The organism is Streptomyces sp. NBC_00510 (genome assembly GCA_036013505.1).
In the GTDB taxonomy this organism is placed as follows: domain Bacteria; phylum Actinomycetota; class Actinomycetes; order Streptomycetales; family Streptomycetaceae; genus Actinacidiphila.
This window is the reverse complement of the sequence record CP107851.1, coordinates 461373-576715: the sequence shown is the minus strand read 5'-3', so window position 1 is coordinate 576715 and position 115343 is coordinate 461373. Positions and strand designations below refer to the sequence as shown.

Below are 115343 nucleotides of genomic sequence, written 5' to 3'. Positions count from 1 at the left end.
CCGGCCCGCACATCAGGCCCGAACGCGCCGCCCTGCGGCTGGTGGCCGAACCCGACGTGATCGACGACCCGACGCACCGCGGAGGCCGAACCCGATGACCCGTCGACCCGAGCGCAGGGCCTTCGTCGTGGGTGTGCGGCCCGACAAGCGCGAGGAGTACCTGACGCTGCACCGTGCCGTGTGGCCGGGCGTCGAGCGAAAGCTCACCGAATGCAACGTACGCAACTACAGCATCTTCATCTTCGGCGACATCCTCTTCGCCTACTACGAGTACGTCGGCGAGGACCACGAGGCGGACATGCGACGGATCGCCGACGACCCGGTTTCGCAGGAATGGTGGACGCACACCGACCCGTGCCAGGTGAGGATCGCCGAGGAGCGTGATCCCGGGGCGCTGTGGCAGCCTGTCGAGGAAGTGTGGCACCTCGCATGAACGCCGGCATCGACGCCCATGTGCACCTGTGGGACCGGGCCGTGGACCCGCAGGAATGGATCGACGTGGAGACCATGGCGCCGATCGCCCGCGACTTCGGCGCCTGCGATCTGAGTGGGATGCTGGCCTCGACCGGACTCGACGGTGCCGTGGTCGTGCAGTCGAGCAACAGCCTCGAGGAGAGCATCCGGCTCGCCAAGCTGGACTCTCCCGCCATCGCCGGCCTCGTCGCGTGGGTCGACCTCACGGCGGAGGTCGGACCTCAGCTCGACCGGATCCGCAAGGACGCCGCTGTCCCCGTCGTCGGGGTGCGGCATCTGGCCCACATCGACCCGGACCCGGAGTGGATGATGCGCGAGGAGATCAGCGCGGGCCTCGCCGTACTCGAGCGTGAGGACCTCTGCTTCGACCTCGTCGTGCGTGAGTGGCAGCTTCCTCAGGCGACCCGCTTGGCCGCGCGCCACGGCGGACTCCGCTTCGTGCTCGATCACCTCGGCGGTCCGCCCGTGCCCGGGCAGGACAGGAGCACGTGGGCGTCGCGGCTGCGGGATCTCGCGCGGCAACCGAACGTCGTCGCGAAGGTCTCGGGACTCGCGTCGGGCCTCGCCCCCGGATCGTGGCGGGCAGCCGATCTCGCCGCCCCGGTGACGATCGCCCTGGGATCCTTCGGTCCTGAGCGTCTGCTCTATGGCTCCGACTGGCCGTTGGCGGAGCTCGGCGGGGGAGCGGCGCCCTGGAAGTCAGCTGTGGAAGCCCTGCTCGAGGGGCTTTCCGCCGCGGAACGCGGACGTGTGTTCGGCGGCAACGCTGCCGACGTCTACTCGCTCTCCTGATCGAGCGCCCGGCCGCGCGCCCGTGGCGCGTGGTCGGGCAGCCGACGACGCTCCCACGAGGTGTGGATGTGATCGTGCATCGCCTTCTGGGCCGCGTCGACGTCCTTCCGTGAGATGGCATCGACGATCGCCGCGTGTTCCTTGAGGGTCAGTGTGACCGCGTCAGGGGGGTCGATGCCCTGGTAGCGGCTGGACTCGGTGGCGCGCTTGTACAGATGCTTGGCGATGTTCTCCGCCAGCCGGTTGCCGGAGATCTCCATGAGCGCGTAGTGGAACACCACGTCCGCCTGCCGGAAGGAGTCCGTCTCGGACTCGCTCTCACGCATCGTGGTCAACGCGTTCTCCAGCCGCCTCAACCCATCCGCGCTGCGGGTGGCGGCAACGGCTCCCGCCATCGCCGACTCGAGGCTCGCCCGTACGATCGTCAGCTCGTCGAGGACACCGAGCGTCGCATCGTTGTCGATCAACGCGGACAGCACCACCGGATCGAGCATGTTCCAGTAGCCCGGCGCCCGCACCTGGGTGCCGCGGCCCTGGGAAACGATCACCAGGCCCTTCTCCTCGAGCCGCTTCACCGATTCACGCAGCACCGTGCGACTCACGCCGAAGTGTTCGCTCAGCGGGCCCTCCGGAGGCAGCAACGCGCCTTCCTTCAACTGGCCCGTCACGATGAGGTCGACGAGCTCGGCAACGACTGCAACACCCAGGCGGCTGGCGGGCAGGCGCGGCGGGAACAGACGGTTCGAGGGCTGCGACTCGGATGGCATACGTATGACCTTATCGCTCAAGCAATCTGCGGGCGAAGAGGTTCGTGGTTCACGACATGTCTTCGACGTGACGTCCGGGTCGCAGAGGCGTTGCCGACGGGCAAACTCGAAGTCGCCGGCAGCGGCTGCCGGGTGGGGCCAGGACCCCGGTGGCCGCCGGAGCAGGCCGGACTGCTGCCGGCCGCACAGACCGCGAGCTGAACATGGCCACGCACCCCGGAAGCGTCTCGTCCGCCAGTTGGCTCCGGAGATCTTCGCTCTGCTCGGAGTCCGACCGATCGCGGCCGCCCGAGTACTGGTCAGTTGGTCGCACCCCGGCAGATTCCGCTCCGAGGCCTCCTCCGCCGGTTTCTCGTCCATCCCTGCATCGTCAGGGTCGACCGGCCGGCACCACATCGTCGACCGACGGCTCAACTGAGAGCGGCCTGCCTTCGTGTCTGCTTGGGCGGTTCACTGTCGTCGGCAACGTGGTGTTCCCCGGGGTCGGCGGCGGTCAGCTCATGGGCCTCTTGGCGTGTGAGGTGGCGTCGCCGACGACAGCGTCCTGACACCGGCCCGCCCTTCCGTCAGCCCGACGCGACGACCAGGTCGACACCCTGGACCAGGGTGCGCGCCGCGGACCGGGAGTCGCCGAGGTAGCCCGCGACCATCGCTCCGTCACGTAGGGCGACCACCAGGTCGGCGGACTGCCGGGGGTCCGTGACGCCCATGGTCGTGAGGGCGTCCTCCAGTACCTGGCGGAACCACTCGCGGTGCCTCAGCACGGCTTGGTGGATCGGGCACTCCCGATCCGGGTACTCCGCGGCCGCGTTGATGAAGGGGCAGCCGCGAAACCCGGGACCGCAGATCTCCTCGCCGATGCTGTGCGCGACGACATCGAGCAACGCCGCACCTCCCCCCGTCTTCTCGGCCGCCACGGCCACCCGGGCCCGGATGTCGTGATCGGTGGCGTCCAGGTAGCAGCGCACCAGGTCGTCCTTGCCCTCGAAGTGCCGGTAGAAGGTGCCGCGTGCGACGTCGGCCTCCGCCATCACCCGGTCGACGCCGACAGCGCGAATCCCCTCGGTGTAGAAGAGCCTGCTCGCCGTGGTCAGCAGCCGCTCCCGTGCCGCCGACCTGCGGCTGGTCGTGGCAGGCCCGCTCTTCGTCTCGGTCATGGAGACATTATATAGAACGTTCCTTCCATAATCTTGGGAAGCGCGGGCGGGCGCCCAGGTCGCAGCGCCACTGGGACAACCGCGACGGGGCCGCCGAAGGGCCGCTCGCATGCTCGCTGGGCGCCGTCGATGTTCCCGTCGGGACGGTGCAGGTGGAGCGGACCGGTGTGCAAAAGGAAGCGAGGCCTGTGCCATGGGCCGACGGTGCCGACTATTCCCCGACAGGAGGGCGGGAAATGGCCGTGGGGGCGAATGGCCGTTGACTGCCGGAATGAGTACGCGAAATCAACGGGTCGAGGGGCGCCTTTCCTGCTCCCCGCGTCGTGCGCGTTCCGTTATTTCTCGCATGGTCGCCGCTGGATGGGCACCTGACGGCCGCCCACCTGGGCCGGGACCCATGCGGCGAGGGGGGTTCCGTCGAAGGAGCCCGTGTCCGGAAGGCACACTACCGCCCGCAGGCACTCACCGGGATACGACTTTCACTCAGTGAAAGAATCTCCTCCCGAGTTTTCCGGACTGCCGACGGACTCAGTGGAAATACGGCTCGGTGAGGTGATTCCGGGAGTTCGCGGGCTAACATGAACCTCCCCTTGCCAATGAATTCAAGGAATATCCGCCCGAGTGGAACCCGGGCGGACGTGGACGGCTGACGGGAGTGTGGACGGGTGGGCTACGGCGACCCCTTTGATGACGGAGCCGCTGGCGCTCCGGTGGGGCGTGCCAAGGAACTGGATCGCATACGCGCGTTCCTTGGCGCCACCGACCGTGGCGGGGCGCTCCTGCTGTCGGGGCAGGCGGGGGTGGGCAAGACGGTTCTGCTCAACGCCGTGGCGGAGGCGGCGTCCGCGACCGGGACGCGGGTCCTGCGTGCGGCCGGCGTCGAGTTCGAAGCCGACGTGAGCTACTCCAGCCTGAACCAACTCCTCTTCCCTCTCTCCGAGACGTTCGGCGATCTGGACAGCACCCATCAGGAGGCCCTGCGTGTCGCGCTGGGCCTCGGCAGCGGAGCGTCGCCGAACCGACTCGTCGTGTCCAGTGCGACCCTCATGCTCCTTCGCCAGGTGGCCGCACCTGACTCCCTGCTGCTCGTCATCGACGACCTGCAGTGGGTGGACCGCGCAAGCGCCGCCGTGTTCGGCTTCGTCGCCCGCAGGCTCGGCGGCAGCCGGATCGGCTTCCTCGGCGCCGTGCGCCAAGGAAGCGAGACCTTCTTCAACCGCGGTGGACTGCCCGAGTACGAGGTGCCGCCGCTGGACGAAACGTCGTCCCGGGCGCTGCTCGACGCGCGATTCCCGAACCTTGCCGAACGAGTGCGGCGTCGGCTGCTGTCCGCGGCCGAAGGGAACCCGCTGGCCCTGCTCGAACTGCCCACGGTGCTGAGCGGGCAGCAGCGCATGGCGCTGGAGAACCTTCCCGCGGTCCTGCCGCTGAGCCAGCGGCTCCAAGCGCTGTTCCTCTCCCGTGTCTCAGGCCTGCCGGCTGCCACCCGCCGCCTGCTGCTGCTCGCCACGATGGACGGAACCGGCGATCTCGGGGTCCTGCACGCGGCGGCGCGGCAGGACGGTTGCGACGCCGACCTCGAAGATCTCGCCCCGGCCGAGCAGGACCAGCTGGTCACCGTCGATGAGGGCACCCGGCGGCTCGTCTTCCGGCACCCCCTGATCCGCTCGGCCGTCGTCGACGCCTGCTCCAGCGCCGAGCGCCGTGCGGCGCACCGGGCCCTGGCCCAGGCTCTGGCGCATCAGCCCGAGCGCCGGGCCTGGCATCTCGGAGAAGCGTCCGTCGAGCCGGACGAGCAGGTCGCCACCCTGCTGGAGCGGGCCGCCCACCGCATCACGGTGCGCGGTGACGCCCTGGGGGCGGTTGCGGCGCTGATTCGGGCGGCCGACTTGAGTCCCCACGGGTCGGACCGGGCGCGCCGCCTGGCCGAGGCCGCTTACATCGGCGCCGACGCGACGGGGGAGCTGCGCGGCGTCTCGGAGCTGCTCGAGGACGCCCGACGCGCCGACCCGGACCTGGCCGGGTCCCTTCGCTCCGCCGCTGCCGCCGTCTATCTGGTCATCAACGGTGACGGGGACATCGACACGGCTCACCGCCTGCTGGTGGGCGCCATCGAGTCCGGCACCCACCAGTACGACGCCGAGGACAACGCCGTCGTCGACGCCGTGCACCTGCTGCTGCTCCTGTGTTTCTTCAGCGGCCGAGCGGAGTTGTGGGACCCCTTCTACACCGCGCTCTCCCGGTTGCGCCCGGAGCCGCCCGCACTGCTGTCCGTGGCCGGCAAGACCTTCTCCGACCCGGCGCGTTCGGGAGCGGCCGCGCTGGACCAGCTGGAGGGCATCCTCGGCGGACTTCCCGAAGAGACCGACCCCGGCCGCATCGTCAGGGTCGGCACCGCGGCGCTCTACCTCGACCGGTTGTCCGACCTCCGTGAGCCCTCGTGGAAGGTCGTCCGCCAGGGACGGGACGGCGGCCCGGTGCGCCGGCATCTCGGCGCCTTGATGCACCTGTGCCTGGACGACTACCTGACCGGCAGGTGGGACGAGTGCGTCGAACTGGCCGAGGAAGGAGCCCAGCTCTGCGAGGACTCCGGATACCGGTTCTTCACCTGGTACTTCTGGTATTGCAGGGCTGTCGTCGCCGCGCCCCGCGGGGAGGACGCGACGGTCGTCCTCCTCACGGGTCGCATCTCCCAATGGGCCGCACCGCGGGGCGTCGGGACGGCACTGCACTACGCCCGGCACATACGTACCGTGGCCGATCTCGGACGTGGCGACTTCACCGGCGCCTATCGTCACGCGACGGCTATCAGCCCCGCGGGCACCTTCGCCTCCCATGTGCCGCACGCCCTCTGGGTGATGATGGATCTCGTCGAAGCCGCGGTCCGCACCGACCGCCCAGCGGAAGCGGCCGCTCATGTGCGCGCCATCCGGGACAACGACATCGCCGCGCTCTCCCCGCGGCTCGCGCTCCTGGCCGGCGCTTCGGCCGCTCTGTGCGCCACGGACGACGAGGAGTCGGTGCGTCTGTTCGGTGAGGCATTGGCCCTGCCGGACGTCGAGCAATGGCCATTCGATCTGGCCCGGGTGCGGCTGGCCCACGGCGAACGGCTCCGACGAGCCAGGGCGAACGCGGAGGCCAGAGGGCAGTTGACGCTGGCCCACGACGCCTTCGCCGAGCTTCGCGCCGGTCCCTGGATGGATCGTGCGGCCAAGCAGCTGCGGGCCGCCGGATGGGTTGCGCCGAGGACCGAAGCGGGCGGGAAGGTGCTCACGTCGCAGGAGCGGGAGATCGCGGACCTGGCGGCATCGGGGCTGAGCAACAAGCAGATCGCCGAACGGCTCTATCTCTCGCACCGGACGGTCGGAGCGCACCTTTACCAGATCTTTCCCAAGCTCGGCATCACCTCCCGGGCAGCGCTCCGCGACGCGCTCGGTGCCTTGGAGGAGTGAGACCCGCGCCCACGCCGGATACCTTTCCGCTTCCACGCCCTGACCGCACCCTTCCGTATCTGCCTAACCGACGTCGCCGGTACCCGGCAGCCGGTCACCGGGCGCACCGGCGGTGACCCGCGGCGGGCGAGCGCCCTTCGGGCTGTCCACCACGGCTGCGACGGCCTGTGCCGTGCGGGCGAGACGCGCCGCGGTGGCGGCCTGATCGGCCAGGTGCGCGTCGACTCGATCGACCAGACCGGGATACCGGCCCTCGTACGCCTGCGCCGTACCGAGGTCGTCCGGAAGGACCAGCCGCAGCCGCCGGCCGGTTTCGGGCACGGTCAGCCCGGCCACGACGACTGTGACCTCCACCCCGAAGCCGGCCAGCTCTTTCGCGTAGCTTGCCGCGAGATGATCGATCACCGCGACGCTTTCGGAGTGCAGGGCGAGGTAGGGGGCCTCGTTCGCGGGGTCGCCGCGGGACACCACCCAGACCAGCAGGCCGTCCTGGCGTTCGCGCATCTGCGGCAGCACAGCACGGTTCACCCGCTGGGTGGACAGCACGTTCGCGTCGTAGATCTGCGCCAACTGGTAGGGAGTGAAGGACTCGACGGGGCCCCGGGGCACAGGCCCCATGGTGTGGACCACGCAGTCGATCCGCCCGGCTTCCGCCGTGATGTCGGTGACCGTGGCGCAGACCGAGCGCTGATCGGCGACGTCGAGGGCGATCGGACTCGGCCGAGCGCCCTGATGGCCTGCATCCCCGTCCAGTTTGGCGGCGATCGGTGGATGGCCTGAGGCAGCGCCCATTCCGGCGTAGGCGATGTGACCGGCTCCGGCCAGGGCCTGGGCAGTCGCTGCCCCGAGGCCGCTGGACGCCCCGGTGACAAGGATGATCTTCGACATCATGCTCCTCGGCGCATGGTGGGAGCGGTGAGGCGGCGGTAGTCCTGGCCAACGATGGGCCACGACAGATCCGGCACCGGCGCGTGACCGCACGGGCACTTGCTCAGTATCGGTCCCGGTGGGACCGGCCCGCATAAGTCATCTGACAGTGCCGACGACTGGGGTTCATGGCTGGTCCGGGGCCGAGCGGCGGCGGAATCCACTCGCCCGGGCTCAGGGCCGCGACTTCTGGACCTTTCGCCTGAGGAATCCGGGCCTTGCGCGGTCCCTGGCGCTCGCGCTGCCGCCCGGCGACCGGCCGGACACCTGGTGCGCTGTCGAAACGACTGCCCGGCACGGCTCGGTGACCGGTTTTCCCGCAGGCGTTCGACGGATGTGGGACCGGGGCTTCCGGCGACAGTCTGGGGGCGCTGCGGGAGGCCGGCGCGCGCTGCCGGCTTGGCGCGGTCCGGATTCGTGCTCGATGCAGGTCGACGCCGGCTCGGCATGCGCCCGATGCGTGCTCGTACGCGCTGGACATGTCCTGACGGTGCGCCCCGTGCCTTTCGCGGCACCGCTTGCCTGCGGGCATCGGCGGGATTAGCTTTAATGAACAGAACGTTCTATTCGTTTCGGAGGTCCGCATGAGTGAGCCCCACGCCAATGAGGCAGGCACGATCGTGCTCATCCACGGCCTGTGGGTGAACCCGCGCAGCTGGGAGGGGTGGAAGCAGTACTACGAGGCGCGGGGGTACGCAGTCATAGCTCCCGCCTGGCCGGGTCTGGACCGCGAGGTGGAGGAGTTGCGGCGCGACCCCTCGGGCATCGCGGGGGTCGGCTTGCGTGAGGTGGTCGACCACTACGAGCGGATCATCCGCGCCCTGCCTCATCCGCCCATCCTCATGGGCCACTCGTTCGGCGGCACCATCGTGCAGATCCTGCTCGATCGGGGCCTGGGCAGTGCCGGGGTCGCCATCGACTCCGCAGCCGTCAAGGGCGTTCTTCCGCTGCCGCTGTCGACCCTCAAGTCGGCGTGGCCGGTGCTGGGAAACCCGGCCAACAAGAACAAGGCGGTCTCCCTGACGGCGCGGCAGTTCCATTACGCCATCACCAACACGCTCGACGAGAGCCAGTCCGACGCCCACTACGAGCGCTACGCCGTCCCCGGCTCGGCCCGGGTCCTCTTCCAGGGGGCGTTCGCCAACTTCAACCCCCGGGCCGCCACCCGGGTCGACTTCCGCAACGGCCGCAGGGCCCCGCTGCTGTTCATCGCGGGAGAGGCCGACCACATCGTCCCGCCCAAGGTCAACAAGGCCAACTGGCGCCTGTACCGCAAGTCGCCCGCCGTCACCGAGTACCAGGAGTTCCCCGGGCGCTCGCACTTCATCATCGGCCAGGACGGCTGGCGGGAAGTCGCGGACTACGCCCTGAACTGGGCCGAGGAACACATCCCCGCCCACGTGTGACCGCACATGCGGACCGCGGGACCCCGCCGGCCCTGATCTGCCGACCTTTGACCTCATGAATGCGCCGTCCGTCACGGACGGTCCGGCGCGACACCCCCCGCCGCTCGCGGGGGCTCTCCCGGGGACGCGACCGTCGCGTGCCCCACCCGCGGGCCTGTGCGCCCGCCGCAGCAACACCATCACATCAGGAGAAATCCATGCTTCGCCGTCGTACGTTCCGCATAGCCGTCCTCGGCGCGACCGGTGTCGCCCTCGCCGGCGGCGTGACCGCGTTCGCGTCGGCCGCGCCCGCGCACAACACCCCGGCCGGTCCCAAGCCGACCATCGTCCTGGCCAACGGCGCCTGGTCCGACGCCGCCAGCTGGGAGGGCGTCATCAACCGCCTGCGGCGTGACGGCTACCCGGTCGTCGCGCCGCCCACCGGTCTGCACGGCGTGGCCGCCGACTCCTCGTACCTGGCCTCCTACCTCAACACCATCAAGGGCCCCGTCGTCCTGGTCGGCCAGTCCTACGGCGGCATGGTCATCACCAACGCCGCCACCGGGAACAAGAACGTCAAGGCGCTCGTCTACATCTCCGCCTTCGCGCCGGACAACGGCGAGGACGTCAAGACCCTGACCGCGAAGTTCCCCGGTTCCCAGATCAGCAACGACCCCAACGCCCAGGTCCCCACCGCCCTCTTCCCTGTCGGCTACCCCAAGGCTGACCACAGCATCGGGGTCGACCTCTACGCCAAGGCCGACCAGTACCGCGACCTCTTCTTCAGCAACCGCGTCAGCAGCAAGACCGCCGCCGAACTCGCCGCCACCCAGAGCCCCATCGCCGCCGAGGCCCTCGGCGAAGCCTCCCCCGGCGACCCCGCCTGGAAGACCGTCCAGTCCTGGTACCTCGTCTCCAAGGACGACCACGTGATCCCGCCCGCCACCGAGCGCTTCATGGCCAACCGCGCCCACGCGCACACCGTCGAGGCCGACACCCCGCACGCCGCGCAGGTCACCAACCCCGGCACCGTCGCCAACCTGATCAAGAAGGCCGCTGAGTCGGTCCACTGACAGCAAGCGGGTCGCGGGGCATCGCCCGCGGCCCGACGGGCCCCGCACGACGGCCCAGGCCGTCGTGCGGGGAGGGGCGGTGGCCGGGCGCCCGGCAAACGGCGCGGAGGCCGTCCCGCACACGAAGGAAGGGGCATGGACATGTCCGATGAGCACGGCATGTCGGTGACAGACAAGGTCCTTGCGTTGCTCGGGGCCTTCTCCCGCGAAAACCCCGCACTCACCCTCACCGAGCTGTCCAGGCGAACGGGTCTGCCGTTGCCGACGGTTCATCGTCGTGCTGCCGAACTCGTCGCCTGGGGAGCCCTGGAGCGTGGACCCGACCGGCGCTACCGGGTGGGCCTGCGGCTGTGGGAGGTGGCCACCCTCGCGCCTCGCGGATTCCCGCTGCGCGACGCGGCCCTGCCGATCCTGTACGACCTGTACGACGTGACGAAGGAACAGCACATCCATCTCTCCGTGCGAGACCACCTGGACGTCGTCTTCCTGGAGCGTCTGAGCGCGCCGGGCGCCCCTCAGGCCGACAGCCGGGTGGGAGGCCGCTTCGGCGCATTCGCCACGGGAGCGGGACTCGTCCTGCTCGCCCACGCGCCTGATGACGTTCGAGAGGAGTACCTGAGCACCCCACCGCGTCGCTACACCAGCAACACGGTCACCTCTCCCGCCCGGCTCCGCTCCCTGCTGGCCGAAGTCCGCAGGGAGGGGTACGCCAGCAGCGACAGAATGGTGGGGCCGGACGTCCACTGCGTCGGAGCGCCGATCCACGGTGCGGGCGGATCGGTCGTGGCAGCCATTTCGATCGCCTTCAGGGCAGGCAGTCAATCCCCTCAGACGCTCGCTCCCGTCGTCCGCGTGGCGGCCCGAAAGGTTTCCCGCGCGTTGCGCGAGTGAACACGTCTCGGGCCGGTCGACGGTCCGCTAAAGAGCCCTCTCGTCGGCCGTCAGCGGTCGACGAGGGGCTGCATGGTGAGGACGGTGTCCTGTAGTTGAACAGCGTGGGGCATCAACCCCGACTTTCTCACCGTCGACTGGCAATGCGCTGGCGCGCCCAGCGCTGTACCGCTCACGTCACTGTTCGCAATGCTGCGGACAGCGCTCAGATTGTCTGGGAACCCTTTGACTCAGTCCGCCACCGTCACGGCCGGCCCTGATCGCGACGAAGTGGCGGCCTACCCAGGTGGATCGGGTGGGCCGCCGTCGTGCGGTGGTGTGACCCGAGGCCGGTGCGGACGTCAGAGTCTGTGGAAGAACGGGTCGTATGGCTCACCGAGGACGGCCCGGCCGATGGTGGCCAGCACGTGGTCGTCGTTGTCGTGGAGCTTGTACAAGGTCAGATCGCGCAGGATCCGCTCCACCGGGCTTGGGCGGATCAGGCTGCGGGCGCCGCACGCGCGGATGACGTGGTGCACCGTTTCTTCCGCCAGATGCCCGATCACATGCCAGGCCCTGCTGCCGGCGATCCGGGCCTCGTCGAGGTTGCCTTCGTCCCACAGACCTGCGACCTGGCGCAACCAGAGGTGGGCGGTCTCGACATTGACCGCCATGCTGCCCACCCGCTGCTGCACATAGGGATCACCGCTCTTGCCCTGCCGTTTCACATACGCGAGCCCGTACTCGTATGCGGCCAGGGCGCCGCCGAGGAAGCTGGCCGCGTACTGCGGGACGAAGGCGGTCTGCCACTGCCCGTCGAAGTAGCCGCCGGGGCCGCCGATGAGATGCTCGCGCGGTATGAAGGTGTCGTGGAAGCGCACCACGTGGCTGGCCGTCGCGCGCATACCGACGGGATCCCACCACGACGTGTCCACGGTCACGGTCGGGTCCGACAGGTCGCAGGCGAGCAGCAGGAGCCTGCCGTGGACCTCCCAGGTTTGGCGTGCTCCGCCGGGGCCGGCCGGATCGACGAGGAGGATCGCCCACTGTGCGCCGGTGGCGCCGGTGGCGAACGCCTTGCTGCCGCGGAGGGTCCAGCCGCCCTGGACGGGGGTCAGCGTGGTGCCGAAGCGAGCGCTCTCGCCCGGCTTGGGGGTCTGGGGTTCGCCGCTCCAGGCGGCCCAGTTCTCCCCGTGTTCCACCACGCCGGTGAACCAGCGCCGCTTCTGCTCCGAGGTGGCGAGGGCGTCGATGAGGACAAGTGAGTTGGCGTGCCCTTCCCAGCAGCGGGCCAGCGACAGATCGGCCTTGGCCAGCGTGGTGGTCATCTCCCACAGGGGGAGGGTATTGCGTTGCGCGGGGCCGTAGCCCAGTCCGCCGTACCCCCGGGGCACAGCGGCGCCCAGGAGACCGTCGGAGAACAGATCGTCGAAGTCCTCGGTGGGAAAGGCGGTCGTGCGGTCGTACTCATCGGCACGGGGGGCGAATCTGTCTTCGGCGAGCTTCGCCAGGGCACCGAGAACTGCCTGGTCGTCGCCGACCGCCAGTTTGCGGGCCGGACGGGTGGCGTGGCCCAGGTCGTCGGTCATATGGGGGTGGCCTCTTCGAAGCGGAAGAAGTGGGCGCGGTACATCGTGTTGGGTATCTGGGTTCCGGTGGGATGGACGGTATGGACATCGATGGTCAGCAGGCCGCGGTTGAGGTAGCCGACGATGACCACCTGCCGGGAGTCGAGCGGGCCTTCGGCGAGAAAGGCCACGGCCTCGGTGGCGTCGATGTCGTCGGCCAGCGGGACGGCGGGCAAGATGGCTCTGGTGACGGGTGTCGTGGTCGATGCGAGCGCGCCTTGTGAGGGCTCCGGGCCGCCACGCTCGGTGATCCGCAGCGTGAGCCCGCTGTGGTCGACCGCGGCATCGACCACGTGGATACCGGCGGCGGTGGTGTCGCAGTTGACCCAGCTGCCTGCCAGCGTTGCCGGATCGACCACATGTGCCGTCATGGCCGTGCCTCTGCCCTGTGGAAGAACGAGCGGGCCCAGTGATCGGTACCCCCGCTGGCATCGCTGAAGACGGTGCATGTGGTGGTCACCAGGACGCCCGCCTTGTGGTAAGCGCCCACAACGGTGCGCCGCGAGCCGAAGTCGTAGACCGCCGAGAACGACGAGGCGACCGACGGTGTGTCCGGCGTGGTGTACAGGACCGCCGACTCCTCACCCCAGTCGCGTGGTTGCGGGCCACCGGTGCCGAAGGCCCTGACGAACATGCCCCCCTCGTGCCAGGTCACGCTCAGCTGGCGGGCGCCCTTCAAACTGCGCTGGTCGGTGTTGACCCAGTCGCCCAGCAGCGTCGAGACGTCCGGCGTGCCGGGCGGCCGCGGTGTGGCCGGTCCGGCGGAGGACGCGGATCGGGTCGTCATGGTGCCTCCCTGCTCGTAGGGTGCGTCGGGGCGAGTCCCGCTGATTCGGTGAGGTCGTGGGCATCGGGCGGCTCGGCTTGGCCGAAGCACACGGTGTGCAGAGGCAGTGCCTCGGGCAGCGGATGGCCCGTCAGCAGCTTGAACTGCTCCTGTACTTCGATGAACAGGACCTCCCAGCCGTCGATGCCGATCAGTCCTCGGGCGCGGGTGGCGCCCATGAGCGCGGTCGGCGGATCGCGGTAGGCCATCTCCAGCACCGCCGCGTCCCAGTCGACGGTGGAGACCGGGAACGGCTCCCGTTCCACCAGGGGCGTGGCATGAGCGAGCACGGTGTACCCCGCCGGGGAGAACCGGGACAGCGGCACATAGGGAAGCCCGAGACGCGAGGAGGCTGCCCGGCCTAGCGCAACCCCTCGGTTGACCAGGGTCACCCGGGCTCCGGCCTGGCACAGGGCCAACGCGACGGCCCGCCCGGCACCGCCGCAACCGATGACGGCGGCCCTGCGGCCGCTCGGATCGACTCCGGCCCGGGCGAGGGTGTGCAGGGCAGCGGAGGTGTCGGTGGTGGCCGCGCGCCAGCGCCCGGCGTCGAGGCACAGCAGGTTTGCCGCCCCGCACCCCCGTGCCTCCGGGTCGGCGATGTCGGCCGCTTCGAGCGCGCTTTCCTTGTGGGGGGCGGTCACGGTCAGCCCGCGCAGCGGCGGTCCGCCCAGCGCCCCGAAGTCCATGGCCTGGTGCAAGAATCGGGAGAACACATCCACCTGGAAAGGCAGGTAGAGCGCGGGCAGCCTCAACTCCCGCAACGCCGCGTTGTGCAGCCGGGGCGACAACGACCGCCCGGGGGCACGCCCGGCAATGCCGAACAGGCCGCTGAGCGGGGGCAGCGCGGGCAGGCCGTAGTCGGTGAGGAGTTGGCTCACGCTGGGCATTCCGTCCGCCCCGGCGATACCAGCCCGGCCGAAGACTACGGGTGCCCCCAGCCACGGCGCCAGCACCCGGGTCCAGGTGCCGGCCGGGCCGGACGCGAACGCCGTCACATCGGTACGTCCGAGCCCGGTGAGCAGCAGCGGCGCTGCCCATCCTCCCTGCGTGCCCGACTGCGGCACGAGGAGGTACTGGGCCGCTGGTACGGCGGCCATCGCGGCGAACCGCTCGAGCAGTGCCGCCGAGGAATGGAGCAGACCGGACCGGAGGCCAGGGTCGGACCGTTGCTCCGGGCTTGGGGGCGCGTGCCAGGAGATACGCCGCTGCTGGGCCGCGATGTCCGCCAGCAACTCCGGCGCCACGTCGTCCATGGCCTCCAGATCGACCAGGTCGTAGTGGTCCGCTGCGCGCAGCAGCCGGGTGCGCCGCTCGACCGGGCCGGCGGCGGAGCGGCCGCCGTGTCGCGGCGAGCGCAAACTGTAGGTCAGCGGTCCGGGAAAATGCCGGCGCAGCCGGTGCGGATCGGGATCGCCGATGAGGTCGGCGCGGACCTCCAGCACGTCGGCCACTCCTGCGAGCGCACGCAGGCGAGCCGCGGTGAGGTCTTCCGGTTCGGCGATCACCGCCACCAGACGGGCCCGACGCCCGACGTCGGCACCATATCGGCTCGTCAATCGCGCCACTGGACGTACTCCTCCAGACCGGCCCGCCGCGGAACGAACCGATTGACCGGGGCCGCCTCGTCCGCGTACCCGACTGCCAGAGTGCACACGACGAGCCGGTCGGTGTCGATTCCCAGCTTTAGGCGCAGCACATCCCCGTAGCCGGCGACACTGAACTGCGGGCAGCTGCTGAGGCCCCCCGCCACCAGTCCGAGCATGACGTTCTGCAGGAAGAAGCCCATCTCCAGGAAGGTGCCCGGCACCGCGTTCCCGGGCAGATGGCAGACCAGGGCGGTCGGTGCCCCGTAGAAGCGCAGGTTGTCACGGAGATGGGCCCGAGCGGCGGCGTGGTCCGGGGCGGCATGGCCCTTGGCGAGCAGTACTCCCGACGCGGCGTGCCCGGCGCGGCGCTCGACGGCGTCGTCAAGCGACGGCGGCCGGTTGGCGTAGTCCGGTCTGGGCGGATCACCGCGGTCGAAGCTCTCGCACAGGGCAGCCACCAGCGCCTCCAGGGCGCTGCCGGTCACCACCGTCACCTGCCACATCTGGGTGTTGCGGCTCGAGGGCGCGTGGCCGGCGGCCAGGAGTACCTCCGCCAGGACCTCCCATGGCACCACCCGATCCAGAAAGGCTCTCGTGCAGTGGCGGGAGGTGATCAGGGACAGACCGTCGCGGAGCCCGGGCGTCATCCGTGATCACCCTCGTCCGAGAGCGGAGCCGCAGCGCCCCCCGGGTCGCCGAGGAGCTCGCGAAGACGCACGTGCACGGACCGCTGGATGTGCCGGGCGCACCTGCGGTGCACGTCCAACGGCTGCCCCTCCGGATTGGGGATGTCACGGAGCGGGTCCAGACACAAGGCGCGGCCCTCGGCCTCGGGCGCCATGGCGATCACCCTGTCGCGGTGGGCTCGGGTCATGCAGTAGATGACGGAGCTGACCCGGCAGACTTCCGGGGTGACCGGGCGTGAGCGGTGGCGGCGCGGATTCCCCCGGCCCGGCACCCGCTGCAGACCGAGTTCAGCGAGCGCGGACCGGGCGTCCTCAGTCATCGGGCTCGCAGGCTGCGTCGTCGCGACACCCGCGCTGGAGAACCGGAAGAGGTGTGGGACTCCCGCCTCCGCGGCCTGGGCCCACGCGATGACCTCGGCCATGGGCGAACGCGAGGTGTTCCCGCCGCAGACGAACAGCACGCGGTATGCCGCGCCGGTGCAGCGTGTCCGCCACCAGACCAAGGCCGATGGATAGGACAGGGCCCCCGCCGCGCCGACACCGAACGCGAGCGCGATGAGCTGAGAGGTCCCCGGAGCTTGGAGTCCGGCCACCCACGCGAGCGAGAATGAGGCGACCAGGCCGGACATCAGGCTGGCGAACGCCCATGCCGGCACACCCCAGGTGTACTCCCGCCGGTCGAGATAGATCAGCGTAGCGAAGACGAACAGCACCTCATATGCCACTCCTATCCCCGCTGCCGCCAAGGCGGCAGGGGTGCCGAGGAATGTGGTGAAGCCCGCGCGCAGTTGCGGTTGCCCCACCAGCGCCCCTGCCCCCAGCAGCAGAGCCAGGCATACGGGTGCCGCGACATGCTCCTCCGCGAAGTAGCGGCGGTCTGTTGCGACAACCCCGTTCTTGGCCACCCGGATCATGATCTCGAACCGGCCGAGGTAGCCGACGAGGTAGATGAGGACGCTCAGCGCGGCAGCAAGCGGGAGGAGGTAGCTGTGCACATCGCCGAGAGCCACCGAAACCGCTATCAGGCTGAGGCACAGCGCTACCCAGGAGGGTGTCGTCACCCGCCGCTTGCGGGTCATGTCGACCAATGGGGAGAGGACCAGGACTCCTCCCCGCATCAGCAACAGCATGAAGAGGATCGAGACACCGGAAAAGGTGTAGTTCATCGTGGTGGAGCCGATGATGAGCGACGTAAAGAAGCCGGCCGCCAGCGTCTCCCGGCCCGGTACCGGGATCCGCGCGTTGCCGATCCCGCTCCGTCGCATATGCCGCCACCGACCAGTGAGGCCGAAGAAGACGGTCATCGCCGCGAGCTGTCCGAGGACGGCTGCGGGCAGCAGCACGAAACCGTTGACCGGCTCAGTCGACAGCGGAGTCACGCCGCTGGCCAGGGCCTTCACCAGCATGGCGTAGGGAATGTACGAGACGAAGTAACCGAAGGTAAGCCAGCCCATGTGCATAACCCGTCGCTGATCGAACGTCGAGGTCTCAACACGGTGAGTCCGGGATCGACACGCCTGACCGACACCTGACCGGAGCACATGCCGGGTAGCCCTCTGGACGGTTGACCGCCGCGCACAAGGCAGTCGGGAATACTGCCCCTTTGTCGAGGGGTATATTGTGGACAGACGCGAATCCCCGGGACCGCTTCAGAAAAACGAGCCGCTCCTCATCGGGAGTGCATGAATTTCCGCGGCCCGACAGGACCTACCAGCCCAGCCAGTCCCGTACGCCTTTCAAAAGGCTACCTCCGGCAGGCATGTACGGCCAGCGCACGCGGCGCACGCACCCGGCCTGGCCGCCTGGGACCGCCCTGCGGGAGAGGAGATGCCGGGATGTTCCTGCGTGTTCCGCTGCGCAGTCCTCATGCGCGCCCACCAGACAGCCGGCAGGAATCCTGGACTGGTCAGGCGGTCTTTTCACCTGATGCCGTGCGGCACCTCGTCCAACACGTTGTGTGCGGCACGGCGGAATCGTTGCTCCGCTGCCATGGCGAAAGGCGCTGCGGTTGTGGTGGTGTGTGCTGTCATGTCCGCACGGCGTACAGGTATCCGTCCTCGCTGCCGGCGTAGACCACGTTGGCGGCCACCGCCGGCGACGTCACCGTGTCACCGGTGCGGAACTTCCACAGTCGTGAGCCGGGGCCGCTGGGGTTCGGCCATGCGGCCTGGCCCGGCATCCAGCGATGCACGGGAAGGCCGGACCCCTGTGGGACACCACGAGGTGCGATCACCGGCCTGATGCCGCGTTCCCGAACCGGATATGTGTCGTGGCCGTAGCCGCAGTCGACGCAACGCGTGTCGCGTCGTTTGCGCAGCCCGCCGGCCAGGCCGGCCACCGACGGGACCTTTCCCGGCAGCGGTACCAGTTGCGTGGAGTCGTTGCGATTGCCGCCGCTCGGCGACACGGCGAGCGGGATGCCCCGCCCGCGAAGGAGCACATGGCGCTTACCGCCCGGCCGTGCACCATCGACCGCACTGGGGCCACTTCGGGGCCCCTGCGGGCGGCCCGGGCATGGCTGGAGCCGTTCACCGCCGTCGACCAGCCGAAATGCCTCGGCACCCGCAGCCGAGTCAGAACCAGGTGGAGCCTTTCCCATTACAATCTGCTCATACAAACCGGCCGCAACCTGTACCCAAGGGGTTCAGATGCTCTATCAGAGCCCTGCTGACTTCTGCGCCGAGTATGCCAGAGCGCACAACCGCGACAAAACTGATGAATTCGGCGCCGTGACCACACTGGAAGAGGTGACCGTCGTCAGCGAGACCCCGCAGACGGCGCGGATCGAGGCGCTCTGGTTCTCCTATGGCCACGACCCGTATTCCGGGTACCACGACGTTTTTGAGCGCACCGCCTTCGTCCTGGTCAAGCAGGACGGCGGGTGGCACCTGCACTCCGAAGAAGATCTCGGCTACGAGTGACAACCAATCAGCGTCCTTGACCCTGCACCGCGCCCGCCTGCGTCACCGCCGTCACCGGCCTGCTCGCCGACCGGGCCCGGGCTTGCTGAAGATCCAGCGCGAGCAGATCCCGACGTCGTCCTCCTCGAAGGTACCCTCGCCGAGTACGACCGTGTCGGCGACAGCCGGGCGGGCTATTCGGCCAAGCACCGCCTTTGCGGCTATTGGCGAGACCACACCCAGTTGCCGGCCGAGGCGGCACGATCTGCCTGTCCGTGACGCAGACGTTGGGTGGCTCGGGCGGGGAGAGCCGTCTCGGTCGCGGCGGCTTCCCCGGGCTATTGCGGGCCCCGGTATGACGACGCGCGGCTACGGCGCGGGCGATCTGAGGCGCTGGTCAGGGTGCCGGCAGCCCGTTGCTCAGCCGATGTGACGGCCTGCAGACGGTTCGCGGACGCACCTGGCATGTCGTGTCGCAACTGGAGCCGGCTTGACCTACGTCCTTGAGTTCGTCCCAGGATTCCGGGGTGCAAGTGGGAGAGCGGGCAGCGACACCTGCGTGACGACTTGAAGGAGCATCCTGTTGAAACGAAGAGCCGTACTTCTCGGTCCACTGACAGCACTCTTCGCACTGCTGCTTCCTACTCCCTTCAAGCCGACTGTCGAACCGGCCGGGCCTCACAGGTCAGGGTCCGCATCGAGATTTGGGGGGCGCTGGCGAACAACGACTGGGAATGGTGTGGTGGAACCAACTGGCAGTACGGCACGACGGGTACGAGCAGCTTTGGACCGTACGGTCCCGGCGTGAGCTATGACTACAGCAAGGAAGGCAGGTCCTTCTGCGGCGACCAGTTCGGGAACTTCGTCGTCCAGGTAAGGGCTTTCGCCGAGGTCTTTCACCCCGTCCTCATCGGCGGCGGGGGCTACTGGACCGGCGGTTCGGCCAGCGTGAGTGAGCAGGTGCCTCAACCCTGACCTGACCGGGTGCCGAGTAGCCGACGCACCGGCAGGGGCCGCTCCGCACGTGCGGAGCGGCCCCACGCCGCATGCCTCAGCGCCTGACGGTGAAGTACTCCCAGGCGCCCCATGTGTCGAGGTTGTGCACCGAACTTGGCCACGACGTAGTAGGCGAGTTCGCCGGCCGACGTCTGCGAGACGTGGTCGCCGTCAGCTCTACGTCGACGCGGTAAGCGCCGAGCTGGTCCAGCTGCAGTGGCTTCTTGGTGCGCCACACGCCGCTCTTGCGGTCGCCGGAGGAGAGAGTGAAGTCCTTGGGGTTTGACCCGGGCGACCTCGTGCCCGGTGGTGTGTACGAGACGATGTGCACTGAGACTGCAGTGATGTCGCTGCCGGACTCCGCAACGACCTGCAGGGTGCCAAGGTCGTCGTTGACACTGTCGACGTGATCATCACTCGCATGCCTATTCGATGACCCTAGCTTCGCCTCGTGCCTCAAGGGCTGGGGGAGACCACGGCGACCCGGTATGGCGTGCTCGCCCCGATGTGCGCTCGACTTGTCGGCATTCCTGGTGATTCACACCCAATGGGTGCCGGAGTGATCGCGGACTGGCCGTTGCTGTACAGTCCGCGCTTCCGCCGTGACACAAGGAAAAGGTCTATGAGTACTCGTCGCCTGACCGCCGCACTCGTTCTTCCCCTCGCGTTTCCGCTCGCCGCCTGCGGCGCGGAGAAGGGATCTGCGCCGGCCGTCGCCGGGAGTCCTGCGGCGACGTCGTCCGTCAAGCAGTCCCCCGAGACCCCCAAGTCGCCGGAGGAATTCCTTGATCTCGCCGCGGCGGCGATGGCCGGCGAAAGCGGATGGACCTTCTCGGTCACTGGCAGCGAGGGGTTGACTCTTCAGGGACAGCGGAGCGCCGCCACGTATCGGGCCACGGTCCACCGCGGAACGGACCCCGAGGCGTTGCACTCCGAGGGAGTCAGCACCAGTAGCAAGGGGACGAAGAAGATCGAGGAGATCTACGTCGTCGACGGCACGACATACGTGAAGGAGGATGGTGCGGCGTGGAAGCACGCACCCGCTTCCGACCCCGGGATGGAGAACAAGACCGAGGACCCGGTCGCGGCCATCGAGGGGTTCAGGACGTACGTGCAGGCCGCCGACGGCGGCGATGTGAAGCTGACGAAAGCCCGCGGTACGGTCGAACTCCGGGTGACCGGTGGCGAGCAGAAACTGGCCGCCGTCAAGGGCCGGGCGTGGGCGAAGAAGGCGCAGCGGGAGTTCGACCCCACGGCCGAGCAGTTGCGCAAGGCCGGTGTCCCGGTGAACGAGGCCCAGCTGACCTTGTCCCGGCTGCAGGAGGTCCTGGTCCTGGACGCGACGACGTACCGGGTCAAGAGCCACCGCTACCAGTTCGCAATCCTCGTCCCGTATGCAGGCGGCGGGGACATCGCGTACGAGCAGGACGTCCGTGAGGAGAACCAGGGCACGTACGCCAGGCGGATCGAACTGCCCGTAGGTGTTGGCGCGTGATCACCAGGGGGACCCAGCTTGCACCGTGAAAGCCGCATGCACGAGCGTGCCCGCCACCGAGTCAGGACGCCGGGCCGGTCCCGGTGCCGGATGAGGTGCGGGCGAACCAGCTCCGCGTCTCCTCGGCGGAGAGGACGCGGGTGAGTTCGGCCGTGCCCGGGAGCAGCGGGAAGAACCGGTCGGCGTTCCAACTGCGCTGGTACGTCGGCTCGTCCAGCACGAGCAGGCGGCGTCCCTCGACCACGGGGATGTCGTCGGGCAGCCCCTCGTTCCAGATCCGGTCGCCGTTCGGGGCGAGGAGTTCGAAGGCCCCGGTCGCGACGGCTTCGCTGCGTCCCCGGGCGGGCTTGGGGTCCGTGGCCAGGCGGACGCTCTCGGCCGAAGGCGCGGTGCCGGGCACGTGGCCGCCGCCTACGAGGACGTGGGCGAGCAGTGTGTGCAACTGGAAGTTGTCCGCGATGCCGCCGATGCGCACCTCGAAGCCGGTTCCGGTGGGCCGGTGCAGTACGACCAGGTGCTCGTTGTCCAGGACGGCCAGTGCGTAGGCCAGGCACTTGAGGTCGTGCCGCTCCAGGGCTGCCAGGTCGTTGCAGACGGGGAGGAGAGCGGACGCGTGCCGGCTGCGCACCTCTGCGCTGCGGCACAGCACGGCCAGCGCGGGCGGTTGCCACTCCTCGACCGAGCACCAGGCCAGCGCCAACCGCGTGGCCTCGTGCGCGTCGTCGCTCAGGCGGGCCAGCAGGGCATCGTCGATGATCTTCTCATCGGGCTCCGGCAGTTCGTCCTCGGCTCCACCGGAGCCCGTCCAGCGGCGGGCGAACTCCAGTGCGTCGAGCAGGTCCTGCCGGACGCCGCCGAGGATCGGCTCCGCGCAGGCCGCCGGATCGGCCCCGCTCTCGACGCAGAACCCGGCCGCCATCGCCAGGAGCGGGCGCGGGCCGGTGGGCGGGAAGGCGGGAATCAGCGCGGCCAACCGGGGCCCCACTGGTACGCGTTCGGCGTCGGTCGACTGCTGCAGGCTGTCTATCGCGGCAGTGAAGGTCCGCTCGGTGCGGGCACCGTCACGAGCGTCGACGGCCTCTTCCAGCTCCGACACGATGGCGCCGAGGTCGGCGGACTTCTGCTTCCTCTTGAAGATCACCGGCACACCTTATGCCCGAGGACTGACAACGGGTGGTGGAGCGATCCGAACGCCCGTGCCCGCTGTTCCCCCCTCGCCCTCAGCTCCGGGTGGAGATCTGGTTCGCGTCACGCCGGTAGGTGTAGAGGATCAATCCCGCGTGGAACTTGCCCACCTTGTCGTACGGCGCGCGAGCCCGCCCCGCTCCTGCTCAGGGACTCAGGGGCAGGCTGCTGCGCTGATCATCCCCGTAACCGTCAGTCAACAGCTTTGTGACGTTGAAAAGTTCGCGGTCCAGCTTCCCGGCGGCGATGTACCGAAGGGGCGTCCGGGTACATCTAGATGTCCTTGCCGACCTTGAAGGTCGTGACACCAGTGAGTCGGCCGTCCGCGCCGTGCATGGAACGAGTGACCTTGCCGTCAGCCCCAGCGCTCACCGCTACTTTGTCACCGGTGATCAAAGTGACGGTGCGCGCTGTCGGCACTTGTGCCACGCGGGCAGACGGCTGCTGAGGGGCCGACGCACTCTCACCGCCGGAACCATCATCGTCGCCACGGGGGCCGCAACACCGACCCAGTAGAGGCCGCCCGGATCAGAGTGTGCGCAACGTCGACGATGCGGTCCGCGCGGTCACGTTGACCTGGCTGTTCTCGGTCAACAATGACAGCGACCGCGCCGTAGGCGCACCTGCCCGCGTCCCGGGCCGGCCGCGCAAGGAAGTCACGTTGCGGACGACCCCTCGCTCAGGGTGCCGGACGGCGCGGCGGCGGTGCTGCCGCGTTCGATGAGCCGGGGCAGCGGCAGACTCACCTCGCGGGCCACGCCGCCGTCGAGGAGGGCGGTCAGTTCCTCGGCCGCGGTCCGGCCGAAGGCCACCGCGTCGCGGGACAGCGCGGTCAGCCATGGCTGGACCAGGCGGCACACAGCCGAGTCCTCCCAGGAGACGATGGAGACGTCGCCGGGCACGTCGCGGCCCAGGCCGACAGCCGCCCCCCAACCCGCTGCCGCCATCACGTCGTTGTCATAGATGATCGCCGTAGGCGGATCGGGGTCTTGTAGCACCCGGCGTGTGACGGCGGCGCCCTCGGCGTCAGAGTAGTCCGTCACCACGGACCGTGCCGCATCCAGCCCTTGGCGTGCCGCCTCCCTCGTGAGCGACTCGATGCGGCGAGCGGTGTGAGCCAGGGTCGGAAGACCCGCGACATGGGCGATGCGCCGGTGGCCAAGGGCGTGCAGGCGGCCGACCACGGCGGCCATGGCCTGCGCGTCCTCGACCCGCACCTGTGACAGACGGTGGTGCGCACCGGGGTCGGACTCCGGAAGGGCGCCGATCACCACGCCGGGGAGGCCGAGTTCATCGAGCAGGGCTGGGCGCGGATCGTCAGTGCGCGGGTCGACGACCAGTACCCCGTCGACGCGGTGCTCGGCCCACCAGCGACGGTAGGCACCGCACTCGGCTTCGGTGTCCTCCACCACCTGGAGCAGCAGGCCCAGATGACGCGGGGCCAGCACCTCCTGGATACCCGAGACCAGTTGCAGGAAGAACGAGTCGACGCCCAGGGTCTCGGCGGGCCGGGCCAGTACGAGGCCCACCGTCGCCGCCCCCTCGCCGGACAGGGCCCGTGCCGCGGCGCTGGGTCGCCAGCCGAGCTGCTCGGCGACGCGGCGTACGCGGTCGCGCGTGGCCTCGGAGACGCCGGGACGGCCGTTGAGCGCAAACGAAGCAGCGCTCTCGGACACCCCCGCCCGCTGGGCGATGTTCTTGATCGTGGGACGGCGGCGCCCGGCCGGACGGCCGTGCCCCGGCGCATCGGCCACGCCTCTGCCCTGCTGCTCGTCTGCCACCGCGAGTGGTCCCCTTCCCTGCACGTGAGCACACATCGTACGGCCCCGCGCGTGCTTTTCCGACCCAGAACCGACGGACGGAACTAAAGCGCTTCAGTGGACCGGCCCTAAAGCGCATTAGTTGCGAGTGCAAGACGCCACTCGCACCCGCTCTGACCTGCTCATATGCTTCGACCGAGAAGAAACCTCCAGGGAATTCGTTGACTTTCCCCCCAGCGGCTGGAATGGTCTCCTCCACGTGCGCACCCGGCCGGCCCAGCCCCGGGTCGTCATCCACGCGCAAGGTCCGAGCAAAGGAGCCGTCCACCGTGCGTTCTTCCTACAAGGCGGTAGCCACCGCCGTCGTCGCCGCTGCGACGTTCTCCCTCGCCGCCTGCGGGAGCGGCGGGGGAGGTGCGTCCACCGACTCGTCAGGCAAGGTGACGGGCACGATCACCTTCCAGACCTGGAACCTGAAGGCCAACTTCGCGGGCTACTTCAACGGCGTCATCGCCGACTTCGAGAAGAAGTACCCGGGCACCCACGTCAAGTGGGTCGACCAGCCGGCCGACGGCTATGCGGAGAAGCTCAGTGCCGACGCGTCGGGCGGGACTCTCCCCGACGTCGTCAACGTCACCCCCGACCTGCTGGCGCCGCTCGCCAAGGCCGGTCTGGCCCTGGACCTCGACAAGGACGCCGCGCAGTACAAGGCCGAGTACCTGGCCGGCGCCTGGTCCGCCGACGCCGTCCCGGGCCTGGAGGGCACCTACGCCTTCCCGTGGTATCTCAACACCGGCCCGCTGTTCTACAACAAGGCGCTGTTCAAGGAGGCCGGGCTGGATCCGGAGAAGCCGCCGAAGACCTACGACGACCTGTTCGCCGACGCCCTCGCCATTTCCGAGAACAGCAAGGGCAAGGTGGCCACCTTGTCCAACGTGCCCACCATCGAGGACTTCGGCCGCTACGGGGCCCAGCTGGTCAATAAGGACGGCACCGCGTTCACCTTCAACGACGCCAAGGGCGTCGAACTGCTCACGCACTACAAGAAGCTGTACGACGCGCACGCACTGGACCCGCAGGCCCTGACCGCTACCCCCGAGTCGGCCGGCCACAAGTTCCTCACCGGCGCGGTCGCCATGAACCCCGGAAGCGCGCTGGACCTCAAGAACTTCAAGACACAGGCGCCGACGCTCTACAAGAACATCGGGATCACCGACCAGATAACCAACACCGGCAAGGTCAACGTCTACGTGCAGAGCATGATGGTGAACTCCAAGGCCAAGCAGAAGGCCGCCTCCATCGCCTTCGCCCACTTCGTCACCGACAACACACGGCAGATGGCCTTCGCCAAGCAGGTCGCGATCTTCCCGAGCACGGCCGGAGCTCTGAAGGACCCGTACTTCACGAAGGAGGACGGCACGGACGAGACCCGGGTGCGGATCGCGGCGGCCGGCTCCCTCGCCAACGCCGTGAACTACACCCCGGTGCAGTTCAGCGACCAGATGAAGACCGCCCTCGGCAACCAGGTTGCCAAGGCGCTGCAGGGCAAGGAGAGCCCCAAGGAAGCGCTTGACAACGCTGTCAAGGAAGCCAACCAGCTCCTCGCCCAGAGCTGACCGGGATACGCCATGACGTCCTCGACCGCCCCTGGAACGATCGCCGGCGGTCCGCGGACCGCGGCCGTCCGGAGCTCCGGCTCCGGACGGCCGCGCTCCCGCGGGATCCGCCGCCACCGCTGGTGGAGCCCGTGGCTGTTCGCCGCGCCGGGCCTGATCGTGGTGTGCGCGTTCAGCCTCTGGCCGTTCTGCAGCACCCTGTACAACTCGCTGACCGACCGCCGGACGCTCGTCGGCGGCAGCTTCGTCGGGTTCGAGAACTACCGGGCCCTGCTCCACGACGACGCGTTCTGGATCGGGCTGCGCAACAGCTCCCTGTACGTGGCGGGCGTCGTCCCGGCGCTGGTGATCCTGCCACTGCTGCTGGCCCTGCTCGTACAGCGGCGCATCCCCGGCATCACCTTCTTCCGCGCCGCCTTCTACACGCCTGTCGTCGCCTCGGTGGTCGTGGTCGGCCTGATCTGGGTGTGGCTGCTCGACGACCGCGGCCTGCTCAACTCCATCGTCACGGCGGTAGGCGGGAGCCCGGTCAACTTCCTGGGCGAGCAGTGGACCCTGCTGCTGAGCGCCATGGCCCTGACGATCTGGAAGGGTCTGGGCTACTACATGATCATCTACTTGGCGGCGCTCGCCGACGTCCCGCGCGAGCTGCACGAGGCGGCCGCGGTCGACGGCGCGGGAGCCCTGCGCCGCTTCCTCACCGTCACCGTTCCGGCCGTCCGCTCCACGATGGTGCTGGTCGCGGCACTCTCCGCGGTCTCCGCCTTCAAGGTCTTCACCGAGGTGTACGTCCTCGCCGGGCCGAACGGCGGCCCCGCAGGCGAGGACACCACGCTGGTGATGCTCGTCCAGCGCACCGGCACCGGACTGACCGGGCGGGTCGGGTACTCCTCGGCCATCTCCGTCGTCATCTTCGTGGTGGTGGTCGCGCTGATGCTGCTGACCCTGCGCGCCGACCGGAAGGAGGACGCGTGACCAGCGCCACCGACACCCCCACCGTTCCCGCCACCACACCGGCCGCCGGTCGCCGGCCGCGACGCGGAGTGCTGGACGCCGACGGTCGCCGCGTGCGGGTCCCCGAACTCGTTCTGCGCTACCTGCTGCTGCTCGCCGTCCTCGCCATCAGCGTGGGACCGTTCCTGTGGCAGCTGTCGACCTCGCTGAAGGGCCCCCACGAGGACATCTTCAGTACGCCCCCTTCGTTCCTGCCGCAGCAGCCCACACTGCACAACTTCGGGCGCGTCTCCGAGACCATCCCGGTGTGGGACTACGCGCTCAACTCGCTCACCGTGGCGGTGTCCAGCGTCGTCACCAACTGCGTTGGCGCGGCGCTCGCGGGTTACGCCCTGGCTCGGCTGCAGCACCGCGGACGGCGCGCGCTCCTCCTGGCGTTCGTGCTGGCGATGCTGGTGCCCGTGGAGGGCCTGATCATCGCCCAGTTCACCTTCGTACGCGACCTCGGCCTGAACAACACCTTGATCGGCGTACTGCTCCCCGGCTCTGTCGGCGCGCTGAACGTGCTGCTGATGCGCAACGCGTTCCGCAACCTGCCCAACGAGGTGGAGGAAGCCGCATACATGGACGGCGCCAACGTCTGGCAGCGCTTCTGGAGCATCGCCCTCCCGTCCGCGCGGGGCACCCTGGCCGTCGTGGCGATCTTCGCCTTCATGGGCGCCTGGGACGACTTCCTGTGGCCCCTGGTGGTGCTGAGCGACCCCTCGAAGTACACCCTGACGGTCGGCCTGAACTACCTGCACGGCACCTTCGCCAACGACGAACGCCTGGTGGCCGCCGGGACCATCATCGCGGTGGCCCCCCTGATCGTGCTCTTCGGCGCCCTGCAGCGGTACTTCTTCCGCGGCGTCGGGGAGGGAGCCGTCAAGGGCTGACCGTATGGCCCCGCACAGCCCACCGGCACCGACTATCCGCCTGCTGCCGCCCCCAGCGGAACAGGTCCCCACGAGAGTCAGGACACCCGTACCGATGCCCGCCCAAGGACCGCGCTTCGGCGCCAACTACACGCCCGGCCAGGGCTGGTTCCACCACTGGCTCGACTTCGACCTCGATGCGGTGCGCAGGGACCTCGACGCGATCGCGGACCTCGGCCTGGACCACGTCCGGGTCTTCCCGCTGTGGCCGGTCTTCCAGCCCAACCGCTCCCTGATCCGGCCCCGGGCCGTCGAGCAGCTCGTCGCGCTCGCCGAGGCCGCCGGCGAACGCGGCCTCGACGTCAACGTGGACGGACTGCAGGGGCACCTGTCCAGCTTCGACTTCCTGCCCTCCTGGACCCAGACCTGGCACCGGCGCAACATCTTCACCGACCCCGACGTCGTCGCCGGCCAGGCCGCCTACCTGGGCACGCTGGCCGCCGCCCTCGACAACCTGCCCAACTTCATCGGCATGACCATCGGCAACGAGATCAACCAGTTCTCCGGGCCGCCCCATCCCGACCCCGACCCGATCACGCCGGCCCAGGCCGCCGCCTGGCTGCGGACCGTGCTCGCCGCATGCGAGGACGCCGCCCCCGGCAGGCAGCACCTGCACGCCGCCTACGACGCCGCCTGGTACTTGGACGGGCACCCCTTCACCCCCGCGCACGCGGCGAACCTGGGGGCGATGACCGCCGTGCACTCGTGGGTCTTCAACGGTACGGCCCAGCGGCACGGCCGCACCGGAACGGCCACCGAACACCACGCCGCCTACCTCATCGAGCTGTCCAAGGCATGGGCCGGCGACCCGCACCGCCCGGTCTGGCTCCAGGAGGTCGGCGCGCCCGCACCCCTGATACCCGCCGAGCATGCCGCGGACTTCACCGAGGCCACCGTCGCGAACGCCCTGGACTGCGAGGACGTGTGGGGCATCACCTGGTGGTGCTCGCACGATGTCTCCCGCGACCTCGCCGACTTCCCCGAACTCGAGTACTCCCTCGGCCTGCTGACCAACGAGGGCAAGGTCAAGCCGGCCGGCGAGGCCATCCGGAGGATCGTGGGGGAGCGCCGTGCCGAACCGCGCCGGCCGGCGCCCCGGACCACCGCGCTCGCCGTCGACGTCGGCGACGACGATGCGGCCCCCGACCGCTCCGTGTGCGCGCCCGGAGGCGCGTTCTACGAGGCGTTCGTCCGGCTTACCGCCGACGGTGTCCGCCCCGCCGCGGTGCTCGCCTCCCGCGCCGACGACGCCGCCCACCTCGCCGCACGCGGCATCACCGAGGTCGTCCGGCCCGATCAGGTGCGCTGAGCCGCTGCGCGTCCCACCTCACGTCCATCCCTTCCGCCCCACCCGCACAGGAGCCATCCCATGCACGACGACCGCAAGCTGGTCGAAGCCCGCCTCAAGCGCGTACTCGACGAACGCATCCGGCCCGCCCTCTACCCGGAGTCGACACCGCTCGAGGTGTCCGTGTGGACCGCCCCGGGAGAGCCGGTACCCGTCGCCGAGGGCCTGACCGCCCCCGTGGAGCCGGTCGCCGTCGGCGATCGCTGGGGCGCACCCTGGGGCACCAGCTGGTTCCGTGTGTCCGGAACCGTGCCCGAGGCGTGGGCCGGGCGGACCGTCGAGGCGGTCCTGGACCTCGGCTTCGACGAGAACATGCCGGGTTTCCAGTGCGAGGGCCTGGTCTACCGGCCCGACGGCAGCCCGGTGAAGGGCCTCAACCCCCGCAACCAGTGGGTGCGGATCGCCTCCCCGGCCACCGGCGGTGAGGAGGTGCTGCTCCACATCGAGGCTGCCTCCAACCCGGTGCTGCTCGACTACCACCCCTTCCTGCCGACGCAGCTCGGCGACAAGGACACCGCCGGGGACGACCCCCAGTACACCCTGACCCGCATGGACCTGGCCGTTCTCGACGAGACCGTCTGGGAGCTGGTGCAGGACCTGGAGGTGCTCGGCGAGCTCATGGTCGAGCTCCCGGAGGACTCCGACCGCCGCCACGACATCCTGCGCGCGGTCAGCCGCGCCCTGGACGCGATCGACCTGCAGGACGTCAACAGCACCGCGGCCGCAGCTCGCGAGCGGCTGGCCGGCGTCCTCGCCGTACCCGCGCGGCCCACCGCGCACCGCATCAGCGCGGTCGGGCACGCGCACATTGATTCCGCCTGGCTGTGGCCGCTGCGCGAGACCGTGCGGAAGGTCGCCCGCACGACGTCGAACATGACCGCCCTGCTCGAGGACGAGGGCGACTTCATCTACACCATGTCCCAGGCCCAGCAGTACGCATGGATCAAGGAGCACCGCCCCGAGGTGTACGCGAAGGTCAAGAAGGCCGTCGCGGAGGGACGCTTCGTGCCGGCGGGCGGCATGTGGGTGGAGTCCGACACCAACATGCCCGGCTCCGAGGCGATGGCCCGCCAGTTCGTTCACGGCAAGCGCTTCTTCCTCGAGGAATTCGGCATCGAAAACGAGGAGGCGTGGCTGCCCGACACCTTCGGCTTCGCCGCCGGCCTGCCTCAGATCATCAAGGCCGCCGGGTCAAAGTGGCTGCTCACCCAGAAGATCTCCTGGAGCACCATCAACAAGTTCCCGCACCACACCTTCACCTGGGAAGGCATCGACGGCACGCGGATCTTCACGCACTTCCCGCCCGTCGACACCTACAACTGCTCGATGAAGGGCAGCGAGATCGCGCACGCCGCGCGGAACTTCAAGGAGAAGGGCAGGGCCCGGCACTCCCTCGCGCCGACGGGCTGGGGAGACGGGGGCGGCGGTACCACCCGCGAGATGATCGCCAAGGCCGCCCGGATGCGCGACCTCGACGGTTCGGCGACGGTCCACTGGGAGACCCCCCGCGAGTTCTTCACCAAGGCCGAGGCCGAGTACCCCGACCCGCCGGTGTGGGTGGGCGAGCTCTACCTCGAACTGCACCGTGCCACGCTGACCAGCCAGGCCCAGACCAAGCAGGGCAACCGGCGCAGCGAACACCTGCTGCGCGAGGCCGAACTGTGGGCGGCCACCGCCACCGTGCGGACCGGCTTCAGCTACCCGTACGAGCAGTTGGACCGACTCTGGAAGACGGTGCTGCTGCACCAGTTCCACGACATCCTGCCCGGCTCGTCGATCGCCTGGGTGCACCGCGAGGCCCGCGCCACGTACGCCGCCGTCGCCGAGGAACTGCTCGGCATCATCGACGCCGCGCAGCGTGCCCTGGCGGGCCCGGCCACGGGCGGCGAACTGGTCTTCAACGCCGCGCCGCACACCCGTGCCGGCGTGTCCGCCGGCGGCGCCGCCCCCGTGGCCGCGGCTGTGGCCACGGCACCGCTGCCCCGGGACGGCGGCGGATTCGTCCTCGACAACGGCCTGCTGCGGGTGGAGATCGACGGGCGCGGCCTGGTTGTCTCCGCGTTCGACCTCAGCGCACGCCGAGAGGCCGTGGCCCCCGGAACGGCGGCCAACCTGCTGCAGCTGCACCCCGACTTCCCCAACCAGTGGGATGCCTGGGACGTCGACGAGTTCTACCGGAACACCGTCACCGACCTGACCGACCTGGACGAGCTGGCCCCGGCCGGGGACGGCACCGCGTCGGTACGAGTGGTGCGCCGCTTCGGCTCCTCCTCGGTCACCCAGCTGCTGTCCTTGGCTCCGGGCGCCAAGCGCCTCGACATCGACACGGAGGTCGACTGGCACGAGACGGAGAAGTTCCTCAAGGCCGCCTTCCCTCTGGACGTGCACGCCGAGCGATACGCCTCCGAGACCCAGTTCGGACACGTCTTCCGGTCCACACACACCAACACCAGCTGGGACGCGGCCAAATTCGAGGCGTGCAACCACCGCTTCGTCCACGTCGAGGAGCCGGGCTGGGGGGTCGCCCTGGTCAACGACTCCACCTACGGGCACGACGTGACGCGCACCGTGCGTAACGAGGACGGCGGGACCACCACCACTGTGCGGGTCTCGCTGCTGCGCGCGCCGCGCTTCCCCGACCCGGAGACCGACCAGGGGGTGCACCGCTTCCGGCACGCCCTGGCGCCCGGGGCCTCGATCGGCGACGCGGTCGCCGAGGGCTACGGCATCAACCTGCCCGAGCGCCGCGTGCCGGGCACCGCAGCGGTCGAGCCTCTGGTCGTCGTGGACAACGACGCGGTGGTCGTGAGCGCGGTCAAGCTCGCGGATGACGAGAGCGGCGATGTGATCGTCCGGGTGTACGAGTCTCGGGGCGGGAGGGCGACCGCACGGCTGCGGCCGGACTTCACGGTGGTCGACGTCACCGCGACCGACCTGCTGGAGCGGCCAGTGGCTGGGGCTGTTGGCCCGGAGTTGGTCGACGGCGCCGTAGAACTCCTGCTGCGACCGTTCCAGTTGGTGACGCTCAGGCTGGCCCGTAGCAACTCATAACGGCACGACGGCGGTGCCCGGAAGCCGTGTCGGGCCTCCGGGCATCGCCGACAGGGACTGAGCCGGGCACCGACCCGGAACACACAAGCGGCGGAGGACGGTCGGTCGCTGCATTCCTCGCGCTGGCCCCGTCTCCGGCCCGATGGACAACATGCGGGTGTACGTGCTGGACGGCGGTCTGGCGCCGGTGCCGACGGGGGATTGCGTACTGGCCGGGCGTACGCCACACGACATGCCATGCCCGGAAATGGAGGAGGCCGGTACCATGCGCCGGTCGATCGCATGCGGACGGTCGCTACGGTCACGCGGCGCCGAGCGGCCACTCCATCCCGGTGACCCAGGAGCGAGCTGACGTGGTCGCCCGTCTCCAGGATTCCTAACGTCACCCCCATGGCTGAAGCGTCGGATCTGCGCGTTGTCGAGGAAAGCTCCGCCTGCTGGCAGGGTGTTCAAAATTTGGTCACGTGCGCTGATGTGTTGCGTCACCGTGACGTCTCTCCTTGAGATGTACGCCGCTCCCTCGCTGCGCTCCCTCCAAAACCGCGCGTTCAAGGGAGCACGCACATGACACAGATCGGAGATCTGCTGATCGGAGCGGCGCAGGTGCCCGGGACCGCGGGGATGATGAAGTCACTCGATCTTGCCACCGGAGACCACGGACAATACGGGTCACGCGGGGAATCCAGCGGTGTGCTGCGGTCATGCCCACGCGGTTCGACGCCTGGGCCAGCCGGGTGGGGAGCCACCCCAAGACGGCGTGCGCCCTACTCAAGGATGCCTTCGTGGAGTTCGGCGAAGAGTTCTGTGTTGCGGGTGTAGTCGACGCGGACGTCGCCGTTCAGGGCCTCAGCCTCACCAGAGAGGTTGCCGAGGGCGCGGTGGAGTTCCAGGGCCTGCTCCAGCAGTTCGGCCGCTGCCGGGTAGTCACCAGTCAGCCGCCGCACTGCCGCGATTTCTGCTCACCTGTCCGGCCGTACCGAAGGCCGTGGGCCGCGACCGACAGGCGGCCTCGCCGGGGCCGGTCAAGCGCTACGGCAGCCCGGAGGCGGTCAGGGGAAGGGAAGTTGCCGCCGTCGCCCACGTCGATGTGAGCAGCCCCGCCTCCCGGCGCAGAGGGAGATCGTATACATCGCAGTTGCCGACGACCGGGGCGGACCGGCCGGGAAGGCCTGCGTGGGCGAGCGGCAACCAGGTCACACGTCCCGTGGGTTCGGCCAGTCCGGCCCGCAAGGCGAGCAGACCGAGAGGTGCCGTGGTGGCGACAGAGCCACGGGCGCCGGTGATCCACGATCCGGTCTGCATGAGCGCTCCTGTCAGGGATGACGATGGTGCGTGGAACCGCTGACTGAGTGGCGAAGCGTCACGAGCGTGCGGCAGAGCGTCACCCCTGTCAAGGTGCTATCCAGTATTTCGACCGATCCAATTCGCCGTTGACTGCGATCTTTTGACGGTTCGGCAAAAAGATTCCGATGACTCCGTCCAAAGCTCTGGACACCACTGGGGACCCCGATTAGCGTTCCAGCCGATCGACGCGGTGTTGCGTCGACGTAACGCCAGTGCGGCCTTGCAACCCACCCCGCATGCCGGGGCCGTATGTGACGCGTCCTCACCGCCGACGAGAAGCAGAGCTCCCGCCCGCCGCATGTAGCGGCTCTCCGTCGTAACAGATGTCCCGCACTCCGCAGCACCCCGCCGTGGCGGGGGTTCCCGGCCGCGGCATGTCGCCGTGGCCGCAACCGCAGCAGAAGGGAAGCTCCATGAAGATCCGTTACTACCTTGTTGCAGCTTCGTTGGTGGCCTCGGGAGGCCTGGTCACGATTGCGGCGCCCGCGCAGGCGGCGCTCACGACCACCTGTGTGGGAGAAGGCGGAGCCGTCACCGTGAGCGGCGCCCTCGTGGTGCCGGCCGGCGCGTCGTGCACCCTGACCGGTACGAAGGTCAAGGGCACGGTGACGATCGAGGCCGGCGCCGACCTCGTGGCGAAGGGCGTCACCTTCAGCAGCACCGTCGCCGTCGGGGACAACGCCTACCTGGACATCACCGACAGCAGCGTCAAGGGCGCGGTGACCGAGCAGGGGGCCTTCGGCGTACATGTGCAGAACACCACGGCCAGCGGTGGGATCTCGGCCGTCGAAGGCTTCCTGTACAGCGTCGACGCCACGGTGAAGGGAGACATAAGAGCCTCCTCAGGCGAGCTGTACATCTCCGGCACCACCGTCTCCGGCGCCGTCTCCGGCGACGCGAACCTCTACACCGACGTGTACGACAGCACGGTCGCCAAGACGCTCACCGTGAGCGCCAACACGCTCGGCGGTGTCCTGTGCGCCAGCGAAGTCCACGGCGACACGGCGTACCAGAACAACTCCGACACCCTCCAGCTCGGCGGCGACGGCCCGCTCAGTTCCTGCGCGCAGGCCACCTACCTCGGCGGCGACCTCGCGGTGACCGGCAACAACGCGAACGCGGTCCTGGACAACACCATCGTCCGCGGCAAGCTCACCGCCAGCGACAACAGCCCCGCCCTCCAGGTGGGCGAACTGGCCCGCGTGCGCGGCGGCATCGCCGCGACCACCACCGCCCCCTCGGCGTCGCTCGCCCGGGCCGCCAAGGCGGCCCCGCAGGATCGCGGTGCCGACCTCGCCGCGAAGGTGGCCGCGCGTACCGCGCAGGCGGAGGCCGAAGCGGCTGCCGAGGGCACCGGCCTGTGATGCCAGCCCGTCCACGGGCAAGTAGCGCTCCGCACCGTCAACACCACACACCTCACACCCCACTCTTCTTTGCCCCATCCATCAAGGAGTGACCGTGGGCCACCTGGACAAGTCCTTCGACCGCAGAGACTTCCTGCGGGCCACCGCCGCCACCACTGTGGCGGTCGCCGCCGCCTCGATCGTCGGCGCCGCGACGGCGCCGTCCGCCTCCGCCGCGACCAGCATCCTGTCCATCCCGAAGGACCGCATCTCCCTGCAGCTCTACAGCGTCCGCGACAAGGTCAGCTCGCTCGGCTTCCGGGTCGTCCTGGAGGAGATGGCACGCATCGGGTACAAGGAGGTCGAGTTCGCGGGCTACACGCAGAACACCTCGATCCTCGGCCGGCAGATCACGCTCCAGGAGATCCGGCAACTGCTGGACGACAACGGTCTGAAGGCGATCGGCAGCCACGTCGGCATCGGGGACTTCCGCTCCAACCTCCAGGGCCAGCTCGACGCGGCCGAGATCCTGGGCATGCCGCACGTCGGCACCGCCAACGCACCGTCGAACTCCAACACGGTCGCCGGCTACCTCGCCGCCGCGGAGGAGTTCAACGCCTGGGGGCAGGCCGCGGCCGCCCGCGGTCTGAAGCTCTACCAGCACAACCACGCCGGCGAGTTCGCCTTCGCCACCGACCAGCCGTCGGTCCGGCTGTACGACGTCTTCCTGCGCAACACCGACCCGCGCTACGTCTACCTGGAGCTGGACGTGTACTGGGCGTACGTGGGCCAGCACCGCTGGCCGGGCTTCGACCCCGCGGCCTACGTGCGCAACCAGCCCTACCGGTACCCGCTGTTCCACATGAAGGACGGCGCCGCCAGCTCGGGGGCGGACGGCTACTCCATCGTCGAGTTCGGCGCCGGCGTCCTGCCGTACCAGCAGTTCATCCGGGACATCGGGGCCCGCGGCAGCCACGTCGGCATCTGGGAGCAGGACACCGCGCCCAACACCCAGCCCAACCCGCCGGGTTCGTTCGGCGCCGCGCAGCGCAGCTTCACGGCCCTGAAGGGGCTGCTGGCCTGATCGCAGGCACCCCACCGGGCACAGCCCGCCGGTTGCGTACCGCTGCCACGGCGCAACCGGCGGGCCGGCCCGGCTGCGCACCTCCTGACCGGCACAGACCAAGGAGACGCATCACTGTGTACCGTACCCTGAGAGGCCTCATGGCCGGGGTGCTCCTGGCGTCGCTGCCCATGCTGGGCGGTCTCGCCTTGGCACCGGCTGCGCAGGCGCACCCGGACGACGCACTCGCGGCGCAGGCGAGCACGGCCGCGGCCGACCCCGCCGTGGACTGGTCGAACTACGAGAAGGCCACGCTCAGCAAGGACACCGGCGAGCCGATCGACCTCGCCGTGCTGCCCGATCTGCGTGTCCTGCACACCGCCCGCAACGGCGATCTGCGGATGACCGACCCCGGCACCGGAATCACCAAGGTCGTGAACCACCTCGACGTCTACCAGAACTCAGAGATGGGTCTGCAGACCGTCACCCTCGACCCGGACTTCGCGACCAACCACTGGGTCTACCTCTACTACTCGCCGCCGCTGAGCACTCCCGCCGGTGCGGCCCCCGAGCGGCTGCCGGCCGGGCAGACCGACGCGTACTGGAAGCAGTGGGAGGGCTACGACGCCCTCACGCGCTTCAAGTGGACGGGGGACAAGCTCGACCTGTCCACCGCCCAGGAGATCATCCGCGTCACCACCAACCGCGGTCAGTGCTGCCACGTCGCCGGCGACGTCGACTTCGACGCGCAGGGCAACCTCTACCTGTCCACCGGCGGCAACACTCCCGCGTCCGGCCCCAACGTCAACGGTTACACCCCGATCAACGACGCGGCCACCTACAACCCCGGCCTCGACGAGCGCCGCGGCTCCGGGAACACCAACGACCTGCGCGGCAAGATCCTGCGCATCCACGTCCAGGACGACGGGACGTACACCATCCCGCCGGGCAACCTGTTCCCCGTCGGCACGGACAAGACCCGTCCCGAGATCTTCGTGATGGGCCTGCGCAACCCCTACCGGATGACGGTGGACAAGGCCACGGGCGCGGTGATGTGGGGCGACTACGGCCCCGACGCCGGGAACGCCGACCCCAACCGCGGACCGATGGGCTACGTCGAGTGGGACACCACCACCACCGCCATGAACAGCGGCTGGCCGTTCTGCACCGGTGACAACACCCGTCCCTACCGGGACTTCGACTTCGCCACCCTCACGCCCGGCCCCGCCTTCGACTGCGCCGCGCCGGTCAACGACTCCCGTTGGAACACCGGCCTCACCCAGCTGCCCCCGTCAAGGGCGGCCACCTTGTGGTACGGCGACCGCGACACCGACCAGCCCTGGCCGGAACTGACCGCCTTCCGCGGTCCTGGCGGTTCCGGCGGCCAGGCCCCGATGGGCGGCCCGGTCTACCACTACGACGCGGCCAACCCCGCCCCGGGCAAGTTCCCCGCCTACTGGGACGGCAAGGCCTTCTTCGGGGAGTTCTCCCAGGACTACGTCGCCGCCCTGACCCTGGCCGGCCCGGACGGTCCGGTCACCAAACTGGAGAACGTACTCCCCAACAGCCAGCGTTCCGAGAACGGCATCCCGCCGTGGGACAACCCGATGGACCTGGAGTTCGGCCCCGACGGCGCGCTCTACGTCCTCGACTACGGCGACGGCTTCTTCCGGCAGAACCCCGACGCGGGCCTCTACCGGATCGACTACGCAGAAGGCAACAAGGCCCCCACCGCGGTGATCAGCGCCAGCCCCTCCTCGGGCCAGGCACCGCTCACCGTCTCCTTCAGCGCCACCGGCTCCACCGACCCGGAAGGCTCCGCCCTCACCTACCAGTGGGACCTCGACGGCAACGGCACTTTCGAGACCACCGGCCCCACGGCCACCCGCACCTATGCCGACAACGGCCAGCTCCGGGCCCGCCTCAAGGTCACCGACCCCGAGGGCAAGACCGGCCTGACCAGCAAGCAGATCACCGTGGGCAACACCGCTCCGACAGTGGCGTTCACCTCCCCGCCCAACGGTGGCTTCTTCACCTGGGGCGACGTGGTGCCGTACGCCACCCGGATCGACGATCCGGAGGACGGCACCAACGTCGACTGCACCAAGGCCGCCTGGACCCTCGGCCTCGGCCACAACCAGCACGGCCACCCGGTGAGCAGCGGGACCGGTTGCTCGGGGGCGATCACGACCCCGGCCGACGCGGGCCACGGTGACACGGAGAACGTCTTCGGTGTCCTCGGTCTCACCTACACCGACCGGGGCGCCGGCTCTGTGCCGCCTGCGACCAGCGACGCCCAGGTCGTCCTCAACCCCGCCCTCATGCAGGGCGAACACTACGACTCGTCCCAGGGCGTCGTGATCACCGATGACGCCACCGCGTCCGGACAGCGCAAGCTGACCGCCTTCGACAACGGCGACTGGATCGGCTACGACCCGGTGTCCTTCGCCGGCATCACCGGGGTGCAGACCCGTGCCACCGGCGCCGGAACGCTGTCGCTGCGCTGGGGCACACCCAGGTCCGACCCGTTCGCCACGATCACGGTCCCGGCGGGTGACGGCTGGCAGACGATCAACACGGCGCTGAGTGCGGCTCCCTCCGGCACCAGGCAGCTCTACGTCACGTCCTCGGGCGGCGTCGAGGTGGACTCCTTCACCTTCCAGGGGTCGGGTGTCGCCGACAGGACCCCGCCGACGGTGGCGGCCACCCTCAACCCGGCGCAGCCCACCGGCAGCAACGGCTGGTACACCGGCAATGTGTCGCTGACCGTCAACGCCACCGACAACGGCGCCATCAAGAGCCGGGAGTACTCGCTCAACGGCGGCACGACCTGGCTGAGCGCGAACAGCACGGTCACCCTCTCCGCAGAGGGGATGAGTTCCATCCGGTACCGGGCGACGGACACGGCCAACAACATCTCCGCGGTCGGCACCATCGCCGTTCGGATCGACCGGACCGGACCTGAGGTGACGGTCACGGGCGTGACGGCTGACACCGCCTACGGGGACTCCCAGCGCCCGACGCCGGTGGTCTCGGTCACGGACGCCGTCTCCGGAGGGCCGTCCGCGTCCGCGCTGCTGGACGGTACTCCCGTCACCCCGGGGCAGCCACTGCTGCTGTGGCGGTTGCCGCTGGGTGACCACGACTTGGTGGTCACAGGTCGTGACGCGGCGGGCAACACCACCACTCGCACGGTGCACTTCACCACCCGCACCTCCTTCGACGAGATGGACACCCTGATCACCCAACTGCGTGCGGAGAACCGGCTGACCGAGCAGGGCCGGCAGCGGCTGACGGTCCGGCTCGACCAGGCCCGGGCGCACGCCGACGCAGGGCGCACCAACCAGGCAGCCGCGGTCCTGGACCAGGTCGCGCAACTGGCCCAGGACACCAAACTGGTGACCGACGCGACCGCGCGGACCGCTCTTGCCCGCGATGCCCTCGCCGTGAAGGGAGGCTTGGCCGGCTGATGCGAAGGGTGCTGCCCGGCCGTCACGGCGGGCAGCACCCTGCCGACGGCTCCAGGGCCCACCAGTGGCCGTCGCCGGACGGCGGCCGCCGGGCCCTCGAGCGTGTCCACATGCCGGCAGTCCCGGACGGGGATTCCGGTCGGGTAACTTCTTGACACACCGATGCTTTTTTTGTTTCTCATTTAACTTTCGACGATCCGCGCGAAAGCCATTGACGCTTATGACGTAACGCCTCTAACGTTTTGTCACACATGCGGCTGATACCCTGGAAGTGAGCCTGTGACCATCCAGTACCGCGCGCTGAGCCTGTTGCGCGACCTCGGGCCGCTGTCACGCGCACAGCTGTCCGACCAACTGGAAGTGGCGAGGCCGAGGCTGCTGGCTGAACTCGACCGCTTGATCGCCGCCGGGAAGGTGCTCGAGGCGGGGCCGGCCACCTCTCGAGGCGGCCGCCCTTCCACTCTCGTCCAACTCGATCCCGAAATCCGGTTCGCGGCGGTGGACCTCGGGGCGAGCTCGATCGACATCGAGATCACCGACGGAGGGCTGGAACCGATCGCCTCCTATGCCGAGCCGGCCGATATCCGCAAAGGTCCGCGCGCGGTCCTGGATCGGGTCAACGAACTCCTGAACAAAATGGCGGACCAGGCCGGGTGCGCGCGGTTCAACTCCATAGGCATCGGCCTGCCGGGGCCGGTCAGCTTCAAGGAGGGGATCTCGGTTTCCCCGCCGATCATGCCGGGTTGGGACCGCTTCCCCGTCCGGGACACCCTCACCCGCGCGCACGGGTGCCCGGTCGTGGTGGACAACGACGTGAACGTGATGGCCCTCGGCGAGCGGTACGCGGGGGTCGCCAAGTCCGTCGACAACCTGCTGTTCGTCAAGATCGGCAGCGGAATAGGCTGCGGTGTGCAGGTCCACGGCCAGATCTACCGCGGGTCGGAGGGATCCGCAGGCGACATCGGCCACATACAGGTCGAGGCTGAGGGACCGGTCTGCTCGTGCGGGAGAACCGGCTGCCTGGAGGCCCTCTTCGGCGGTGTGGCCCTGGCCCGGGACGCCACCGAGGCCGCCCGTTCGGGGCAGTCGCCGGCGCTGGCAGAACGCCTCGCCGCGGAGGGCCTCCTCACCGCCGTGGACGTGGCGGAGTGCGCGGCCGGCGGGGACGCCACGTGCGTCAACCTGATCCGGGACGGCGGCCACCGGGTGGGGCAAGTCCTCGCCACGCTGGTCAGCTTCATCAACCCGTCGATGATTGTGATCGGCGGCGGCGTCTCCGGCCTCGGCCACCTGCTGCTCGCCGAGATCCGCAGCGTCGTGTACAAGGGCTCGCTGCCGCTCGCCACCGGAAACCTGCAGATCGTGCTGTCGGAACTCGGCCCGCGCGCCGGAGTTACCGGCGCGGCACTGCTGGCCAGCGAACTCGACTTCCAGCGGCATCTCTGACGGACAGGACGGATGCTCCGGCCGCCCCGGTGCCCGGTACTCTGCCGCTTGATCGGTGCTTCTGTCCCCTGACTCCCCGTGGACGAGGTCCACTATCCGATTGTGAAGGTTACGGGAAGAACCGACAAGAGCATCCGGATCTCCGCAAGTCCCCCTTCTCCTGACGCCGCTGCTGCCATCATGTGCCGGTGGACCGGTGGACGGCACGCTACTGCCGGCGGGGGAATGGGGAGGCATGGTGGCCGACGAGCCTTCACCAGCGTTGGACGTCGGCGCGTTACTGACGTCGGAGCTGTCGGTCACCGACCGGACAGCCGCCCGGCGCGTGCGGCGCGCCCTGCTCTCACCGGAGCAGCCCGCCCTCGCCTACCTGCGGGAACGCGTCGCCGCCGAGGACACCGAGGTCCTGCGTACCCTCCGCGACGGGGATACGGACGTCCACCGGCTGCTGGCTCCCAGGGCCGCCGCCGCGACCAGCGTCCGGGCCCTCGCGGGTCAAGGCCCGTACCGCGCGGACGAACCGGCCGCCGCCCATGCCCTGCGGGCCTCCGCCGCCATGGCACTCGCACTGGTCGGCAACGTGGAGGACGCGCCGCATCAGTTACAGACCGGGATGCTGTGGCTGCAGCACTGCCAGGCACACCTTCCGCTCGACGGGCTGGAGACGGCGAGCCTGCTGGACCGAGCGGCACCCGGACACGCGGCACGGATCAACCGGCTGACGGCGGGACTCGGCGAGGACGAGCAGGACCTCGCCCTGCCGGTCCTGCTGTGGCTGCTGACTCTGGACGGGGCGCTGCCCGAGCCGCAGAAGGTAGCCGAGGCAGGCGTGCTGTTCGACGCCGGTCGGGGCGGAGCACGCGGGACACTCACGGTCGCCGTGCTGCCCGACGGGCCGCCCGCGCTGATACCCGACCCCCGGACGATGTCCGGTTTCCGTGCCGACGCGCGGTTCCAGCAGTCCCTCCGGGACGCCTGGACAGCAGCCGGGCACGACGTCACCGGGACCGTCCTGTGGTCGCTGACCGGCGCGGAAGGTGTCGTGGGGATGGTCGCCGACCGGTCGCTGGGCTGTGCCTTCGGTGTGCTCATCGGCGAGGCGGGGCGCCGGACCGGCGTCCGGCCCGACCCACCTTCCTCCAGGAGCTTCAGGGACCGGTTCTCCCTGCCGGCGTTACGCCGTCTCAACTCCCGTACGGCGCTGGTCGGCGGGCTCGACGGGACGCGGGCGGGCCGACTGGTCAGCGTGGGTGGCTATGCGAGCAAGCTGAAGGCGGCGGACAACGGGCAGAACGTGATCGTCCCCAGGGCCGACGAGGACGAGGCCCGTCAGGCGTGGCACGGTGACAGGTCCGCGAACCTCCTGGTCGCCTCCACCGTCGCCGAGGCCGCCCGCCTGGCCCGGACCTGGGACGGGCCAGCCCTGGCCCGCTGGGCCAAGGTGACCGGGCCCGCGCTCCTGGTCGTCCTTGCGATGGTCACGGGAATGGCGCTCTACTTCGCCAAGGTGGGCGACAAGGAGGCGGACAAGGCGCTCGCAGCGGATCTCGCCGCGGAGGCCCTGACACTCCGGCAGACCGATCCCCGTCTCGCGGGCCTGCTCGGCCTCGCCGGAAGCCGTATCGAGCCGGACACCCCGCGGGCCGTCCAGGCGATGCGCGACGTGCTGGACACCAACTCCGGCGTACGGCTCTCTTGGCAGGCCAGCCCCACCCGGGTCGACAGCGTCGCCGTGGACGACAAACGCGACCGCGTCTACACCACGGGCAACGACTCGGGTGTCAAATCCTGGGACCTGCGCACGGGGAAGCTCCTGGGGAAGGCGCCCGGGGAGGTGGGTGGCCTGGTGCTCAACGACGTGAGCGGCCTGCTCGCCGCCCGCGGCGCCTCCGTCGTCTCCCTGTACGAGGTGCTGGACGAGAAACCCGTCCTGCGGGGCACCTTTCCGGAGCCGACCTGCGCGCGGGCGGACAGCCGAACCGCGGCGATAGCCTTCACCGACCGGGGAGTCCGGCTCGTGGAAGTGCGAGACGACGGCACGATGGCCCAGTACGACACCACCACCCGTCAACAGACCGACTGCCGGCGGCTCGGCTCGATGGGCGTCCAGGGGCTGCCCGGTGGCCTGCGCGTGGTGGTGGACGCCTCGGTGGCTGCCAGCCCCAATCCACGCCCCGACCGGGAGCCCGCCGAGGAGCGGGTGGTTCTGCTGTTGACGAACGACCGCGTACTCTCCGTCGGCCTCGACAGCCACAAGGCGGCAGTGGAGATTGAGGAGGACGACGTCCAGGGCACGCCGTCGCAGATCGGGGCGAACGACGAGCTGATCGTCCTCGCCACACCCGGAGGCGTTCAGGCCTGGGACCGAGCCCGGCGCCGGCAGCTCACCTTCGCCGTGGGCAATCTGCCCACGGCCCCCCGCGCGATGGTCGAGCACAGTGGCAGCGTCGCCATTGCCGGCGACGCCGGCACCGCTCTTGTACCGGTCGGCGCCGGGGACGCCGCCGCCGCGAGCCGGGGTCTTGACGAGCCCCGCGGGGGTCCGGCGACCGCCGTGGCCGTGGGGGCTGATTTCACGGTGGTCTCGGCGGGGCGCGGCGGGCGCGTCAACGTCCTCGACGACCGGCCCGGGCCGCTGGGCCGCAGCACGGCACCGGCGACCAGCGCTGCCGCCTTCGGTAGGGACGGCCGACTGCTTCTCTCTTCCTTCTCGGACCTCTCACACGCCGCCGATGGGCTGTACATGGTGCGTCCGGAGGCGAGGGAGAGCCCGTCCCTCTCCGCCGAGACGGACTGGCCGCACGAGACCACCTACAGCTCCCGCACGTTCTTCGTCAACGACGTCGCGATGAGCGCGGAGTACGTGGCCGGAGCTGGGCAGTTCAACGGGCGGGGCACGGTCGCCGTGTGGCGGCGGAACGGCACCTGGCTGCGGGACCTGCGGCCGTCCGGCGTGGACGAGACGGACCGTCGCAGCGCCGAGCGGATCGTCACTGACGTCGCGTTCGTGCCCGAGGCTCACCTGCTGATCGCCCGGCACGTCACTGGCCCGGTGACGGTGTGGTCCACCCGGACCTGGAAGGAGCTGGACACCGTCCCTGTCGCTCAGGGCATCGACCTCCGGGTGCACGGCACCCGTGCCGTCGCCCTGGAACGGCCGGGCGAGGACGATGCGCGGCTCGTCGCCATCGACCTGACCACGCCGCGGGATGCCACCACCCGGGCGGTGAAGACGCCTGGCGTGTATCGGCTGGACTGGAGCCAGGACGGTTCCCGCCTCGCCCTCCTCGCCAGTGGCAATTCCGTCCGCTATCTGGACGCGAATCTGCGGGACACCGGGTCCCCGCTTCGCGTGCCCGACGCCGCCACCGAGGCGAGGACGGTGGCACTGTCACCTGACGGGAGCCGGACGGCCGTCGGCTTCGCCGACCAGGTCCTCGTCCACGACACCGCGACAGGACTTCTGTCGATGCCCGCCCTGCACCGGAGCGGTGCCGGGGACATCATCCACCTGTACTGGTCGCCGGACGACCGCATGCTGGTCGCCGTCACCCGTTCGTTCCGCACGGACAACGCCGCCGGGCCGCTGAACCTCTGGAAGGTGGGCGGCATCGACTGGCAACGGAGCATCTGCCGGTGGACCGGCGGAAAGGGGCTCACCCACAAGGAGTGGGCCAAACACGTAGGCGACCGCCATCCGTACATCGATCTGTGCGCCGAGGAGAAGTGACCGACGCATGACTCCCCTACCCATGCCTTTACGCGTCCGCGCCCTGGCGGCCCTCCTCCTGTCGAGCGCTCTGGTCGCCACCGCCGCGTGCTCGGCGGCCCCCGACGACGACAAGGCCCCGGGTGCCCGGGGCGCCGGTCCTTCTTCTTCGGCGGCGGACCGTCAGCGGCCCGTTCTCGCCTTCGTCCGGCCGAAGCAACAGGCGGTGATGGTGGCCGACGCCGCCGGCCGTACCTGGCAGGCGGACCGTACCGGAGCACAGGTGCCCGACCGGCTCAGCTGGTCCCCGGACGGCCGCCGGCTGGTCTGGACGGACCCGCAGAGGGAGGACACCACCGGACGGCTGCACGTCCTCGACGTCACCACTGGCAAGAAGGTCTCCCACGCGTGCCCCTGTAGCGGAGCCGGCTTCCTTGGCGCGGACGCCGTCAGTCTCGCGAGCGACGGCAGCGCGCTGCTGGTGTTCCCGGCCACGGGCGATCCGCGGCGGATCGCACTGAGCCGGACCAAGGGACCGTACGCCCGCCTCGTCACTGGAGGGGCCGAGGACGTCACCCTGTTCACCCCGCTGCCCGAGGGCCCGGGCGTCTTCCGTGGCCAGGGCACCCTAGACGCCGTCGACCGGCGCGGACGAGTCCGCCCGCTCTTGTCGGCGAAGCAGCCGTCCACTCTCACCCAGGCCTGGCGGGCACCGGACGGAAAGGGCGTCGCCTGGGGCAGCGCGGACAGCGGCGGGGCCTGTTGGACGGTCTCCACGCTTTTCGAGCACTCCGGCGCGTCCGGCCGGCCGAAGCGCCTGCTGCCCAGCGACACCGCGTTCCGCCGGGCGCTGATCGGGGACCAGCGCTCGATCACCTCGGCCTCCTGGGCGGGGGCGGGACTGACCGTCACTTACACGGGCATCGAGAGCTGCCAGGCCCGGTACCCCGGCCGGTCCGTCACCTACCACGTACGCGACGGGAAGTGGACGTACCTCGGATCCGGCCTGCTCGGGCTGGCTTTCGGGGCGGACGGGCGAGTCGCGCGTCTGCGCGGCGACGCTCATGTCGCCGACGGCATGAGTCTTCCCACCGGCACCCTGAGCCTCACCTCCGGCGCCAGGGAACTCGTACTGGCGGACGGTGTGTCCACCTTCGTCTTCACTCCCGCGGAGAGCGCCGCCGCGGGGGCACCCGCCGCCCGGCCCCAACCATCTGCCGCGGCAGTGACAACGGTCGACGACCACGGAAAGACGCTGCCCGCGGCGATGGTCCGGCTAGCCCGCCGCATCGAGCGAGCAGCCGACGACGACGACACCGAGGCACTGGTCCGGCTCTGTGCCGGCTGCGGAGAGGGGGTACTGCAGTGGGTCCGGCGGACGGAGGCGCCGTCGGAGATCCTGACGGCTATCCGCGCCCACCCCGGCGAGAACGGACCCCAGGGGCTCATGTATCCAGGCCTCACCACGTGCGTGGACGAGCCGAAGCAGGACATCACCTGCACCCCGGAGCAGCTGCACGACATCGCCATACTGGGCCTGAAGCCGGACCGGGACAGCGACTACTACGGGTCGGTCTACTCCGTGTGGAAGTCCGTGTCCGTGCCTTTGATCATGCGCATGGAGAACGGGGAGGCGCGATGGGCCGGACTGGCCGCCGGATGACCGGTCCCGGAGCTGCCGGCCCCCGGGTGGGCACCGAACCGGAGGTCCCGCCGAGTCGGGCTGGCGACGCGTGGTCGGCCGACGGCGCCGACACCAATCCGGGGGCCTCGACACGGATGGGCGCTGCCGTGCGGGCCGCCGACGGTCCGATCATGACCGGGGACGTACTCGACGGCAGGCGGGTCATCGGCTTCGGCTGCGCGGCCCAGGCCGTGCCGACCTCCGCCGACGACCGGCTGCTGCTCGAAGGCGACGAACACAGCGGGCCGCCATCGCGCAGCACCGATCCCGCCCGGCACCCGGCGCTGGAGCGGGTCGGCCTCCACCCTTACGCACAACTGGAGCGGGACCGGGTCCACCACGGCGCGCGGGGCCGGGTCCACCACGCCGACGACCTCGTTCCCGGCCTGACCGAGGCCTTCGACGAGCTGATTCACGGCGGGCGCGGCCCCCGGTTCCTCGCGCCCCTCATCGACCGGTTCGCCACGTCCGGGCACGGCTTCTGGCTGGTCGGGGGCGCCCCACGCGACCTGCTATCGGGTTTCCGCCCAGACGAGGTCGGCGACCTGGACGCCACGGGGACCGCCCCGGCCGGTGCCTTCTGCGACCTCGCCGATGACGTCCTCGAACGGGACGGATCCAGCGCCGAGTGCCCCCGGCGGTTCAGCCCCGACAGCCTGGTCTGCTCCGTCCTCACGCCGCAACGCGACAGCCACGTCCTGGACTACCGGGGCCTCGGTCTGCGAGGGCTGCCCTACCCCGCCACCGGTACGGACCTGGACCAGGACAGCCGGCAGCGCGACCTCACCGTCAACACCCTGCTATACGACCCGCTGCACCAGGTCGTCGTGGACCCACTCGGGCGGGCGCTCGGGGACCTACCCCATCGAGGCGGGGGGCCCCGCCAACTCGTCCCCGCCGGTGCGTCGGAAAGCCCTGAGACCTGCGCGGAACTGCTGCTGCGCGCCCTGAAGTTCCTGCTGCGCTGGCAGCAGCCCGGCGATGACCGCGCAGTCCGGCGGCAGAATAGGCCCCGCCCGGACAGCGGCGCGGAGGAAGAACACGGCCTGGACGACAGCGCGGTGCGGGCTTGGGCCAAAACCCTTCCTGCGGACCTCGTGGCGCGGCTGGACGAGCGCGGGGAGGCGGCCTGGCAGCGTCTGCGGGCGCAGGCCGACACCTGTCTTCCGGGCGGGCCGCACACCCTCCCCGCCGAATCGCTCCGCGCCTACGGCCCGGTCGTTGTCGAGCTCCTCGCCCGGATCACCGGGCCTGGCGCATGATGGGCACGGCCCAGGAGGAGGACGTGATGGCCGTGCACCGCCCGCTGAGCAGCTGGATCGCTCGCCTGGAACCGGGTGCGCCAGGTGCTCCCGTGTCCCTGGGACGGATCAACGACGGCAACGAGCGGGCCGACGCTCGGGAGATGAGCCGGTTCAGTACCGCCGCCTGGGCACGGACGAGCGTGACCGTCGGCCGGAACGGAGCACCCGTCCCGGCGCTCGCCCTGCGGGCCCCGGACGGCTCCCTGGTGGTCGAACTGGACGACTTCGGCAGGCCGCTGCCCGTCACGGAGGACGGCGTGGGTCTGGTCGCGAGACTTGAGGAGTCCTGGACCGCCGTCCCGGCCGATCCCCGGACCGTGGCACAGCTGCGGGCGGAGAGTCTGGAACTGCGCTACCTCCTGCTGCACCGCCTCGACCGGGAGACCGCGGCTCCCGCGGCCCTCTTCCACTGTCTGCCATGGAACCGGGTCGAGGCCGCCGCGCACTCCGTCGCCGCGCTGCTCCATCCCGTTGGTACGCCGCCCTCGTCCGCGAAAGGCGTCGTGAGGGCGCCGGAGGCGCGTGAGCTGCGCCACTGGTTCACGCCGGCCGCCACCTCGCTCGCCGGTCCGCTGTCGGTACTCGAAGCCGGACTGCGCGGCGACCGGGGCGGCCTCTGGTTCGGGCGTGAGGCGGCCGCCCTGCTCACCGGGCTGCTCACGGCGGACCTGGCGCGCCTGCCGGCCTCCACCAGGTCGGCGCTCGCCGCGCTGGCCGAACGGCTCGGTGCTGACCCAGCACTCCGTCACGGTGCCCGGCTGGCCGGCACCCGACTGACCGGCCCCGCGACCGTCTTCGTGGATCTGTCCCTGACGGTGCGTCTCGACTCCGAGTTCGTCCTGCTCGCCTCCTCGGGGGAGCTGGAGGACGAGGACGAGCGGGTGGTCACCCTGCGCGAACGACCGCTGACCGCCGAGGTGGCGGTGACACGGGACGGCATGGTGGACGTCGAGCTGGCGATCGACGACGACGGGACCGCACCCGTCAGATCCGTAGCGCAGGATGGGCCACTCTGTTACCCGGTGCGGATGAACCCCGTCCGGGGAACCGCCGGGGCGGGCGTTCCCGCCCGGTACTGGATGGTGCTGGACCGGGCCGGTTCCGGCTGGAACGGCTTCCTCACCGTGCCCGTCCCGGACGGGCAGTTCGACATCGGTCTGGACGCCCCGCCGCTCGCCCTGCCCTTCCTCGACCGAGTCCCGCTCGCGGAACTCCGGGCTTCGCTGCACGCCAACGAGCTCATCGGGAGCACCCGTTGGCACGAGATGATCGACGGTCTGCACCGGCACCATCCCGCGCACACGGCGCTCGCCGCGTACGACGCCGAACTCCCCGAATAAGCCTTGGCGTACGGGCTCCGGAGGATGCGGTCCGGCGGATACCGTGGACAGGTGGACACCGCTGACGCCCAACCAGTTCCCCCCTCAGGTACGGACATGACCGCCGGTGGCGACGTCCACCGGCGCGCGTTCGAAGCGGAGTTCCGGCGGCTGGAGGAGAGCGCGATGTACAGCGCCCAGACGCAGTTCGAGGAGGCCAAGCGTTGGAGGGCCCTGCACTGGCTGCTGGGCGTTCCGGCTACTCTGCTCGCGGCAGTCGCGGGAACGACCGCGCTGGTGGAGTCCACAGGCGGCACTCCCGCCGGCATCCTCGCCCTGGTCTCGGCAGGCCTGGGCGCGGTACTCACCACGGTCAACGCGCCGCAGCGGGCAGGGCAGGCGGCAGCCTCCGCCAACGCCTACCTGGAGATCCAGACGGCCGCACGGCAGCACCGGGAGATCGACCTGCCGGACTGGCCCCTCGGGGAGGCTCGTGAGGCGCTCGCCGCGCTGACCGCCCGCCGTGATGCGCAGAACACCCAGGCAGAGGTGCCCAGCCGCCGCGCCTACCGCAGGGCGCAGGCCAACCTGCGTGCGGGTTCGCAGACCTACGCCGTGGACCAACGGGCTAGGTCCAGAACTGACGGTGCCCCAACCGAGCCTTCGCCACCTCGCCAACCCCGGCAGCCTGACGCTCAAACTTGACCTGCAACGACATGAGATGTCCCTCGCCCCATGCCAGCTCCCGCCCAAAGCCTCTACACACCGACCACGGGCGTCACGTTCAGGACCCGGGCCCAACGGTGTTGTAGATCCTGGTGGAGACGCCGTGAATGAGATCGCGTAGGAAAAGACGTTTACAGGTCCTGCGTCCATACCCCGTCGGGGTGTTTATCGGGGTGTAGTTCCAGCATGAGTTGGAGATTCATGAGGTCTTCCCCACCGGGCTGCCAGGGGCAGGCTCCGTCGCGGTTTGGCCAGACGACTTGGAGGAAGGGGAAGGGCGGCTTGCGGTAGTAGCCGATCGCGGCGCCGAAGAACGCCTTGTACCAGCGGTAGTCGACGGGCCTGAGCGCGACAGGCATGCTTGCGACGTCGTCCCGTTCCTGGCCGGCCTCCACGGGGCGTCCTTCAACAGCTCGCTGACCGAGGTCGTTGAGGACCGCCTGCATCAAGCGGATATCCAAGCCGATCGCGGCCAGCGTACGGGCCCCGATCTCTCGCCCCATGGCAGCTCCCGTGCAAAGCCGCTACGCCAACCTTGACGCCGGGCGAGCGGAAGTCACCGGGGAATCAGTTGCCCGGATTCGGGTAGGGACGAGGGCAAGGTGACCCAGCCACCCAGGTGAGGCTGATCCAGCAGGAGCGCCGATTCGGCATAGAGACGGAGATGGCCTTAGGGACGCTGCACCTGTCGCGATGCGCCACGATGGTCACTATGACCGATGGAATAGCGTGGCTTGCCGCACCCCAGTCCATCGCCTTCGGGGGCTACAGCGTGACATTGGCCCGCGGTCTCGGAGCCGAAGAACTGGTTTCGCGCCTCACCGCGACCGTGTTGGGGCCTCAGCGCACCGCACGTAACCTGGGGGACCTCACGGGCACACAACTGGGAGAGGTGCTGGAGGACGCATACGGGAGGAGCGTCTTCGACACTATCGGCCTGCGTTACAGCGAGAGTGAGGAGTTCTCATTTGTAGTCAAATATGGAGCCTGGCAGGCGGAGTTCGGCAACGTCGCTCCAGTCGCACGCGGCGGCGTCCATCTGTTCACTCTTGAGTACGAAGAGGAGAACGGCAAGCCAGTACCGCCGACGTTCGCCTACTTCCACGATGTGCGCCCGATGTGCGCCTTCAACCTTCATCTGGACAGTTCGTGGGGCTACGACGGTGTCGCCGGGGACCCGGAGGTGGCCTCCTCCATGGAGGAGATGCTCAGCGTTGCCGGCCTACCTGACGAGACCTTGCCCCGTCGCGACGTACACCGCACCGCACTGGAGGCAATCCAGCGGCGCTTCGGCCTCTCTTTGTCCCGCAAGCGAATTTTGGACGAGTCACTCCCCGCCGCGGTGCTGGAAACCATCTGATCCGCTGCCGTGCCACATCCGTGCCAGAACGGACGGGGACTCACAGGGAACCGGGGTGTGCAGGAGGACGTGGCGTCGGACTCCGCCCAGGGCAAGGAACCACAGATCAGGCCGGTGATCGCCCACCTCGCTCCTAAAGCGGGCGTCGCAAGGTCCTGGCCAGCGCGTGCCCGTAGCGAGACAAGTCGCGGTGATCCATAATGCGATCACCGTGCACAAGGTCGAGGAGAGCGCGATGGCGGAAGTCCAAGGCGATAGATGGTGGTTGCCAGGTCTGGGGCTCACAGCCGGAGCGATCTGGTTCGGAGCCCGCGCGCTGAGCGGTGGTCGGCCGCTGCTGCTGCGGTTGGGGCTCGGAGTAGGCGCGGCCTGCTTCCTTGTTGCACTCGGCGGAATTGTGGTCGACCGGGTCCGCGCTACCAGGAACGACGGCGGGACATCTGTCGGTGATGCCAGCGGCCACGAGTAGCGGGCCCGGCGCGCCGCCCGAGTGCCGGCGCTAAATACTTCGCATCATCAGTTGCGTCTGAACTTCACGGTCCCGTACAGCAACGAAGTACAGCAACCGCGACGGCCGTCGATAACCTTCCTTGCCCGCTACTGCCATCCTGGCCGGGCCAGGAGACCTCAGCGACCGCCATGCACATAGTTCGCATCGCGGGGATCGGGCTTGCGAGGCCGCCCTGACCTTCGTCTTCGTCGGCGCCGGCTACGCCGGCGTGGAGGCCCTCGGCGAGCTGGAGCCTGCTGCGGGATGCGTTGGGCCTGAGCGGCGGTCTGATGTTCATGTGGGAGTTGAATCGCCAGGCTTCCGGACCAGGCTGGAGGAAGCCGCGGCTGTTCGCCGCGATGGTGGTTGGGTTGCTTGCCGCGCTGCTGGCGACCTTCAGCAGGGGAGAAGGGCTTACGACCCATCGCGCAGGTCAGCATGGACCTGGCAGGGTGTTCACTGTCCGGAACCAGGTGCCCGGGGCCGACATCTGTGCCTGACATCGACGGCTTTGAACATCTCAGTTCACCGGCGGATGCCAGCGGACGGAGATCACGGGGGAGTGACGACAAACACCATGGTCAAAGCTATCGATGCGAAAATGGGATGTTGGCGTTGAGCTACCCCTACGCACTGGACGACGAGACACTATGGGACGCGGGCTACCACAGTGGTCGGCTCTACTTCTCCCTTACACATAGCGCAGCGGAGTATCTGGAACTGCCGAGCGGCTTGATCGAAAACGACCGACTAGGCGGCTGTGACGTAGATCTGCCGGAGTTCCGGGCGTTCGTGGAGGGTCTGTACGACGCCTACTCTCGGACCAACAGTGAGGTGCTGCAAGGCCTGTGGCGCGGCTTGCTGGTCACGTCTCTCGTTCTCCTGGACATGGCGGAGTCATCCATCACGCTGAGCGCCGAACACCAGGAGGCGCTCCGGAGCGAGATGGCCTCCTTCGGACGCTCCATGGGGGCTCCAAACTGGAGGCAGTACAGCAGTGCCGTGCCGCAACCCCAGCAACCGATCCGGCCCGATAGCGTCTCTCCGGGGCCTGAGAGTGACCGATACGACCACCGCTGACCGATGTGGCCAGGGCTACGGATCAGAAGGGTTCTGACATCCACGGCTGACATCAACGCCAGCGGATGACAGCAGAGCGGGACGGCCGAGAACCGACCAGAGGCCTACCGTGCAGAGGCTTTCGGGCAGTCCGTACGGAGCCTGGCCCGAACTTACAAGTCAGGGATCAGCAACCACGCCGAACATACGGCTGTCTCGGGCCTGACGCTGTCGGCTCGTGCCGATGGGAACGGTCGGGTGCGGCGCCGGCGGGATTCGAACCCGCGGGCTGGGTAGGGTAAGGGCCGCCCGGACCCGCACTTGATCGTCGTAGGAGGGACCTCCCCGACGACGATCGCAATCGACCGCTCTGCCACGGCGCCGCAACCTACGGGACCGCGCGATCCCGCTTCGGCGAGCGTAGAGGCAGTCGTGTGCAAAGGGCGACCACATTGTTCGCGGATGCTGGCCCAGCTCAGGAAGACGAAGAAGCCATCCTCCCTGCCGGTCGCGCAGGACTTGTTCCGTGCCACAGCCGTGCCACATCAGGCGGTCAGCCACGGTCAACGACGGGGGGCCGCAGTCGCGATGACTGGCTGAGCTGGGGTCTCTTCAAAGCCGCTCTGACCTGCACACCCTCGACAACCCTGACCACCAGGCTTACAAGGCAGATGTTCAGAGCGCGCACGATTCCGTGGAAGTCAGAGCTCGGGCTTGAGCGGTCGCTGCATCAGTGCGGCGGCAGCCTCGTCGAGGGTGACCTTCTCGTTGAGCAGGTCGTAGATGATTTCCGAGATCGGCATCTCGACGCCGTGGGTATGAGCCAGGGCGAGGACCGCTTCGGCAGACTTGACGCCCTCGGTGGTCTGTCGAGTGGCGGCCGCTGCCTGTTCCACACTGAGGCCCCGCCCGAGGTGGGTGCCGAAAGTGCGGTTACGGGACAGGGGGGAGGCGTAGGTGGCCACCAGGTCACCCGTGCCCGCCATACCGGCCAGGGTGGCCGGGTGGGCGCCCATAGCCGTAGCCAGCCGGATGGTCTCGGCGAGCCCGCGGGTGATGAGCATGGCCACAGCGTTGTCGCCCAAGCCCATGCCCGAGACGATGCCGGCCGCGAGGCCGATGACGTTCTTCACCGCGCCCCCTAGCTCGCAACCGATCACGTCGGTACTGGTGTAGGGCGGGAAGGAGGGGCCGTGGCACGCCTGCTGGAAGCGGCGGGCGGCGTCCTCGTCGGGGCAGGTGATGGTGGCGGCAGCGGGCTGTCCAGCCATGATCTCGGGAGCGAGGTTCGGGCCCGCGAGTACCACGACCCGGTCCGCGCTCACGCCGGTCACCTCGGTGATGACCTGACTCGCCCGCAGGCCGCTGCCCCGCTCGATGCCCTTCATCAACGACACGATCACCGTGTCGGACCCGATGCGCGGCGCCCAAGAGGCGAGACTGGCCCGTAGCGACTGCGCGGGGATCGAGATCACGAGGAAGTCCGCACCGCCCAGCGCGGTGGCCGGATCGGTCGTCGCGGTCACGCGGGCGGGCAGCTCAACGTCGGGGAAGTACCCAGGATTGCGGTGATCCGTATTGATCGCGACGGCGATTAGGACGTGCTGCTGGTGGGTCGAGGCATGTCAGCAGATGAAGGACGGGTTGCGTGTCAGGGCCGTCTTTGGACGGGTGGTTAACGGGCGCCGAGGATGTGAACAGTGCGGCTGAACCGCAACGGCTGGTCAGCGGCTGAGTTCCAGCTCCAGCACCCGCGATAACCGTACAAAAACCCACCAACTCGCGGTGTGGTCATGTCACTTGACCGTCCTCATCGCAGGGCGGGAAGTTCACCTGCGCCCGCGAGCATCTGCGGCCATGAGCAACCTCAGTCGCCGCATCTTCATCCTAGGCGGGCTCACCACCGCGAGCGTCGCAGCGCTCCAGCTCGGGGCGATGGCCCAGCCGTCGGCCGCCGCCTCCGCTCCCTTCCCCTTCACGCTCGGTGTCGCCTCCGGCGAACCGGACGACAACAGCGTGGTTCTCTGGACGCGTCTGGCTCCCACACCGACCAACGCGGACGGTCAGGGCGGCATGCCCAACGCCGACGTCGCCGTCGACTGGCAGGTGTCGACCAACCCGAACTTCACCACCCTCGTCAGCTCCGGTACGTCCACCGCGCGCTACGCACAGGCCCACGCGGTGCACGTGCTGGCCGGTGGACTCGCCCCGGACTCGGAGTACTACTACCGGTTCCGGGCCCAGGGATTCGTCTCCCCGGTGGGCCGGACCCGCACCGCGCCGGCTCCGAACACGGTCGGGCGAGACTTCACGATGGCCTTTGCCTCGTGCGCCCACTACGAGCAGGGCTACTACACCGCCTACCGACGCATGGCCGACGACCGCCCCGACCTGATCCTGCACCTGGGCGACTACATCTACGAGGGCGGCGCCACCGCCGGCGCCGTGCGCCAGCACCTCGGCAGCGAGATCGTGTCGCTGGCCGACTACCGCCGCCGCTATGCGCTCTACCGCAGCGACCCCGACCTGCAGGCCGCGCACGCGATCGCGCCGTGGCTGGTCGTGCCGGACGACCACGAGGTGGAGAACAACTACGCGAACATGGTGCGCGCCGACAGCAGCCCCGTGTTGACGGCGGCCCAGTGGACCGCGCGTCGCACCGCCGCGTACCAGGCCTACTTCGAGAACATGCCGCTGCGGGCCGCCGCGACCCCCTCCGGCAACGGCATCCAGCTCTACCGCCGGGTCCGCTGGGGCACCCTGGCCACGTTCCACATGCTCGACACCCGCCAGTTCCGCGACGACCAGGCCTGTGGCGACGGGACGAAGGTCTGCGCCGACGCCGATCTGCCGGCCCGTTCGATCACCGGCGCGGCCCAGGAGGCATGGTTGCTCGACGGAATGGGCCAGCATCTGAGCACCTGGGACCTTATAGGCCAGCAGGTCTTCTTCGCCCGCAACGTCAACTCGGCGGGTGCGATGAACATGGATGCCTGGGACGGGTACCGGGGCAGCCGGGCGCGGATCCAGCAGGGCATCATCGACCGCGGCGTACGCAACCCGGTCGTCCTCACCGGTGACGTGCACGCGTCGTGGGGCAACGACCTCAAGGCCGACTACGCCAATCCGTCGTCGGCGACGATCGGCTCCGAACTCGTCTGCACCTCCATCACCAGCACCGGCAACGGAAGCGCCACCACGGCGATCCCCAACGGATCGCTCAACCCGCATCTGCGCTTCTACTCCAATCGGCGCGGCTACGTCCGTACGCACATCACGCCGTCGCAGCTCACAGCCGACTTCCGGTCGGTGGCGACGGTGACCGAACACGGCGCGCCGGCGACCACCGCTCGGACCTTTGTCATCCACGAGGGAAAGCCGGGGTTGGCCGATGCGTAAGCTCTCCGTACTCGGCGCAGCCGTCGCCGGCCTGGTCGCCGTCCTCGCCATGGTCGGCCCCGCCTCGGCGGCGGGTCCCTCGTCCTGGGCGGCCGCGAACAGCGACTCCGCCGGTGACCAGGACACCCCATCGATCACGGCCAACCGCCTCGGCGACGTCGCGGTGGTGTGGGAGGACGACCGCGACTCGACCAGCCCGGGCGACAACGCGCACAGCGACGTGTGGGTGCGGATGTACCGCAACGGCGTCTCGGCCTACGAGAAGAAGCTCTCGGCTGGCGGGACCGCGGGCATGGCCTGGCGGCATCTGCAACCCGACGTGGGACTCGACGACCGGGGCAACGCCGTCGTCGTGTGGGCGGAGGACCCGGACGGCAACGGGTTCTACAACATCACCTACCGTGTGCTCTCCCCGGCCGGCGCGCTCCTCGGCTCCGGCCAGGCCAACGCGAGCGCCGACGGCCAGCAGATCCATCCGCGCGTCGCGGTCGATCCGGACGGCGCGCCCAACAGCACCACGGCGGTCGCGTTCTCCGTCGTGTGGGAGGACATCCAGGGCACAGCGGCGGCGACGGTGAAGGCAGCCGGGTTCACCGGGACCACGACCAAGGCCTACGAGGTGACGGTCAACGCGGCCGGCGGCGCGCACCACAACCCCGACGTCGCGACCTCCGCCTCGGGCGACGCCGTCGTCGTCTGGGACGAGGACACCGACAACAACGGCGTCTACCAGATCGGTCTGGTGAAGCTGGCCAAGGCGAACGGAGCGGTCACACTCAGCCGCCGCAGTGCCAACAGCCTCGGCGACGGGCAGCAGCAGCGCCCGGCCGTGTCCGCCGACTTCAACGGCGACTTCGTTGTGGCGTGGGAGTCCGACCACACCGGGACCCGTGGCGTCTGGGCCCGATCGTTCACCGCGACCGGCACCGCCGGCTCGGCCGAGGTCGAGGTCTCCAGCGGAGCCGGAGCGGGCAACCCCACCGTCGGCATCGACGACCAGCGCGACGCCGTGGTCGGCTGGAGCGTCGCCGGCACCGATCCAGCGGTCTGGGCCCGGGGCCTCAACCCCGACGGCACCTTCGCCGGCCGGTTGCCGGCCCAGTCCGTCAGCCAGGTCACGACCGGTCGGCAGGAGCAGCTCTCGCTGGCTTCCTCGCCGTTCGGCACACTCTCGATGTCGTACACCGATGACAATGACGGCAACGCCTTCGACCAGGTCCTGCTGAGTCTGGGGGCGACCAACTCGGACTGGTGACGTCCTTTCGATCCGTGGACGTCCACCGGGCCACCCCGGGCGGGGAGATCCGGCAGTCGGTTCCGGAACCGCGCAAGAACGCGGTCCTGCGGCACCGCTGCCGGATCACCTCGGCGGGGCGGCCCGGAATCGGCCGTGCCCGTCGCGGCCTTCAGGAGTCGCCGCGGCCCCGTCGCCAAGCGCTCGGTTCCAGGCCTGCGTGAACGCGCGGAAGACGGTCTGAAATCCGGACTCGATCGAGGCCGTAGCCCGTCTTCGTGCGGGAGCCAGGAGTAGCCACGGACGCGGCATGGCAGAGGACGGCGGCATTCCCCGCAAGGGCTCTTGGGCCATGGCTGGCTGTCTCAAGGCGGGAGGCTCGGTCTCGCCGATGCGATGATCGCGGGATGCCTCGTGTGATCACCTCGTCGGAAGCACCATGGGTACTCCCGTTCGCATGATCCCGAGTGCGAGACCTCAGTCCGGTGTGGCCGGCGGAGTCAGGGCGCCGTGGGCAGGAGGTTCCGGACTCCGCTAGGGAGGCGTGTCATCGACCGCCCCGGCGCGGCCTCAGCAGCGCCAGTCGCTCCCCGGTACGCAAGGTGACCTTCGCGACCGCCACCCGACCGTGCCGGGCACGTACCTCCACCAGCAGCGCCTACGGCCGCTGCCCCTGCTCGCCGGCGACCCCAACCCAATACGGAAAGGAGTAGAGCACCGGGTCGACGTCGCGCCCATCGATGAACCCCAGGACCTCCACCGTGTGTTCGTCGGGCGGGGGAGCGCGGCTAGGTCCTTATCGAGGAGCACGACGGTGCGGCCGTCCGGCCGCTCCAGGCGGCACGCGATCTCCGACTGCGGGACCTCGACGTCCTCACTCTCACACACCCTCCGGTGCCTGATCCTGGAGCCGTCGCGCGCATGATGAACCTGATGGAACCCCGTGCCGTGCTCCTCGGTCGCCGAGTAGAGGTGGACGGGTAGGCTGACCAGGCCGAAGCTGACGTAGCCGATCCAGATCGCGCGCATGCCGACAGCATGCAACCCGGGGCGGTCGGACGCGCGGTGGGCTGCTCCTTGCCGCTGATCGTCAACTGGCGTTCTCGGCGGCGTAGGTCTGGAGCTTGCGCAGGGCTTGAGGCGCGGCGTTCTCGTCGACGCGGGCGACGATGACGATTTTGCTGGTGGCGACCGCGACGATTGCCTTGTCGGTCTTCTTGCCGATGACGGTGTCGTCCTGTCGGGCTGTAAGCGCGTAATTCTCGCCCTGAACCGCCAGGCGCGGAGTGGCTTCGGGATCGCGGACCGTCTGCACGATCTCCTTGGTCTCCTGGGGCGAGGGGCGCCAATGCGCGGCGTCGCTGGTGCCATAGAGGTTCCCGCTGAGATCAGCGAGGAACACCGCATCCACGCCCGGAGTGCTTCGGACGATGCCTTCGCAGGACGGTTCCCAGCTCATGAACCGCTCCTTTCCGATGGGGAGCCGGCGGCCGGACTCGGGTCCAAGACGGTGCGCATACCGCCAGCGTGCGGCCCGGGGCCGTTCTCCGCGCGGGGTGTTGCTCCGGGCCAGTGACCAGCGCACGCACAAAGGAACCACCGATTCCGCTGTTAATGTCCGCGTGTGGCCCTACTGTGCGCCTCGTGGACATTCACTGGAACGCCGGCCTCAGCGCCGCAGCCGCGACGACGGCTGCCCGTATCGAGCGCGACCGCTGGCATGCCGACCTGACCCCCAGCTCGACGTGACCCTCGAAGACGCGGGCGGCGACCGCGCAAAACTCAACGTCCACCTCGCCGGCCCCGACAACCTCGGCTACCTGGACCACATCCGCGTCGTGGACAACGACGACAAAGAACGCCAACTCGCACACGAAGTCGACGTCACGCAAGCACAGATCGACGCCCACGTGTGGGGCCCGTTCAAGTTCATGCATGGTGCGGACGGCGCCGACGCGCACGGCCGGCGGTCGCCTCCTTCGCGCTCACCGTGGGCCGCGGCCGGCCGTTCGCGACGGTGCGCCGACCCCGGCCACTGGATGGGCACGCGGACCGCCTTCTTGCGTTCCATGCCCGCGGTCTTCCGCTGGCTTTGAGTTTGATCAGAGGTGGCCTCCGCCATCGCTCGATGGCTTGGAGGCGGTTCTTGAGGCGGTAGCTGTTGCCGTTGATCGGGACGACCTCGCTGGGGTTGGCGCCGAAGGCGCGGCTGACGCCGGAGGGCGTGAGCCCGACTTTGGAGTCCCAGGCGCGTACGCGCCAGGCGTAGGGGTAGCCGGTTGCCGCGGGGTCGGATCCGTCCTGTGTGACCCGGCCCGCGCGGAATCCGCGCTCCGGCAGGATAGGTACATGCATCTCGATGTCCTGCGAATCCGTGACGACTTCCCCGCGCTGAAGGAAAAGGTGGCCCACTTCGACGGGCCGGGTGGCTCACAGGTGCCACGCCAGGTCGCCGAGGCGATGGCCGCGGTGATGTGCTCGGGCATCTCCAACCGGGGCGCGGTGACGGCCGCCGAGCGCCGTGCCGAGCACGTCGTCAAGGAGGCGCGGCAGGCCATGGCGGACCTGCTCGGCTGCGAGCCGCGCGGCGTCGTCTTCACCCGCTCGGCGACGCAGGCGGCGTACGACGTCTCCCGCGCCCTGGCGCGGCAGTGGACAGCCGGTGACGAGGTCGTCGTCACCCGCCTTGACCACGATGCCAACATCCGGCCGTGGATCCAGGCGGCCGAATCCGCCGGTGCGACGGTGCGGTGGGCCGCGTTCGATCCCGCGATCGGTGAGTTGAGCGTCGACGCCATCCGGGAACAGCTGTCCGGCCGGACCCGGCTGGTGGCGGTCACCGGGGCATCGAACCTCCTGGGCACACGCCCCGACATAGCGGCGATCGCCGCGGCCGTCCATGAGGCCGGAGCCCTGCTGTACGTGGACGGGGTGCACCTGACGCCGCACGCGCCGGTCGATCTGGCCACCCTGGGCGCCGACTTCTTCTCGTGCTCGCCCTACAAGTTCTTCGGCCCCCATCATGGTGTCGTGGTCGCCGATCCCGGACTGTGGGAGGAGTTGCACCCGGACAAGCTGCTGCCCTCCACCGACGACGTGCCGGAACGCTTCGAGCTGGGCACCCTGCCGTACGAGATGCTCGCCGGCACCACAGCGGCCGTGGACTACATCGCCGCACTGGCGTCCTCGGCGGGCGACCGGCGCGGCCGGGTACTGGAGTCGATGCGAGCGGTCGAGGCATACGAGCAGAAGCTGCTGGAGCGGCTGCTGGAGGGGCTGTCGGGCATCGGCGGGGTGCGGTTGTACGGCGCGCCGGCGCGCCGTACGCCGACGGTGTTCTTCTCCGTGGAGGGAGTGCCCGGCCGGGAGGTCTACGAGCGGCTGGCGCGGCGCGGTGTGAACGCCCCCGCGGGCAACTTCTACGCGCTGGAGGCATCGCGGCTGCTGGGACTCGGCGACACCGGCGCGGTGCGTGCCGGGCTCGCCCCGTACGTCGACGGGGAGGACGTGCAGCGGCTGATCGACGGTGTCGCGGAGGTGGCCAGGTGAACCGCGGAGTGCTGGTCACGGGCGCTTCCCGGGGCATCGGCCGGGCCGTCGCCGAGGCGTTCGCGCAGGCCGGGGACCGGGTCGCGGTGCACTGCAACAGGTCTGCGCGGGAGGCCGAGCAGGTGGCTGCGTCGCTTCCGGGCGAGGGGCACGTCACCGTCCGGGCGGACATGGCCGACGCGGAGGCGGTGCGGCGTGCCGTGGACACGGCCGCCGCGGATCTGGGGCGCCTGGACGTGCTGGTCAACAACGCCGGCGTGTTCCTGGCGCACCCGCCGTTGAGTACCTCGTACGAACAGTGGCAGGCGGTCTGGTCGGCGACGCTCGGCACCAATCTCACCGGCGCGGCCAACGCGACGTTCTGCGCGGTGCCGCACCTGGTGGCGGCGGGCGGCGGGGCGGTCGTCAACGTCTCCAGCCGCGGGGCGTTCCGCGGCGAACCAGACTGCCCGGCGTACGGCGCGTCCAAAGCGGCGCTGAACGCCTTCGGCCAGTCGATGGCCGTGGCGCTGGCCGGCCGGAACATCAGCGTGGCCACGGTGGCGCCGGGATTCGTGGACACCGACATGGTCCGCTCGGTCTTCGACGGCCCGGAGGGCGAGGCGGTGCGCCGGCAGTCGCCGTTCGGGCGGGTGGCCCGCCCGGAGGAGGTCGCGGCCGCGGTGCTGTGGCTGGCCTCGCCGGAGGCGGTGTTCGCCAGCGGCACCATCATCGACGTCAACGGGGCTTCCTACTTGCGCAGCTGACCACGATGGCGGGCGGGCAGCGGGCGCTGCGGGCGGCCGGGCGGCCGGCGGTGTGCGGCACAGGTCGCCGGGTTAGACTCGCGGCCCGGCTGTGGGAAGGAGCGGACACGTGAGCGCAGCACCCATACGGTTCGGCATCGTGGGCAGTGGCTGGCGGGCCGAGTTCTTCGCCCGGCTGGCGAGGGCGCTGCCCGAACGGCTGGCGGTGGCCGGCGTGGTGACGCGCTCGGCCGAACGTGCCGCCCAGGTGGAGGCGGAGTGGGGGGTGCCCGCCTTCCGGACGGTCGCTGAACTATGCGGCAGCAAACCGGAGTTCGTGATCCCGTCGGTGCCGTGGGAGGTGACGCCCCAGGTCGTACGGGAACTCGTCGAGCTCGAGGTGCCGGTCCTCGCGGAGACGCCGCCGGCGCCCGACGTGGACGGGCTGCGGGAGTTGTGGGATGCCGTGGGAGGCGCGACGCGCGCCGGGGGCGGAGGACTCGTCCAGGTCGCGGAGCAGTACACACTGATGCCCGGCCACGCCGCTCGTATCGCCCTCGTACGAGAAGGGGTGATCGGCGAGGTCACGTCCGTCCAGGTGTCCTCGACCCACATGTATCACGCGATGTCGCTGATCCGGCACACGCTGGACGTCGGTTGCGGGCCCGTGACGGTGACGGCCCGGGCCTTCACCGCCCCGCTCGCCGACCCGTTGAGGCCTGGCGGCTGGTCGGACGACCTGACGCCCAAGGACGCCGTCACCACCCTTGCTCTCCTGGACTTCGGCAGGGCCCGCACGGGCGTGTACGACTTCACGGACAACCAGTGGTGGAATCCGCTGCGCGCCCGCCGGATTGTGGTGCGCGGCTCGCTCGGCGAGATCGTGGACGACACGGTGGTGCGGATGGCCGATCCGCGCACGCCGGTGGAGTCCCCGCTGGTGCGTCGCCGCACCGGCACCGATCTCAACCTCGAAGGGGCGGAGGTGCACCACATCTCGTTCGACGGACGGGTGGTGTGGCGCAACGACTATCTGGGCGCGAGCCTGTCCGAGGACGACCTCGCCGTGGTGGACCTGCTGTGCCGTACGGGCGCATGGGTCCGGGACGCCGGCCCGGAACCGTATCCGCTGGCCGAGGGCTGTCAGGACCATCTGCTGGCGTTGGCCATCGAGGAGTCGGCGCTTACGGGGGTGCCGGTGACGACCGCGGTGGAGGCGTGGGCGGACCGCTGATCCCGCCGGCCGCCCGGCTCCCTTCGTGCCCGCCCGCGGCGCACTGGCCGATGCCTCAGTCCGGCCCCCATGGACAACGTCGACGGGACCCGATCTCGCCGAAGTCTCTTGGCTGCTGCGGTTTGCCGGGCGACGAAGCTGGTGCCAGTGATCACGTGCGGACTGGGAACCAAGCCGTATCAGCGGGTACTGGAACCCCGGCCGCCGCGGCAGCTGGGGTGAAGACGGTCCGGCCTGGTGCGGCCGACTCGCACTCCTCACGCGGGGTTTCGCAGAAGTCGACGCACGGAGAATCCCGGGCGCAACGCCTGGGGCCGGGACGACGTCCCGGCCCCAGGCGTTGCCGACTACTGCTGCTGGTCGCGGTGGGTCAGTGCTGGCCGTGGCCGCCGTCACTACGACGGCGTTGGAGCGTGAACTTCTCGAAGACCGACAGCTCACCTGTGGGCGTGATGATGTTGTAGTAGGTGACGTGGATGCGGGTCATGTCACCGGGGTGACGGCCCGGGTCGACGGAGAACTCGGCGAAGCCGTACGGATGCTCCGCGTCGCGGACGCCGATCCAGACCGCCGTCTCCTTCTCCTTGACCGAGTTGTACTTGCCGACGTGCTCCATCTGTACGTATGCCGAGTGATGCCCGTGACCGTCGGCGTCGTCGGTGGTGAAGCTGTTGTTGGTGATGCCGGACACGCCGCCACCGCCGAGGACCATGTGCGTTGTGCCGTGCGCACTGTCGATCACGTCGAGTGCGGTCTGACTCGGGTTGGGCGTGAGGGTGACGCTTCCGGGGACGACGCCACGCACCGCCAATGAGCGCTCGTAGTCGTGCTCGTGGCCACAGACCACCAGATCGACGCCGTACTTGTCGAACAGCGGGCCGTACGCCGCGCGCAGCGCGACATCAGGGCCGTTCGCGGCGGTCGCCGAGCTGATCATCACCTGGTGCATGCAGACGACGATCCAGTCGATGTCCTTCGAAGCCCGTGCCGACTTGAGCTCCTTCTCGAGCCAGGCGAGCTGCCGACCGCCGGAGTAGCCGTTGATGTAGATGTCACCGCCCTCCTGCAGGGCGATGTCGTCGTTCTGCAGGGCGATCACCTTTACCCCGCCGACCGTGAAGGAGTACCAGAGGTTGTCGAGCTCGGGCTGGTTCTCGGTCGAGGGCAGCTCGAAGTAGGTCTGGTACGCGTCGAGACCGAGCTTGCCGTTGGCCAGCTCGATCTCATGGTTGCCCGCGCACGGCATCCACGGACGGAATCGCGCTGAGCGGCTGTTGTTGGTGAGGAAGTCACGCCAGACGCGAATGCGGTCGGGCCCGGTGTTGGCGTAGCAGAGGTCACCGTTGAGGAGGTGGAACAGCGGGCCGACCTTCTCAACGCCGGTGACGATGTCGGCAGCGGCGGGCGTGGCGTTGGGCTCGAAGTCCCGGCCCGAGGCGTCGGCCGGGTTCGATCCGGTCTTCCACGTCACACTGGGCGCACCCTGGTCGCCGAAACTGGTGAAGGTGAACGGAGCTCGGCCGGACGGCGCCGTGTGGAAGGTGCCGGCGTCGGGGGTGGCGCCGTCGTGCTGGGCCGCGTACAAGTAGTCGGTGTCGGCCTTGAGCTTGCTGATCAGCGCGTGATGGACCCAGACGGTCCGCCCGGAGGTGCCGTCCACGTAGGTCTTCGTCCTCGCGTGCACTGTGGAACCGAAGCCGCCACTCAGCGTGCCGTAAACGACCCGGGGGTTCTTGACGGCCGCGTCGGTGACCCACGAGACGACCATCTGGCTGCGTGGGTCGGCGCCGAAGGTCAGGTGCAGGCCCTGGACGGGGGTGGTGGCCGAGCCGGTGGTGAGACCGGTGACCTCCGACTTCACCGGGACCGCCTCGGCGGTTCCGGCGCCGAGGACCAGTGGCCCGGCGGCGGCGCCGGACACTGTCGCGCCGAACAGGCCGAGCGCGTTGCGACGAGAGATTCTGGTTTGCTTGGGTTCTTTCGACATTCCAGGGGCCTTTCGCGTCGTCGGGTGCAGTCGCACACCGACCGAACAGCAGCGCGCCGAACCTGACAGCGGGCTGCGGCAGGTCAGCGGTGCGCCACTCACGGACGCTAGGAAGCACGATCGACCGGAGCGGTGAGACAGGTGTGAACGCCAGATGGCGGTCACCGCAACGGACGGCAATTCCCGCGGCGGCCTCGCCCTGTCTTGGCTAATGGCTTGGAGCGGTTGGGGTGTTCGGGCGCGCTCCCGTCAATCGTGATGGAGTCGACGCCGCGAGGCCCGCGCGCCATCTCGTCGGCACAGCGTCTCCGCGACGGTTCGATGTCCCGGTGCGGGACGTCACGTCGGATGGCCGCGTAAAGCTCAACCCGCGATCGCTGCGGCGGCATCAGTACGAAAGATCATGCGAGGCCGGGCGCGAGTGCCGGCAACTGCTGCGCAACCACGACCTGCAGTCCCTCTCCAGGCGCAGCTGGCTGCGCAAGCGAGGCATCCCGCACCGCATCGCCCGCAAGGGTCGAGTCCTCCACCCGGCTCGGCCGGCACCGTTGGACGATCGAGCGCACGGTGTCCCGGCTGGGCGGCTGCCGCCGTCTGCACCGCCGCTACGAACGCTAGGCCGAGCACTTCCTGGCCTTCGCCGCTATCGCCTGCAGCCTCATCTGCTACCGCAGACTCACCGAATGAGACGACGTCTAAAGTGGCGCTGCCGCAGATCATGCAGTCTGCTCCCCGCACGCGCGGGGATAATCCCGGCCTGGTGAAGTTCATCGACGGGCAACGAGCTGCTTCCCGCACCCGCACCCGCCCCCGCAGCCGCCGAGGTCGGCATGGGTGAAGGTGCGGTCGTCCAGGAAGGCGAAGGACCCGTCGAGGCCCTTGGGTGACCATTGACGTGTCCGTCACCCATGAGGGGCACGGTGGCGGTGAAGAAGACCTTCTGCTCCTCGACGAAGGCGTGCAGGCGCCGCGTCGATGCGTTCGCAGGTCTTTCCCATGCCTGTGATTCTCCGGCGCCGGGCCGGCTTCCGCCGCACCTTTTCGGATCCGGCGCATACGGGCGGTCCACGACTGGCGGCCATCAGTTTGCCCTGGGTCGCGGCTGCGCTTGTACTGAGTTCGGGATCAACGGAAACCCGGTTTCATCTGCGGTTATCTGCTGATCTCCGCATTTCGCTTCGAGCGGTACGTCCCTGAACCGCAAGCAGGACCGATCGCGCCCTCCATGACGGAGCGACGCGCCCGCGGATCCGGCCTGTGGGGCTGCCTGCCCGGGGTGAACCCACGAGGCACGAGGTCGCCAGCGACCGCAACCGGACATGTCATGCGCCCATCACCACCGCCATGGAGACGATCATGATACCGCCCCAGTTCGTAACGAGATACGGCCGGATCCGCCCCGAAAGGGCACGACGCCCCGGGCTTGTCCTGGCGGTTGCCGCGGCCGCGCTGCCGCTGGCCCTGGTTGCCGTAGGCCCGGCGCAGGTCGCCGTGGGCTCCGCCGGTTCCGCCTCGCACGTCGCCCGTCCCATCGCCGCCGGCCCACCAGCGGTGGCGGTGGCGACGGGTGACTTCGACGGGGACGACGCCGGCACGGCGACAGCACTGCCGGGCAACGGGAACGGAAGGTTCGCGGCCAAGACCGAACTTCCCGCCACCTCGGGCGCAGGCGCGCTCGCGGTGGCCGACTTCAATGGCGACCGGCGCCTGGACCTGGCCGCCTCCAGCATCCGGGACAGCTCCGTGACGATGCTGCTCCAGGCAGAACTGGTGATCACCAAGGCGGCTCAGGAGTCGAGTTTCCAGGCCGCGGGTCAAACGCTCCACTTCACGTACACCGTGCGCAACAACGGGCCGGAATCCATCACCGCCATGGTGGTGACCGATTCCCTCCCGGGCGTCCAGGTCTCCTGCCCCGTCACCGAACTTGCTCCCGGCGCGGTGACCACGTGCGAGGCCGCCTACCTCACCACCGCAGCGGACGTCGCGGCCGGACAGGTCACCGACCAGGGCACCGTCAACGCCGACGATGCCAACGGACGACCGGTCGTCCCGGCGACGAGCAACGAGGTGACCGTCCCCCTGGCGGCCCTGTCCATCACCAAGAACGCCACGCCTTCCCTGTTCACCGCCGCCGGGCAGACCATCAACTACACGTACACGGTGACCAACACCGGCCAGGTGCAGCTGAACGGTGTCGGAGTTACCGACGACGGCCCTGGCACTCCGGCCGTGACCTGCCCGGCCACCGCTCTGGCACCGGGTGCGTCCTTCGTCTGCACCGCCATGTACGCCACGACCGCGGCGGACGTCGCCGAGGGTAGGGTCACCAACGTCGCCACCGCTACCGCCACGACTCCCGGCAACGTCACCGTCAGGGCGACCAGCAACAGGGTCACCGTCCCGTTCGCCGGCCTGAAGGTCGTCAAGGGCGTCGAGGAGACCGCGTTCTCCGCCGCGGGGCAGGACTTGCACTACACCTTCACGGTCACCAACACCGGCAACGCGCCGCTGACCGGCCTCAGCGTCACCGACGACGGCCCTGGCACTCCGGCGGTGACCTGCCCGGCCACCGCTCTGGCACCGGGTGCGTCCTTCGTCTGCACCGCCACCTACACCACGACCGCGGCCGACGTCGCCGCGGGAAGGATCACTGACGTCGCGACCGCTACCGCCATCGCGGGCGGTCCCGGTGGCCCCACCGTCACCGCCACCAGCAACCGGCTCACCGTCGTGGCCTGCACCCCGTGCAAGGACCGTGACCACGGCGGCTGCGAAGGCGGCCGTCCCGAGGGGCGCCCCTGGGACCACCGCTGGTGGGATGAGGTCTTCGGCGCCGCCCACGGCACCCTCCGGAGCCACCGCATGCTTCTTTGAGCATGGAGGATGCCACCGAGGGCGGCCCGTGCCCCACGGGCACGGGCCGCCCTCCGGCCGCCTCCGGGGTCGTGGAACCGCGCAGTGCAAGATCCGCAGCCGCCCGCCGCTGACGACCTCGATGTCGATCCCGCCGTCCCCACCATGCCCGTTGTCCGCGCGCACCCGCGCGGTCTGGTCGTACAGGCGGTGCACCAGCGCCTCCACCACCCGGTCGAACACCGGCTGCCCGATCCGGTCCCACTCGATGGCCACGGCCCCACCCCCTCCCCGCTAGAAACACACCATCGTCGCACTGCTTGCCGACACCCCATTGCCGCCTTGGGCCAGCCGAGGCGCGTTGGGTTGAGACGCCGACACAGCAGCCAGCCCTACCAGCGGTGCTCCCGGGCAGGCACACCGCGAGCGCGACCTGGAAGCCGAGCACCGCGGGCGCGGCGGCGCTGCTCAGTTCCAGCGGGATGTGGCGGCCGCAGTCGGCCCACATCGGGTCGGCGAGCATGACGGGCAGCGTGTCGGGGCCGATGCGCAAGCCCAGCCCGGTCCGTGGCGCAGGCTCGTCGAGCAGCGTAGCCAGCCCCAGCCGGTACACCAGCTCCTGGGCACACCGGCGGCTGCGGTCACCGCCACTGCCGCAGCCCGCAGCTCCGTCTCCGATGCCTCCTTGATGGCCCGCACGAGGGCGATCCAGCCCTCTGGCAGGGGGAAACCGTTCCACTCGGCGCCCGAAGCCTGTTGCGCGGCAGCCGCCGCCTGCGCCTGCTGCTGCCCCGGGGTGCCCCCGCAGGTGCGGGGGAATTGGGGGCCGGTGAAGTTCTCCCGGGTACGCGCGGGGGAGAGCATCCCGCAAGCCCCCCTTGGCGCTGCCTGCTCCTCGGTGCTGTTCTCAGTCTCAGAATGCGCACGAGTACGTACCCTTGCCCCTCATGCTGTGGTGCGCCACCACTGATCCTGGTGGCGGTGGGCCGCGGACGGAACGCGATCGGGAACCGGCAGCTCGTGAGGTGCGTCCGGCCAGATGATGGCTCGGGGGGACCCTCTGTTTGCGGAGATGGAGAACATGTTCGTTGTGGTGTTGCTCGGCGTACTGGCGCTCGTCGTCGGCGGCTGCGTATGCGTGGTGTGGGCGGAGCGCGGCGGGCCGCGCTGGGTCCGTGTCGTTGCGACCGTGACGCTTGCTGCGGGCGGGTTGGTCCGTCAATCGGACAGGAGCCGGCGCCGGAGCATGAGCCGGACGGGCGGCGACGGCGACTAGGAATCCCCGGGCGCGATCGCCCCCCGGCGCCGCGAGCGCCCCATGGAACGGTCGTCGTTGCTGTGCGCCGGGGTCGAGAACACCGACAGCCGTACGCGCCGCCTGGGGCGGGCTACCGCGATGACCAAGAAAAACTCGGCTGGCTGGCCGGACGAACCTCTACAAGATGGAAGCCGTCCTCGTGGCGCACGACATGGTGTACCTGGCCCAGGCCGTTGTCACGGACGAATCCGACCCATCCTTGCGTTGTCGCGTGTCGAAGAAGCCATCCGACGATGTTCATCGTCACCTCGAAGTCGTCCTCGTGGACGCACGTTCGGACGGTCAAGGCCCACGGTTGGTTCGGTCTGTCCACGTCACGGACCAGCAGGGACACATCGGCCCCGTCGAAGAAGAGGCTCGCCGGCCCACAGTCGAACGCCGGCCAGGGCTCGTGCAATGAGCCCTCCCAGGAGGTCCGCTTCAACTCTGTCGGCATGTCCGCCTGCCTCGGCGCCGTCCTGGCCTTCGAGGCGGTCGTCGCCGTCGCCGCCGGTGACGCTGTCGTTGCCAGCGCCGCCGCACAGGATGTCGTTGCCGCCGCGGCCGTCGCGGCCGAGGATGACGTCGTCACCGGGAGTGCCGATGAGCACGTTGGCGCGGTCGTTGCCGGTGATGGTCGGGGTGGCGGTGGCGCAGGTGGCGGCCAGCACGGTGAGGGTGAACTGCCGTACGGCCGCGGGGACGCTGGCGTCGGGGTCGGTGGCTGTCACGGTGAAGGTGAAGGTGCCGGTCGCGGTCGGGCTGCCGGTGATGGCGGACGAGGGTGACGGCGATCCGCCGTCGGCGCCCAGCCTTCTCACCGCTGCGGCCGGAGCTATCGCACCAGGCCCTCGCCAACCGGGACGACCATCCGCTGGTGCTTTGGCGCGCGGAGCCGTGTCCGGCCTGTCTTTCGAGGTGGCACGCCGGCGACTGCACCGTCGACGGGTCACGCGTGCGGCGCTCGAAGAACCTCAGGCCCTGCTCTCCCTCGGCGGGTAAACGCCGGTTGTGCTCCGCGACCCATCACACGTTCGAGTCAGTGGACCGCCACCAGCAGGAACAAGCCCGCACGCAGCGGGCGCTCAAGGGCGTATCCGTGGCAGCCTTCACCCTCGACTGCACCCTGCCCTGAATCTCGTCGGGCTGTGGCGATCCGACGTCACCGCCAGCTCGGCTCAGGCTTCCGGAGGGGGCTTACCCGACGAGTGAATCAGCTTGTCCAGGTCTTGATCTGAGTGGCGACTTCCCGCACCGGGAGCCCGTCCCGGGCGGCGCGGGCCAGCGGGAGAACGGCGTCCAGGCCAGGGTTGACCGGCAGGCCGCATGCCGACAGGTAGGCCGCGGTCACGGTGGCTGCGAACAGCAGGTTCCTCACCTCAAGGCTGGGGTTTCTCGCCAGCTCGCACAGCAGCGCTGCTGCCTTGTGATGGGGCTCGGGGTAGACCTCGTGGTCAAGGATCTCCGCCCGGTGACGTGCTTCCGCTGCGACGGGAACGCCGTAATCGACGACCTGGGGATCTCCCGGGATCTGCTGTGCGACAGCCAAGATCCAAGCAAGATCGATGCGAAGGTTCACGCGGCGTCCCGTGACTTCGTCGACTTGTCCGGGAGGCCGGGGTACCGGTCCTCACCGACCTCCGCCTCGAACTTTTCCGCGTACGCAGCCAGGAACGCCGCGGCGCCGGCCATGAAGGCAGCGCGTGACTGGTTCACATCAGCCTCGATCAGGTCGGCCACATACCCCTGCAAGCTCAAGCCGCGGCGCTTGGCCCGGTCCTCAGCGGCCGCCTTGACGGCTTCGTCCAGTCGGATATTCGTCTGCTTTCCCATACCCACACTATAGCTATGTCGTGGTACCAGCGCATAGCAGACCGAGATTCGGGTCCGGGGGCTCGGGCGCCCCGAACGGGCGAGACGGGATCATGCTCGCAATGGGACGGACGAGCCGGGAGGGCAACATGATCGATCTTGAAGAGCGCGTGAACCACGTGTTCAATCCGGACCGGACCTGCGTCCCCTTGCCTGCCCGCGAGGCCTACCGCTGTTACGTCTTCGGATCCGCCCGCGGCGCGATTGTCCTGACCTGGACGGCTGTCTGTGCCGACCTCATCGCCAAGGCCCAGATCCTCCACAAAGAGGGGGGAGAGCAACGCGAAAGAGCTGGTCACCGATGTGGAGTGGGCGCAGGGCAGCGTGGAGGCCGAAGCGATGACGATCATGCTCGCCCTGGAGAGGACTCTGCTCGGCACAGCGGAGAAGCTCGAACTGATCGACTTCGCGCAGCGTAAACAGCTGGAGCGAATCCGCGACGACCGCCACCTGTGTGCCCCCGTCCATCCGATCGCTTGGTGAGCTCTACGAGCCGACGATGGAGTATGCCCGCGCGCACCTCGCGGCCGCGCTGGAAGCTCTTCGAGGTCTTGCTGGCCTCCTTTCCGGGGCCGTATCCCTGCCCCTTTGAGGGGCCGGTACCGCGGCGGGTCGCTCCAGTGGCGTCAAGCCCAGCTTCAGCTTCGTCAGCCGCCGCTGCTGCTCCTTGGACAGCTGGAACCGCCTGTCGCGCTGCCGCACGATCCAGGCGCCCAGAGCGACGGGTTTCTGGTGTCCGCAGGGCCGCGGAACACGGTGGTCATTCATCCGGATGACGCACCAGAGCTCTGGACGCACCCTGGCAGCGAGCACTTCGGGTGCTGCGGCTTCCACGGAGAGAACGGCATGAACCGGCTGTGTCCCTGTGGGAATGCGGTGGGAACGGTGATCAGCGAGTGCTACACCGCCTACGAACTGCACCTCGACCCGAGCCGCGTCCGCTCGATCCCGGACCGAGGGCTCAAGCTGTCATGATCCGTCCCACATCCCCAGCCGTCGCAGGCGGCGTTGTCGGCGCCGCTCATACAGGGCCGTGAGTCCGAAGACCCCGCCGAGCAGCGGGCCCCCGACCGGCGCGATGACGAGGTCGGACGGCTGCACTCCCGGTAGTACCAGGAAGTAGGCACACCAGGCCGTTCCTGTCAGGAGGGTCACGAGCAGTGGGTGCCTGGCGGCGAACTTCTGCGTCCGTGAGGGTGGGCGCTCACCGCCCAGAAAACGGTCCACGGCCCAGAAGGAACGCACCAGCCGTCGGCCTATGTCTGACATGACCGTGAGCGTAGCGCGCTGACCAGCGCGCTTTAACCGCCGAGTAGGTCTGCGGGTACGTCCTGGCTCATCGGGTTCGTCGTGGTCCGCACCCTGAACTGCTTGAGGACCTCGTCGCCTTCCAGCACCACACCGCGACCATCGGGCCGCGGTGACCGACGCTGCGCCAGGCCGGCGCGGTCTGCATCAGCAGATCCAAGGTGGGCACCATGACCAGGATCCGGCCCTCTCGGAACGGGTCCGGCGCAGCCTGAGCAGCGGCAGCGGGCGGCGAAGTCCTCGCACCTGACGGAGAGACCATCCCCGCGTGTACGGGCTGGCCAGCAAGGCGCTCGCGGGTGTGCCGGGCTGGGAGGAAATCGCCGGTCAGGTCCACACGCTGCAGGGGACGGCATGTATCGCTTCCCGCAACGCGCATGTGGTCTACAGGGTGCTCACGGCGCACCTTCGGCGGTGGGAACCTACCGGAGTCCTCGACACGCTGCGCCTGGCCGCGGCGACATATCACCTGCCGAGATACAGCCTCGACGCCGTGCTCGAGCACGTGCGGCCGGGCATGAGTAAGGCCCCGGCGCACCGTCACCGCGCCACCTACGACACCAGGGCCATCGCACAGCTCCTCCGGCGCCGCGATCCGCTTGTAAGGCGCGGTGACCCCCCCTCCTCCGAACGTGCCAAGACGCTGGTCTTACCCCGGAGATTCGCCGCGACCAGGGCGGTCGGACCGCGGAGAACGGGGTCAAGTGTCGGAGGGGCCGGGGTGTGCAGACCCCGTGCTCCTGGTGGCGGCGTACAGCGGCCCAGCCGCTGGCCAGGTGATTCGGCGCGGCCGGCCGACGTCGATGAGCTCACGTCGCCCCGATCGCTTGTAGCGTCAGGACATGAGTAAGAAGCGGTGTCCGCCCGACGCCAACCTCCGGACGAATGCGCGAGCTGGTGGTGACTGCATCAACGTGACATCCGACTGCCCGCTATCTCAACCGGTGATCGCGACTTGGAGGGCCATCGCGCAAGGATGGTGCGTTTGGGCTGACGCGGGCGGACACGAGGGCTGATGTGGCCCGAGCAGAGGGATCGATGAGGGGAAAAACTGATGAAGGCAGTGGTTGGGGACACCGTCGTGGCCGAGGCCGCGAGCGAGGCGGTAATCAGCATCGAGGGAAATGTCTACTTCCCGCCGGCCTCACTTGCGGCCGGCGCGCTTCGCGAGAGCGCAACCCCGTATACCTGCCCGTGGAAGGGGCGGGCGCAGTACCACGACGTCGTGGTCGGTGAGATGGTGCTCAAGGACGGGGCCTGGTCTTACCCGGACATCAAGGAGTCGGCGGCGGCCCGTGTCGGTCGCGACTTCAGCGGTTATGTCGCCTTCGATGTACGCCAGGTCAGGATCGAGAACTGACACAGCATCCCGATCACTACCGGCAGAACAGGTTGAAGGCCGAACGCATGAAGATCGCTGTCATCGGCGGGACCGGACTCATCGGATCGCAGGTGGTGCAGATCCTGAAGACGGGCGCGTACGACACGGTGGCGCACTCGCCGTCCACCGGACCGGACTTGTTGGGTGGGAAAGGCCTGTCGGAGCGGTGGGCGGGAGCCGATGTCGTCTTGAACCTGACGGACTCGCCGACCTTCGACGGCGTTCTTCCAGACGACGATGGACAACCTACGGCCGGCCGCCAAGTCGGCGAGCGTCCGCCACGCGGTGGTGCTTTCGATTGTCGGCGCCGACCTGGTGCCGGACCTGGTGCACTACCGTGCCAAGGTGCTGCAGGAGGACGTCCTCAAGGCCGGTCCCGTGCCGTACTCGATCGTCCGCGCCACGCAGTTCTCCGAGTTCACGGACGCTGTGATGTCGTGGAGCTCCGACGACAAGACCGTCCGCCTGCCGCCACGCGCATCCAGTCCATGGCCTCGGCCGACTTCGCGCAGGCCGTGGCGGAGGTCTGCGTGGGAGCCCCGCTGCGCGGCACCCGCGACCTCGCCGGCCCCTGAGGTCTTCCCGTTCGACGAACTGGGCCGGATCACCCTGGCCGCCCGTGGCGACCGGCGAACCGTCGTCACCGACAACAACGCCGGCACATACGCCGCCGCCTCGCGTGACGTTCTGATCGCAAGGCCGGCGCCGTCATCGCCAAGACCGCCTACCGGGACTGGCTCGCGCGGTGACTGCTATGGAGAACAACCGGGAGTACGCCGATTTCCTCGCAGGCGACCCGAACCTATGAGTGACCAAGGGCCGCACGTGTGTGTCCGAACCCACCTATCGGGTTCTTCGACAGAAAGTGTGACAATGACGTTCAATTTTGGGGCCGAGGCGTCCGCCCGTGAAGAGAACAACGCTGCGCTCATCGCTGCTTTGGGCGAGGCAAGGCCTAGCGAGGTGGAGTCCAGCTGGGTGCTCGATGTCCTCAACGACGCGGAGCGCGGTCGCTGGATCGCCGCTCTCGGTGACGACGGGATTGCCGAGCTCTCGTACCGGTTCGTGGGCGGCCGCGTCGTGCTGTTGACGACCTGGGTCGCCCCCGCCTACCGCAAGAATCGGGTGGCCACGGAGCTCATCTCTCGGGTGCTGGACGAAATTCGCGGGAGCGGGAAGAAGATCACCATCATCTGCCCGGTGGTGGGTGAGTTCATCGACCGCAACCCCGAGTATGCCGACCTCATCGATAAGGTCCATCCCGGCGCCGGCGCCTACCCCAAGCGCGGACCCGCGGAAGGCGGCCACGACGACGAGCTCACCGCAATTGAGCACGACCTGACGTAGCTCTCCGTTGTTCGGACGTGGTTGCCTGTGACTGCATCCGAAGCGCGCGGCACATTGACCGCAACACGGGAGGTGGCGTCGACGGGCCGGGTGCGCTTACTGCGGCCCGGCCCGCAAGGGCGAACCCGAAGGGGTCGGAGTGCACCTGTTGAGGCCGCTACGGCAGGTGATCGAGTCGGTCAGCGGCACACTCAAGGGCCAGCTGAACTGGAACGACACGGCTGCCGCACACCCGGCGGCGTGGCCGTGCGCATCCTGCAGCGACTCCTCGCCCTGACCGACGCCATTTGACACAACCACCACACCGGCCAGCCGATCCTGCGCCCGCTGACCGCTTACGACCAGTAGCGCTTGGAATCGATCATCTGGGCGGGGCGGCGCCAAGTCCCGGTACGCGCCGCACGGGGTTTCGTCGCGGACTCCGTGCGGGACCGGACTTCTCCCGACGGGCGAAGGGGGCCCGGCGGAGTGCGTCACCGATGGAGAACGCTTTCGTCCATTGGTTCCCGGCCCCCAGTCTCCTCATACGGGCCCACCTGTATAGAAGCCGATGCCAGCCTGATCTTAGAGGACCATTTGGTCCGAAAAAATGGCCGATCTGCGGTAGGTTTGAGGAAGGCGGTTCCCTGCGGACAGCCAAGCAGTGAAGCCTCACAAGGATCTCCAGGGCGGTAGTCACCATGCATGCAGGCGTCGAGTTCTCAGTGCTCGGCCCAGTCCGGCTACACAAAGAGGGGGTCGAGGCCGGAGCCGGCCAGCCGAGGCAGTGCGCCGTGCTCGCTTCGCTGTTGTTCCGGGCGGGCAAGCCTGTAAGCCTCTCGAGACTGGTGGAGGACGTGTGGGGCGACGACGCCCCACCGTCGGCCGTGGGCTCCGTGCGCACGTACGTCTACCGGCTCAGGCAGGCACTGGGGGAGCACGCCGACAGCTCCGTGAGTCGGGTCGACGGGGGCTACCTGCTGCGCGTCCGACCGGACGCTCTGGACCTGAACAGGTTCAAGGCAACGATGGCAAAGGCTAGGGAGGCCCGCGGCACCGGCGACCTGGCGTCCGCGGCGAGTCTGCTGACCGAGGGCCTCGAGATGTGGAAAGGGGTGCCCCTCGCGGGGGTTCCCGGGCCGTTCGCGGACCAGCAGCGCAGCGTCCTCGGCGAGCTGCGGCTCGCCTGTGCGGAGGAGCAGCTCGCCTGCGACGTAGAGAGAGGGCGCTACACCGAGGCCGTCACAGAACTGTCTGCCCTGCATGTGGAGCACCCGCTTCGAGAGCGCATATGCGGCCTCCTCATGACTGCGCTCTACGGCACCGGGCGGCAGTCCGAGGCTTTGACGATCTACCACACGACCAGCCACCTGCTGCGTCAACGCCTTGGCGTCAGCCCGTCGCCAGAACTCCAGCACGTCCACGAGCGCATCCTCTCCGGCCGAATTCAGCTGGCACCAAGCGCCGAGCGCCCGAAGGGCGCGACACGGACGTCGCGTCCTCACGTCCCGGCCCAGCTCCCGGCTGCCTTGCCGAGCCTCGTCGGTCGCGAGAGCGAGCAGGAGCAGGTCAAACGCTTGTTCGCCAATGCGGAGGAGTCGTCCTCTGTGGCCATCTGCGCGGTCGGCGGACTGGCCGGCGTGGGCAAGACGGCTTTCGCCATCACCGTCGCCCACCGTCTGGCCGACCGGTTCCCGGATGGCCAGCTCTTCGCGGACCTACAGGGAGCCGGACCAGAGGCGGAGCCGCGGGACCCCGCGCACGTGCTGGGGGGCTTCCTGCAGTCCCTCGGGGTCCGCCTCGAGGACATGCCCGATACCGCGCAGGCACGAGGGCTCATGTTCCGCGGCCTGCTGGCCAACCGGCGCGTCCTCGTCGTGCTCGACAACGCCTGGAACACGGACCAGCTGAAGCATCTCCTCCCCGGAAGCGCCGGCTCCATGGCCCTGGTCACCAGCCGCATGCAACTGCACGCGCTCGTCGCTGCCTATCAGGCACTTCCCCTGACACTCATGCCCCTGAGCCTGAGCGACGCACGCACCCTCCTCGCGCGCAGACTCGGCGCAGCAAGGACAGCAGCCGAACCAGAGGCCGTCGACCGCATCATCCAGCTGGCCGGGCAGCTCCCCTTGGCCCTGGCCAACGTCGCCGCCCGCGCGGCGTATCGGCCGCAGCTGGGTCTGGAGAGCCTGGCCGATGAGTACGAGGCGCCGCAGAACAGCACCCTGGACGCCTTCGCGAGCGAGGAGGATCACGCGCTCGATGTCCGCGCGTCCCTCACCCGTTCGTACCGACTGCTCGACACGGAGACAGCCGCGCTCTTTCGCGACCTGAGCGCCTGTCCAGACCCTATGTTCGCGGCATCGCAGGTCGCGGACCTGGCCGGACGGCCTGAGGGCAGGGTCCGCCAGGCCCTGTCGCGCCTCACCCGAGCACACCTCGTCTCGGAGATCGGCCCGGGCCGGTACACCTGGAACCGACTTGTGGCCGCGTACGCAGCGGAGCAGACAAGGCGAGGGTTATTCGACCGGGGCAAGCCAGCCCGTTTGCAGGGCGAGCAGGGACCGGCATTCAGGTTGTTGTCACAGACACCCCGCGAAGACGATGCCACGGCCAGTAGCCGGGACCGAGCAACTCCCGAAGTGGGGGCATGCCCTGTCGGGCGGCGCAGTCATACGCCGCCCGGCGTGCGTCCGTGCGGTAGCGGCCGGGGCCCAGAGCGGGCGTTGCCTTGTTGCAGCAGACCGTACAGCGGCGTTACGCAGCTTCCGCGCGGTAGTACGCGGAAGACCAGCGGCGGCGGGCAGGACGGACCATGCAGCTCCCGTTTGCCGGACCGCGAGGCGGCTGCGATTGGCGCCGTAGATGCCGTGTAGAGCTGCTGTAGATCCTGTCCTGGCAGGCTCGAGTACACACCAGGCAAGCACACAGGCAAGAAGTGTTCGCCGCTCAGTGGAGAGTGATTCGTATGGCCACGGACTTCGAAGGTAAGAAGCTCGTCGTGATCGGTGGCGCCAGCGGCATGGGCCTCAAGGCCGCCGAGGACGTGATGGCGGCGGGCGGCAGCGCGGTGATCGTCGGCCGCCCAGGTCGGAAGCTCAATGACGCCGTCGCAAGCCTGTCGCGCTCCGGCAGCGCATGGTCGATCGAGGCCGACCTGGCAGACTGGGACCAGGTCGTCGAGGCGCAGAAGCAGTTGGCAGAGGACCACCCCGACGCCACCCTCCTCGTCAACTCGGCAGGGTTCTTCCTGCCCAAGCTCTTCCTCGACTACGAGGTCGAGCACTACGACTCATACCACGACCTCAACAGGGCGACGTTCTTCCTGACTCAGACCGTCGTTCGGGCCATGGTCGCCGGCGGTCAGGGCGGCGCCATCGTGAACGTGGGGAGCATGTGGGCGCACCAGGCCCTCGCCGTGACACCGTCATCGGCCTATTCGATGGCCAAGGCTGGCCTGCACGCCCTTACGCACAACCTGGCCATCGAGCTCGCCAGCGAAGGCATCCGCGTGAACGCCGTGGCTCCTGCTGTCACCAGGACGCCCCTGTTCGAGAAGGTCTTTCCCGCGGACCAGTTGGACGATGCGATGGAGCAGCTGAGCGGCCTGCACCCGCTTGGCCGGGTCGGCACCCCGCAGGACGTGGCCTCCGCGATCGTCTTCCTCCTTTCGTCGGCATCGAGCTGGACCACAGGCGCCATCCTCAACGTCGACGGCGGAGTCATGGCAGGCCGCTACTAGATGTATCCCTCACGCCCCGCCCGGGGCGGCCACCTGAGACCTCCCCCGGGCGGGGCGGCCAAAAGGCGTCGATGAAGGCCGCCCGCGCACGAAGGAGCCGTATGGCAGGCGATCTGAGAAGCGCGACCGACGAGACCGCCGCTTGAATGGCCATCTTCCGCCGTGCCGGCACGGGTAAGAAGTCGCCTCCGCCCGGCGCTCACCTGCGATGGGACCCGTAGTGGCCCACTGGAGAAGATAAGGACGGTGACGAGCATGGCGTTGATATCGCGCGGGTTCCACGGCCGGAGGCCGTCATCGGGCACCAAGCTGCCGCCCGGGCAGTACGAGACGACCGGCTTTCCGGTGCTGTCCGTCGGGCCCACTCCCCGTATCCGGCAGGACGATTGGCAGCTGTCCGTGACCACGGAGGCCGGGAAGCAGCACGTGTGGGACTGGGCAGGCCTGATGGCACTCCCGGCGGAGTCCCCGACCGTCGACCTGCACTGTGTGACGAAGTGGTCGAAGTTCGGCACCGAATGGCAGGGCGTGTCCCTGGACGTTCTGCTCGCGGACGTGGAGACGGCGGCAGAGCACGTCCTCGTCACCTCGTATGGCGGCTACACCACGAACATCCCCCTCGCCGACCTGGTCGACGGCAAAGCATGGATTGCCTACGGCTACGGAGGCAGCGACTTGGCGCCAGAACACGGTGGCCCCGCCCGGCTGCTGGTCCCGCACTTGTACCTGTGGAAGTCCGCGAAGTGGGTCCGCGAGATCCAGCTGCGGCAGAGCGATGTGCCCGGCTTCTGGGAGAGCGCCGGGTACCACAACTACGGAGACCCATGGCGAGAGCAGCGGTACCAGGGAGACTAGGCGACCGACTCCGGTGGCGGACCGCCGAGGTAACGGGTCGGCGCGTGGAGTCGGCGACGGCCGTCACCCTGACACTGGATGTGCCGGGCTGGCCCGAGCACCTGGCCGGCCAGCACGTGGACGTCAGGCTGACCGCAGAAGACGGCTACAGCACCCAGCGCAGTTACTCGATCGCCTCGGCCCCCAACGGCCGGATCCTCGAGCTGACAGTCCAGCGCACGCCCGGCGGGGAAGCGTCGCCCTACCTCGTGGACGACCTTGTGCCCGGGGACCGGCTGGAGCTACGCGGGCCTGTCGGCGGCTGGTTCATCTGGAGGCAGCAGCAGACGGAGCCAGTTCTGCTGGTAGCGGGCGGATCGGGACTTGTGCCTCTCATGTGCATGATCCGCGCACGGGAGGCGGTCGGCAGCCGCGCCCCATTCCGGTTGCTGTACGCAGCGCGGACCCCGTCGGACCTGCTGTACCGCTCAGAGCTCCGCCAGGGAGCGCCAGGGCTGGATACGACGTGCCTCTACAGCAGAGAGGCCCCGGAACACTCACCACGCCCGCCGGGGCGCATCGCCCCCGGGGACTTGGTCCGCGGCGGCTGGCCCCCCGACTTCGAGCCGACCTGTTATGTCTGCGGGCCCACGGGGTTCGTCGAGAAGGCGGCTGCCTACCTGGTGCTCCTGGGTCATGCACCTGAGCGAGTACGTACCGAGCGCTTCGGCGACAGTGGAGGCTGAGGCGGCGTCCGTAGAGGCCAGCCACCCACATTTGGACGACATCCACGCCGGGTATGTCGACGGGAACGCACTGGCAGCGCCCTGCCCACCGGCAGGGCGCTGCCAGTGCGTTGCCGGTGATGTGACCGCCGCGCCGCGCCGAGCACTGGCCCGCTGCCCCACTGCCCCGTCCTGGGATTGCAACGCGGCCCGGGTGCCGGCCGGCCTCGGGCACCCCAAGGGGATCTTAGATTAGAGGTGTAATACATGCGCCTATCGCCTGCACGTCAGGTATGCGGCCCCGCCGGCACCGATGCAGCACCAACTCGCACGCGCGGGACTCACGGGCGACCGACCACCGACCCCGCGGCATAATTTACGAGGAAATCATGACTTTTGACGTTCCGTTCGCACGGGTTTCGTCCGCGGAGGCGGCCGGACTCGCATCGTTGGTGAGCGGTCCGGTTCTGCTGCCAGGCGACGAGGGTTACGACGCCGAGTGCCGGATCTACAACCTGAACGTCCCCTTGGAGCCGGCGCTCGTGGTCGGTGCCGCCAATGCGGCTGACGTACGGGCGGCGATCCGTTTCGCGGCCCGTCAGGGGCGGCCTGTGACGGTGAAGACCACGGGGCACCAACAGGTCCACCCTGCCAGGGGCGGCGTTCTGATCAGTACCCGGCGCATGAAGGGCATCGCCGTCGACGCCGGCCGCAGATGCGCACGGGTTGAGGCCGGAGTGATCTGGCAGGAGGTGATCGACCGGGCAGCCGACGTCGGCCTGGCCCCGATGAGCGGCTCGGCTCCGCTGGTGGGCGTGGTCGGCTACACCCTCGGGGGTGGACTCAGTCCGGTCTTCGGGCGGAGCCGGGGATACGCGGCGGACCATGTCCGCTCGCTGGAGGTGGTGACCGCCGACGGCGAGTTGCGACATGTCACGGCGGACAGTGATCCCGAACTCTTCTGGGCCCTGCTCGGAGGCAAGGGCAATTTCGGCGTCGTCACCGCGCTGGAGTTCGACCTGTTCCCGTTGACCCGCTTCTACGGCGGCGGTATCTACTTCCCCGGCGAACGACTCGCCGATGTCCTGCACACCTGGCGCACCTGGCAGTCGGACATGCCGGAGGAGATGTCCTCCTCGGTGGCCGTGCAACGACTCCCTCCGCTGCCCGAGTTGCCGGAACCCCTCCGGGGGGCGTTCGTGGTCCACGTACGCATCGCCCACCTCCGTCCGGTGGCCGAGGGCGAGCGGTTGATCGCACCCCTGCGCGCGGCCGCCCCGGCGCTCATCGACACGGTGGGTGAGATGCCCTACACCGCCATGGGCGCCATCCACATGGACCCGCCGACGCCGATGCCCTATTACGACCGCACCACGATGCTCCGCGCGTTCCCCGCCGAGGCGGCCGACAAGCTGATCGAACTGCTCGGCCCCGGGTCGGACTCCCCGCTGGTGAGCGTCGAGATCCGCATGCTCGGCGGTGCGCTCGACCGTGAGCCCGAGGTACCCAACGCCGTCTCCAGCCGGGGGCTGCCTTTCGTCCTCTTCGGTTTCGGCGTGGGCGCGCCGGAGCAGGCCGGGCTCCTCGGTGCCGCACTCGACGAGGTCATGAAGGCGATGGAGCCCTGGGCGGACGGTCGCAGGATGGTCAACTTCCTCTCCGTCGAAGAGGCCACCGACCCCGAGCGGTTGAGCGAGGTCTACGGCGCCGAGCGCTACCGGCGTCTGACCGCCGCGAAGAAGGCATACGACCCGACCAATATGTTCCGGGTGAACCACAACATCCTGCCCGGCTGACGGGGGACGGGGCCCCGGGGGTCGGACTCATCTGTCCGCCCCCGGGGCACGGCGCCACAGGCCACGCCCTGGCCGCGGCCCCGAGGACGCGCCCCGTCGGTAGGCCGGGCAGGGGCATGCATCGGAGGAGGCCGTCGGATTACCGCCGGGTGACCATGCCGGATAGACGCCCCGTCGATACCGGGCCGCTTGAATGGACTTCTCTCGCCGCGCCGTCACCGAGGCGCCGGCACCGAGCCGTCACGGGGCTCCGACGGCATGGAGGCCGTAATGACTTCACCAGACAATCCCCCGCCCTACGAAGACCTGGCCGCATCCAACCCCCTACGCTCGCAGGAGGAGTACGACGAGGACGAGCTGGGCGAGGACGTCCTGGACCGGGGCTATTCACCCCCCGACAGGCCCCTCGCCGTCAACGACTGGGGCGTCACCGCGCAGGAGGGCGCATCCCACGAGGACCTCGCGCATCGACTTAGGCGCGAGGTGCCGGAAGTGAGCGCATCGGACGAGGGTGACGGGCTGGGCGACACGATCGGCACGGACGGAGAGCTTATCGACGACCAGGTCGGCGACGAGCGCGCGGGACGTCTCCTCGGCTGGGACACGGACGTGCTCGCGGCGGGATACGACGGCGACGACTACTGGGCGCGGGATGTGGGCATCGACAACGGTCCCGCCTCCGCCGAGGAGGCGGCCGTCCACGTGGTGCCCGACACCCGAGGGGCTCCTGAGTGACTGTTGGTCCAGCTGGAGCGTGTCGTCAAACGATCGTGCCTGGTAGATCATGGTTGGGTCATGCGTCGCCGTAAACTGTGCGATGCCGAACCGGAGTTCGTGCGGCCGCTGCTGCCGCATGCTGAGTCGAGGCAGAAGCGGCGGGACGACCGGATGATCCTGAACGGGATCGTGTGGAAGTTCCAGACCCGGTCTGCCTCGCGGGACGTGCCCGAGCGATACGGCTCCTGGGCCACCTTGCACACGCGGTTCCGTCGGTGGGCGGCCGACGGCACCTTCGATCGGATGCTGAGAGCCCTCCAAGCGACGGCGGATGTCGCCGGTGCCATCGACTGGATGGTGTCGGTCGACTCCACCATCGTACGAGCCCACCAGCAGGCCGCCGGGGCCCGAACAGTGGGCTCCGCAGCCCGGGACTCGGACGCTCGAGGAGCGGCCTGATCAGCAAAATCCACCTTGCTTGCGATGGCCTGGGCCGACCCCCCGGCTTCACGATCACCGACGGCAACACCAACGACTGCACCCAGTTCACCGCCTTCGTGCAGGCGCTCCGCGTGCCCCGGATCGGACCAGGTCGGCCCCGGGATCCTGCCCTCGCACGTCATCGGCGACCCGGGCTGTAGATCCCGGGCCATCCGCACCTGGCTGCGTGAGCAGGGCATCGCCCCACAGCATTCCCAAGGGTCTCTTTCACCGCGAGAGCGCGGAAACGACGGGGACAACACGGGCGCCGTAATGTCCTGCACCCGCAGGGAGCCCGTCTACTCGGCTGGCGACTACTGCCGCACACGACCGTTACGCACAGCGTGACCGCCCGCTACCGGCCTGAAGGGTCGAAGGCCTCCACGGCTGTAGCCAGTCTCGACAGTACGGGAAAACGCGTCCCACGCTGCGCGCGAGTCGCTCGTCGAAATACGCCGCAACCCCGTCCTGAAATCCTTGGGATACAGGCATGGCGAGAGAGAAAACAGCGATTTCGCGTAGACATCCCGTAGATGGTCACGTGATTGGCTTGTCCGCACAAGAGGACCTGGGGACTGAGAACCATGCACTGTGCAGGCATTGAAAAATCGTGCCACCCTGCTCCGGACGCACAAGCCGGAACCAGCGGTAGCGCCCCGGCAGCAGGACTCGCCACGAGCCGAGCGCAACTCGACCCGGAATCCGCCGCATGGGTGGACGCGCTCGAGGGTGGTCGCGGGCCGCGATACGAACAAGCTTGCGCGCGGCTTCACGAACTGCTGGTGCGAATCGCTATGGACGAAATGCTCCGCCGGGGGCCCCGATACCGAATTGGCGGGCCCGAGCTGAACGATCTCGCCTACCAGGCGGCAGCCGACGCACTGATGAGAATCACGAAAAAAATTCAGCAATTTCGAGGCGACGCCAGGTTCACCACATGGGCATTCCGATTCGTCGTACTCGAAGTTTCCAACGCGCTGGGCCGCCACTTCTGGCGTGTTTCAAACACCCAGCTTGACATTGACGAATTGGCGCAAGTGCCCGACCGCTCCGGTATCGACCCCGCAGGCCACTGGCAGGCGAGAGAGCTGGTCGAAGCCACGCGGGACGCGGTCGAGACAGCACTGACCGCCCGCCAGCGGCGGGTCTTCACCGCCGTCATCAACGGGGTTCCCCTGGAAACGCTAGCCAGTGAGCTGAAGACGAACCGCAACACGCTTTACAAGACGATGTTCGACGCCCGTAGGAAACTGCGGGCTCGGCTGATGGCCGGCGGACATCTCAGCGCTGCGGGCTGAATGCGGCAGCAGGGACGTCGGCCCGGCAGTGCGGGCCAGGAAGCTCGGACGGGCGTCGCGCACAACCAGGGGACCTGGCAGTCGTCCACCCGGGCGGAAGAGACAGACTGCGCCGCCGGGAACTGGCCTTCTTGAAGGCCGCAGCGCGATCGTCTTGCCCAGCCCCAAGAAGAAGGCAGATCGACATGAACCTCGATAGGCTGAGCAAGCACTGCCAGGTACTTCCACCCCAGCAGGACCATGCCGGAGGAAACCCTTCAGCAGCTGCTGGGGTCCTCCACGCCTGTCATAGCGAAACGGTGCTTCCGGCCCTCTGCCGCCCCCGGCCCCGATCTCGCGCTTCGACGCGTACCAGCTTTGTTCACCTTCATTTGAAACCCACCCGGTAACCAAAGTCCTCCACACCTACGAGGAAGAGTCATTTCGATGAAAGCCATTGTGGTCAGCGACCAGGCCGCGGGAACGGCGGGAATGACGCTGACGGAGCGGCCTGAGCCGCTCCCAGCGATCAACGACGTCATCGTTCGGATCCATGCGTCGGGCTTCGTCCCCACAGAGATGGAGTGGCCGTCCACCTGGGCCGATCGTGCCGGCCGTGACAAGACGCCGTCGATCCCCGGTCACGAGCTGGCCGGAGTGGTCACCGCTCTCGGCTACGGCACGACGGGGCTCTCGGTCGGGCAGCGGGTGTTCGGCCTCGCCGACTGGCATCGCGACGGCACCCTCGCGGAGTACGTGGCGATCGAGGCACGCAACCTCGCACCGCTGCCGGGCGACGTCGACTTCACGGTGGGCGCGTCCCTGCCGATCTCAGGTCTGACCGCGTGGCAGGGCCTGTTCCAGCACGGGCGCCTGCAGGCAGGTCAGACTGTCCTCGCCCATGGCGCAGCCGGGGCAGTGGGGACGATGGTGACCCAGCTCGCACGTGAAGCCGGCGCTTACGTCATCGGCACCGGACGCGCCGCCGACCGTGAGAAGGCGCTCGACTTCGGCGCGCACGAGTTCGTCGACCTCGAGAACGACACGCTGAAGGACGTCGGCGGCGTGGACCTGGTCTTCGATGTCATCGGTGGCGACGTTCAAAAGCAGTCCGCCGCCCTGATCAAGGCCGGAGGGACACTGGTGTCCATCGTCGGCCCGGTCGAAGCACGGCCCGCTGACGGCCTGGCCGTGGACTTCGTCGTCGAAGCCGATCGCCTCGAACTCGGTGAGATCGTGCAGCGGGTGCGGGACGGACGGCTGCGGACCAACATCGGCGACGTCGCGAGTCTCGACGATGCCATCGGCGCCCTCAACCCGACCACGCGACGCCTCGGGAAGACGGTCATCCGCGTCCTCCCGTAGGTGGTGGACGGCCACCGCCCGGGCGGCAGGTTATGGTTCTGGTCTACGCCACGGCCATCGGCCACCGTCTGGCGCAAGGACTCCAACCGACGCACGCCCCTGAAAGCCGATCCGGACGACGCCACAGTCCTGCGTGAGCCATTCACAGACATCACTCCGTGCTACCACATGGGTCGGCGGGCTTTTCAAGTCCAAGCAACTCGCAGACCCACGCACCTACAACCGCCACGCCTAACCCTCGGCATGCCATCCCGCGTCGCGGCGTCTCGGCAGTCATCTGGAGCCTCCCATGCGCGTCTTCGTCACTTCCGCCAGAGGCAATGGCGATGTTCACTGTGCTTGACGGATCTCGACGACCAGCGGCGGGGCACGACTTGGAAGCCTTGGGTGTTGCCGCTGAGGCAGACGATGTCGAGACGACTCCGAGGTGCTGGGTGGTCCGTCGGTGAGGTGGGCGATGTAGCCGCCGTCGGGTCAGACCCGCGCCAACCGCCGGAAGGAGTCGGAGGGTGTCGGTGAGAAGGTGGCGCTTGCGCCCGTTGATCTAACGGGCAACGGTGGGAGCCGGAGAAGCCTCGACATCACCCAGGCCATGAGCTCCTGAAGGTAGAGCGGCTCGATGGTTCCCACTCCGCCGGTGGCGGGAGGTGCTGGTTGGAATCGTCGTGGGTCCCCGGGCCTGGACTCCTTGATTGCAGAGCCGAGCCGCCTCTCCTCCCGCCCTCTCGGTCACGTTGCTGATGGCCGGCGTCAGCACGACACCCTCCTTTGATCCGGGCGGAAGCCCAGTCACCGCAGACATTCAGGGCGTCAAGAGCCGGCCAGTAGCGGACCGCGGCCTTGCGGCGCGCGAGTCGCTGAGGTGCGGGCAGCATCGCGTCCTGAAGCGCGAGCGCCACCTGTCGCTCACGGGCGGCGGCCTGTCGTAGCTGTTCGTTGACCTGCTGGAGCTCGCGGGATCGAGCGTAAAGTTCGAACTCCATCTGCCGGCGCCGACCGGAGTCAGTTCTCGACGGCGTCAGTGCTCGCGCTGGAGGGCGACGACGGCCATGTCGTCGCACAACGGCCCGTGGGCATGGTCCAGCAGGTCGCGGGTGACCGCCTGCACCAGCGTGGCCGGGCCTGAGCCGGTGAGACCGGCGGCGCGTTCCATCAAGGGGTAGAAGCCGCCCTCGGCGTCGCGTGCCTCGGTGAGGCCGTCGGTGTAGAGCAGCATCTGATCGCCGCCGACGAAGGGGAAGGTGCTGGAGGCGTACGTGCTCTCGGCCAGGGCGCCGAGGCCGAGCGGCGGGGCGGGGTCCGCGACGTCGAGCAGGGTCGCCCGGCCCTCGTGCAGCAGGAGCGGGGGCAGGTGACCGCAGCTGACCACGTGGACGCACGGCTCGTCGTCGGGGATCTCGACGACCGCGGCCGTCACAAACCGCTCGCCCACGTCGGCCTCGGCCGGTGTGTCGCAGAACTCCACCAGGTCCCAGCGCAAGCTGGCCTCCAGCGATGCGACCAGTTCCGGCAGCGGTACCTGGCGGTGGGCCGCGGCCCGGAAGGCGCCGAGCACGGTCTCGGTCTCGCCGAGCGAGTTCAGCCCCTTGCCGCGCACGTCCCCGATGAGCAGGCGCGTGGCATTCGCCGTGCGGGCGACCGCGTACAGGTCGCCGCCGACGCGGGCGCCGTCGTCGGCCGAGCGGTAAGCCGAGGCGATCGTCAGCGGTCCCGAGCGACACGGAAGGGGCCGCAGCACGACCCGCTGGGCCGCCTCCGAGATCCGGCGCTCGCTGGCGAGTTTGTGCCTTCCCCGCTCGCTCGACAGGGCGACGACCACCAGCAGCATTGATACCAGCACCAGCGACGCCAACTGCACCAGGAGGTTCTCCGTGGTCACGGTATCGCGTTCAATGCCGGCGGCGACCAGCGCCAGCACGGCGAGCAGCGCCGTAAGGGCGCCGCGGAGGGGCCCGGCGAAGGTGGCGACCAGCGCCACCGGCACCACCAGGATGTGCGCCACGTGGATGTCCGTCGGCAGGAACAGATCCGCCACCGGCACGGCCACGATCACAAGCGCGGCCACGGCACTGAGGGCGTGGTCACGGGCGCACGCCGAGGCAGATTTCCGGTCCTCCGTGCCGCGGAGCCGGTCACGCCACCACGCGTCCATACTGACTCCTCTCCTTGTCGGCCTGCGCCGCGCCGCACGGGCTCAGAGGGGCCCGCACGACGGCACCGACCATCGTCCAGCGCTACGGTGTGCTGTATCAGATCTCGATCCGCACCTGGCGTACATCGAAGGCGACATAACCGCTGAAGTCGTGACCGACACGGGTCGCCGCCGACTCCTTGATGTCCGGGTAAGATCAAGCCGCGTCCCTAAGCGTCATCTCACCGACCACAACGTCGTGATACTGCGCCCGCCCTTTCCACGGGCAGGTGTAGGGGGTTGAGCTCTCGCGGAGCGTGCCGGCCGCAACTGAGTCCGGCGGAAAGTAGGCATTTCCCTCGATGCTGATTACTGTCTCGCTCGCGGCCTCGGCCACGACGGTCTCCCCAACCACTGCCTTCATCAGTCTTTCCCCTTATCGATCTCTTTGCTTGGGCCGGATCTGCCCTCGTATCCGCCCGAGTTAGGCTCAAAGGCGCCCATTCCTTGCGTGATGGCTCTTCAAGCCCGGTTGAGACAGCGGGCTTCAGTCGGACGTCACGTTGTGAAGTCACAACCGGTTCGCGCATTCGGCCAGAGGTTAGCGTCGGGCGGACTCCGTTTCTTACCAGCGTCTTGACGCTACGAGCGATCGGCGAGACGTGAGCTCATCGGCGTCGGCCAGCCGCGCCGCATCACCTGGCTAGCGGCTGGGCGCTGCACGGCGCCACCAGGAGCTCGAGCCAGCACGTCGTGAGGCAGCGATGGGGCTCCGAGGGAACTCCTGATCGCGGCCCGATCGCATCCTGGCCCCGGTGCCCGCAGCACACGACCCCCGGCTCGCTCCGGTCTCCTCATTCCCTCCCTGCGAGTGTCACGAACCGCCCCGCCACCGCGGCGAGCACGCTAGAGCCGAGGACGGTAAAGCCCGCGACGAAGAACACCGTTTGCAGAGTTGTCGTTGACACGAGAATCGCGCCGAGCGCAGACCCCAGCGCCAGAGCTACCTGCAAATTTGTGACATTCACTGCCGATGCAGCCTCCTGGTTTTCGGGGGCCGCGTCGAGCAGCCAGACCAAGGTTGCCGGGTTCGCGATTCCCCAAATCAGGCCCCACAGTGCGAGTAACAAGCCGGCCAGCCACGGTAGGGTTCCCGCGCTCGCTAGCCCAATGAGCATTGCGGCCACCGCCGTCGTCGATCCGACGAAGCTGCCGATCACCCCGCGCTTGAACAGCGATCCGGCGACGAGCGAGCCGACGATGCCACCGCAGCCATAGATGACGAACAGCAGGGTGATCACACCACTGGACAAATGGGTGTGGTCTGTCAGGAACGGCGTGACATACGTCCATGCGGCGAACTGCCCAATGAACACCACAGCGCCTGCCGCCATACCAAACTGGACGGCCCGTCGTGACACGGTCTTTACGAGATCACGCACGTGCGTACTCTTGTCCGGTGGAATGCTCGGCAGCAGGACTGTCTGGGCAACTACGACAAGTAGTGTGGCCGCCCCGGCAGTAGCGAAGGTGAAACGCCAGCCGATGAGATTGCCGAGGATTTGTCCGGCAGGCAGTCCCACTACCGTGCCACCCGAAATACCCGCCGCGATGGTAGTGATGGCACGAGTGCCGCCGGCCGGCCCCACGAGCTTGGGTCCGACCGGTGAGACCACGGTCCAGAAGGCTCCGATGGCGGCGCCGAGGAGCATGCGGGCGATCAGCACCAGGGCGAAGTCCGGGGCCACCGCGACGACTGCGTTCGATACCAACACCGTCAGACCTAGGATGAGGATGACCGGGCGCCGGTTGAGGCGGCCGGAGCCAAGGAAGAACAGCGGCGCCGACACGGCAGCACTGAGACCCGGTACGAGCACCATCAGCCCCGCCAGGCCGAGCGAGACATGCAGTCCTTCGGCGATTTTTGGCAGCAGCCCTACAGGCAGCGTCTCTGTCATGACGACGACGAACGCACCGAGCGCAACGGCACCGACGGACGCCCAGCCGCGCCCGCTGCCGGGCTCCGCGACAGGGGTTTGGGCGGAAGCGCGTGCGGCCGCAGGTTGGCATGGGACCGCGGCGGAACACGACGCTGCAGTGACTATGCGCATCTGCGGTGCATGGTGTGTCGGCGTGCTGTATTTGGTTTCGGTCATGCGTTCTCCCGCAGCGCTTGCCTCGGAGCCACCTGCGCAGGTCACGCGGTCGTAGGCCTTGTCTGCATGCAGGCGCTAGGGTTTGAAGTACCGGCCGCGGTGAGGTTCGTGGTCTCGTTTGGGACCCTCCACCATCGGCTTCATCCCGTCGCGTCCGACAGGACGCGCATCTCGGCAACTGGCTTGCCCGGTCCAGGGGCTCGGACCTGGGTGTTCGCCCCCTTCTTAGCGGGGACGTGCGCCCTGTCGAGGACGGTGACGTCGACGAGGCCGGCGGCGTGGTGGCCTTCCTCGTCTGAGGCGGTGACTGGAGCGAGGCCGCCGACCGGTCTCGGCTTGCTACGCGAGGTGCGGGGTTACCTTGCGACCACCGGCCTCGCGCGTGGTCGGTCAGGTGCCCGGAGCGATCGCACAGGCCGAGACACAGACCCAGGTGCCATTGCGCCTTCCCTGTACGGTTCGGTGCAGGTGGGGTGCCTTTTCGGTTTTTGCGGTGAATGTTACTTCCGCAGGAAGGACTGCAGCATCGTCGTTACTTCCTGCGGCTTCTCCTCGGTTACGAAGTGGCCTGAATTCTTCAGGATGCGCCCCTGAACGTTCACGGCGTAGTCACGCCATTGGTCGGGAACTATTCGGCCGAAGGAATCTTCGCCACCGACGGCAAGGATCGGCATCTTCAATTTACCCTGAGCCAGGAACTCCTTGTTCTGCTGCACGTTCGTCCGGAGTTGACGGTATACGTTCAACCATCTGCTGCCGCTACTCGGCCCAAGACTGGGGGAACCCGTGGATCATCACCACAGGTGAACCTTTGCCCCCTGCATGTAGTGCATACGAAAGCCGTTCACTTCCGCATACTTGGACTGAAAGCCAACGGGTGGCTCAGATTGCAGGTAAGGCTCGGGTGACTGCGCCGCTACAGAGCCGCGATCGGGATTCTCACCCCATGCCCCGGAGCTCAAAGTCACGGAAACCACGAAGAGGGCCATCAAAGCCACGATAAGCGTACAGAGCCTGTTTGGCTTCCCTGTTCCGATGCCCATTACTTTCCTACTTGGAGTCGGTATCTCGTTATGGGTCACTAGGCGTGCGAGTGCGATGAAGCGTTAGCCACTCGCTCATTTCACTTTCCACGCCCGGAACAGGCTGACTAGAAAAGTACCGCAGACCTTGCTTCTGCCGTCCGCTGCATGTTCATCTGGCGACTGGAGTTGGCCGCCGAGCGGTACCCACTACAACCCGAGCGTGTTCCGATCTCTATGGATCTCTTCGTAGATAAGCGCCCGTGAGGAGCAGGTTCTTACTTCCGGCCCGCAGGCAGACCCATCCGATTCCCGGCGAGATCTGCATAGGCCTTCGCCATCCACTCTCCTACGGACTCCAGGGTCGTGCGAGCTCGGCCCACTCAAGGCGGAGTTGCTCAGCTGCCTCGGCAAGCCGCCCCAAGACGTCAACGACAACGGATGCCCGTTCCTGAGCTCCTGTAGCAGACTCAGGGCGATGTGCCATTCCAAGCTGGTCGGCCACCTCTCGGGCTTGCCGGCTCAGGCGGAACCTGGGGCTACTGGAAACGGCCGTCGAAGCTGGTACCGCTCCTCAGGTCGGAGAACCGAAGGCCGACGACTGCGCTCCCATCCACCACCCATCGAAGATCGTAGGACGCTCGGTAGGAGGGCGGCCAGAAGGAGCAGAAGCGGCCATTGTTGTCGACAGACCAAGTGCCCTCCGTCTGGCGTCCCGCCTCGAAGTAGGAGGTGCTTCCGTCGGGTCGGAAGATCTGGGTCGTGCCGTCGCCGTAGGCCAGGCGGCCTGCGGTGACAGCGGTGGGGATCTGGTCAGGCGGCACGATCGCGCCGTCTTCCGGGTGCAGGATGTCCATGTTCCTGGTCACTGTGCGGTTCTTCTCCCGGGCCCGACGGTGCCGTTGCTCGTACGGTCCAGCGGGCGTCGTCTGGCTCAGTGCGGCGGAAGATGACCCCATTGGAGGGGATCGTCTTGGCCAGCTCCGCTCCGAGGAGGCGATTCGACCTCTTGGGCGCTGCAGCACATGAGCGCTTTCCGTACTGCTGTACACGGTATTGGCCAGGGCCTGCTGGGCCCGAGCCGCAAGACGGGGCGAGCCGTGCCGTTCGGGCTCCGGGGCCCCGCCCTGGTTGCCGCTCATCGGCTCTAGGCGGCGTCCTCTTCCGTCGTTTCGAAGACGCTCAGGTACTGGCCGTAGCCCTCCTGCTCCAGAACCTCCAGGGGGATGAAGCGCAGCGAGGCGGAGTTGATGCAGTACCGCAGCCCTCCGTGGTCGCGAGGCCCGTCCGGGAACAGGTGCCCGAGGTGGCTGTTGCCTTCAGCCGACCGTACTTCGACACGGACCATGCCGTGGCTGGTGTCGGGCTTCTCGACGACGTGGCCTGACCTCAGAGGCCTTGTGAAGCTGGGCCAGCCGGTCCTGCTGTCGTACTTGTCGACCGAGGCGAAGAGGGGCTCGCCGGACACGATGTCCACATAGATACCAGGTGCCCTGTTGTCCCAGTAGGCGTTGGAGAACGGGGGCTCCGTCTCGCCTCGCTGGGTCACACGGTATTGCAGGTCGGTGAGCTGTGAGATGCGCTGTGGGCTCTTGCTGTACTCCGGCATGCCTACCTCCCAGACGGTGCTGGAGTGTCTCTTCTGCCCTATTCGCGTCATGCATCACCCGGACTCTTACCGAGTCGCAGCTTCTGACCACCACGTCAACGGTCTGTCTGTGCCACCGCAACCTGGTCCGTGCGGCCGACGGTCGCGAGCCCGGCTGCCTCCCCTCAGTGACGAGGAAGGGTTGCCCGACCCGCCTCCATGGCTCGTGCCCGGCCCTCGCGGCGACGCTGCGTTGCCAGTCGCCTTCGACAGGCCGGGCACCGGATGCGGACGCATGCTTACACGCGGCGGGGGTCCTCCTGGCGCCGACGCGTCCGGCGACGGCCTGGCAGGACGTGGCGTGCACCGTGACGCTGGGTCCCGACCACCTGCCGGTCTGGGCCATCGCGAATGATTGCGTCGTCGGCACCTCGTGGGACCTCTTGCAGCGCCAACGGGAAGCGTGGATCCACGCGAGGGCGTCCAGCTCGGAACAGTGCTGATCGCCAGGGAGATGGCCACGAACGCTATCCATCACGCCTCGACGCCCGTCCACACTGAGGCTACGGCAGGAGACGCGTCTGTGAGGTGCCGGACGGGAGGAGTGTGTCTCCCCGCCACGCCGGAACTGTGCGCTTCCCGGCGAGGAGAGCGGCCGGATGCGCGTGATCGTTGCGAGGGTGCCGCGCACACGGCGGACCGGGGACCGTGATCGCGGCCCCCGTCCGGGAGCGGATGGCGATCGCCACCGCAGAGGACCACAATTGCACCTACTGCCTGTCCGCCCACACCTGCACAGGGGCGGGCGTCACCACGGTCGGCGCAGGGGAACTGCCCGCCACGCGGAATCCGCCGACCCGCACCGCCACATTGCTGTCCCTGGCCCACACATTGCCCGCGGCCGCATCGGCGAGACACAGCTCAAAGCCGCCCGGGCCATGGGCGTCACCGGCACCGAGATCGCCGAGCTCGTAGGCAATCCCGCGTTGAACATCCTCACCAACTACCGCCATTTCCTCGCCAACACCAAGACCGCATGGCCGCTCGTCACCCCGCACGCCCGCGCCTGACCGACGGCCCCACCAGGCCCGAACGACCGGGCCCGACGGGCAGTATCACCACGCCCTCGACCGTCATCAGACACTCCTAGGAATGCGAGGAAGAACATGAGCGAATCGCGCGAAACCCAGGCAGGCGCGCGTTACGACGTGGTCGTGCTGGGTGCCGGCCCGGCCGGTGCGAACGTCGCCGACCGCGCCCGTGCCGCCGGTCTCTCCGTAGCGGTCGTGGAACGGGAACTGGTCGGCGGTGACTGCGCGTACTGGGCGTGCGTGCCCAGTAAGGCGCTGCTGCGGCCGGTCATCGCGCTCGCCGACGCCTGTCGCGTCGACGGTGCCCGGCAGACTGTCACCGGTCGGGTCGACGCCGATGGCGTCTTCGCTCGTCGCAACCGCTCTGTCCACGACTGGGACGACACCAGACAGGCTCTGTTCCTCAGGTCCATCGGAGCCGACCTCTTCCGTGGCCACGGCCGTCTCGACGGGCCCCGACGAGTCGGCGTCACGCGTGACGACGGCGTCCGGCAGACCTTCATGGCACGGCACGCGGTGGCCATCGCCACCGGCAGCCGGCCGGCGTTGCCCGACATCCTGGGCATCGCCGAGGCCCGTCCCTGGACGAGCCGGCAGGCCACCGAATCCAGCAGCGTCCCCACTCGCCTCGCCGTCATCGGCGGCGGCGGAGTCGGCATCGAGATGGCCACTCTCTGGCAGGGCCTCGGCTCCCAGGTCACACTGCTCGTCCGGCGCCGCTTGATCCCACGCATGGAACCCTTCGCCGGCGAACTGGTCGCTCAGGGATTGAGAGAAGCGGGCGCGGATGTGCGGATCGGTGTCCAGGTGACCGCCCTGCGCCGCCCGGACCCGCAGGGGCCGGTCACCCTCACCCTCGACGACGGCAGCCAGCTGGAGGCCGACGAGGTTTTGTGCGCCACCGGCCGCACGCCCGCCACCGACGATATCGGCCTGGACACGGTCGGCCTCACCCCAGGCTCCTGGCTCGATGTGGACACCACCTGTCTGGTGCAGGGCGTCGACGGCGACTGGCTGTACGCCCTCGGCGACGTCAACCATCGTGCGCTGCTCACCCATCAGGGCAAATACCAAGCTCGGACTGCCGGCGACGCGATCGGTGCCCGCGCCGCAGGTCGGCCGGTGGACGACACGCCCTGGGGCGACCACGCCACCACCGCCGACCAGCACGCCGTACCCCAGGTGTTCTTCAGCGATCCCGAGGCGGCCGCGGTGGGCCTGAGCGCCGAGCAGGCGGAGCGCGCCGGGTACCGTATCAAGACCGTCGACCTCGACTTCAACGCCGCCCAGGGCGCCAAGCTCTACGCCGACGGCTACCAGGGCCACGCCAGGCTGGTCGTCGACCTCGACCGGGAAGTCCTCGTCGGAGCGACGTTCGTCGGCCCTGGCGTCAGCGAGCTCCTGCACTCGGCAACCATCGCGGTCGCCGGCGAGATCCCGCTCAAACGACTCAGGCACGCGATCGCCCCCTTCCCCACCGTCAGCGAGATCTGGCTCTTTCTCCTCGCCGCCTACCAGCGCGATCAGGAGCGGGCCTGTCGACTCAACGGATGACCGACGGTGTTCACTGTGCTTGACGGACCTCGACGACCCAGCGGCGGGGCACGACTTGGAAGCCTTGGGCGTCGCCGCTGGGACAGACGATGTCGAGGACAACTCCGAGGTGCCGGGTGGTCCGTCGGTGAGGGTGGTCGGCGTCCCCTGTAGTGCCAGACCCGCACCAGCCGCGGGAAGTGCTTCTTTGTCGCGGGCAGCAGGATGCGGGCGGCGTCCCGGTCGATCGTGGATGCCGCGGTGGCCAGCACGGCCCGAAGGAGTCCGAGGGCGTCAGTGAGCAGGTGGCGCTTGCGCTCATTGATCTGATGGGCATCGGCGGAAGCCGGAGAAGCCTCGACATAACCCAACTCGAAGGGGGCTCCGGGCCGCCCCCGAGGGGGGAAGGTCGGAAAAGGTTACCTGGCCGTGCGGGTCGACCATCGCAGGTTGCGATGCCCGACCCGTGTCATGATGCGCCGGCGGGTGGTGGGGTCGTAGACCGCGTACTGGAAGGTTGCACCCATCAGTGAGGACGGCTCTTCGAATCCAACGGCACCGACTTGCTCGCCGCCCCCCGCCACTACGGACTGCGCGTGCCCGACGACCTTCTGCTGGTCTGCTGCAACGAGAGCGACCGAGCCCTCGATGACCACCGCGCTCTCGCTCACACCGTGCCGGACTGTGGTTGTCCAGTTACTCATCGACGCCATGGCTGGGTGTACTCGTCGGCCAGTCGCTGCGCCAGCCGTGGCGGGACGCCACGGCCGCCTTCCCCAGGGTGTCGGCCGGACGGTTGGGCGGCAAGAAGATCGTGCTCAATTGAGCGCGTCCGCGGATGAGCGCCATCCAATCCTGAGGCCGCATCACGAGGACTGCCGCGACGGTGGCCGGCTGCATACCGCGGACCAGAACGTCTCGCCGCTCGATCTGCCACCCGACGAGGTGCTCGGCCACCTTGATGAGCTTGTCGGCCGCGGCCTCCTGCCGAAAACGGCACGGTAACGCCGCGCTCCCGGCAGGTCTTTGCCTGACGTCGCTGCGCGACGTTCGCGGTCGGAGAATCCGTTTGCCGAGATCATGGAGCAAAACGCGCGAAAATGGTTGAAGAAGCGGTTTCGCTAAGTGTCAGGGAGCCACCGATGGACGCCTCGGACCGTCTCCTCCGAAGGGCTACCCCCTCGGCTCTCTTGACCCTGGACGGCGCCATCCACAGCCTCAACGCGGCCATGGCAAAGGTACTGGACAGGCCGGCGGAGCAGTGCGTGGGTCGCAACTTGGGTGATCTGTTGCCCGAAAGCCAGCTGACTGCGGTCGAAAGCCTCGTGACTCACGCCGCCACGACGATGACGGTTGTGATGCGGGTGCTGGAGTTCCCTGGGCCGGGTGCAGCACGGCTGGTCTGCTTGGTCGAGGCGCGACTGACGAGGGATCCTGCGGGCGGCGAGAAACTGCTTTGGGTGCACTCGTTGAACGCGGGGAACGACCTGGGCAGTCTTGTGATCCCGTTCCGGTTGGCTGCCAAGGCCGCCAACCTCGGTGTCTGCATGTATTCACCCCAGGAGCAGCAGTTGGAGTGGCTGGGTGGCGCACCCGCCTTGGCAATGCTGTTCCCGGAGGCCTCCGTATCGTTGTCCAGCGTGGTTCGGCGAGTCCACCCTGATGACCGGGCGGCTCTACGGCGGCTCGTGCGTTCGACCGCCGCCCAGTCCCCCTGGATCAGGTTGAGGTTCTTCACCGAGGGTGATGGCTGGCACCTTCTGGTATGCCAGACCCGTCGAGTCCAGCTGGGGTATGGCGGCCCTCTGCGAGTCTTCGGTGTGATCCGCGACGACACCAAGCGGGAAGCACGCCGACGCAAAGCCTTGGTCGCGCTGAGTGCTGCGCGGCAGCGAGCTGCCGAGATAACGGCCTTTTCCTCCGCCTTGATCACTGCGGCCACAGAGCGAGAGGTGCAGCAGGTCCTCCTGACACGCCTCGCCGCCACCTTTAGTGGCACCGGCGCCGCGTTGGCGCTCGTTGCCGAAGGCCGCCTGTGCATCTCCTCTGATGCTGGGATACCGATGCTGGTGGCCGCCGTAAACGGCGTGTCGCTGGAGGATCCGAGCCCACTGCCCTATGCGATCCGAACGGGCAAGCCACAGTTCATGCGCAACCAGGAGGAGTACATACGCCGCTGGCCGCACGGAGCCATGGTGCCGTACTTCGAGCAGCTCGAATCCGGCTGCGCCGTCTCGATCACCTCCCTTAGCCCGGTCGGCGGTGAGCCGCTCGGGGGCTGGGCAGTGACCTACGACGGCGAGCATCACTCGTCCCCGGATGAGCGCGCCCTCATGGGCACTCTGGCCGACCTTGCGGGCCAGGCGCTGAGGCGCGTCAGGTCTCGAGAAGCTCGAGTGGAGTTGGCTGTGGCGCTCCAAGAGACCATGCTTCCCACGCTGCCGAAGCACCTCCCAGGCCTGGAAGTGACCGCCCGTTACCGACCGAGCCGGGACGGGCTGGATATAGGCGGAGACTGGTACGACGCCTTCGTCGTGCCCGACGGCGCGGTCGCCTTCGAGATCGGCGACGCCCAGGGGCACGACGTGAACGCCGCTGCAGCCATGGGACAGGTGCGTGCCTCCATGCGTGCCATCGCCGCCTGCGAACCGGACCCTGCAACCGTGCTGACGCGCACGAACGAGCTGCTCATCACGATGGACGCGGCGCGATTCGCCAGCTGCACCATGTTGCATATCGACCCTTGCGACGGACAGGTCACGGGTTCCAGCGCGGGCCATGTGCCGTTGCTGTACGCATTGGACAACGGCAGCCACAGTATCCGTGAATTGCCGGGCGGCCCGGTGCTCGGAGTCCTACCCGACGCTGTCTACCGCGAGGGAACTTTCACCCTGGACAAGAATGCTGCGCTGATCATGGTTACCGACGGCGTGGTCGAAGGCCCGAGTTTGACGCTGGAAGCCGGGCTGGAGCGAGTCGCGACGCTGGCGGCGCAAGCCGCCCACGATGGGTTGAACGCCGAGGAGACCGCTGATCGAATCCTCGACGCCATGGTTGCGGTAGACCACATCGACGACGCGGCTGTGCTGATCATCCGGCGCGCGTGACGGCAACCGCAACTACCGCTCGAACTCCCTGCGCATCCTCGTCCCGATCTTTCGGCAGCGCAACCATGCGCCTGATGGCGGCGGCCCTCCCCAGGGCAGCTCGACATCGTCAGGGTGGGGGGCGGGGCTGCATTCGTGTGCGGGATGCCGATGCGCATTCGGACCCGGAACGGCTCGCCCTGCACGGTCCGTGTTCCCGCAAGTCCCTGGGGTCGGTCCTTCCGGTATGGACCCTGTAGCTCCGGTCCAAGACGCCGCCCGCGAACCTCAGGCACCCGCGCCCGATCGGCGCGGCTGTCGTCGCTGGCTGCAACCACCGTTGGTCACGGCGGGTGCGGGGTGGGAGGCCGGCGGGTCCGGAAGCGGCAAGTATCGCAACTATGATAGTTCGGGTAGTGTGGTGGGTATGGAGACGAGGACGTACACGACAATCGACCTCCGCAAGGCCATGGGCGAGATCCTCGACCGCACGCGTATCGCGGGTGAGGCCGCCGCGATCACCCGCAAGGGCAAGACCGTCGCCTACCTGGTGCCCGCCGAGTGGTTTGAGCAGCAGCAGCGGGCCGCACAGCAGCCGGCCTCCGACGTCGGCCAGGACGCGGCTTAAAGCGCCAGGCAGGAAGACCAGGAGCCCCCACACCATGACCGCCCAGCCTGTGCATGTCGACGGATCCGGGGGAGAGGAGCCCCGGGTGCCACCGATGCCCGAACAGACTCCGCAAGCTCTGCGTCTGGCCATTCGGGAACACGCCCCGCACCTCTTGCCGGACTTCGAGGCCCACTGGCGCCGGGCGATCGGGGACGCTTTCAACCTCACCCCTGTGCCCGCGTTCATGCGCCTGTGGTGGACCGAGTACGCCATCGCCCGCGACCCCCGTCTTGCCGCGCACCTTCACGACCTCGAAGCCCGCGCCGCGGAGTGCGAGGACCCCGAGGAGTCGGCCGGTCTCCTGGCTGAGTACAGCCGCCTGCGGCGTGAAGCAGCCATGGTGAAGCCCGGCCAGTGACGGACGACCTTCCCCACCCGCCCTGGCAGATGGACTGGACGGCAGAAGCGCGTCAGGACTTCGATGCCATGCCCGCCGACGGCAGACAGCTCGTCCTGGCAGCCCGCGCAGAACTGATCACGGCCCCGGACCCCTACTACCGTGGCATCGACGCCGACGCTTGCCTGCCGCACTGGATCACCGTCCGCCCCCTGGCCTCCACCAAGGTGGCGGGCGTTGGCGTTGCGCCACCGCAGGTAGTCCTGGAGCCTGCGGGCGAGCACGGTGTGGTTGGGGTGGTCGGAGCCGCCCATGACGAAGTTGCGTAAGGGTCCGAACTGGGCCTCGATCGGGTTGGCCCATGATGCGCTCGTCGGCGTGAGGCACAGCTCGACCTTGTGCTTCTTGGCCCAGGCCCGGATCGCGGGGGTCTTGTTCGCCGAGAGGTTGTCCATGATCACGTATATGGGGGCGCCGTCGGGCCGGGCTGCACGGATCGTCTTCAGCGCGGCCAGGCTGTGGTCGCCGCCCTTGCGGCGGCGGGTCACGCCCCACAGCCGGTTGTTGCCGAGGGAATAGCAGCCGTGGAAGTAGCGGATTCCGTGGGTGCGGTGGTAGGTGGCCGGCAACCGGTGCGGCTTCTTCTCCGGCGCCCAGCAGGTGCCGTGGCAGGGCCGGATCGATAACGGGCCGAACTGATCGAACGCGAAGCACCGGTCGGGGAAGCGGCTGGTCACGTGCTCGATGCGGTCGAGTTTGGTGTCCTTTTCTGGGTCCTTGGACTCCTTCCAGGTGCGGGTGCGCTGGAAGGAGATCCCGTGCTCGTGCAGGATCTGCCGCAGCCGTTCGCGGCCTATGCGCACCCGACGGTCCCCGTTGCGGGTCAAGTAGTCGGTGAGCTTGCGAAGGCTCCAGTGCGTGAACGGGCGCCCCAGCTTCATAGGGCGGGTTGTGGCCGTCGCGATGATGAACTCACGGTCGTCATCGCTGATCAGGCGGGGACGGCCTCCCGCCCACCGAGGGTCCAGCGCGGCCAGACCTTTCTCGTTGAAGGCGTGGATCACGTCCCGGACGGTGTCCTCGTGCGCCGCGACCAGCCTGGCGATCGCCGTCGCGGTGGTACCCGAGGCCGACGCCATGATGATCAGTGCACCACCGCGCTGCTGGACCGCGCCGAGGTGCTGGAGGCGCCGTGCGGCCGGGTGACGGTGCTGAAGGTGCTGGGCACCGGTGGCATCGACGTCCACCTGCTGCGCGGCGAGGCGGGCGTACCGGGCCGCGAGGTGCTGGCGGCGGGCGTGGGCGCGCTGCAGCGTGCGTACCCGGCCGTCCCCGGGGACCGGCTTCCGTACGGGAAGCCCGGGCCGGGGGTCACGGTGTCCCGCGTGCACAGTTGGGACCGCCGGCCGTACCTGTCGGTGACCACCGTGCCGTTCGAGGTGACGGCACACCACGATCTGCTCGACCATGCGGGGCTGTTCGGGCTCACCACTGCGACGGACGACTCCCGGGGACACTTCCCCGGCATCAGCGGCGAGCCGCTGGCGGTGGGCGCCGCGGGGCAGACGGTGACGGCCGCCTTCAGCGCGCTGGGCTACCGTTCCGCCTCGGTGACGGCACTCAGCGGTCTGGCGGCGGGCATACCCCCGTCCACGACCAAGTGCGTGGACATCGAATTCACCGGGCCCATTGGCTTTCTGACGGTGCACCGGACCTCCCGGCTGGTGCTCAACGCGGGGTGGGTGAACGCGCGGCTTCCCGAAGAGGACTGGGACGCATGGGACCAGTCCGACGACGACGCGGACGGCACGGCGTGACGTAAGGCCGCCCGCCGCTGCGCCCACGGCCCCTCGGAATGATTGACCACTCCAACCACGGTGAGCTGCTACCAGCGCATACCGAGAGCGTCCACCTACTTCGTCCAGCGTTCAACGAAGTGGGGAGTTTCAACGAGCGCCCCGCGCGATGCCGACCGGGGCCGCCCTGGGTCAGGCGCTGTGGCGGCGGTGGGCGAGTGCGTCCCGGGTGACGGTGCCCGGCCCGAGGCGGGCGTTGACCCGGTCGGCGACCGGGTCCAGGCGCCGACTGTTCTCCCGGCCGGGGTCGAGGCTCAGCTGCTGCGGTGCGCCTGTCACGTCCACCCCGTGCTCGAGGCGGACCGAGACTCCGCGCACCCGGGCCCGTTCCAGGCCGAGACGTTCGAACACTGCCATCGTCGCGTCCCGCAGGTCGTCGGTGGACGCGCTCGGCTCGGCCAGGGTCCGGGACATGCTGCTGCCACCGGAGAAGGACACGCCGAGAGCGATGCGCCGGGCGACCTGACGGTGCTCGCGGAGCTGATGGGCGAGGTCCACCACGGCGTCGAGGATCTGGGTGCACACCAGGTACGGGTCGAGGGCGTCGGCGACGCCTCGCAGCCTGTCCGCGAAGAGCTGGAGAGCGCCGCACTGCGGCCGGTGTCGGATGGCAGCCCGGACGAGCTGCCCGTGCCGACCTTCGTCAGGTCGGCACGCCGTCACCTCATCGTCCGAAGCCCGTGGCCGCCCGCTGCGGACAGGCCCTGGCCCATTGAGGGCTCCTGGTGAGGGCCGGGGGCGACTTGTCGGCGGGTGCGCTGGCCGGGGTCTTGCGGGCGCTCCCCGAGGGGTGGTCAGGGGCTGCGCGGTAGCGCGTGTGACGGCGCGTTTGTCGCACCGTCCGGCTGTCGGTTCACCAGCGTGGCGCGGTGTCGGCAAGCTGGAGTTGGCCCCTGCCGAAGGAGAAGTTCTCGTTCGGGGTGGGGATCAGCGCGATGAAGATGTCGTCGGGTGAGATGCCGAGTGCGCTGACCACCAGTTTGTTGATGGTGGCGGCAACGGCCCGCTTGTCCTCCAGGGGGCGGTGGGCGCCGATGAGTACGGTGATGATCACGGCGTCACTGCTGCGTTGCATGCCCATGAAGGTCCGGTCCAGGAGCAGTTCGTTCTCGCCGTGTTCGCTGATCATGATGAAGCGATCGCCCTCGGGGATTCCGAGGGCCTGGACCAGGGACTGGTTGAGAGCGTCGGCGAGCGCGTGTTTCTGCTCGGGGGAGTAGCGGCCGGCGGGGACGTGGGCGTTGAAGACGGGCATGGGACCCTCCATGGAGGACGGTGCGGGGCTGTGTCGGACGAGAGCGGTGGCGACGAGGAGGGGCACGGCGGCGCATGTTCCCCCGCAGGCCGCCGGGGGCTTCAGACGAAGGCGCTCTGCCCGGTGATGGACTTGCCGACGATCAGGGTCTGCATCTCGCGGGTGCCCTCGTAGGAGTAGAGGGCTTCGGAGTCTGTGAAGAACCGTGCGATGTCGTGGCCGAGCAGGATGCCGTTGCCGCCGAAGATCTCGCGGCTCCAGGCGACGACCTCGCGCATCCGTGAGGAGACGAAGCCCTTGGCGAGCGCGGACTGTTCGTCGCGGAAGATGCCGGCGTCCTGCAGGCGGGCGAGCTGCACCAGCATGCCCCAGGAGGCGGTGATGTTGCCCAGGCTCTTGACGAGCAGGTCCTGTACCATCTGGAACTTTGCGATCGGGCGGCCGAACGCGATGCGCTCCTTGGCGTAGTCCAGGGCCAGTTCGTAGGCGCCGATCATGAGACCCAGCGACTGCCAGGCGACCCCGCTGCGGGTCATGCGCAGGATCTCCGCGACGTCCCGGAAGGAGCCGATGTTCTGCAGCCGGTTCTCCTTCGGCACGCGCACCTCGGTGAGGCTGATCTCGGCGTTCTGCACGATCCGCAGGGCGATCTTGCCCTCGATCTTCTCCGGGACGAACCCGGGCGTGCCCTTCTCGACGACGAAGCCCTTGACGTGGTCGTCGTCGACGTCCCGTGCCCACACCACGACGTAGTCGGCGAATGTGGCGTTGCCGATCCACTTCTTGGCGCCGTTCAGGACCCAGGTGTCACCCTCGCGCCGGGCGGTGGTGCGCATCCCGCCGGCGACATCGGAGCCGCCCAGCGGCTCGGTGAGGGCGAACGCGCCGATCTTGTCCATGGTGGCCATCTGCGGCAGCCACCGGTCGCGCTGTTCCTGGCTGCCGCCATGGTGAATGGAGTAGAAGGCGAGTCCGTTGTGGACGCCGAAGAAGGTGGCGACCGAGGAGTCCGTACGGCTGAGTTCCATGGCCATCATGCCGCCGAGCAGGTGGCTGACGGCCGGCTGGTGCTCGCCGTAGCCTTCGTAGGACAGTGCGGCCAGGCCGCTGCCGCGGAACTTGTCGATCAGTTCGACGGGGAACTCGCCCTTGGCCCAGTTGTCGTTCACCAGGGGCTTGATCTCGTCCCGCATGAGGCCGCGGGCCTTGAGGAGGATCTTGCGTTCCTCGTCCGGGAGCAGCGACTCGTAGTGGTAGAAGTCGGCGGCCAGAGTGTCTTCCAGCTCGGTGAGCTCGTGGTCCATGTCAGTTCTCCTTCATGCGGTTGGTCTGGGCGGTGGCGTTCAGCGCGGACAGGACGGCGAGTTGCCTGCGGTCGCGATCCTCGGCGAGAGCGGCGTACGTGTGGGAGCCGTAGGCCTGCTCCACGGCCCTCACCACGCGTTCCTGGTCCGCGGGGTCGTTCGACGGCTGTCCGAGGGCCAGGTGGCCCATGGATGCGCCGATGTGCTCGATCAGGTGGCGGTAGCCGCCCGGGCCGCCGCCGAGGTGCTGGCCGAGGAAGAGGCCTACGGTGGCCCAGCGGATGCCGAGCGAGGTCGTCAGCACCGTGTCGAGGTCGTCCGGGGTGATGACGCCCTGCTGGACGAGGTAGGTGGCCTCGCGGCTGACCGCGCGCTGGAGGCGGTTGCCGACGAACCCGGGGATCTCCTTGCGTTCCACGACGGGGGTGCGGCCGAGGAAGGTGTAGAAGTCGACGGCGTCCTGGACGGCGTCCTCGCTGGTGCACCCGCCCGGCACGACCTCGACGAGCGGGATCAGATGGGGCGGATTGAACGGGTGCCCGATCAGGATCCGGCTCGCGTCCTGGAGGCGCCCGGTGAAGGCTGTCGCCGGGATCGCTGACGACGAGCTCAGCAGCAGCGCGTGCCAGGGGGCTTCCTCCACCAGCCGGGCGAACAGCCGCTTCTTGAAGTCGAGGTTCTCGGGGCCGTTCTCCTGGACGACGTCGGCGTCGTGGACGGCTTCGGTGACGTCGCCGGCGAGGTGGACCCGGTCGGCCAGGCCGCCGACGTCAAGGCCCAGGGCGGCCAGGTGCGGGGTGAACTGTGCCAGCGCGGTGTCGACGGCGTCAGCGAGGTCGGGGCGCGGGTCGCTGACCCGGACGGTCAGACCGTGGGCGGCGAACAGCGCCGTCCAGGACAGTCCGATGGTGCCGGCGCCGATCACGGCAGCGGTGCGGAAGGGGTGAGTCATGGTGTGCCTGCCTGGAGGTAGTCGAAGACCGGCTCGGCCGGCGCGAGGGTCAGGTCGGTGAGGACGTGGCTCGCCGAGACGATCTCCAGGACGGGCAGGTCGGCCAGCGGCGCGAGGACGTGCTGGAACAACTGCAGCCGCGCCGGGCCGGTGTAGGCGGCCTTGACGACGACGTCGGTGATCTGGGTGCGGACCAGTTCCTGGATGCGCGGGGTGCCGTCGTATCCCGGGACGGTCTTGAGCATGAAGGTCGGCACGGTGATCTGCGCCCGGGCCTCGCGGGTGTCGAGCCGGTGGTGCTTGTAGCCCATGGTCGCGGTGGCCACCCGCAGCGTGCCGTAGTCGAGGGTGCCGACCAGCACGTCGTGGTCGACGTACAGCTTCGGCGTCCCGATCACCTTGGGGTAGGCGCTGACCTCGCGTCCGGCCGCTGTCGCGGGGAAGCTGTCGAGGTACATCGCGTGCAGGTACTCGCCGTGCTCGCCGTCGAAGCCGACCTGGATCGCCTGGCCGCTCTCGGTGTAGGGGCCGTATCCGGTGACGTCGTTCATCTTCATGATCTCGAACCGGACCAGCGGCTCCTCGATGCGCAGGGGCTCGGGGACGACGGCGCGCAGCACGTCGGGGTCGGTGCGGTAGACGATGCTGAGGTACTCGCGGTCGGTGAACCGCGCGGTTACGGGCGCGAATGCCGGGCGGCCCAGCGGGGTGGTGCCATGGCGTCGTACGTCGTCGATCCTCATGTCACTTCCCCGTCCACTGCGGGGCGCGGTGCTCGGCGAAGGCGGTCATGCCCTCGTGTGCGTCGGCCGAGGCCATCAGGGTGTCCATCGCCTTGCTCTGCAGGCGGAAGGCTTCCGGCTCCGGCATGCCGTCGGCGGCCCGCACGAGGTACTTCACCGCGGCCAGCGCGAGCGGGGCGTTGTTCGCGAGCTGCTCGGCGAACCCAAGGGCGGCGGTCGCCGCCTGGCCGGGCGCGGTGACGCGGTTGACCAGGCCGAGCTCGCCCGCGCGGAGGCCGCTGACCGGGCTCCCGGTGAGCAGCAGCTCCATCGCCAGGTGGTAGGGGATGCGCTTGGGCAGGCGAACCACGCCCCCTCCGGCGGCGATGAGTCCGCGCTTGACCTCGGGCAGGCCGAACGTGGTGTCCTCGGCGGCGACGATGAGGTCGCAGCCCAGGGCGAGTTCGAACCCTCCGCCCAGGGCGAAGCCCTCGACGGCGGCGATGAGCGGTTTCGTCCGTTCGGCTTCGGTCAGGCCGCCGAAGCCGCGTCCCGGGATCGTCGGGGGCTCGCCTTGCAGCGCGGCCTTGAGGTCCATGCCGGCGCTGAAGGTGCCGCCGGCTCCGGTCAGGACACCGGCGCGGAGCTCGGCGTCGGCCTCCAGTTCGTCCAGCGCTGCGGCCAGCCCGGCGGCGACAGCGGCGTTGACCGCGTTGCGGGCGTGGGGCCGGTCGATCGTGATCAGCAAGGTCGAACAGACCCGCTGCACGCGTACGTCATTGATGCTCACGGCTTCTCCTGTGGCTGTTGGTGCTCAGCGGATGGCGGCCAGTTCGGCGAGGACCTCGGCGGTGTCCTGGCCGGGTACGGGGGCCAGGCGGCGGATCGAGCCGGGCGTGACGGAGAACTTGACCGGGATCCCGATCGTGCGGACCGGCCCCTCTGTGGGGTGCACGACGGTGTCGAGGAGGTGGCCCTCGCGGACGTAGGGGTCGTCGTGCGAGTGGTCCAGTTCCAGCACCGGTCCCATCGGGATGCTGTGCTTGGTGCACACCTCGGTCCACTCGGCCGTGGTCAGCGCGGGCGCGCACTGGTCGACCAGGTCGGACAGGTCGTCGGCGTCGGCGACGTTGAGGACGGGGCCGTTGACCCTGGGGTCGGCGGCCAGGTCGGGACGGCCGGCGGCGTGGAAGAAGTCGCGGTAGTTCTGCGGCGTGTACGGGATCACGGCGGCCAGGCCGTCCTTGGTCCGCCGCGCCTTGTGGTGCTGCGACAGCGACCGCGGGTAGCCCGTGGGACCCGTCGCCGGGTCGAAGGTGTGCCCGGCGAGATGCTCGATCAGGTTGAACGTGATCAGCGTGTCGGCCATCGGGATCTCGATCTGCTGGCCGCGCCCGGTCTTGTTCCGGTGTACCAGGGCGGCGAGCACGCTGTAGGCGATGGTCAGGCCGGAGACCTTGTCGGCGAGGATGGTCGGCAGGTAGAGCGGCGTGCCCAGTGCCCGGTTGGCGATGTCGACCAGTCCGGAGGCGGCCTGCACGGTTTCGTCGTAAGCGGCGGCGTCCGCCCGGTCGGAGTTGCCGCGGAAGCCGGCGGCGTGCGCGTAGACCAAGCCCGGGTTGGCGGCGGTGAGGTCGTCGTAGGTCAGGCCCAGCCGGGCGAGCGCGCGGGGTCGCATGTTGGTGATCAGCACATCGGCGGTGTGGATGAGCTTCAGGGCTTGGGCGTGTTCCGCCTCGTCCTTGAGGTCGAGGGCCACGCTGCGCTTGTTGCGGTTGACGTTGAGGTGCAGCGGGGTCATGCCCGGCGTGTTGCGGAACTCGCCTATGTGGAGGGGGTCCGCTGGGGACTCGATCTTGATGACGTCGGCGCCCAGATCTCCCAGGATCTGGGCCGAGTACGGGCCCATGACCACTGTCGAGAGGTCGATGACCCGCACACCGTCGAGCGGGCCGGGAGTGTGAGTGTCCGCCATTGTCTGCGTCCTTTCGTGCCCTTGGCTGGCTACAGAAATGAACGCTAAGCGGACATTGCGGACAGTGGAATCACCGTGTTGCTGACATCGGTGTGACCGCAGCGGTCACACCGGCAGGCAAGCCCCCGGGATGCCTCCGTCCATGGCGAGAAGAGGGCCGACTGCACCCGAAATCAAGGAAATGCCGATACGCCTGGGATCCCGCTTCCGGTTCGAATGCCGGCCGGCTCAGACGACAAGCGGCTCGGCGAAGACCAGGCGGGCCGCGTCGATGAGTTCGTCCAGGTCACCGCCGGAGGCCCGGTCGCGGCGCCAGACCAGGACGGTCTCCAGGTGTCGCTCGAAATCCGTGAACGGCAACACCTTGGTGTTCTCCATCGCGTACCCGTGCAGGGGGCTCTCCGGGTCGAGCAGGGAGAAATAGAAAGCCATCCCGCCGGAAACCACCTCGGCGATTCCGGAATAGTCGGTGTCGGTCAGCTCGATGCGTTTCCTGACCCCCCGCTCGAACATTTCCCGGTCGAGCTGATCGAAATAGGCGGGTCTGCCTTCCTTCGGAGCGACGATGAAGCAGAGGTCGGCCAGTTCGGCCAGGGTCACGCAGTCCCGCCCGGCGAACTGGTCGGCCGGCACCACCGCGCCCAACCGTTCCGACATCACCGGCAGTCGCTCCAGCGCGGGGTCATCGACCGGCAGCCGGGCCAGCGCGAGCGCGAGCTTTCCCTCGCCCACTGCGGTGACCAGAGCCCTGGATGAGCCTGGCCAGCGCAGGAGTTCGCACCGCTCGCCCACGCGCTCGGCGAGCGCGTCGACGAGGTGCCTCAGCCGGGGGTGCACTCCCGAAGGAATCCCCACGAACAGGGTGCTGCGCCCTGGCGAGGCCGCCTCGTGCAGCCGCCACGGTATGGAGGTGATCTGCTCCAGTACGTCTCGGGCGATCGGCAGCAGCGCCTCACCGGCCGGCGTGAGCGCGACACGGTGTGTGTCGCGCTCGAACAGACGGTGGTCGAGCTCCCGCTCCAGGTCCTTGATCCGCTGACTCAGCGGAGACGTGGCCATGTGCAGCCGGCGGGCCGCCGCAGAGAAATTCAGCTCCTCCGCGACCGCGACGAAGTACCGCAAATGAAACAATTCCACTCCGTCACGCTAACCCCGATGTGCCGACCGGACTTCTCCGAGGGCGATTCCGCGAGGCCGTGCACGACAGGTGCGCCACGCCGGGGCGGTCGGATCATGGTGCCGGGTGCCGGGTGCCGGGTGCCGGGTGCCGGGTGCCGGGGTGCGCGGGGTGCGAAGCGCTGGCGACGCTGATCGCCGACCGCCCGCTCGCGCGGTTGGACAGCGATGCAGGCTCGTAGCTGTCGTCGTCGCCGGCGTGGGCACCTAGGCCCCCAAGTGGCGGACGGCCAGAGTCGTTCCGCGCGACGCGTTGCGGGGCGAGGCGGTAGTGAGCCTGCCCCGTATCCGGCCGAACCGGACCTGCCTCATGTGCCGGCCGGGCGGGTCGCCGGTGCCGGTGCGGCCGCGCCACCGAGGCCCCTGAGGCGCTGTGCGTGCGATGGATGGCGTGTGTCCCGGCACGGCAGTCTTTCGTCAATGGGACAATTCTCGCAAAGGGTAAATTGTTACCTGCCAGGGCAACGTCAGACGGGGACGTCGCAGGGTCCCGCTCCCGGCATGGGGAGGTGTAGGGCGTGCAACCCGTTCCACTGAGTAAAAGCTTCGTCTTCCTGCTGCTCAGCGTTGTGCTGATCTCGGGCCTGCGATTGGCGCTGGCTGCCGCCGAGGTGCACGTCATGGGTATCGCGGAGTACGCCGTCCTGATCCCGGTCGTGGCCAGTGCCCTGCTGCCGGTACGGCAGACCATGATCGTCGGACTGTTCAACCTGGCCGCCGCCATCGCGCTGTACGGGGTTCTCCTGCGGGACATGGGGCCCGCCAACCAAATCACGATCATCACGGCGCTGGCGGTGGGCCTGGTCATCAGCGTGGCCGTCTGCCGAATCCGAGTCGCGGGGGAGCGACGCTTCACACGGCTCATGATCGCTCGCGAGCGGCTCGCGCTGCTCAGCGAGGCCAGCAGCCGGGTCGGAAGCACTCTCGACGCGGTGCGTACCGCCGAGGAACTGACGGAGGTCGCGGTGCACCGCTTCGCGGACCACGCCACGGTGGACCTCTTCGTCAGTGTCCTCCAAGGCGAGGAACCCGTCCTGCGGCCCGGCACGGGCGATCTCACCCTGTGCCGCACCGCGGCATCGGGATCGCCCGCGCCCCCGGGAGACCTGGGGCCGGGCGAGACCGTCACCTACCGGGAGCGGGCGGAAGCGACCCTCGGGCTGTACACGGGCGAGCCCATGATGCTGGAGATCACCGATACCGCCGGTGCCGCCTCCGTGCCTGCCGATCCCGGCGACGCGGGCACGAACGGGCCGCACTCCGCGCTGGCGATCCCCCTGCGCGCGCGGGGGGCGACCCTCGGCGCGGCGCTGTTCACACGCTCCCCGGGCCGTGCCCCCTTCGACGCCGACGACCTGCTCCTGGCACAGGAGATCGGGGCACGGGCCGCGGTATGCGTGGACAACGCCCGCCGCTACACCGGGGAGCACAACACCTCCCTGGCGCTGCAGCGGAGCCTCCTGCCCCCGGTGGTATCGAGGCAGCCGGCAGTGGATGCGGCCACGCGCTATCTGCCCGCGGGTCTGTTCGCGGGAGTGGGCGGCGACTGGTATGACGTCATCCCGCTCTCGGGGGCCAGGGTCGCCCTGGTGGTGGGCGATGTGGTCGGCCACGGCGTTCACGCCTCGGCGAGTATGGGGCGGCTGCGTGCCGCCGTACGAACCCTTGCCGACATCGACCTGCCGCCCGACGAACTGCTCACCCACCTCGACGACGTCGTCACCCGGCACCGAGACGTCGGCGGCGCCGGAGCGGTCGCCGGTGAGATCGTGGCGACCTGCCTCTACATGATCTACGACCCGGTCTCACGCCGCTGCACGGCCGCCCGGGCCGGCCATCCACCGCCCGCCGTCTTGCGTCCCGGATCGGACGTCGAGTACCTCGACATCCCCGCCGGTCCTCCGCTGGGTGTGGGCGGACTTCCCTTCGAGACGGCCGAACTGGAGCTGCCCACAGGCACCCGGCTCGCCCTGTACACCGACGGCCTCATCGAATCCCCGGAACACAGCCTCGACCAGGGACTCGAACACCTCCAGAAAGCCCTATCCGAGCCGATTGCCTCGCTGGAGGACCTGTGCGACCACGTCCTGCACACGGTGGCCGCGGAACAGTCCCGAGACGACGTCGCCCTGGTCATCGCCCGTACCCGCGAGCTCGACGGCGCCCATGCCGCCGCATGGGACCTCACGGAGGATCTCGCCGAGGTGGCCCATGCCCGGGACCTCGCCTCGTCCCGATTGGAGGGCTGGGACCTGGGAGAGCTGGCATTCACCACGGAACTGGTCATCAGCGAGCTGGTCACCAACGCCATCCGCTACGGCTCGGCTCCGGTCCAGCTGCGGCTCATCCGCGAGGACACCTTGATCTGCGAGGTGTCCGACGCCAGCAACACCGCCCCCCACTTGCGCCGCGCCCGGATGTTCGACGAGGGCGGGCGGGGGCTGTTCATCGTGGCGCAGCTCGCCGAGCGCTGGGGTACCCGGCAACGGCACGACGGCAAGACCATCTGGGCCGAAATTGCACTCCCGGACGGGCTCCACCGGACCCACGGTTGCGTCTAGTGCTGTGACCGCATTGGTTCGCTCGCACAGGCTCGGCCAGCCACACCTTCCGGCAGTCGGGAAAGACGTGGTCGCCCATACGACTGCCCCGACCACCAACGCGGCGAACTGGCTCTGCAGCTCCCCTCAGGCGGCGACGGCTTCACCCAGGTCCACCTCGGCCGTCTCCTCTTCGGTGTCCCGCTGCCGGTTCGCCGGCGAGGCCAGGGCCGGGGCGGCGCGGTGCTCGGCGACCGTGGTGGCGGTCATCAGCAGCGCTCCCGCGGCCAGCCAGAGCACCAGGGACAGGATGCGGCCGCCGAAGCCCGTCGAGTCGAAGTACAGCAGGCTGCGTGCGCCCTCCACGAAGCCGGCGCCATTCCAGAAGGCGTGCAGCGCGCCGAAGAAGCCGTTCTGCAGCGCGGGCTGGAGGATGCCGCCGGAGCTGGTGAAGTTCAGCATCACGAACAGCACCATCTGGACCGCCGTCGTCCAGCGCCCGAGGAAGGTGTGAAGGGCGATGCCGATGGTGAGGATGCCGGCCGAGTAGAGCCAGGCCATGCCCCACACCCCGGGCAGGTTGTGGTCGACGATGTGGAAGACCGGCCCGGCCAGCACCGCCGCTATGACGCTCATCGCCAGCGCGGTAACCACGCCGATGACCGCTCGGGTCCCCATACGCAGTGCGGCACCGGCGGCGCTGATGGCGGCGACGCCGGCGTTGGAGCCGATGGTCAGTGCGACCAGCAGGAAGAACAGGCCCTGGCCGGTGAGGTCGCCACGGGAGAGCCGGGACAGGTCGGTGACGTGCAGGGGCGCGTCGTGCTTGCCGGCCACGGTCGTGAACACGATCTCCGCGGCGGTGGCGGAGGTGTCGGAGTTGGCCTTGGCGACCAGCAGCTCGGGACGCTTGACGCTGGGCACGTAGGCGCCGACCAGGTCCCGGTCCATGATCCGGCGCTGAGCCGCGGCCCGGTCGGGCTCGGTGGTGACGTCCAGCGCATCACCGGCCTTGTCTTTGATCGTCTGGGCCAGAAGCTGCACTCGCGGCGAGGTGCCGATGACGGCGACCTTCAGGCCCTGTGCATGCGGTGCGTGGAAGGCGCCGAGGTAGGCCAGCCCCATGCCCAGGCACATCAGCAGCGGGGTGATCAGGAGGACCACCACATGGCGGACGGTACGGGATGTGCTGGTCGCTGTCGGCCGCCTTCCGGCCAGACGGTGGGTGCTCATTACGTGCCCTCCTTCACTGGGTAGTTGTAACGTACATATGAATTGGGTTGCATGCTGCAACCAGTGAAGAAGGGAGTGCCCCGCCCATGCCCGACCGTCAGGCGTCGACGGACGTCATTCAGCGTGAACTGACCGCATTCGCCCGCCGCGCCCGGCAGAAGGCCGTCCAGCTCCACCGGGAGCTGACACTGGTGGCCCACAACATGCTCGACCACATGCACCGGAACGGCAGCTGCCACGCCGCCGACCTCGCGGCGCACTTCATGCTCGACAAGTCCACCGTCAGCCGGCAGATCGCCATGCTCGAGGCGGAGGGCATGATCGTGCGCGAGACCGATCCGGACGACCACAGGAGGCAGATCCTGAAGGCGTCCGAGAAGGGCCTGGACCAGCTGAAGGAGGCCAACCGACAGCGCCGCTCCTCCTTCCGGGAGCGGTTCACCGACTGGGACGACGCCGACTTGGCCCAGCTGGCCGTCTACCTGCGGCGCTACAACGCCGCCGACGTCCACTGACGGAGATTTCCGCCACCCGTGCCCGTGCTCGCCGATCGGGCAGCCTCTTCCGTATGGACAGTCCCAGCAGCCGAGCCTGTGGCGAGTTCTCGCTCCAGGCGCAGGGGCCGCCCGGGCCTGCGCGCTCGCGGGCGCCAAGCGGTTGCCGCACCGGTTGATGGCCGTCCGGCGGTGTGATCAGGCAGCCTCGCCTTCTGCCAGGCCGGCAGCCTAGACATCGACGGCCTGCCCGTCCTTGGGACATCGGCACAGTCCAGGCCTCGTCGACCATCTCACGCGGAAGTTGATCAACGGCAAGGTTGTGACCGCTGCGGTCACACCGGTGGGAGCGACTCGATAATTCCGTTCTCTGCCAGAAGCACACAGGGTTGAGGTTGATGCATCAAGGCTCCGACCCGGACATGAGGTTGGTACTGACCCCCAGGAGGGCACATGCCTACCCTCGACCGCCAGGACAACGTCTTCGTACTGGACCTCGGGGACGGCGAGCACCGCTTCCACCCATATCGGCTCGCATCCGTCGACGCCGCCCTGGACGAGGTGGAGAAGGCCCAAGGGCCGCGCGCCGAGGTGGCCGCCGCAACGGGCAGGTTCTACTCCAACGGCCTTGACCTGGAGTGGCTGGACGCCCACGCCGACCAGCACGAGAATTGCCGCACCCGCGTCCATGGCCTCTTCGCCCGCGTGCTGTCCCTGGCGGGGATCACCGTGGCCACGCTGCAGGGGCACCCCTTCGCTGCCGGTGCGATGTTCCCCCTCGCGGACGACTTCCGCGTCATGCGTGCCGACCGTGGCTACTGGGGCCTGTCCGAGGCCGACATCGGCATCCGGTTCACGCCCGGCATGGCCGCCCTCATCCAGTCGCGGCTGACGCTGCGCATCGCGCACGAGGCCGTGATCAGCGCTCGTCGCTACAGCGGTTCGGATGCCGCTGATCCGGCACCCGCAAGGCGGAGCTCGGCGAACATGCCATCACCTGCTGATTGGCTATCGATGCGTGACAGCGCGCCAGGGAGACTGAGTATCCGATGACACACGCCAAAGGAGCCATGATGCAGGTAGCAGTCGTCACCTTCGACGGGTTCAACGAGCTCGACAGTTTCATCGCTTCCGCACTGATCAACCGGTGCCGCAAAGACGGCCTGGAAGCCTTCATCACGACGCCGACGCCGGTGGTCGCGTCGATGAACGGCGTCGAGGTGACCGGGCAGCGCCCGATGGAGTTCGTGCGCGAGGCCGACGTCGTGCTGATCGGTAGCGGGGTCAAGGCACGCGACGTGGTCGCCGATGACCGGCTGATCTCCATGTTGCAACTCGACCCTTCGCGACAGCTGATCGGTTCCCAGTGCTCCGGTGCGCTGGTAATGGCGCGCCTCGGGCTGCTCGGCAGCATGCCGGCGTGCACGGACATCAAGAGCAGGCCTTTCGTCGAAGCCGCGGGCGTCACCGTGCTGGACGCGTCGTTCCACGCCGAGGGGAACATCGCCACCGCGGGAGGCTGCCTGGCATCCCAGTACCTCGCCGCATGGGTCATCAGCCGAACGCTCGGGGACGATGCCGTCCGCGATGTCCTCGGATACGTGGCTCCGGTGGGGGAGAGCCAGGAGACCGTCGAGCGCGCCCTGCGCGCCGTCCACGCGGGCAAGGCCGCCCTGCGCTGACCAACGCTGATCAACCGATCGGCATCCGCCACACGATGGGAGCAGACCCATGACTGCGATCGCAGGTTCGACCGTCCTCGTCACCGGAGGCAGCCGGGGCATCGGCAGGGCCCTGGTCGAGTCCTTGTACGACCGAGGGGCGAAGAAGGTGTACGCGACCGCCCGTGATCCCCGGACCATCACCCATCCGGGCGCGGTCTCGCTGGCCCTGGAAGTCACCGACCCGGCCTCGGTGGCCGCCGCTGCGGAACAGGCACAGGACGTCACCATCCTGGTCAACAACGCCGGTGGGTCCATCGGGGCCTCGTTCCTGGCCTCCCCGGTGGACGACGTCCGCCGCGAGTTCGAGACCAACTTCTACGGCCCCCTGGCGATGACCCGGGCCTTCGTCCCGGTCATCGAGGCCAACGGCGGCGGCCACCTGCTCAACGTGCACTCGGTCCTGTCCTGGATCGCTCTGGCCGGTTCCTACAGCGCGTCAAAGGCCGCTCTCTGGTCTCAGACCAACTCGCTGCGGCTGGAGTTGCAGCCGCGCGGCATCAACGTCACCGGGCTGCACGTCGGGTACGTGGACACCGACCTGGCGGCGCACGTCGCCTCCCCGAAGTCTTCCCCGCACAGGGTTGCGGAGCAGGCCCTGGACGGCATCGAATCCGACGCCTACGAAGTGCTGGCCGACGAGCGCTCCCGTCAGGTCAAGGCAGGCCTGGCAGCGGATCTTGCCGCCCTGTACCCCCAGCTGGCGGCTTGAGGAACCCATCGCCCTCTCTCAGCCGAGGCTATTGCACGCAAGGTCTCAGCGTCTGTGTGCGGGGGCTCGCATCTGCCGGGTAACGGACGCTGCAACCGCGTATCCCCGAGGCGGGCGCCTGGCTACGAAGCGCCAGTCTTGCCAGCAGCACGTGGGGCAGGCACCGGCGGCGTGCTGATGAGCGCGCACGATTGTGGAGTCCACCGAGACGACCCAGTCAAGCTCCTTGTCGGCGTCGGCCTGGGCCATCAGCGCCGTGAACACCCGCTCCCAAGTGCCATCAACGGCCCACATCCGGCCGTTGGTTGTAGACACCTCGCCAGTTCCCGTACTTCTCCGGCAGATGGACCCACTGCGTTCCCGTCCGGAACTTGAAGGCGATCGCGTCGATCACCTCACGGTGATCCCGTCAACGGCCACCCCTCTTCGGATTCCGGTCCGGACGTAACGGCTCGATCCGCGC

The 115343-nt window shown here is 68.9% G+C and carries 91 protein-coding genes, 1 tRNA gene and 11 pseudogenes (1 of these 103 only partly in view); 62 read left to right on the top strand and 41 right to left on the bottom strand.

Annotation, left to right across the window (positions count from 1 at the left end):
- The 3 genes in view from OG937_02735 to OG937_02725 are tightly spaced (each overlapping or abutting the next) and all read left to right on the top strand, a layout consistent with a single transcriptional unit that may run on beyond the window.
- On the top strand, positions 1-98 hold the 3' portion of the coding sequence (locus OG937_02735) for a mandelate racemase/muconate lactonizing enzyme family protein (protein WUD70675.1). It extends 1084 nt beyond the left edge of the window; the window shows 98 of its 1182 coding nt (coding positions 1085-1182); its start codon lies beyond the left edge, outside the window; its stop codon occupies positions 96-98.
- The gene (locus tag OG937_02730) at positions 95-433 is read left to right on the top strand and encodes an L-rhamnose mutarotase (GenBank protein WUD70674.1); all 339 of its coding nucleotides are present in this window, start codon (positions 95-97) and stop codon (positions 431-433) included. The genes OG937_02735 and OG937_02730 overlap by 4 nt, the downstream gene beginning before the upstream one ends.
- Positions 430-1266: an amidohydrolase family protein gene (locus tag OG937_02725; protein WUD70673.1), complete on the top strand. Its 837-nt coding sequence runs from the start codon at positions 430-432 to the stop codon at positions 1264-1266. Before OG937_02730 ends, OG937_02725 begins: the two co-directional genes overlap by 4 nt.
- On the opposite strand, the gene OG937_02720 is transcribed toward OG937_02725, so the two are convergent.
- Complete coding sequence (locus tag OG937_02720) at positions 1251-2033, bottom strand: FadR family transcriptional regulator (GenBank protein ID WUD70672.1); 783 nt, start codon at positions 2031-2033, stop codon at positions 1251-1253. The two genes, OG937_02725 and OG937_02720, sit on opposite strands and share 16 nt — an antisense overlap.
- 566 nt (positions 2034-2599) lie before the next feature.
- Positions 2600-3190: a TetR/AcrR family transcriptional regulator gene (locus OG937_02715; protein WUD70671.1), complete on the bottom strand. Its 591-nt coding sequence runs from the start codon at positions 3188-3190 to the stop codon at positions 2600-2602.
- A 710-nt stretch (positions 3191-3900) separates the two neighbouring features.
- Here OG937_02715 and OG937_02710 point away from each other — a divergent pair.
- Positions 3901-6642, top strand: a complete 2742-nt coding sequence (locus tag OG937_02710) for an AAA family ATPase (GenBank protein ID WUD70670.1) — start codon at positions 3901-3903, stop codon at positions 6640-6642.
- A gap of 63 nt (positions 6643-6705) precedes the next feature.
- Here the strand turns inward: OG937_02710 and OG937_02705 are convergent, their stop codons facing one another.
- Entirely contained in the window at positions 6706-7533 is an 828-nt protein-coding gene (locus OG937_02705; GenBank protein WUD70669.1) for an SDR family NAD(P)-dependent oxidoreductase, read from the bottom strand.
- Between the two features lie 620 nt (positions 7534-8153).
- Between OG937_02705 and OG937_02700 the strand changes: the two genes are divergently transcribed.
- From OG937_02700 to OG937_02690, 3 genes are all read left to right on the top strand, one after another.
- Positions 8154-8975: an alpha/beta hydrolase gene (locus tag OG937_02700; GenBank protein WUD70668.1), complete on the top strand. Its 822-nt coding sequence runs from the start codon at positions 8154-8156 to the stop codon at positions 8973-8975.
- 197 nt (positions 8976-9172) lie between these two features.
- Complete coding sequence (locus OG937_02695) at positions 9173-10027, top strand: alpha/beta hydrolase (protein WUD70667.1); 855 nt, start codon at positions 9173-9175, stop codon at positions 10025-10027.
- Between the two features lie 135 nt (positions 10028-10162).
- Positions 10163-10918 carry an IclR family transcriptional regulator gene (locus OG937_02690; protein WUD70666.1) on the top strand — a complete coding sequence of 252 codons (756 nt, stop codon included), beginning with the start codon at positions 10163-10165 and terminating at the stop codon, positions 10916-10918.
- Positions 10919-11259: 341 nt separating this feature from the next.
- On the opposite strand, the gene OG937_02685 is transcribed toward OG937_02690, so the two are convergent.
- The 7 genes from OG937_02685 to OG937_02655 form a co-directional block, all read right to left on the bottom strand.
- Positions 11260-12486 carry an acyl-CoA/acyl-ACP dehydrogenase gene (locus tag OG937_02685; GenBank protein ID WUD70665.1) on the bottom strand — a complete coding sequence of 409 codons (1227 nt, stop codon included), beginning with the start codon at positions 12484-12486 and terminating at the stop codon, positions 11260-11262.
- Positions 12483-12896 carry a hypothetical protein gene (locus tag OG937_02680; protein ID WUD70664.1) on the bottom strand — a complete coding sequence of 138 codons (414 nt, stop codon included), beginning with the start codon at positions 12894-12896 and terminating at the stop codon, positions 12483-12485. Before OG937_02680 ends, OG937_02685 begins: the two co-directional genes overlap by 4 nt.
- A complete protein-coding gene (locus tag OG937_02675) occupies positions 12893-13312 on the bottom strand; it encodes a hypothetical protein (protein WUD70663.1) in 420 nt (139 codons plus the stop codon). Before OG937_02675 ends, OG937_02680 begins: the two co-directional genes overlap by 4 nt.
- Complete coding sequence (locus tag OG937_02670) at positions 13309-14910, bottom strand: hypothetical protein (protein WUD70662.1); 1602 nt, start codon at positions 14908-14910, stop codon at positions 13309-13311. The genes OG937_02675 and OG937_02670 overlap by 4 nt, the downstream gene beginning before the upstream one ends.
- Positions 14907-15587 (bottom strand): nitroreductase, encoded by a 681-nt coding sequence (locus OG937_02665; protein WUD70661.1) that lies wholly within the window; start codon positions 15585-15587, stop codon positions 14907-14909. The genes OG937_02670 and OG937_02665 overlap by 4 nt, the downstream gene beginning before the upstream one ends.
- Entirely contained in the window at positions 15584-17080 is a 1497-nt protein-coding gene (locus tag OG937_02660; protein ID WUD70660.1) for a hypothetical protein, read from the bottom strand. The genes OG937_02665 and OG937_02660 overlap by 4 nt, the downstream gene beginning before the upstream one ends.
- A gap of 572 nt (positions 17081-17652) precedes the next feature.
- Entirely contained in the window at positions 17653-18033 is a 381-nt protein-coding gene (locus OG937_02655) for a PQQ-binding-like beta-propeller repeat protein (GenBank protein WUD70659.1), read from the bottom strand.
- 241 nt (positions 18034-18274) lie between these two features.
- On the opposite strand from OG937_02655, the gene OG937_02650 reads away from it, so the two are divergent.
- From OG937_02650 to OG937_02635, 4 genes and pseudogenes are all read left to right on the top strand, one after another.
- On the top strand, positions 18275-18547 hold the full coding sequence (locus tag OG937_02650) for a hypothetical protein (protein ID WUD70658.1): 273 nt from the start codon (positions 18275-18277) through the stop codon (positions 18545-18547).
- A gap of 26 nt (positions 18548-18573) precedes the next feature.
- Positions 18574-18739, top strand: a pseudogene (locus OG937_02645) (IS5/IS1182 family transposase).
- A 591-nt stretch (positions 18740-19330) separates the two neighbouring features.
- Positions 19331-19501 (top strand): hypothetical protein, encoded by a 171-nt coding sequence (locus OG937_02640; protein ID WUD70657.1) that lies wholly within the window; start codon positions 19331-19333, stop codon positions 19499-19501.
- Positions 19502-20144: 643 nt separating this feature from the next.
- Positions 20145-21017, top strand: a complete 873-nt coding sequence (locus OG937_02635; GenBank protein ID WUD70656.1) for a hypothetical protein — start codon at positions 20145-20147, stop codon at positions 21015-21017.
- Between the two features lie 61 nt (positions 21018-21078).
- Here OG937_02635 and OG937_02630 read toward each other — a convergent pair whose 3' ends face one another.
- Together OG937_02630 and OG937_02625 are read right to left on the bottom strand one after the other, a co-directional pair.
- Entirely contained in the window at positions 21079-22158 is a 1080-nt protein-coding gene (locus OG937_02630) for a hypothetical protein (protein WUD70655.1), read from the bottom strand.
- 700 nt (positions 22159-22858) lie between these two features.
- Positions 22859-23905, bottom strand: a complete 1047-nt coding sequence (locus tag OG937_02625; protein ID WUD78607.1) for a LacI family transcriptional regulator — start codon at positions 23903-23905, stop codon at positions 22859-22861.
- A 386-nt stretch (positions 23906-24291) separates the two neighbouring features.
- Between OG937_02625 and OG937_02620 the strand changes: the two genes are divergently transcribed.
- The 5 genes from OG937_02620 to OG937_02600 all read left to right on the top strand — a co-directional run bounded on the left by OG937_02620 (position 24292) and on the right by OG937_02600 (position 31905).
- A complete protein-coding gene (locus OG937_02620; protein ID WUD70654.1) occupies positions 24292-25578 on the top strand; it encodes an extracellular solute-binding protein in 1287 nt (428 codons plus the stop codon).
- Between the two features lie 12 nt (positions 25579-25590).
- Positions 25591-26553: a sugar ABC transporter permease gene (locus OG937_02615; GenBank protein WUD70653.1), complete on the top strand. Its 963-nt coding sequence runs from the start codon at positions 25591-25593 to the stop codon at positions 26551-26553.
- Positions 26550-27467 (top strand): carbohydrate ABC transporter permease, encoded by a 918-nt coding sequence (locus tag OG937_02610; protein WUD70652.1) that lies wholly within the window; start codon positions 26550-26552, stop codon positions 27465-27467. Before OG937_02615 ends, OG937_02610 begins: the two co-directional genes overlap by 4 nt.
- Positions 27468-27561: 94 nt before the next feature.
- Entirely contained in the window at positions 27562-28815 is a 1254-nt protein-coding gene (locus tag OG937_02605) for a glycosyl hydrolase (protein ID WUD70651.1), read from the top strand.
- 60 nt (positions 28816-28875) lie between these two features.
- Positions 28876-31905 (top strand): glycosyl hydrolase-related protein, encoded by a 3030-nt coding sequence (locus OG937_02600; GenBank protein WUD70650.1) that lies wholly within the window; start codon positions 28876-28878, stop codon positions 31903-31905.
- A 764-nt stretch (positions 31906-32669) separates the two neighbouring features.
- Here the strand turns inward: OG937_02600 and OG937_02595 are convergent.
- Positions 32670-32849: a hypothetical protein gene (locus tag OG937_02595; GenBank protein WUD70649.1), complete on the bottom strand. Its 180-nt coding sequence runs from the start codon at positions 32847-32849 to the stop codon at positions 32670-32672.
- Between the two features lie 813 nt (positions 32850-33662).
- Here OG937_02595 and OG937_02590 point away from each other — a divergent pair.
- The 9 genes from OG937_02590 (at position 33663) to OG937_02550 (ending at position 49292) form a co-directional block, all read left to right on the top strand.
- On the top strand, positions 33663-34613 hold the full coding sequence (locus tag OG937_02590) for a hypothetical protein (GenBank protein ID WUD70648.1): 951 nt from the start codon (positions 33663-33665) through the stop codon (positions 34611-34613).
- A gap of 94 nt (positions 34614-34707) precedes the next feature.
- Entirely contained in the window at positions 34708-35676 is a 969-nt protein-coding gene (locus OG937_02585; protein ID WUD70647.1) for a sugar phosphate isomerase/epimerase, read from the top strand.
- Between the two features lie 140 nt (positions 35677-35816).
- Complete coding sequence (locus OG937_02580; GenBank protein ID WUD70646.1) at positions 35817-39125, top strand: PQQ-dependent sugar dehydrogenase; 3309 nt, start codon at positions 35817-35819, stop codon at positions 39123-39125.
- Between the two features lie 279 nt (positions 39126-39404).
- On the top strand, positions 39405-40571 hold the full coding sequence (locus OG937_02575) for an ROK family transcriptional regulator (GenBank protein WUD70645.1): 1167 nt from the start codon (positions 39405-39407) through the stop codon (positions 40569-40571).
- A gap of 235 nt (positions 40572-40806) precedes the next feature.
- Positions 40807-44301, top strand: coding sequence for a hypothetical protein (locus OG937_02570; protein ID WUD70644.1), 3495 nt, complete (start codon positions 40807-40809; stop codon positions 44299-44301).
- Between the two features lie 22 nt (positions 44302-44323).
- Positions 44324-45943 (top strand): hypothetical protein, encoded by a 1620-nt coding sequence (locus OG937_02565; protein WUD70643.1) that lies wholly within the window; start codon positions 44324-44326, stop codon positions 45941-45943.
- Positions 45944-46095: 152 nt separating this feature from the next.
- On the top strand, positions 46096-47226 hold the full coding sequence (locus tag OG937_02560) for a hypothetical protein (GenBank protein WUD70642.1): 1131 nt from the start codon (positions 46096-46098) through the stop codon (positions 47224-47226).
- A gap of 92 nt (positions 47227-47318) precedes the next feature.
- Positions 47319-48608 (top strand): hypothetical protein, encoded by a 1290-nt coding sequence (locus tag OG937_02555; GenBank protein WUD70641.1) that lies wholly within the window; start codon positions 47319-47321, stop codon positions 48606-48608.
- Positions 48609-48704: 96 nt separating this feature from the next.
- Entirely contained in the window at positions 48705-49292 is a 588-nt protein-coding gene (locus tag OG937_02550) for an SLATT domain-containing protein (protein WUD70640.1), read from the top strand.
- A 152-nt stretch (positions 49293-49444) separates the two neighbouring features.
- Here OG937_02550 and OG937_02545 read toward each other — a convergent pair whose 3' ends face one another.
- On the bottom strand, positions 49445-49816 hold the full coding sequence (locus OG937_02545) for a DUF4262 domain-containing protein (protein WUD70639.1): 372 nt from the start codon (positions 49814-49816) through the stop codon (positions 49445-49447).
- A 116-nt stretch (positions 49817-49932) separates the two neighbouring features.
- Here OG937_02545 and OG937_02540 point away from each other — a divergent pair, with 116 nt between their 5' ends.
- Together OG937_02540 and OG937_02535 are read left to right on the top strand one after the other, a co-directional pair.
- On the top strand, positions 49933-50673 hold the full coding sequence (locus tag OG937_02540; protein ID WUD70638.1) for a hypothetical protein: 741 nt from the start codon (positions 49933-49935) through the stop codon (positions 50671-50673).
- Positions 50674-51778: 1105 nt separating this feature from the next.
- Positions 51779-52243, top strand: a complete 465-nt coding sequence (locus OG937_02535) for a DUF6086 family protein (GenBank protein ID WUD70637.1) — start codon at positions 51779-51781, stop codon at positions 52241-52243.
- A 240-nt stretch (positions 52244-52483) separates the two neighbouring features.
- Here OG937_02535 and OG937_02530 read toward each other — a convergent pair.
- A tRNA-OTHER gene (locus tag OG937_02530) sits at positions 52484-52605 on the bottom strand.
- A 318-nt stretch (positions 52606-52923) separates the two neighbouring features.
- A pseudogene (locus OG937_02525) lies at positions 52924-53817 on the bottom strand (NAD(P)-dependent glycerol-3-phosphate dehydrogenase).
- 262 nt (positions 53818-54079) lie between these two features.
- On the opposite strand from OG937_02525, the gene OG937_02520 reads away from it, so the two are divergent.
- Positions 54080-55621 (top strand): alkaline phosphatase D family protein, encoded by a 1542-nt coding sequence (locus OG937_02520; protein WUD70636.1) that lies wholly within the window; start codon positions 54080-54082, stop codon positions 55619-55621.
- The gene (locus OG937_02515) at positions 55614-56876 is read left to right on the top strand and encodes a hypothetical protein (protein ID WUD70635.1); all 1263 of its coding nucleotides are present in this window, start codon (positions 55614-55616) and stop codon (positions 56874-56876) included. Before OG937_02520 ends, OG937_02515 begins: the two co-directional genes overlap by 8 nt.
- 1069 nt (positions 56877-57945) lie before the next feature.
- On the opposite strand, the gene OG937_02510 is transcribed toward OG937_02515, so the two are convergent.
- Positions 57946-58314, bottom strand: a complete 369-nt coding sequence (locus tag OG937_02510) for a profilin (protein WUD70634.1) — start codon at positions 58312-58314, stop codon at positions 57946-57948.
- A 286-nt stretch (positions 58315-58600) separates the two neighbouring features.
- Between OG937_02510 and OG937_02505 the strand changes: the two genes are divergently transcribed.
- The 4 genes from OG937_02505 to OG937_02490 all read left to right on the top strand — a co-directional run bounded on the left by OG937_02505 (position 58601) and on the right by OG937_02490 (position 62363).
- On the top strand, positions 58601-58951 hold the full coding sequence (locus OG937_02505) for a hypothetical protein (GenBank protein WUD70633.1): 351 nt from the start codon (positions 58601-58603) through the stop codon (positions 58949-58951).
- A 253-nt stretch (positions 58952-59204) separates the two neighbouring features.
- On the top strand, positions 59205-60404 hold the full coding sequence (locus OG937_02500) for a cysteine desulfurase-like protein (protein ID WUD70632.1): 1200 nt from the start codon (positions 59205-59207) through the stop codon (positions 60402-60404).
- A complete protein-coding gene (locus tag OG937_02495) occupies positions 60401-61150 on the top strand; it encodes an SDR family oxidoreductase (GenBank protein WUD70631.1) in 750 nt (249 codons plus the stop codon). Before OG937_02500 ends, OG937_02495 begins: the two co-directional genes overlap by 4 nt.
- A 109-nt stretch (positions 61151-61259) precedes the next feature.
- Complete coding sequence (locus OG937_02490) at positions 61260-62363, top strand: Gfo/Idh/MocA family oxidoreductase (GenBank protein ID WUD70630.1); 1104 nt, start codon at positions 61260-61262, stop codon at positions 62361-62363.
- A 370-nt stretch (positions 62364-62733) separates the two neighbouring features.
- Here the strand turns inward: OG937_02490 and OG937_02485 are convergent, their stop codons facing one another.
- On the bottom strand, positions 62734-64350 hold the full coding sequence (locus OG937_02485) for a metallophosphoesterase family protein (GenBank protein WUD70629.1): 1617 nt from the start codon (positions 64348-64350) through the stop codon (positions 62734-62736).
- Between the two features lie 467 nt (positions 64351-64817).
- Between OG937_02485 and OG937_02480 the strand changes: the two are divergent.
- Positions 64818-65037: pseudogene (locus OG937_02480) on the top strand (IS5/IS1182 family transposase).
- 152 nt (positions 65038-65189) lie between these two features.
- Here OG937_02480 and OG937_02475 read toward each other — a convergent pair.
- Positions 65190-65348, bottom strand: a pseudogene (locus OG937_02475) (pyridoxamine 5'-phosphate oxidase family protein).
- 346 nt (positions 65349-65694) lie between these two features.
- On the opposite strand from OG937_02475, the gene OG937_02470 reads away from it, so the two are divergent.
- Together OG937_02470 and OG937_02465 are read left to right on the top strand one after the other, a co-directional pair.
- On the top strand, positions 65695-67227 hold the full coding sequence (locus tag OG937_02470) for a hypothetical protein (protein ID WUD70628.1): 1533 nt from the start codon (positions 65695-65697) through the stop codon (positions 67225-67227).
- A 1051-nt stretch (positions 67228-68278) separates the two neighbouring features.
- Positions 68279-68482, top strand: a complete 204-nt coding sequence (locus OG937_02465; protein ID WUD70627.1) for a hypothetical protein — start codon at positions 68279-68281, stop codon at positions 68480-68482.
- A gap of 356 nt (positions 68483-68838) precedes the next feature.
- On the opposite strand, the gene OG937_02460 is transcribed toward OG937_02465, so the two are convergent.
- From OG937_02460 to OG937_02450, 3 genes are all read right to left on the bottom strand, one after another.
- Complete coding sequence (locus OG937_02460; protein ID WUD70626.1) at positions 68839-69324, bottom strand: hypothetical protein; 486 nt, start codon at positions 69322-69324, stop codon at positions 68839-68841.
- Positions 69325-69716: 392 nt separating this feature from the next.
- Complete coding sequence (locus OG937_02455; protein ID WUD70625.1) at positions 69717-70082, bottom strand: hypothetical protein; 366 nt, start codon at positions 70080-70082, stop codon at positions 69717-69719.
- On the bottom strand, positions 70079-70336 hold the full coding sequence (locus tag OG937_02450) for a hypothetical protein (protein WUD70624.1): 258 nt from the start codon (positions 70334-70336) through the stop codon (positions 70079-70081). Before OG937_02450 ends, OG937_02455 begins: the two co-directional genes overlap by 4 nt.
- Before the next feature lie 342 nt (positions 70337-70678).
- Between OG937_02450 and OG937_02445 the strand changes: the two genes are divergently transcribed.
- The 14 genes and pseudogenes from OG937_02445 (at position 70679) to OG937_02380 (ending at position 85326) form a co-directional block, all read left to right on the top strand.
- On the top strand, positions 70679-70858 hold the full coding sequence (locus tag OG937_02445) for a hypothetical protein (GenBank protein WUD70623.1): 180 nt from the start codon (positions 70679-70681) through the stop codon (positions 70856-70858).
- A 1879-nt stretch (positions 70859-72737) separates the two neighbouring features.
- Positions 72738-73043, top strand: a complete 306-nt coding sequence (locus OG937_02440) for a DUF427 domain-containing protein (protein ID WUD70622.1) — start codon at positions 72738-72740, stop codon at positions 73041-73043.
- 47 nt (positions 73044-73090) lie between these two features.
- Positions 73091-73813 (top strand): annotated as a pseudogene (locus OG937_02435) (LysR family transcriptional regulator).
- Positions 73814-73937: 124 nt separating this feature from the next.
- Positions 73938-74411: an N-acetyltransferase gene (locus OG937_02430; protein ID WUD70621.1), complete on the top strand. Its 474-nt coding sequence runs from the start codon at positions 73938-73940 to the stop codon at positions 74409-74411.
- A 106-nt stretch (positions 74412-74517) separates the two neighbouring features.
- A pseudogene (locus tag OG937_02425) lies at positions 74518-74702 on the top strand (IS982 family transposase).
- Between the two features lie 482 nt (positions 74703-75184).
- Positions 75185-77266 carry a transcriptional regulator gene (locus OG937_02420; GenBank protein WUD70620.1) on the top strand — a complete coding sequence of 694 codons (2082 nt, stop codon included), beginning with the start codon at positions 75185-75187 and terminating at the stop codon, positions 77264-77266.
- A gap of 92 nt (positions 77267-77358) precedes the next feature.
- A complete protein-coding gene (locus tag OG937_02415) occupies positions 77359-78132 on the top strand; it encodes an SDR family oxidoreductase (GenBank protein ID WUD70619.1) in 774 nt (257 codons plus the stop codon).
- Between the two features lie 255 nt (positions 78133-78387).
- Positions 78388-78987, top strand: coding sequence for a molybdopterin-dependent oxidoreductase (locus OG937_02410; GenBank protein ID WUD70618.1), 600 nt, complete (start codon positions 78388-78390; stop codon positions 78985-78987).
- Positions 78957-79712 carry a ferredoxin reductase gene (locus OG937_02405; GenBank protein ID WUD70617.1) on the top strand — a complete coding sequence of 252 codons (756 nt, stop codon included), beginning with the start codon at positions 78957-78959 and terminating at the stop codon, positions 79710-79712. The genes OG937_02410 and OG937_02405 overlap by 31 nt, the downstream gene beginning before the upstream one ends.
- A 431-nt stretch (positions 79713-80143) precedes the next feature.
- Entirely contained in the window at positions 80144-81487 is a 1344-nt protein-coding gene (locus OG937_02400) for an FAD-binding oxidoreductase (protein WUD70616.1), read from the top strand.
- 270 nt (positions 81488-81757) lie between these two features.
- Positions 81758-82222 carry a DUF5709 domain-containing protein gene (locus tag OG937_02395; protein WUD70615.1) on the top strand — a complete coding sequence of 155 codons (465 nt, stop codon included), beginning with the start codon at positions 81758-81760 and terminating at the stop codon, positions 82220-82222.
- Between the two features lie 60 nt (positions 82223-82282).
- Positions 82283-82885, top strand: a pseudogene (locus OG937_02390) (IS5 family transposase).
- Between the two features lie 512 nt (positions 82886-83397).
- Positions 83398-83982, top strand: a complete 585-nt coding sequence (locus OG937_02385) for a sigma-70 family RNA polymerase sigma factor (GenBank protein WUD70614.1) — start codon at positions 83398-83400, stop codon at positions 83980-83982.
- Between the two features lie 426 nt (positions 83983-84408).
- Positions 84409-85326: an NADP-dependent oxidoreductase gene (locus OG937_02380; GenBank protein ID WUD70613.1), complete on the top strand. Its 918-nt coding sequence runs from the start codon at positions 84409-84411 to the stop codon at positions 85324-85326.
- 785 nt (positions 85327-86111) lie between these two features.
- Here OG937_02380 and OG937_02375 read toward each other — a convergent pair.
- The 8 genes and pseudogenes from OG937_02375 to msrB all read right to left on the bottom strand — a co-directional run bounded on the left by OG937_02375 (position 86112) and on the right by msrB (position 92244).
- A pseudogene (locus OG937_02375) lies at positions 86112-86324 on the bottom strand (protein phosphatase).
- A gap of 20 nt (positions 86325-86344) precedes the next feature.
- The gene (locus tag OG937_02370; GenBank protein WUD70612.1) at positions 86345-87391 is read right to left on the bottom strand and encodes a serine/threonine-protein phosphatase; all 1047 of its coding nucleotides are present in this window, start codon (positions 87389-87391) and stop codon (positions 86345-86347) included.
- 283 nt (positions 87392-87674) lie between these two features.
- Positions 87675-87881 (bottom strand): DUF427 domain-containing protein, encoded by a 207-nt coding sequence (locus tag OG937_02365; protein WUD70611.1) that lies wholly within the window; start codon positions 87879-87881, stop codon positions 87675-87677.
- A 430-nt stretch (positions 87882-88311) separates the two neighbouring features.
- A complete protein-coding gene (locus tag OG937_02360) occupies positions 88312-89613 on the bottom strand; it encodes an MFS transporter (protein ID WUD70610.1) in 1302 nt (433 codons plus the stop codon).
- 7 nt (positions 89614-89620) lie between these two features.
- Positions 89621-89888 (bottom strand): annotated as a pseudogene (locus OG937_02355) (IS5/IS1182 family transposase).
- 225 nt (positions 89889-90113) lie between these two features.
- The gene (locus OG937_02350) at positions 90114-90329 is read right to left on the bottom strand and encodes an alpha/beta hydrolase (GenBank protein ID WUD70609.1); all 216 of its coding nucleotides are present in this window, start codon (positions 90327-90329) and stop codon (positions 90114-90116) included.
- Between the two features lie 845 nt (positions 90330-91174).
- Positions 91175-91492 (bottom strand): hypothetical protein, encoded by a 318-nt coding sequence (locus tag OG937_02345; protein ID WUD70608.1) that lies wholly within the window; start codon positions 91490-91492, stop codon positions 91175-91177.
- 290 nt (positions 91493-91782) lie between these two features.
- Positions 91783-92244 (bottom strand): peptide-methionine (R)-S-oxide reductase MsrB, encoded by a 462-nt coding sequence (msrB, locus tag OG937_02340; protein WUD70607.1) that lies wholly within the window; start codon positions 92242-92244, stop codon positions 91783-91785.
- Positions 92245-93161: 917 nt separating this feature from the next.
- On the opposite strand from msrB, the gene OG937_02335 reads away from it, so the two are divergent.
- From OG937_02335 to OG937_02325, 3 genes and pseudogenes are all read left to right on the top strand, one after another.
- Complete coding sequence (locus OG937_02335) at positions 93162-93293, top strand: hypothetical protein (GenBank protein ID WUD70606.1); 132 nt, start codon at positions 93162-93164, stop codon at positions 93291-93293.
- Positions 93294-93389: 96 nt separating this feature from the next.
- Positions 93390-94868 carry an NAD(P)/FAD-dependent oxidoreductase gene (locus OG937_02330; GenBank protein ID WUD70605.1) on the top strand — a complete coding sequence of 493 codons (1479 nt, stop codon included), beginning with the start codon at positions 93390-93392 and terminating at the stop codon, positions 94866-94868.
- Between the two features lie 518 nt (positions 94869-95386).
- Positions 95387-95567 (top strand): annotated as a pseudogene (locus tag OG937_02325) (substrate-binding domain-containing protein).
- Here OG937_02325 and OG937_02320 read toward each other — a convergent pair.
- On the bottom strand, positions 95544-95804 hold the full coding sequence (locus OG937_02320) for a hypothetical protein (GenBank protein WUD70604.1): 261 nt from the start codon (positions 95802-95804) through the stop codon (positions 95544-95546). The pseudogene OG937_02325 and the gene OG937_02320 overlap by 24 nt on opposite strands.
- Before the next feature lie 233 nt (positions 95805-96037).
- Here OG937_02320 and OG937_02315 point away from each other — a divergent pair, with 233 nt between their 5' ends.
- From OG937_02315 to OG937_02305, 3 genes are all read left to right on the top strand, one after another.
- Positions 96038-97954 carry a SpoIIE family protein phosphatase gene (locus OG937_02315; protein WUD70603.1) on the top strand — a complete coding sequence of 639 codons (1917 nt, stop codon included), beginning with the start codon at positions 96038-96040 and terminating at the stop codon, positions 97952-97954.
- 406 nt (positions 97955-98360) lie between these two features.
- Entirely contained in the window at positions 98361-98561 is a 201-nt protein-coding gene (locus tag OG937_02310; GenBank protein WUD70602.1) for a type II toxin-antitoxin system Phd/YefM family antitoxin, read from the top strand.
- Between the two features lie 34 nt (positions 98562-98595).
- Positions 98596-98961 carry a DUF6247 family protein gene (locus tag OG937_02305; protein WUD70601.1) on the top strand — a complete coding sequence of 122 codons (366 nt, stop codon included), beginning with the start codon at positions 98596-98598 and terminating at the stop codon, positions 98959-98961.
- Positions 98962-99167: 206 nt separating this feature from the next.
- On the opposite strand, the pseudogene OG937_02300 reads toward OG937_02305, so the two are convergent.
- Positions 99168-100091: pseudogene (locus tag OG937_02300) on the bottom strand (IS630 family transposase).
- Between the two features lie 27 nt (positions 100092-100118).
- On the opposite strand from OG937_02300, the gene OG937_02295 reads away from it, so the two are divergent.
- Positions 100119-100757, top strand: a complete 639-nt coding sequence (locus OG937_02295; GenBank protein WUD79090.1) for a hypothetical protein — start codon at positions 100119-100121, stop codon at positions 100755-100757.
- Between the two features lie 171 nt (positions 100758-100928).
- On the opposite strand, the gene OG937_02290 is transcribed toward OG937_02295, so the two are convergent.
- From OG937_02290 to OG937_02255, 8 genes are all read right to left on the bottom strand, one after another.
- Positions 100929-101459, bottom strand: a complete 531-nt coding sequence (locus tag OG937_02290) for a hypothetical protein (GenBank protein WUD70600.1) — start codon at positions 101457-101459, stop codon at positions 100929-100931.
- Between the two features lie 190 nt (positions 101460-101649).
- The gene (locus OG937_02285) at positions 101650-102051 is read right to left on the bottom strand and encodes a tautomerase family protein (protein ID WUD70599.1); all 402 of its coding nucleotides are present in this window, start codon (positions 102049-102051) and stop codon (positions 101650-101652) included.
- 101 nt (positions 102052-102152) lie between these two features.
- Entirely contained in the window at positions 102153-103355 is a 1203-nt protein-coding gene (locus OG937_02280; protein ID WUD70598.1) for an acyl-CoA dehydrogenase family protein, read from the bottom strand.
- Between the two features lies 1 nt (position 103356).
- Positions 103357-104307: a 3-hydroxyacyl-CoA dehydrogenase NAD-binding domain-containing protein gene (locus OG937_02275; protein ID WUD70597.1), complete on the bottom strand. Its 951-nt coding sequence runs from the start codon at positions 104305-104307 to the stop codon at positions 103357-103359.
- Positions 104304-105050 carry an acetoacetate decarboxylase gene (locus OG937_02270; protein ID WUD70596.1) on the bottom strand — a complete coding sequence of 249 codons (747 nt, stop codon included), beginning with the start codon at positions 105048-105050 and terminating at the stop codon, positions 104304-104306. Before OG937_02270 ends, OG937_02275 begins: the two co-directional genes overlap by 4 nt.
- A 1-nt stretch (position 105051) precedes the next feature.
- Positions 105052-105819 carry a crotonase/enoyl-CoA hydratase family protein gene (locus tag OG937_02265; protein ID WUD70595.1) on the bottom strand — a complete coding sequence of 256 codons (768 nt, stop codon included), beginning with the start codon at positions 105817-105819 and terminating at the stop codon, positions 105052-105054.
- 24 nt (positions 105820-105843) lie between these two features.
- Positions 105844-107004, bottom strand: a complete 1161-nt coding sequence (locus tag OG937_02260; protein WUD70594.1) for a CoA transferase — start codon at positions 107002-107004, stop codon at positions 105844-105846.
- A gap of 228 nt (positions 107005-107232) precedes the next feature.
- A complete protein-coding gene (locus tag OG937_02255; GenBank protein ID WUD70593.1) occupies positions 107233-108141 on the bottom strand; it encodes a LysR family transcriptional regulator in 909 nt (302 codons plus the stop codon).
- A gap of 557 nt (positions 108142-108698) precedes the next feature.
- Between OG937_02255 and OG937_02250 the strand changes: the two genes are divergently transcribed.
- A complete protein-coding gene (locus OG937_02250) occupies positions 108699-110741 on the top strand; it encodes a SpoIIE family protein phosphatase (protein ID WUD70592.1) in 2043 nt (680 codons plus the stop codon).
- A gap of 126 nt (positions 110742-110867) precedes the next feature.
- Here the strand turns inward: OG937_02250 and OG937_02245 are convergent, their stop codons facing one another.
- The gene (locus OG937_02245) at positions 110868-111953 is read right to left on the bottom strand and encodes a hypothetical protein (protein WUD70591.1); all 1086 of its coding nucleotides are present in this window, start codon (positions 111951-111953) and stop codon (positions 110868-110870) included.
- Between the two features lie 86 nt (positions 111954-112039).
- Here OG937_02245 and OG937_02240 point away from each other — a divergent pair, with 86 nt between their 5' ends.
- From OG937_02240 to OG937_02225, 4 genes are all read left to right on the top strand, one after another.
- Entirely contained in the window at positions 112040-112468 is a 429-nt protein-coding gene (locus OG937_02240) for a MarR family transcriptional regulator (GenBank protein ID WUD70590.1), read from the top strand.
- Positions 112469-112900: 432 nt separating this feature from the next.
- Positions 112901-113500, top strand: a complete 600-nt coding sequence (locus OG937_02235; GenBank protein ID WUD70589.1) for an enoyl-CoA hydratase-related protein — start codon at positions 112901-112903, stop codon at positions 113498-113500.
- Positions 113501-113520: 20 nt separating this feature from the next.
- Positions 113521-114129, top strand: a complete 609-nt coding sequence (locus tag OG937_02230) for a DJ-1/PfpI family protein (GenBank protein ID WUD78606.1) — start codon at positions 113521-113523, stop codon at positions 114127-114129.
- A gap of 49 nt (positions 114130-114178) precedes the next feature.
- Positions 114179-114880 (top strand): SDR family oxidoreductase, encoded by a 702-nt coding sequence (locus OG937_02225; GenBank protein WUD70588.1) that lies wholly within the window; start codon positions 114179-114181, stop codon positions 114878-114880.
- Positions 114881-115343: the final 463 nt, after the last annotated feature.

Coding starts and splice junctions, on each gene's coding strand:
- OG937_02730 (WUD70674.1), top strand. CDS start 95: ATGACCCGTCGACCCGAGCGCAGGGCCTTCGTCGTGGGTGTGCGGCCC.
- OG937_02725 (WUD70673.1), top strand. CDS start 430: ATGAACGCCGGCATCGACGCCCATGTGCACCTGTGGGACCGGGCCGTG.
- OG937_02720 (WUD70672.1), bottom strand. CDS start 2,033: ATGCCATCCGAGTCGCAGCCCTCGAACCGTCTGTTCCCGCCGCGCCTG.
- OG937_02715 (WUD70671.1), bottom strand. CDS start 3,190: ATGACCGAGACGAAGAGCGGGCCTGCCACGACCAGCCGCAGGTCGGCG.
- OG937_02705 (WUD70669.1), bottom strand. CDS start 7,533: ATGATGTCGAAGATCATCCTTGTCACCGGGGCGTCCAGCGGCCTCGGG.
- OG937_02700 (WUD70668.1), top strand. CDS start 8,154: ATGAGTGAGCCCCACGCCAATGAGGCAGGCACGATCGTGCTCATCCAC.
- OG937_02695 (WUD70667.1), top strand. CDS start 9,173: ATGCTTCGCCGTCGTACGTTCCGCATAGCCGTCCTCGGCGCGACCGGT.
- OG937_02690 (WUD70666.1), top strand. CDS start 10,163: ATGGACATGTCCGATGAGCACGGCATGTCGGTGACAGACAAGGTCCTT.
- OG937_02685 (WUD70665.1), bottom strand. CDS start 12,486: ATGACCGACGACCTGGGCCACGCCACCCGTCCGGCCCGCAAACTGGCG.
- OG937_02680 (WUD70664.1), bottom strand. CDS start 12,896: ATGACGGCACATGTGGTCGATCCGGCAACGCTGGCAGGCAGCTGGGTC.
- OG937_02675 (WUD70663.1), bottom strand. CDS start 13,312: ATGACGACCCGATCCGCGTCCTCCGCCGGACCGGCCACACCGCGGCCG.
- OG937_02665 (WUD70661.1), bottom strand. CDS start 15,587: ATGACGCCCGGGCTCCGCGACGGTCTGTCCCTGATCACCTCCCGCCAC.
- OG937_02660 (WUD70660.1), bottom strand. CDS start 17,080: ATGGGCTGGCTTACCTTCGGTTACTTCGTCTCGTACATTCCCTACGCC.
- OG937_02650 (WUD70658.1), top strand. CDS start 18,275: ATGCTCTATCAGAGCCCTGCTGACTTCTGCGCCGAGTATGCCAGAGCG.
- OG937_02635 (WUD70656.1), top strand. CDS start 20,145: ATGAGTACTCGTCGCCTGACCGCCGCACTCGTTCTTCCCCTCGCGTTT.
- OG937_02615 (WUD70653.1), top strand. CDS start 25,591: ATGACGTCCTCGACCGCCCCTGGAACGATCGCCGGCGGTCCGCGGACC.
- OG937_02605 (WUD70651.1), top strand. CDS start 27,562: ATGCCCGCCCAAGGACCGCGCTTCGGCGCCAACTACACGCCCGGCCAG.
- OG937_02600 (WUD70650.1), top strand. CDS start 28,876: ATGCACGACGACCGCAAGCTGGTCGAAGCCCGCCTCAAGCGCGTACTC.
- OG937_02590 (WUD70648.1), top strand. CDS start 33,663: ATGAAGATCCGTTACTACCTTGTTGCAGCTTCGTTGGTGGCCTCGGGA.
- OG937_02580 (WUD70646.1), top strand. CDS start 35,817: ATGGCCGGGGTGCTCCTGGCGTCGCTGCCCATGCTGGGCGGTCTCGCC.
- OG937_02570 (WUD70644.1), top strand. CDS start 40,807: ATGGTGGCCGACGAGCCTTCACCAGCGTTGGACGTCGGCGCGTTACTG.
- OG937_02565 (WUD70643.1), top strand. CDS start 44,324: ATGCCTTTACGCGTCCGCGCCCTGGCGGCCCTCCTCCTGTCGAGCGCT.
- OG937_02560 (WUD70642.1), top strand. CDS start 46,096: ATGACCGGGGACGTACTCGACGGCAGGCGGGTCATCGGCTTCGGCTGC.
- OG937_02550 (WUD70640.1), top strand. CDS start 48,705: ATGACCGCCGGTGGCGACGTCCACCGGCGCGCGTTCGAAGCGGAGTTC.
- OG937_02545 (WUD70639.1), bottom strand. CDS start 49,816: ATGGGGCGAGAGATCGGGGCCCGTACGCTGGCCGCGATCGGCTTGGAT.
- OG937_02520 (WUD70636.1), top strand. CDS start 54,080: ATGAGCAACCTCAGTCGCCGCATCTTCATCCTAGGCGGGCTCACCACC.
- OG937_02515 (WUD70635.1), top strand. CDS start 55,614: ATGCGTAAGCTCTCCGTACTCGGCGCAGCCGTCGCCGGCCTGGTCGCC.
- OG937_02510 (WUD70634.1), bottom strand. CDS start 58,314: ATGAGCTGGGAACCGTCCTGCGAAGGCATCGTCCGAAGCACTCCGGGC.
- OG937_02500 (WUD70632.1), top strand. CDS start 59,205: ATGCATCTCGATGTCCTGCGAATCCGTGACGACTTCCCCGCGCTGAAG.
- OG937_02485 (WUD70629.1), bottom strand. CDS start 64,350: ATGTCGAAAGAACCCAAGCAAACCAGAATCTCTCGTCGCAACGCGCTC.
- OG937_02470 (WUD70628.1), top strand. CDS start 65,695: ATGGAGACGATCATGATACCGCCCCAGTTCGTAACGAGATACGGCCGG.
- OG937_02465 (WUD70627.1), top strand. CDS start 68,279: ATGGAGAACATGTTCGTTGTGGTGTTGCTCGGCGTACTGGCGCTCGTC.
- OG937_02450 (WUD70624.1), bottom strand. CDS start 70,336: ATGGGAAAGCAGACGAATATCCGACTGGACGAAGCCGTCAAGGCGGCC.
- OG937_02440 (WUD70622.1), top strand. CDS start 72,738: ATGAAGGCAGTGGTTGGGGACACCGTCGTGGCCGAGGCCGCGAGCGAG.
- OG937_02430 (WUD70621.1), top strand. CDS start 73,938: ATGACGTTCAATTTTGGGGCCGAGGCGTCCGCCCGTGAAGAGAACAAC.
- OG937_02415 (WUD70619.1), top strand. CDS start 77,359: ATGGCCACGGACTTCGAAGGTAAGAAGCTCGTCGTGATCGGTGGCGCC.
- OG937_02410 (WUD70618.1), top strand. CDS start 78,388: ATGGCGTTGATATCGCGCGGGTTCCACGGCCGGAGGCCGTCATCGGGC.
- OG937_02405 (WUD70617.1), top strand. CDS start 78,957: ATGGCGAGAGCAGCGGTACCAGGGAGACTAGGCGACCGACTCCGGTGG.
- OG937_02395 (WUD70615.1), top strand. CDS start 81,758: ATGACTTCACCAGACAATCCCCCGCCCTACGAAGACCTGGCCGCATCC.
- OG937_02380 (WUD70613.1), top strand. CDS start 84,409: ATGAAAGCCATTGTGGTCAGCGACCAGGCCGCGGGAACGGCGGGAATG.
- OG937_02365 (WUD70611.1), bottom strand. CDS start 87,881: ATGAAGGCAGTGGTTGGGGAGACCGTCGTGGCCGAGGCCGCGAGCGAG.
- OG937_02360 (WUD70610.1), bottom strand. CDS start 89,613: ATGACCGAAACCAAATACAGCACGCCGACACACCATGCACCGCAGATG.
- OG937_02345 (WUD70608.1), bottom strand. CDS start 91,492: ATGGACATCCTGCACCCGGAAGACGGCGCGATCGTGCCGCCTGACCAG.
- msrB (WUD70607.1), bottom strand. CDS start 92,244: ATGCCGGAGTACAGCAAGAGCCCACAGCGCATCTCACAGCTCACCGAC.
- OG937_02335 (WUD70606.1), top strand. CDS start 93,162: ATGGGCGTCACCGGCACCGAGATCGCCGAGCTCGTAGGCAATCCCGCG.
- OG937_02330 (WUD70605.1), top strand. CDS start 93,390: ATGAGCGAATCGCGCGAAACCCAGGCAGGCGCGCGTTACGACGTGGTC.
- OG937_02310 (WUD70602.1), top strand. CDS start 98,361: ATGGAGACGAGGACGTACACGACAATCGACCTCCGCAAGGCCATGGGC.
- OG937_02305 (WUD70601.1), top strand. CDS start 98,596: ATGACCGCCCAGCCTGTGCATGTCGACGGATCCGGGGGAGAGGAGCCC.
- OG937_02285 (WUD70599.1), bottom strand. CDS start 102,051: ATGCCCGTCTTCAACGCCCACGTCCCCGCCGGCCGCTACTCCCCCGAG.
- OG937_02280 (WUD70598.1), bottom strand. CDS start 103,355: ATGGACCACGAGCTCACCGAGCTGGAAGACACTCTGGCCGCCGACTTC.
- OG937_02275 (WUD70597.1), bottom strand. CDS start 104,307: ATGACTCACCCCTTCCGCACCGCTGCCGTGATCGGCGCCGGCACCATC.
- OG937_02270 (WUD70596.1), bottom strand. CDS start 105,050: ATGAGGATCGACGACGTACGACGCCATGGCACCACCCCGCTGGGCCGC.
- OG937_02260 (WUD70594.1), bottom strand. CDS start 107,004: ATGGCGGACACTCACACTCCCGGCCCGCTCGACGGTGTGCGGGTCATC.
- OG937_02245 (WUD70591.1), bottom strand. CDS start 111,953: ATGAGCACCCACCGTCTGGCCGGAAGGCGGCCGACAGCGACCAGCACA.
- OG937_02240 (WUD70590.1), top strand. CDS start 112,040: ATGCCCGACCGTCAGGCGTCGACGGACGTCATTCAGCGTGAACTGACC.
- OG937_02235 (WUD70589.1), top strand. CDS start 112,901: ATGCCTACCCTCGACCGCCAGGACAACGTCTTCGTACTGGACCTCGGG.
- OG937_02230 (WUD78606.1), top strand. CDS start 113,521: ATGCAGGTAGCAGTCGTCACCTTCGACGGGTTCAACGAGCTCGACAGT.
- OG937_02225 (WUD70588.1), top strand. CDS start 114,179: ATGACTGCGATCGCAGGTTCGACCGTCCTCGTCACCGGAGGCAGCCGG.